The 115343-nt window shown below is 55.7% G+C and carries 101 protein-coding genes, 2 tRNA genes, 1 other RNA gene and 1 pseudogene (1 of these 105 only partly in view); 32 read left to right on the top strand and 73 right to left on the bottom strand.

What is annotated here, in order from left to right; translation table 11 throughout:
- Positions 1-17: 17 nt before the first annotated feature.
- Positions 18-94 (top strand) — tRNA-Met (locus L383_RS10100).
- 90 nt (positions 95-184) lie between these two features.
- On the opposite strand, the gene amiC is transcribed toward L383_RS10100, so the two are convergent.
- Positions 185-1438, bottom strand: coding sequence for an N-acetylmuramoyl-L-alanine amidase AmiC (amiC, locus tag L383_RS10095; RefSeq protein WP_014885071.1), 1254 nt, complete (start codon positions 1436-1438; stop codon positions 185-187).
- Between the two features lie 226 nt (positions 1439-1664).
- Between amiC and argA the strand changes: the two genes are divergently transcribed.
- The gene (gene argA / locus L383_RS10090; RefSeq protein WP_023331211.1) at positions 1665-2996 is read left to right on the top strand and encodes an amino-acid N-acetyltransferase; all 1332 of its coding nucleotides are present in this window, start codon (positions 1665-1667) and stop codon (positions 2994-2996) included.
- A gap of 54 nt (positions 2997-3050) precedes the next feature.
- Here argA and recD read toward each other — a convergent pair whose 3' ends face one another.
- The 12 genes from recD to rppH all read right to left on the bottom strand — a co-directional run bounded on the left by recD (position 3051) and on the right by rppH (position 21508).
- The gene (gene recD, locus L383_RS10085) at positions 3051-4871 is read right to left on the bottom strand and encodes an exodeoxyribonuclease V subunit alpha (protein ID WP_023331212.1); all 1821 of its coding nucleotides are present in this window, start codon (positions 4869-4871) and stop codon (positions 3051-3053) included.
- Entirely contained in the window at positions 4868-8410 is a 3543-nt protein-coding gene (gene recB, locus L383_RS10080) for an exodeoxyribonuclease V subunit beta (protein ID WP_023331213.1), read from the bottom strand. The genes recD and recB overlap by 4 nt, the downstream gene beginning before the upstream one ends.
- On the bottom strand, positions 8407-11289 hold the full coding sequence (gene ptrA / locus L383_RS10075; protein ID WP_023331214.1) for a pitrilysin: 2883 nt from the start codon (positions 11287-11289) through the stop codon (positions 8407-8409). The genes recB and ptrA overlap by 4 nt, the downstream gene beginning before the upstream one ends.
- Positions 11290-11554: 265 nt before the next feature.
- Positions 11555-14929 (bottom strand): exodeoxyribonuclease V subunit gamma, encoded by a 3375-nt coding sequence (gene recC, locus L383_RS10070; RefSeq protein ID WP_023331215.1) that lies wholly within the window; start codon positions 14927-14929, stop codon positions 11555-11557.
- 12 nt (positions 14930-14941) lie between these two features.
- Positions 14942-15265 (bottom strand): prepilin-type N-terminal cleavage/methylation domain-containing protein, encoded by a 324-nt coding sequence (locus L383_RS10065; RefSeq protein WP_023331216.1) that lies wholly within the window; start codon positions 15263-15265, stop codon positions 14942-14944.
- Complete coding sequence (locus tag L383_RS10060) at positions 15250-15651, bottom strand: DUF2509 family protein (RefSeq protein WP_032629471.1); 402 nt, start codon at positions 15649-15651, stop codon at positions 15250-15252. Before L383_RS10060 ends, L383_RS10065 begins: the two co-directional genes overlap by 16 nt.
- Entirely contained in the window at positions 15648-16208 is a 561-nt protein-coding gene (locus tag L383_RS10055; protein ID WP_023331218.1) for a prepilin peptidase-dependent protein, read from the bottom strand. The genes L383_RS10060 and L383_RS10055 overlap by 4 nt, the downstream gene beginning before the upstream one ends.
- Positions 16202-16663 (bottom strand): prepilin peptidase-dependent protein, encoded by a 462-nt coding sequence (locus L383_RS10050; protein WP_023331219.1) that lies wholly within the window; start codon positions 16661-16663, stop codon positions 16202-16204. The genes L383_RS10055 and L383_RS10050 overlap by 7 nt, the downstream gene beginning before the upstream one ends.
- Before the next feature lie 184 nt (positions 16664-16847).
- Positions 16848-17642, bottom strand: a complete 795-nt coding sequence (gene thyA / locus L383_RS10045) for a thymidylate synthase (RefSeq protein WP_014885081.1) — start codon at positions 17640-17642, stop codon at positions 16848-16850.
- 6 nt (positions 17643-17648) lie between these two features.
- Positions 17649-18524 carry a prolipoprotein diacylglyceryl transferase gene (gene lgt / locus L383_RS10040; protein ID WP_014885082.1) on the bottom strand — a complete coding sequence of 292 codons (876 nt, stop codon included), beginning with the start codon at positions 18522-18524 and terminating at the stop codon, positions 17649-17651.
- A 194-nt stretch (positions 18525-18718) separates the two neighbouring features.
- Complete coding sequence (ptsP, locus tag L383_RS10035; RefSeq protein WP_023331220.1) at positions 18719-20965, bottom strand: phosphoenolpyruvate--protein phosphotransferase; 2247 nt, start codon at positions 20963-20965, stop codon at positions 18719-18721.
- A gap of 12 nt (positions 20966-20977) precedes the next feature.
- Positions 20978-21508, bottom strand: coding sequence for an RNA pyrophosphohydrolase (gene rppH, locus L383_RS10030; protein WP_013098553.1), 531 nt, complete (start codon positions 21506-21508; stop codon positions 20978-20980).
- Positions 21509-21971: 463 nt separating this feature from the next.
- Between rppH and L383_RS26390 the strand changes: the two are divergent.
- The 4 genes and pseudogenes from L383_RS26390 to L383_RS10015 form a co-directional block, all read left to right on the top strand.
- Positions 21972-22037: pseudogene (locus L383_RS26390) on the top strand (hypothetical protein); the annotation flags it as partial.
- Between the two features lie 154 nt (positions 22038-22191).
- Positions 22192-22884, top strand: a complete 693-nt coding sequence (gene mutH, locus L383_RS10025; protein WP_014885084.1) for a DNA mismatch repair endonuclease MutH — start codon at positions 22192-22194, stop codon at positions 22882-22884.
- 128 nt (positions 22885-23012) lie between these two features.
- The gene (locus L383_RS10020; protein ID WP_014885085.1) at positions 23013-23231 is read left to right on the top strand and encodes a YgdI/YgdR family lipoprotein; all 219 of its coding nucleotides are present in this window, start codon (positions 23013-23015) and stop codon (positions 23229-23231) included.
- A gap of 131 nt (positions 23232-23362) precedes the next feature.
- Positions 23363-24403: an NADP(H)-dependent aldo-keto reductase gene (locus L383_RS10015; RefSeq protein WP_023331221.1), complete on the top strand. Its 1041-nt coding sequence runs from the start codon at positions 23363-23365 to the stop codon at positions 24401-24403.
- A 92-nt stretch (positions 24404-24495) separates the two neighbouring features.
- Here the strand turns inward: L383_RS10015 and lplT are convergent, their stop codons facing one another.
- Together lplT and aas are read right to left on the bottom strand one after the other, a co-directional pair.
- Positions 24496-25689 carry a lysophospholipid transporter LplT gene (gene lplT / locus L383_RS10010; protein WP_023331222.1) on the bottom strand — a complete coding sequence of 398 codons (1194 nt, stop codon included), beginning with the start codon at positions 25687-25689 and terminating at the stop codon, positions 24496-24498.
- Positions 25682-27841, bottom strand: a complete 2160-nt coding sequence (gene aas, locus L383_RS10005) for a bifunctional acyl-ACP--phospholipid O-acyltransferase/long-chain-fatty-acid--ACP ligase (protein ID WP_023331223.1) — start codon at positions 27839-27841, stop codon at positions 25682-25684. The genes lplT and aas overlap by 8 nt, the downstream gene beginning before the upstream one ends.
- A 624-nt stretch (positions 27842-28465) precedes the next feature.
- Here aas and galR point away from each other — a divergent pair.
- Positions 28466-29482: an HTH-type transcriptional regulator GalR gene (gene galR, locus L383_RS10000; RefSeq protein WP_014885089.1), complete on the top strand. Its 1017-nt coding sequence runs from the start codon at positions 28466-28468 to the stop codon at positions 29480-29482.
- Here the strand turns inward: galR and L383_RS09995 are convergent.
- The gene (locus L383_RS09995; RefSeq protein ID WP_014885090.1) at positions 29443-29928 is read right to left on the bottom strand and encodes a GNAT family N-acetyltransferase; all 486 of its coding nucleotides are present in this window, start codon (positions 29926-29928) and stop codon (positions 29443-29445) included. The genes galR and L383_RS09995 overlap by 40 nt on opposite strands.
- Before the next feature lie 221 nt (positions 29929-30149).
- Here L383_RS09995 and L383_RS09990 point away from each other — a divergent pair, with 221 nt between their 5' ends.
- A complete protein-coding gene (locus L383_RS09990) occupies positions 30150-31187 on the top strand; it encodes a LacI family DNA-binding transcriptional regulator (RefSeq protein WP_014885091.1) in 1038 nt (345 codons plus the stop codon).
- Here the strand turns inward: L383_RS09990 and lysA are convergent.
- On the bottom strand, positions 31157-32419 hold the full coding sequence (gene lysA, locus L383_RS09985) for a diaminopimelate decarboxylase (protein ID WP_014885092.1): 1263 nt from the start codon (positions 32417-32419) through the stop codon (positions 31157-31159). The two genes, L383_RS09990 and lysA, sit on opposite strands and share 31 nt — an antisense overlap.
- Positions 32420-32541: 122 nt before the next feature.
- On the opposite strand from lysA, the gene L383_RS09980 reads away from it, so the two are divergent.
- Positions 32542-33468: a LysR family transcriptional regulator gene (locus L383_RS09980; RefSeq protein ID WP_023331224.1), complete on the top strand. Its 927-nt coding sequence runs from the start codon at positions 32542-32544 to the stop codon at positions 33466-33468.
- On the opposite strand, the gene L383_RS09975 is transcribed toward L383_RS09980, so the two are convergent.
- The 7 genes from L383_RS09975 to L383_RS09945 form a co-directional block, all read right to left on the bottom strand.
- Positions 33463-34155 carry an aspartate/glutamate racemase gene (locus tag L383_RS09975; protein WP_023331225.1) on the bottom strand — a complete coding sequence of 231 codons (693 nt, stop codon included), beginning with the start codon at positions 34153-34155 and terminating at the stop codon, positions 33463-33465. The genes L383_RS09980 and L383_RS09975 overlap by 6 nt on opposite strands.
- Positions 34156-34243: 88 nt before the next feature.
- Complete coding sequence (gene wzz(fepE), locus L383_RS09970) at positions 34244-35368, bottom strand: LPS O-antigen length regulator Wzz(fepE) (RefSeq protein WP_023331226.1); 1125 nt, start codon at positions 35366-35368, stop codon at positions 34244-34246.
- A gap of 249 nt (positions 35369-35617) precedes the next feature.
- Positions 35618-37033, bottom strand: a complete 1416-nt coding sequence (locus L383_RS09965) for an arabinose-proton symporter AraE (protein WP_023331227.1) — start codon at positions 37031-37033, stop codon at positions 35618-35620.
- A gap of 313 nt (positions 37034-37346) precedes the next feature.
- Positions 37347-38108, bottom strand: a complete 762-nt coding sequence (kduD, locus tag L383_RS09960) for a 2-dehydro-3-deoxy-D-gluconate 5-dehydrogenase KduD (RefSeq protein WP_014885097.1) — start codon at positions 38106-38108, stop codon at positions 37347-37349.
- Between the two features lie 62 nt (positions 38109-38170).
- Positions 38171-39007, bottom strand: a complete 837-nt coding sequence (kduI, locus tag L383_RS09955) for a 5-dehydro-4-deoxy-D-glucuronate isomerase (RefSeq protein ID WP_014885098.1) — start codon at positions 39005-39007, stop codon at positions 38171-38173.
- A gap of 234 nt (positions 39008-39241) precedes the next feature.
- The gene (locus tag L383_RS09950) at positions 39242-40420 is read right to left on the bottom strand and encodes an acetyl-CoA C-acetyltransferase (RefSeq protein WP_014885099.1); all 1179 of its coding nucleotides are present in this window, start codon (positions 40418-40420) and stop codon (positions 39242-39244) included.
- A gap of 93 nt (positions 40421-40513) precedes the next feature.
- Positions 40514-41380 carry a LysR family transcriptional regulator gene (locus L383_RS09945; RefSeq protein ID WP_023331228.1) on the bottom strand — a complete coding sequence of 289 codons (867 nt, stop codon included), beginning with the start codon at positions 41378-41380 and terminating at the stop codon, positions 40514-40516.
- A gap of 104 nt (positions 41381-41484) precedes the next feature.
- On the opposite strand from L383_RS09945, the gene L383_RS09940 reads away from it, so the two are divergent.
- Positions 41485-41946: a multidrug/biocide efflux PACE transporter gene (locus L383_RS09940; protein WP_023331229.1), complete on the top strand. Its 462-nt coding sequence runs from the start codon at positions 41485-41487 to the stop codon at positions 41944-41946.
- Between the two features lie 119 nt (positions 41947-42065).
- Positions 42066-43295, top strand: coding sequence for an amino acid permease (locus L383_RS09935; protein ID WP_023331230.1), 1230 nt, complete (start codon positions 42066-42068; stop codon positions 43293-43295).
- 63 nt (positions 43296-43358) lie between these two features.
- Here L383_RS09935 and L383_RS09930 read toward each other — a convergent pair whose 3' ends face one another.
- Positions 43359-43631 (bottom strand): GNAT family N-acetyltransferase, encoded by a 273-nt coding sequence (locus tag L383_RS09930; protein WP_014071634.1) that lies wholly within the window; start codon positions 43629-43631, stop codon positions 43359-43361.
- Between the two features lie 10 nt (positions 43632-43641).
- Positions 43642-43872, bottom strand: a complete 231-nt coding sequence (gene yjdI, locus L383_RS09925; protein ID WP_008499689.1) for a 4Fe-4S mono-cluster protein YjdI — start codon at positions 43870-43872, stop codon at positions 43642-43644.
- A 178-nt stretch (positions 43873-44050) separates the two neighbouring features.
- Between yjdI and L383_RS09920 the strand changes: the two genes are divergently transcribed.
- The 5 genes from L383_RS09920 to L383_RS09900 all read left to right on the top strand — a co-directional run bounded on the left by L383_RS09920 (position 44051) and on the right by L383_RS09900 (position 50546).
- Positions 44051-45691, top strand: a complete 1641-nt coding sequence (locus tag L383_RS09920) for an ATP-binding protein (RefSeq protein ID WP_014885103.1) — start codon at positions 44051-44053, stop codon at positions 45689-45691.
- Positions 45675-46370 (top strand): response regulator, encoded by a 696-nt coding sequence (locus L383_RS09915; protein WP_014885104.1) that lies wholly within the window; start codon positions 45675-45677, stop codon positions 46368-46370. Before L383_RS09920 ends, L383_RS09915 begins: the two co-directional genes overlap by 17 nt.
- Before the next feature lie 168 nt (positions 46371-46538).
- Entirely contained in the window at positions 46539-47627 is a 1089-nt protein-coding gene (locus L383_RS09910) for an ABC transporter substrate-binding protein (protein ID WP_023331231.1), read from the top strand.
- Positions 47628-47713: 86 nt separating this feature from the next.
- Entirely contained in the window at positions 47714-49483 is a 1770-nt protein-coding gene (locus L383_RS09905; RefSeq protein ID WP_023331232.1) for an ABC transporter permease, read from the top strand.
- On the top strand, positions 49476-50546 hold the full coding sequence (locus L383_RS09900) for an ABC transporter ATP-binding protein (protein WP_023331233.1): 1071 nt from the start codon (positions 49476-49478) through the stop codon (positions 50544-50546). The genes L383_RS09905 and L383_RS09900 overlap by 8 nt, the downstream gene beginning before the upstream one ends.
- A 75-nt stretch (positions 50547-50621) precedes the next feature.
- On the opposite strand, the gene arsC is transcribed toward L383_RS09900, so the two are convergent.
- From arsC to actS, 7 genes are all read right to left on the bottom strand, one after another.
- Complete coding sequence (gene arsC, locus L383_RS09895; protein ID WP_014885108.1) at positions 50622-51047, bottom strand: glutaredoxin-dependent arsenate reductase; 426 nt, start codon at positions 51045-51047, stop codon at positions 50622-50624.
- Positions 51048-51059: 12 nt separating this feature from the next.
- A complete protein-coding gene (gene arsB, locus L383_RS09890; protein ID WP_023331234.1) occupies positions 51060-52349 on the bottom strand; it encodes an arsenite efflux transporter membrane subunit ArsB in 1290 nt (429 codons plus the stop codon).
- 47 nt (positions 52350-52396) lie between these two features.
- The gene (arsA, locus tag L383_RS09885; protein WP_023331235.1) at positions 52397-54148 is read right to left on the bottom strand and encodes an arsenite efflux transporter ATPase subunit ArsA; all 1752 of its coding nucleotides are present in this window, start codon (positions 54146-54148) and stop codon (positions 52397-52399) included.
- A 17-nt stretch (positions 54149-54165) separates the two neighbouring features.
- The gene (gene arsD, locus L383_RS09880; protein WP_023331236.1) at positions 54166-54528 is read right to left on the bottom strand and encodes an arsenite efflux transporter metallochaperone ArsD; all 363 of its coding nucleotides are present in this window, start codon (positions 54526-54528) and stop codon (positions 54166-54168) included.
- Positions 54529-54577: 49 nt separating this feature from the next.
- On the bottom strand, positions 54578-54928 hold the full coding sequence (arsR, locus tag L383_RS09875; RefSeq protein WP_014885112.1) for an As(III)-sensing metalloregulatory transcriptional repressor ArsR: 351 nt from the start codon (positions 54926-54928) through the stop codon (positions 54578-54580).
- Between the two features lie 732 nt (positions 54929-55660).
- Positions 55661-55734, bottom strand: a tRNA-Gly gene (locus tag L383_RS09870).
- 80 nt (positions 55735-55814) lie between these two features.
- Positions 55815-56558: an amidase activator ActS gene (gene actS, locus L383_RS09865; protein ID WP_023331237.1), complete on the bottom strand. Its 744-nt coding sequence runs from the start codon at positions 56556-56558 to the stop codon at positions 55815-55817.
- A gap of 164 nt (positions 56559-56722) precedes the next feature.
- On the opposite strand from actS, the gene idi reads away from it, so the two are divergent.
- Entirely contained in the window at positions 56723-57265 is a 543-nt protein-coding gene (gene idi, locus L383_RS09860; RefSeq protein WP_023331238.1) for an isopentenyl-diphosphate Delta-isomerase, read from the top strand.
- Positions 57266-57303: 38 nt separating this feature from the next.
- Here idi and lysS read toward each other — a convergent pair whose 3' ends face one another.
- The 5 genes from lysS to xerD all read right to left on the bottom strand — a co-directional run bounded on the left by lysS (position 57304) and on the right by xerD (position 63397).
- The gene (gene lysS, locus L383_RS09855) at positions 57304-58821 is read right to left on the bottom strand and encodes a lysine--tRNA ligase (RefSeq protein WP_014885130.1); all 1518 of its coding nucleotides are present in this window, start codon (positions 58819-58821) and stop codon (positions 57304-57306) included.
- A gap of 9 nt (positions 58822-58830) precedes the next feature.
- A protein-coding gene (gene prfB / locus L383_RS09850; protein WP_096059326.1) for a peptide chain release factor 2 occupies positions 58831-59929 on the bottom strand; the annotation gives its coding sequence in 2 pieces (ribosomal slippage) (positions 58831-59853 and positions 59855-59929; 1098 coding nt in all).
- Positions 59930-60019: 90 nt separating this feature from the next.
- Positions 60020-61753, bottom strand: coding sequence for a single-stranded-DNA-specific exonuclease RecJ (recJ, locus tag L383_RS09845; RefSeq protein WP_023331239.1), 1734 nt, complete (start codon positions 61751-61753; stop codon positions 60020-60022).
- A gap of 5 nt (positions 61754-61758) precedes the next feature.
- Positions 61759-62472 carry a bifunctional protein-disulfide isomerase/oxidoreductase DsbC gene (gene dsbC / locus L383_RS09840; RefSeq protein ID WP_014885133.1) on the bottom strand — a complete coding sequence of 238 codons (714 nt, stop codon included), beginning with the start codon at positions 62470-62472 and terminating at the stop codon, positions 61759-61761.
- 28 nt (positions 62473-62500) lie between these two features.
- Positions 62501-63397: a site-specific tyrosine recombinase XerD gene (gene xerD / locus L383_RS09835; protein ID WP_014885134.1), complete on the bottom strand. Its 897-nt coding sequence runs from the start codon at positions 63395-63397 to the stop codon at positions 62501-62503.
- A gap of 101 nt (positions 63398-63498) precedes the next feature.
- Here xerD and fldB point away from each other — a divergent pair, with 101 nt between their 5' ends.
- Positions 63499-64020 (top strand): flavodoxin FldB, encoded by a 522-nt coding sequence (gene fldB / locus L383_RS09830; RefSeq protein ID WP_014885135.1) that lies wholly within the window; start codon positions 63499-63501, stop codon positions 64018-64020.
- Between the two features lie 5 nt (positions 64021-64025).
- On the opposite strand, the gene L383_RS09825 is transcribed toward fldB, so the two are convergent.
- Both L383_RS09825 and sdhE read right to left on the bottom strand, forming a co-directional pair.
- Complete coding sequence (locus L383_RS09825; protein WP_014885136.1) at positions 64026-64436, bottom strand: protein YgfX; 411 nt, start codon at positions 64434-64436, stop codon at positions 64026-64028.
- A complete protein-coding gene (gene sdhE / locus L383_RS09820) occupies positions 64417-64683 on the bottom strand; it encodes an FAD assembly factor SdhE (RefSeq protein ID WP_010435322.1) in 267 nt (88 codons plus the stop codon). Before sdhE ends, L383_RS09825 begins: the two co-directional genes overlap by 20 nt.
- Before the next feature lie 294 nt (positions 64684-64977).
- Here sdhE and ygfZ point away from each other — a divergent pair, with 294 nt between their 5' ends.
- Positions 64978-65958 (top strand): tRNA-modifying protein YgfZ, encoded by a 981-nt coding sequence (ygfZ, locus tag L383_RS09815; protein ID WP_023331241.1) that lies wholly within the window; start codon positions 64978-64980, stop codon positions 65956-65958.
- An 84-nt stretch (positions 65959-66042) separates the two neighbouring features.
- Here ygfZ and L383_RS09810 read toward each other — a convergent pair whose 3' ends face one another.
- A complete protein-coding gene (locus L383_RS09810; RefSeq protein ID WP_023331242.1) occupies positions 66043-66702 on the bottom strand; it encodes a PAQR family membrane homeostasis protein TrhA in 660 nt (219 codons plus the stop codon).
- Between the two features lie 265 nt (positions 66703-66967).
- Here L383_RS09810 and L383_RS09805 point away from each other — a divergent pair, with 265 nt between their 5' ends.
- Positions 66968-67699, top strand: coding sequence for a MurR/RpiR family transcriptional regulator (locus tag L383_RS09805; protein ID WP_014885139.1), 732 nt, complete (start codon positions 66968-66970; stop codon positions 67697-67699).
- A gap of 116 nt (positions 67700-67815) precedes the next feature.
- Positions 67816-69249: a 6-phospho-beta-glucosidase BglA gene (bglA, locus tag L383_RS09800; protein WP_023331244.1), complete on the top strand. Its 1434-nt coding sequence runs from the start codon at positions 67816-67818 to the stop codon at positions 69247-69249.
- An 88-nt stretch (positions 69250-69337) separates the two neighbouring features.
- Here bglA and L383_RS09795 read toward each other — a convergent pair whose 3' ends face one another.
- The 8 genes from L383_RS09795 to L383_RS09760 form a co-directional block, all read right to left on the bottom strand.
- Positions 69338-70081, bottom strand: coding sequence for an SDR family oxidoreductase (locus tag L383_RS09795; RefSeq protein WP_023331245.1), 744 nt, complete (start codon positions 70079-70081; stop codon positions 69338-69340).
- 70 nt (positions 70082-70151) lie between these two features.
- Positions 70152-73025 carry an aminomethyl-transferring glycine dehydrogenase gene (gene gcvP, locus L383_RS09790; protein WP_023331246.1) on the bottom strand — a complete coding sequence of 958 codons (2874 nt, stop codon included), beginning with the start codon at positions 73023-73025 and terminating at the stop codon, positions 70152-70154.
- A 124-nt stretch (positions 73026-73149) separates the two neighbouring features.
- Complete coding sequence (gene gcvH / locus L383_RS09785; protein ID WP_014885143.1) at positions 73150-73539, bottom strand: glycine cleavage system protein GcvH; 390 nt, start codon at positions 73537-73539, stop codon at positions 73150-73152.
- A gap of 23 nt (positions 73540-73562) precedes the next feature.
- Positions 73563-74657, bottom strand: a complete 1095-nt coding sequence (gene gcvT / locus L383_RS09780; protein ID WP_014885144.1) for a glycine cleavage system aminomethyltransferase GcvT — start codon at positions 74655-74657, stop codon at positions 73563-73565.
- 397 nt (positions 74658-75054) lie between these two features.
- Positions 75055-76257 (bottom strand): FAD-dependent 2-octaprenylphenol hydroxylase, encoded by a 1203-nt coding sequence (gene ubiI / locus L383_RS09775; protein ID WP_023331248.1) that lies wholly within the window; start codon positions 76255-76257, stop codon positions 75055-75057.
- Positions 76258-76269: 12 nt separating this feature from the next.
- Complete coding sequence (gene ubiH, locus L383_RS09770) at positions 76270-77448, bottom strand: 2-octaprenyl-6-methoxyphenyl hydroxylase (RefSeq protein WP_023331249.1); 1179 nt, start codon at positions 77446-77448, stop codon at positions 76270-76272.
- Entirely contained in the window at positions 77445-78758 is a 1314-nt protein-coding gene (pepP, locus tag L383_RS09765) for a Xaa-Pro aminopeptidase (RefSeq protein ID WP_094166714.1), read from the bottom strand. Before pepP ends, ubiH begins: the two co-directional genes overlap by 4 nt.
- A 31-nt stretch (positions 78759-78789) precedes the next feature.
- The gene (locus tag L383_RS09760; protein ID WP_074146929.1) at positions 78790-79368 is read right to left on the bottom strand and encodes a YecA/YgfB family protein; all 579 of its coding nucleotides are present in this window, start codon (positions 79366-79368) and stop codon (positions 78790-78792) included.
- Between the two features lie 167 nt (positions 79369-79535).
- Between L383_RS09760 and zapA the strand changes: the two genes are divergently transcribed.
- The 3 genes from zapA (at position 79536) to L383_RS09750 (ending at position 80711) form a co-directional block, all read left to right on the top strand.
- Positions 79536-79865, top strand: coding sequence for a cell division protein ZapA (gene zapA, locus L383_RS09755; protein WP_006811891.1), 330 nt, complete (start codon positions 79536-79538; stop codon positions 79863-79865).
- A gap of 41 nt (positions 79866-79906) precedes the next feature.
- Positions 79907-80090, top strand: a non-coding RNA gene (gene ssrS, locus L383_RS25135) — 6S RNA.
- A gap of 24 nt (positions 80091-80114) precedes the next feature.
- On the top strand, positions 80115-80711 hold the full coding sequence (locus L383_RS09750; RefSeq protein WP_023331252.1) for a 5-formyltetrahydrofolate cyclo-ligase: 597 nt from the start codon (positions 80115-80117) through the stop codon (positions 80709-80711).
- Positions 80712-80826: 115 nt separating this feature from the next.
- Here the strand turns inward: L383_RS09750 and serA are convergent, their stop codons facing one another.
- Positions 80827-82059 (bottom strand): phosphoglycerate dehydrogenase, encoded by a 1233-nt coding sequence (gene serA / locus L383_RS09745; RefSeq protein WP_014885150.1) that lies wholly within the window; start codon positions 82057-82059, stop codon positions 80827-80829.
- A 267-nt stretch (positions 82060-82326) separates the two neighbouring features.
- The gene (rpiA, locus tag L383_RS09740; RefSeq protein WP_003860091.1) at positions 82327-82986 is read right to left on the bottom strand and encodes a ribose-5-phosphate isomerase RpiA; all 660 of its coding nucleotides are present in this window, start codon (positions 82984-82986) and stop codon (positions 82327-82329) included.
- A gap of 127 nt (positions 82987-83113) precedes the next feature.
- Between rpiA and argP the strand changes: the two genes are divergently transcribed.
- Complete coding sequence (gene argP / locus L383_RS09735; protein WP_008499727.1) at positions 83114-84007, top strand: DNA-binding transcriptional regulator ArgP; 894 nt, start codon at positions 83114-83116, stop codon at positions 84005-84007.
- Positions 84008-84051: 44 nt separating this feature from the next.
- On the opposite strand, the gene L383_RS09730 is transcribed toward argP, so the two are convergent.
- The 7 genes from L383_RS09730 to tkt all read right to left on the bottom strand — a co-directional run bounded on the left by L383_RS09730 (position 84052) and on the right by tkt (position 92434).
- Positions 84052-84783 (bottom strand): oxidative stress defense protein, encoded by a 732-nt coding sequence (locus L383_RS09730; RefSeq protein WP_014885152.1) that lies wholly within the window; start codon positions 84781-84783, stop codon positions 84052-84054.
- A gap of 92 nt (positions 84784-84875) precedes the next feature.
- Entirely contained in the window at positions 84876-85511 is a 636-nt protein-coding gene (gene argO, locus L383_RS09725) for an arginine exporter ArgO (protein WP_023331253.1), read from the bottom strand.
- 145 nt (positions 85512-85656) lie between these two features.
- Positions 85657-86511 (bottom strand): small-conductance mechanosensitive channel MscS, encoded by an 855-nt coding sequence (gene mscS, locus L383_RS09720; RefSeq protein ID WP_023331254.1) that lies wholly within the window; start codon positions 86509-86511, stop codon positions 85657-85659.
- A 186-nt stretch (positions 86512-86697) separates the two neighbouring features.
- Positions 86698-87777 (bottom strand): class II fructose-bisphosphate aldolase, encoded by a 1080-nt coding sequence (gene fbaA / locus L383_RS09715; RefSeq protein WP_014885155.1) that lies wholly within the window; start codon positions 87775-87777, stop codon positions 86698-86700.
- Between the two features lie 92 nt (positions 87778-87869).
- Positions 87870-89033 (bottom strand): phosphoglycerate kinase, encoded by a 1164-nt coding sequence (pgk, locus tag L383_RS09710; protein ID WP_014885156.1) that lies wholly within the window; start codon positions 89031-89033, stop codon positions 87870-87872.
- Positions 89034-89082: 49 nt separating this feature from the next.
- Positions 89083-90102: an erythrose-4-phosphate dehydrogenase gene (gene epd / locus L383_RS09705; protein WP_014885157.1), complete on the bottom strand. Its 1020-nt coding sequence runs from the start codon at positions 90100-90102 to the stop codon at positions 89083-89085.
- Positions 90103-90442: 340 nt separating this feature from the next.
- Positions 90443-92434: a transketolase gene (gene tkt, locus L383_RS09700; RefSeq protein WP_023331255.1), complete on the bottom strand. Its 1992-nt coding sequence runs from the start codon at positions 92432-92434 to the stop codon at positions 90443-90445.
- A gap of 272 nt (positions 92435-92706) precedes the next feature.
- Here tkt and L383_RS09695 point away from each other — a divergent pair, with 272 nt between their 5' ends.
- Together L383_RS09695 and L383_RS09690 are read left to right on the top strand one after the other, a co-directional pair.
- Positions 92707-93465, top strand: coding sequence for a metalloprotease LoiP (locus L383_RS09695; RefSeq protein ID WP_023331256.1), 759 nt, complete (start codon positions 92707-92709; stop codon positions 93463-93465).
- Positions 93466-93675: 210 nt separating this feature from the next.
- Positions 93676-94944 carry an OprD family outer membrane porin gene (locus tag L383_RS09690; RefSeq protein ID WP_023331257.1) on the top strand — a complete coding sequence of 423 codons (1269 nt, stop codon included), beginning with the start codon at positions 93676-93678 and terminating at the stop codon, positions 94942-94944.
- Positions 94945-95057: 113 nt separating this feature from the next.
- On the opposite strand, the gene L383_RS09685 is transcribed toward L383_RS09690, so the two are convergent.
- The 14 genes from L383_RS09685 to L383_RS09620 all read right to left on the bottom strand — a co-directional run bounded on the left by L383_RS09685 (position 95058) and on the right by L383_RS09620 (position 107752).
- The gene (locus tag L383_RS09685) at positions 95058-96698 is read right to left on the bottom strand and encodes a thiamine pyrophosphate-binding protein (RefSeq protein ID WP_023331258.1); all 1641 of its coding nucleotides are present in this window, start codon (positions 96696-96698) and stop codon (positions 95058-95060) included.
- A 13-nt stretch (positions 96699-96711) separates the two neighbouring features.
- Positions 96712-98181, bottom strand: a complete 1470-nt coding sequence (locus tag L383_RS09680; RefSeq protein WP_023331259.1) for an aldehyde dehydrogenase — start codon at positions 98179-98181, stop codon at positions 96712-96714.
- Positions 98182-98190: 9 nt separating this feature from the next.
- On the bottom strand, positions 98191-98961 hold the full coding sequence (locus L383_RS09675; RefSeq protein ID WP_023331260.1) for an aspartate dehydrogenase: 771 nt from the start codon (positions 98959-98961) through the stop codon (positions 98191-98193).
- 9 nt (positions 98962-98970) lie between these two features.
- Positions 98971-99765 carry an SDR family oxidoreductase gene (locus L383_RS09670; protein WP_023331261.1) on the bottom strand — a complete coding sequence of 265 codons (795 nt, stop codon included), beginning with the start codon at positions 99763-99765 and terminating at the stop codon, positions 98971-98973.
- Positions 99749-100519: an alpha/beta fold hydrolase gene (locus L383_RS09665; protein WP_023331262.1), complete on the bottom strand. Its 771-nt coding sequence runs from the start codon at positions 100517-100519 to the stop codon at positions 99749-99751. The genes L383_RS09670 and L383_RS09665 overlap by 17 nt, the downstream gene beginning before the upstream one ends.
- Before the next feature lie 9 nt (positions 100520-100528).
- A complete protein-coding gene (locus L383_RS09660) occupies positions 100529-101059 on the bottom strand; it encodes a cupin domain-containing protein (RefSeq protein ID WP_014885166.1) in 531 nt (176 codons plus the stop codon).
- A gap of 10 nt (positions 101060-101069) precedes the next feature.
- Positions 101070-102326: an MFS transporter gene (locus L383_RS09655; protein WP_023331263.1), complete on the bottom strand. Its 1257-nt coding sequence runs from the start codon at positions 102324-102326 to the stop codon at positions 101070-101072.
- 25 nt (positions 102327-102351) lie between these two features.
- The gene (locus L383_RS09650) at positions 102352-103539 is read right to left on the bottom strand and encodes an NAD(P)/FAD-dependent oxidoreductase (RefSeq protein WP_023331264.1); all 1188 of its coding nucleotides are present in this window, start codon (positions 103537-103539) and stop codon (positions 102352-102354) included.
- Positions 103536-104462 (bottom strand): VOC family protein, encoded by a 927-nt coding sequence (locus tag L383_RS09645; protein WP_014885169.1) that lies wholly within the window; start codon positions 104460-104462, stop codon positions 103536-103538. Before L383_RS09645 ends, L383_RS09650 begins: the two co-directional genes overlap by 4 nt.
- Before the next feature lie 78 nt (positions 104463-104540).
- A complete protein-coding gene (locus tag L383_RS09640) occupies positions 104541-105329 on the bottom strand; it encodes an IclR family transcriptional regulator (RefSeq protein ID WP_023331265.1) in 789 nt (262 codons plus the stop codon).
- 12 nt (positions 105330-105341) lie between these two features.
- The gene (locus L383_RS09635; RefSeq protein ID WP_023331266.1) at positions 105342-106091 is read right to left on the bottom strand and encodes an SDR family oxidoreductase; all 750 of its coding nucleotides are present in this window, start codon (positions 106089-106091) and stop codon (positions 105342-105344) included.
- Positions 106091-107113, bottom strand: a complete 1023-nt coding sequence (locus L383_RS09630; RefSeq protein WP_023331267.1) for an aromatic ring-hydroxylating oxygenase subunit alpha — start codon at positions 107111-107113, stop codon at positions 106091-106093. Before L383_RS09630 ends, L383_RS09635 begins: the two co-directional genes overlap by 1 nt.
- Positions 107114-107123: 10 nt before the next feature.
- Complete coding sequence (locus tag L383_RS09625; protein ID WP_014885173.1) at positions 107124-107432, bottom strand: recombinase-like helix-turn-helix domain-containing protein; 309 nt, start codon at positions 107430-107432, stop codon at positions 107124-107126.
- Entirely contained in the window at positions 107429-107752 is a 324-nt protein-coding gene (locus tag L383_RS09620; protein WP_014885174.1) for a Rieske (2Fe-2S) protein, read from the bottom strand. The genes L383_RS09625 and L383_RS09620 overlap by 4 nt, the downstream gene beginning before the upstream one ends.
- A 415-nt stretch (positions 107753-108167) precedes the next feature.
- Here L383_RS09620 and L383_RS09615 point away from each other — a divergent pair, with 415 nt between their 5' ends.
- Positions 108168-109379, top strand: a complete 1212-nt coding sequence (locus tag L383_RS09615) for an MFS transporter (RefSeq protein WP_032629479.1) — start codon at positions 108168-108170, stop codon at positions 109377-109379.
- 3 nt (positions 109380-109382) lie between these two features.
- Here the strand turns inward: L383_RS09615 and speB are convergent, their stop codons facing one another.
- Entirely contained in the window at positions 109383-110303 is a 921-nt protein-coding gene (gene speB / locus L383_RS09610; RefSeq protein ID WP_002434404.1) for an agmatinase, read from the bottom strand.
- A gap of 399 nt (positions 110304-110702) precedes the next feature.
- Between speB and L383_RS09605 the strand changes: the two genes are divergently transcribed.
- The 4 genes in view from L383_RS09605 to L383_RS09590 are tightly spaced (at most 54 nt apart) and all read left to right on the top strand, a layout consistent with a single transcriptional unit that may run on beyond the window.
- Positions 110703-111281, top strand: a complete 579-nt coding sequence (locus L383_RS09605; protein ID WP_032629482.1) for a fimbrial protein — start codon at positions 110703-110705, stop codon at positions 111279-111281.
- A gap of 54 nt (positions 111282-111335) precedes the next feature.
- Positions 111336-112073 carry a fimbrial biogenesis chaperone gene (locus tag L383_RS09600; protein ID WP_023331270.1) on the top strand — a complete coding sequence of 246 codons (738 nt, stop codon included), beginning with the start codon at positions 111336-111338 and terminating at the stop codon, positions 112071-112073.
- Between the two features lie 29 nt (positions 112074-112102).
- On the top strand, positions 112103-114676 hold the full coding sequence (locus L383_RS09595) for a fimbria/pilus outer membrane usher protein (protein ID WP_023331271.1): 2574 nt from the start codon (positions 112103-112105) through the stop codon (positions 114674-114676).
- Positions 114673-115343, top strand: partial view of a fimbrial protein gene (locus L383_RS09590; RefSeq protein WP_014885179.1) — the 5' portion only. Its footprint extends 325 nt past the window's final position; the window shows 671 of its 996 coding nt (coding positions 1-671); its start codon is at positions 114673-114675; its stop codon lies off the right edge, out of view. The genes L383_RS09595 and L383_RS09590 overlap by 4 nt, the downstream gene beginning before the upstream one ends.

Here is a 115343-nt window from a genome sequence, read left to right on the forward strand (position 1 = left end):
AAGAGTAGAAAGACGGACGCGGGGTGGAGCAGCCTGGTAGCTCGTCGGGCTCATAACCCGAAGGTCGTCGGTTCAAATCCGGCCCCCGCAACCAACACTTCTAAAAACAATAAACACCCTGAAGGGTGTTTTTTTTGTATCTGTCGTTTGTGAATGTGCCGGGCGTTTCACCCGGCTGAATGCGCTATCCGCGTCGCGCCAGCGTCGCCCCGTCTGAGAAATACGCCCGAATCCCCGCCAGAATCGACTCCGCCACCTCCTGCTGGAATTTTGCCGTCTTGAGCTTACGCTCCTCTTCAACGTTACTGATAAACGCCGTTTCGACCAGTATGGAGGGAATATCCGGCGCTTTAAGCACCGCAAACCCGGCCTGCTCAACGCTGTTTTTATGCAGCTTATTGATGTTACCCAGCTTGCCCAGCACTGCTTTACCAAACTTCAGGCTGTCGTTAATGGTCAGGGACTGCACCATATCGAACATCGTGTGGTCGACGTAGCGGTCACCGCTTTTGCTCACGCCACCGATCAGATCCGAGGCGTTCTGAGTGTCGGCCAGGTAACGCGCCGCGGTACTGGTCGCGCCTTTGGTTGAGAGCGCAAACACTGACGATCCACTCGGCTGACGGCTGGTAAAGGCATCTGCGTGGATCGAGACGAAGAGATCCGCACGCTGCTTCTGCGCTTTCGCCACGCGAACTTTCAGGGGGATAAAGACATCTTCATTGCGCGTCATGTAGGCGCGCATATTGCCCTCTTTATCAATCAACGCCTTCAGACGACGGGCAATTTGCAGCACCACGTCTTTCTCCCGCGTATGATATTTCCCCACCGCACCCGAGTCTTCGCCGCCGTGGCCAGGATCGAGCATGATCACAATCGGGCGATCGCGCCCCGCTTTGCCCGGCTGCGGACCACTTTGCGCAGGCGGAACCTGACGTTGCAGATCGCCTTTGTTGTAATCCTCCAGCAGGGCCAGAAGCGGATCCTGAATATCCGTTGCATTGGCTGGGTAGAGATCCATTACCAGACGCTCTTTAAACGTCGCCACAGGGGCGAGAGCGAACAGCTGCGGCTTCACGTTCTGTTTGAGCTCAAACACCATACGCACGGTTTGCGGATCAAACTGCCCGACGCGCGCCGATTTAATAAACGGATCGTCACCGCGGATCTGCGCCGCCATCCCCTTCAGCACGGAGTTAAGGTTCACGCCTTCGAGATCCACTACCACACGTTCAGGATTGCTGAGGGCAAATTGCTTATATTTCAGCACACGATTGGATTCGACCGTCACGCGCGTGTACGTCGACGACGGCCAGACGCGCACCGCCACCACCTGACTCGTGGCGGCAAGGCCGACCTGGCTGACGCTAAGCAACCACATTGCCCCGGCCCCTTTTAACAAACGGCGGCGGCTTATTGCTGAATTGGATCCCGACATGCTTCTCCCGAGCAAGAAAACGAACTGATATACAAAAGTCCAGATTGACCGAAAACTTTAACGAATGACGCATAAACTGTCATCTATAAAAGGGTAAACAATTCGCTGCTAACGCACGGATTACTTATTCATTTCTGTGGGTCGCAGAAAATTTGCACTTGCACACGCGGCCACAATCGAATAAAAATACAGAAATTACGAATAAACATTCATTAAGGGTTGTGCCATGGTGAAGGAACGTAGAACCGAACTGGTCCAGGGATTCCGCCATTCTGTTCCCTATATCAACGCCCACCGGGGAAAAACGTTTGTCATCATGCTTGGTGGCGAAGCCATTGAACATGAAAATTTTTCAAGCATCGTCAATGACATAGGCCTGCTGCACAGTCTCGGGATCCGCCTGGTGGTGGTCTACGGCGCGCGCCCGCAGATCGATGCCAACCTGGCCGCTCACCACCACGAGCCGATTTACCACAAACATACCCGCGTCACAGATGCAAAAACCCTGGAACTGGTGAAACAGGCGGCGGGGCTGCTGCAGCTGGATATTACGGCTCGCCTGTCGATGAGTCTGAACAACACACCGCTGCAGGGGGCGCATATCAACGTCGTGAGCGGCAACTTTATCATCGCCCAACCGCTCGGCGTGGACGATGGCGTGGATTACTGCCACAGCGGCCGCATTCGTCGTATTGATGAAGAGGCCATTCACCGCCAGCTGGACAGCGGTGCCATCGTGCTCATGGGCCCGGTGGCGGTATCCGTGACCGGCGAAAGCTTCAACCTCACGTCAGAAGAGATTGCCACCCAGCTGGCTATCAAGCTGAAGGCGGAAAAAATGATTGGGTTTTGCTCCTCACAGGGCGTCGTTAACGATGAAGGGGTGATTGTGCCGGAACTCTTCCCGAATGAAGCCCAGGCGCGCGTGGAAGCGCTGGAGGCCGAAGGAGATTACCACTCCGGCACCGTGCGTTTTCTGCGTGGTGCGGTGAAGGCCTGCCGTAGCGGCGTGCGCCGTAGCCACCTGATCAGCTATCAGGAAGACGGGGCCTTACTGCAGGAGCTGTTCTCCCGGGATGGCATCGGTACTCAGATTGTCATGGAGAGTGCGGAGCAGATACGCCGCGCGACCATCAACGATATCGGCGGTATTCTGGAACTGATCCGCCCGCTGGAGCAGCAGGGTATTCTGGTGCGTCGTTCCCGTGAACAGCTGGAGATGGAGATCGACAAATTCACCATTATTCAGCGCGATAACCTGACCATTGCCTGCGCCGCGCTCTATCCGTTCCCGGAAGAGAAGATCGGTGAAATGGCCTGTGTGGCTGTGCATCCTGACTACCGGAGCTCTTCTCGCGGAGAAATGCTGCTAGATCGCGTGGCGGCGCAGGCGCGCCAGATGGGATTGAGCAAGCTGTTCGTCCTGACCACGCGCAGCATTCACTGGTTCCAGGAACGCGGGTTCACGCCGGTGGATATCGATTCCCTGCCGGAAACGAAGAAAGAGATGTACAACTATCAGCGCCGTTCAAAAGTGCTGATGGCCGACCTGGGATAATACACCACTTGCCGGGAAGCGCTGCGCTTACCCGGCCTGCATTTCGTCCCCCATTCAGAGAGACTCAAAGATTGCGCCCAGCCCGCTTCGGCGTTCCGTGCGGGTGGCGATGGCCTGCATCAGCACGCGTTCATCGGTATACAGCGACAGGCGCTGACGCGCACGCGTGATGGCGGTATAGATCAACTCGCGGGTAACGACAGGTGAAAGCTGCGTCGGCAGGATCAACGCCGCATGGTTAAACTCAGAGCCCTGCGATTTATGCACCGTCATCGCCCACGCAGTTTCATGCTCGGGCAAACGGCTGGGCTGGAAGGACTTCACGCTACCATCCGGCATCTGGAACCAGACGCGCAATCCCTGCCCGCGATCGAGTGCAATGCCGATATCGCCATTAAACAACCCCAGCGCACTGTCGTTGCGGGAAATCATCACCGGGCGTCCTTCATACCAGCGCGAGTGCAGGGTACGGTTGATTTTACGTTTCTGCGCCAGCAGCTGTTCCAGCCTGTCATTCAGGCCGCTGACGCCAAACGGCCCCTCCCTCAACGCGCAGAGCAACTGATATTCGCCAAACGCGGCAATCACCTGCTCCGGCGGACGTTGCTGTTGTACGCCGGTGAGAAAATGTTGATACCCCAGCAGGGCATCATCCAGCATCGCCTGATACTCTTCCCCACTTTGCAGCGATTTTTTCTCAATGTCGGTAAAGGTACCGTCAAACACCGCACAGGTCGTGTGCCGGTCTCCCCGGTTCACCGCCGACGCAAGCTGCCCGATGCCGGAGTCGCTGCCGAAACGGTAGCTTTTTTGCAGCAGGCACAAGCTGTCGCGCAGCGGGCCCGCGATTGAGTGCTGTTCCGCCGCAAGGGAACACCCTGTCAGGCGGGCCAACTCCTCCGCGCGTTCCGCGGTATAACCCAGACTGGCATAGGTGCAGATATCACCCAGCACGGCCCCGGCTTCCACGGACGCTAGCTGGTCACGGTCGCCGAGGAAAATGACCCGCGCATGAGGCGGCAAAGCATCGATCAGCCGCGACATCATCGTCAGGTCAATCATCGACGCTTCATCCACCACCAGCACATCCAGGTGTAGCGGGTTACCGGCATGGTAGCGCAGACGCTGGCTACCCGGCTGCGCGCCAAGTAACCGATGCAACGTGCTGGCTTCATTGGGAAAAAGCGCAAGCTGTTCCCCTGTGAGCGGCAATTTTTGCAGGGCACCGCCTAATGACTCCGTCAGACGTGCCGCGGCTTTACCGGTGGGAGCCGCCAGACGAATACGACACTTTTGCTCACCGGATAACTGAATCAGCGCGGCAAGCAGTTTTGCCACCGTCGTTGTTTTCCCGGTGCCCGGGCCGCCCGAAATCACCGAGATCCGCCGCGTTAACGCCACGGCGGCCGCCACTTTCTGCCAGTCAGTCGCGTCGTCAGAGGTAAACAGCGTATCCAGCACTTGCCGGAGCTGCGCTTCATCGCAGGGAAGCGGGGCGTTGGTCTCGCTGAAGAAGCGCGCCACCGTCAGTTCGTTACGCCAGAGTCGGTTCAGATACAAACGCTCGCCGGTCAAAATCAGTGGCGTCCCGGTATCGGTCGCGCTGACGGCAGGCGAGCGGAGTAATATCGCCTGCCAGTCCACTGCCTCACCGAGCAGCGCGAAACACGACTGCAGCGCCGGAGGCATTTTCTCATCCACAGCCAGACGCGACAGCGGAAGGCACACATGCCCCTCGCCTGCGTCCTTACTCAGAATGGCGGCAGCGAGCATAACGGCTGGCTCCTCGCCCGCCACCATCATGGCAAACTGCACGTCCAGGTGGCGCAATAATCGTTGTTCTACCGCCTCCAGCAATAGCGCCTGCATCGTCATACCACCTCCTCTGTGCGTGCAGCAAACAGGTTATCCATTTTTTCAATCAGCTCCACGGCCGGACGGGTGCTGAAAACGCCCGACTGCGGGTCGTTAGCATCCACGCCGCGCAGGAACAGGTAAATAACGCCGCCAAAATGGTCTTCGTAACGGTAATCGGCCATGCGATGGCGCAGGTACCGGTGCAACGCCAGGGTATAGAGCTGATACTGCAGGTCGTAGCGATGCATTTGCATCGCTGAGGCCATCGCCTGTTGGGTATAGGCTTCGCTGTTCTCACCCAGCCAGTTCGATTTGTAATCCAGCAGGTAGTAGCGCCCTTCGTGGCGGAAAACCAGGTCGATGAACCCTTTTAACATCCCCTGAACCTGGCGGAAGTTGAGCGGTGGGCACCCGGCGGATAACGGATCGTACTCACGGATCAACGCGTCAAGCGCGTCGGCCCTGAGCGGGCTGGCGATGGGGAGATAAAACTCCATTTCGACCTGTTTATCTTTGGCGGTCAGCTGGCTGAGGGAAATCCCCTGTGTCGTGAGCGGCGCGTGCAAAACAGCGCGGAGCCAGTCGGTGAGAACCGGCTGCCATTGGGCGTCGTAGCCGCCGCTCTGGAGCATCTTCAGCACCCATTCTTCAGAGACCGGCTGGGTAAAATCCAGCTCTTCAAACAGGCTGTGTAAAAACGTGCCCGGCGAGGCCCCACGCGGGAACTGATGCGGCGTGAGCACCGGTTCAGCGGGCGCGCTTCCTGCGCCTGCGGCATCTACGTCCAGTTTAGGCATCAAATCCTGAGCAACGCTTTGCCCGTGCTGCTGTAAACCGGAGTAACTGGTAACGCGCCAGTCGTCGGCAATCGTGCGGGCAACCTGGCGGGCATGCAGCTCTGACGCTCTCTGTTCCGGCGTCTGCCAGCGGCTGTTGTCGGGCTGAGACGGAATATGCAGGGCAACATGCTCTGAGCAAAGAGATTCGATGCACTGGCGCAGACCGGCAGCATCTTTGGGTTCGCCTCGCTGGATAAGCCTTCCCAGCGCACTCAGATGAAAATCACTCTCGCCGCTCTTATCGCCCCGGCGACGAAACAGCGGCGCAACGCCCAGGCTGCAGTGCCAGACCGAGCGGGTCAGCGCCACATAAAGCAGACGCAGATCTTCTGCCAGACGCTCGGCTTCGGCCAGCTCAACGCTTGACTCTGCGTTGCTGAGATCGAGTACCGCTTCAAACGACTCGCGATCGTGGTAAAAAGCCTGATCCTGAACGCGGTAATTGGCGATAAAGGGCAGCCAGACCAGCGGATATTCCAGGCCTTTCGATTTGTGAATGGTGACGATTTGCACCAGGTGTTTATCACTCTCAAGGCGCATCTGCTGGCTGGACGAATTACTGTTCGGGTCGGCAATCTGCTGCGCCAGCCAGCGCACCAGGGCATGCTCGCTCTCCAGCTGTGTCCCCGCTTCCTGCAGCAATTCGCTGATATGCAGAATATCGGTCAGACGGCGCTCACCGCCCGCGGTTGCGAGCATGTTCTCCGCAATGTGACGCTCTGCCATGAGCTCGCGCACCATCGCCATCACGCCGCGCTTTTGCCATTTTTCGCGGTAGCGAACAAACTCTTCTACCACGGCATCCCACGCGGCTTCGTCATTGTTGAGCACATCAATATCACGCGCATTCAGCCCGAGCATCGCACTCGCCAGTGCACTGCGCAGCGCACTCTCACGCTCTGGCGCCAGCACGGCCTGCAGCAGCCAAAGCATCTCCTGGGCTTCCAGCGTTTCAAAAACGCTGTCGCGGTTGGAAAGATAGACGGACGGAATATTCAGTAGCGTCAGGGCGTCGCGAATAAGCGCGGCCTCCTGGCGGCTTCGCACCAGCACCGTGATATCGGATGCTTTTACCGGCGCGGGTTTATCGCCCTTCCACAGCAGCGCATCTCCCCGCGCGCCTGCGCTGAGCCAGTCCCTAATCTGCGCCGCACAGTACTGGGCCATGGCATTTTGATAGTCGGCGACGCCACAGCCTTCGCCGTCCAGCAGCCAGAAGTGCATGGCGGGCTGCGTCTCACCGTTGAATTCGAAGCGCAACGAATCGTTTTTCGGGGCAAATTTGACCGGCAGAAACGGGATTTCCCGGAACATAAACGCCATATCCATGCGACTGAACAGCGCGTTAACGCTTTCCACCATGCCGGGAGAGGATCGCCAGTTGGTATCGAGCGTATAGTGCGCATCAACCTCACTGCGGGCTTTCATGTAGGTGAAAATATCCGCACCGCGGAAAGCGTAAATGGCCTGCTTCGGATCGCCGATTAACAGCAGTGCGGTGCCGGGCTGATGGCGCCAGATACGGCGGAAAATACGGTACTGCTGAGGGTCGGTATCCTGAAACTCGTCAATCATTGCGACCGGGAAGCGAGTACGAATCGCCTCTGCAAGCGCTTCGCCATTTTCGCTGCACAACGCCGCATCAAGGCGACTCAGCATGTCATCAAACCCCAGCTCGCCCCGCCGGCGCTTTTCGCGCGCCACGGCATCGCGAATTTCCGTCATCGCACGGGTGATCATCAGATCGTTAAGCGTCAGGGGCTCCGCCAGCAGAGTTTCAATTGCCACAAACAGGGGATGTTCAGGCACAATGCCGTCGGCTTTGGTCCGCTCAACCAGGAAACGCTGTGAGAATTTCTCCAGCGCGTCCGGAAGCTGATAACCGCGCGTCTCTTCCTGCGCCCATGCGCTGATCTTCTCGATCCATTTCCCCTGGTTGCCACGGTTGAACTTGCGTCTGTCGATCCCGGAACTCTCGATGATCGCCTCAATCTCGCCGACTGATTCATTCCATTTTTGCTTGATGTCTGCGATTCGCGCGATGATTTTTTCATGGCGTGAGGCCAGGGTTTCATCCGCTGGCGGCGGCGATTTGATGACCGGCGCTTCCCCCTGAAGATAACGATCGATGGCGCGCAGCAGTGCCTCTGGCCCTTTCCACAAGGCATGTACCGCTTCGGCGATATCGCGCGGTAACGGGTAGCAGTGGCGACGCCAGAAATCCGCACAGGCCTGATAGCGCAGCACGGATTCATCTTCAATGAGTTGTTGTTCAAACAGCATGCCGGATTCGAACGCATTCAGGCTCAGCATGCGCTGGCAAAACCCGTGAATGGTGAAGACGGACGCTTCGTCCATCTGTCGTTCCGCAAGGAGCAGCCACTGGGCGGCCTGCTGCTTATCAGCAATTTCTTCCAGAAGGCTCGCGTAGAGAGGGTTATCCGTACTCTGGCGCAGGCAGGCGATGCGCAGTTCGTGAATATTGGTACGAATACGGCCGCGCAACTCAGCGGTGGCGGCCTCGGTAAAGGTCACGACCAACAGCTCTTCAACGCTCAAAGGGCGCGGAAAAGCAGCGTTACCGCCAAGCCCTAACAGCAGGCGCAGATAGAGCGCGGCAATTGTGAACGTTTTTCCCGTTCCCGCTGAGGCTTCAATCAATCGTTCACCCTGTAGAGGTAAACGTAAGGGATCAAGGGACTCAGCGGTATCGGTCATTCTTTCTTACTCCAGGGCATTGATTGCTGCAGCGCGCTGACGCTCTTCCAGACTTTCCAGCCTTGTGGGTTCACGTACTCCGTTTTCCCGTTCTGGCTACCGGAAACCTGAGACAGAATGGTGATGCCCTGCGGCTTAATCACGGCCTGATGGAAGAAGTCCGCAACCTTCTGCGGCGTCAGCTGTTTTATCTCGGCCACTACTTTATCACGCGAATCAAATTTCATATTACCGCGATCAAAATCTTTGCTCAGCTGCGATGCCTCTTCGCCCAGCGTCTGCGGCGGCTGCATCACCTGCGCAATGACGGCCTGCTGGATCTGGGAAAATTCTTCCGGCTTCATGGCCCGCAGCTTTGCTTCTACCTGCGGGAAGAACGCCTGATAGCGCTGCCAGAGATAGGCCGGTTGTTTATCGCTGCTTTGCAGCAGGAAGCCCAGCCCCCACTGACGGCCAACGTTCATCGAGAAAGCAAATACCGCGTAGCCAAGCTGCTCTTCCGTACGCAGTTGGTTATAGAACCACGGCTGAATAATCTGCCCCAGCACCGCGCTCTGTGCTGACCCGGAGAATTCGTCATAGCCCGTGGGCACAAACACTGCAGCCAGCGCGGAATCGGTACTGCTACCCGCTTTTTCAAAAATCACATTCTGTTTTTTCTCAACCAGCACGTCCTGGTTACGGCACCACTCGTCGCCTTTCGAACCCAGCTGAGTGCGGACATTCTCTGCCAGCGTTTTAGCCTGTTCCTCACTCATGTTACCGACGATAAGGAACTCAGGACGCGTGTTAGTTTTCAGCGCATCACGGTAAGCCAGCACCTCTTTTAATGAGATAGATGGCAGCAATGCCCGGCGTTCTTCACGCTGGAAATACGGGATTTGCGACAGCATTTGCGCTGGCATCAGCGCCTGATCGTAGGCTTTGCCCTTTTCCGCAGAATCCATCATCTGCGCATACCAGGACTTGGCCTGCTCAAGCTGCTCTTCCGTCGGTGTATAGCTAAAATAGCCCTCCAGCAGTGCCTGGAACAGCTGAGGCAAACGCTGGGTATAGCCATTTGCATTCAGCATCAACCCATTGTTGGCATTGGTGGAGAAGCTGATCCCGCCAACGGCTGCCTGGTTGCTAAGCTGATCGAGCGCGATACCCGCGAGATAGTCATTAAGCGCGAACATCACCTGATTTTTGGCACTATTCATCGCTTTCGGATTACGCAGCACCACGCTGACATCCACCTTTGGCTCGCTCGCGAAATAACGGCTTGGGGTATACACCACGCGCAGCGTCGGCTCATCGACAATGAGCTGGGGGTGCGGATAATCCTTAGTGGTTTTGATAAGCGTAAAATCATCCGGAATGTAAGGGTTCAGTTCCGGCAACGTCAACGCAATCTCTCCAGCCTTCTTTTGCCAGGCAGCGAAGGTCTGGTCGCCGATCTTGTCTACCTGATAAGGTGCATCGACAAAGTAGGCCGTTTTGTTATGCGGTTCGTTCGGGCTGATGTACCAGATACGGGCATTCTGCGGGGTCATCATCGCCAGGCGCGCTTTTAACGCCGCCGCATCATAGCGATCGGCAATATTGACCGCATCGAGAGTGTGTTCCACCGGCACGCGGATCATGGTATCCGCCAGCCACTCCACATAATCCATGTCGCGGGTGATGGACGGGTAACGGAAATCGAGATCCAGCACATGAGCGAGTTCATCAAAATAGCGCTTATCGACGCCTTTCTCACGCAGCAAAGAGAGGTAGCTGAAGATAGCGGCAACCACTTCATCACGGTTCGCCTGCCCTTTGTCGGTCAGGGTAGCGGAAATTGCCAGCACGCCGCTGTTGCCGTTTACAACAGGATCCGAATCGGCGCGAATCCCTTCCACCAGCCCCTGTTTTTGCAGCCAGTCGGATAATGTTCCCGGACTGCGGTTACCAATCAGGTAGGTCACCAGCTCGTCGGTTTTGCTGCGAAACTGTGCGGTGTTGTTATCAATGCGGAACTCAACGCGCAGCACCTTGCGGGGCATGGCAGGAACGTAGTGGATGACGATCCCTTTTTGCGCGTCCGTGACAACCGGCACGTCAATCTTTGGCAGGTCGATATTTTTATTTGGCACCCGGCCAAACGTTTTTGCCGCCAAACCAGCCAGTTCAGGCAGCGGTTTGTTGCTGTAAATAACCGCTTTCATCAGGTTGGCTGAGTAGTATTTGTCGCGAAACGCATGCAGAGCATCAATGACCGGGCTGCCGGGTTTATCGCTGAGCGTCTCCAGATTGCCGCCCGAGAAGCGTGCACCTGGGTGCGCCGGGTTGATCGTCTCAGCGCTGACCTGCGCCATACGCATACCGTCTCGGGTACGGGCCATCGTCAGTTCGGCATTCACCGCATTGCGTTCGCGATCGGCGTATTTTTTATCCAGCAGCGGCGCGGCGATAGCATCCGCAAGACGATCAACCGCCCCGTCCAGCGCGTCATTTTCGACTTCGAGATAAAAGGCCGTGCGGTAAGGTGCCGTGCTGGCATTGTGGCTGCCGCCATGCATTTTTAGAAATTCGGACAGGCTATCCGGCTGCGGATACTTCTTTGACCCCATTAACGTCATGTGTTCGAGGTAATGCGCCAGCCCCGGATGAGCCTCAGGATCTTCCAGCGATCCAATCGGCACGACCAATGCCGAGAGGGATTTCACCGCCTGCGGATCGGAAACCAGCAGCACGGTCATGCCGTTATCAAGCCGGATCGCCTGATACTGCCGGGTGTCTTTTTCGCTCTTACGGATAGTGTCCTGAACGGGTTGCCAACCGGAGTCTGCCTGAGTGAAGGGAGCCCAAAGGGCGATAAACAAAACAAACGCTTTGAACACGGTGCTGCCTGGCATTACGACCTCTTTATCACGGCTATCCCCGTCATACTTCAAGTTGCATGTGCGTTGGCTGCGTGCGTTCACCCCAGTCACTTACTTATGTAAGCTCCAGGGGATTCACACCCTTGCCGCCTTCCTGCAACTCGAATTATTTAGGGTAAACATCATTAACACACTGCGTGCTGGACACGCCAACATCTCTTTATTGGGGGTACATCAGTCCGTGATAAGAAGTGCATCATAAATGAACACCCCATGCTGCGCAATTTTCATACAGCGCTCAGGACTGATTAAATTTAAACAACGGTAACAGGTAGCGCTTTGCCTCTTCCGTGATAGCCTCAAAGTACTCTGGTTCGAGCGTGCGCCATAAGCGCTGATACCAGACATCTTCCCCCTCGCCGCGCACCATCATGTTCCCTTCATAGGCCTGCATAAATTTACTGCGTGCTTTCTGCAGAGAAGCCTCATCCGTTAACATCGCATCATTCTGTGCGTCGTAACAGGCTTTTATCCACGCACCACCACTTTCAGGCAATAACAGCAGGGGTTTGTTCATTCCCTGGAGATAGCCTTCAATGTACAAAGAGAGGTAGCGAAACGCCTGCTCTGCCTCCATTGGCGGAAAGCGCCACTCGCCCTCTTTGCGCACGAAAATCCGGCTTTCGCCTTTATGGCCCAACGCACTGTAGACAAGATGTTCCAGCCAGAGTTGCAATCCCTGTGAAACGCTGAGCAGTGAAGGCCGCCAGCGCAGCAGCCCATCAGGCTGAACCTGAGTGAGCCAGCCGGTGAGCTGGATGCCATTGCAGCTGAGATCGATTTCAAGACTTTGTCCGGGCTGACGGTGCTCCCTTACGCGCTCCGCCAGAGCGTTCATTTCCTGGCATTGCGCCTCCCAGACGATCTCCCCAAACGCGCCATAAGGCAGTTGTCCTGCCGCACGATAGCGGCGATAAAGCTTGTCAGCATCTTCCTCGTCAACCAGTGCATTCAGCAGTTGCAGATTTAACTGATAGCGCTCCAGCCCTTCCAGCGTAAAAGGCTCTGCATCCGGAATTTCGCTCTCTTCAGAACGGAAGTTGACCTGCAATCGCTGCTGGAAGAAGGCGCGAACAGGATGCGCCCAAAAGCGTTGAAGCTGTTCAAAAGTCAGGGTGTTAATGGGCAGCGGGTCAAGTGTCTGAATGAAATCCGTATGTGCTCTCCCCTCCTTTTTCGCGGCCGGTAGCCACTCGCGGGCATAGCTCTGCTGTTCGCTAACAACGTAGTTCATCGGGTCAAACGGCATACGGCTGTGGACACAGGTGATATGCGCCTTGACCCGCTGTTCGCTTTCATCACAGTTAAGGGCTTCATCACCCGCCAGATAGTGGCTCTGGCCGATATAATCCACTAACTCCTGCACCAGAACGGAGGGGAAGCGCTCGCTGTTATCCTGAATGGAGCGGCCGATATAGCTGATATAGAGCTTACTCTGGGCAGAGATGAGCGCTTCGAGGAAAAGATAGCGGTCATCATCACGACGACTACGGTCACCCCGCTTTGGATTTGCGCTCATTAAATCGAACCCCAGCGGCGCCAGGGCGCGAGGATAAACGCCGTCATTCATGCCGAGCAAACAGACCACCTTAAAGGGGATTGAACGCATTGGCATCAGCGTGCAGATATTGATTGGGCCCGCCAGGAAACGCTGACTGATTCGCTCCTGGTCAAGACGCTGCGTCAATTCGTCCCTCAGCAGCGACAATGGAATCGCCTCGTGATAGTGGGAATTCACGCCCTCGTCGACGATAGCCTGCCACTGCGTTTCAATGAGCGCCATCGCCGCTTCGGTGTCACTGTCTGGCAGGAAGAAATCATTGAGCAACGCCCTGCAAACCGGAAGCCACTCTTCAAGCGGACGCGGCTGCATTAACTCACGACGCCAGCGGTTAAGCTGCATCAGCAGAGACGCTAAATGCCCCACCAGTTCAGCAATCAAACCGCTGGACTCATCGTATGGCAGCACCTCATTCCACTCGCCCTGGCTGCTTTCCATGGCGTAGCCCAGCAGCATACGCGTCAGGCCAAACCGCCAGGTATGTTGCCCGGTCGGAGGAAGCTCGAACTCCTGGACGTTGTCGTCATCAATCCCCCAGCGCACGCCAGATTCATTCACCCACTGGCGAAGGTAGCGCAGCCCTTCCTCATTGATGTTGAAGCGTGCGGCCAGCACGGGAACATCCAGTAACGCCAGGACATCTTCCGAGATGAAGCGGCTATCCGGCAGTGAAAGCAGGGTAACAAAGGCCTGCAAGGCGGGATGCGACTGACGAGCGCGACGGTCAGAGATAGCGTAAGGCAAGTATCGCTCCCCTGTCGCACTGCCGAAAACAGCCTGAATAAAGGGGCTGTAGCTATCGATGTCTGCCACCATCACCACGATGTCACGCGGCGTGAGTTCGGGATCGTCCTGCAGCATCGCCAGCAACTGGTCGTGAAGCACTTCGACCTCACGCTGCGGGCTATGGCACACATGGATCGTGATACTACGATCGTCAGCATCCAGCTTCCGTTTGCTGTCGCTGCGTTCAAACTCTTTCGCCGTCACGCCCATAACGGCACGGTTTTCCAGATCAAGAATATCGAGCTGAATGTTATGCAGCAGGTTATCCGGGGCGATCTCGACAAAAGCATCCACATCGCCTTCACCCGATGAAGTGATATCAGAGAGCATGTGAATGTAATCACGTCCCAGCTTCCCCCATGAGGCAAGCAGCGGATTGGGCAGGTTCTGAATACCGTCTTCATCGAAAAGCTGCGCGGCGGTGGAGTCGTCTTTAAACAAAGGGACGGATCGCTCTTCAAAAAGGCGCTTTCTTTGGCGGGTTACCAGCCGCGAAAGCCAGCGTTCATCGAGGATATCCCCCCAATAGTGCCGGCAGGGGTTGGTAAACAAAATATGAATATCAATATGTTTACCCAGCGCATTCAGCGCCTTCAGATAGACAGGGGGTAATGCGGATATCCCACAGATAAAGACGCGTGACGGCAGACGGGCCGGGCGCTCCGACGCATTTTCGAGTATCGAGATAAACCGATCGTACAAATTGGCACGGTGCCACTTAGGCTGGCCCAGTTTCTCCGTATGTTCAACCAGCGCTTTCCACAGCGGCGCCTGCCAGATTTGCGCCTCCGGTAGCCCTTCAACCCGCTCACCCGCTTCCCAGCGAATTAACCAGTCAGCACGGTAAACCAGATATTGGTCGTAGAGATCGGCGGTACGGGACGCCAGCTGGAACAGCTTGCGCTTATCGGTATCGTCATTGAGATAGTGACGCAGCATGGCGAATTCATCGTGCTGCAGCATTTCCGGCAGCAGCGCCATCAGCTTCCAGCTCATGCTCTGCTTGTTGAAGGCGCTCTGCTCGGGAATGTCTGGCAATACGCGAACAAACATTTCCCAGATAAAGCTCGCCGGCAGCGGAAAATCAATATTCGCGGCAATGCCAAATTTACGGGAAAGCGACATTTGCAGCCACTGCGCCATACCGGTGCTTTGCACCAGCACCATTTCAGGCTCAAAAGGGTCGTCCAGCCGCTCGCGCTCAACGATAAATTCCATCAGCGCTTCCAGCACATCCAGACGATTTGAGTGGTAGACCCTTAACATAGACGCTCCCGACTACTGGCTAACAGGGCAATGCAGACGCGTTATCTCACCGCGCCGCCCCAGAGGCGAAAAAAGTGTAACCGTGATGCTGACACATCCTGAGTGCGTTGTCTGCACCCGACTCACCTGCCAGCCTGCGGGCAGCGCAGTCGTTGAGAGCTGAGCCTGGTTCCAGGCATAATGCCAGAGCTGGCGGTACTGGTTAAACAGGGTAAACCGCGCCGCCAGTGCCCTGTGATAACCGGCCAGTGCGGTTACGATCATCACCAGCAGCATCATCGCCAGCAGAACCTCAACCATGCTAAATCCTTTCTCTTTGTTTACGGTAGCTGGCATAACGCGCGCTCCTTAAGGGGACAAAAATCACTCCAGCCGTGGGGTGAAAAGTGAATTTTACCGTCGATTATCTCTCCTGAGCGCCAGAGCAGCAGGTCATTGCCTCCGGCAATCAGCAGCACACTCGTCTCACTCAGCCGCCGTAAACACACTCGCCACGCTGATGCCTGTTTGCACTGCGCCAGAGGCTCCGATGACCAACGCTGAACGCGTCCCCACTCAAGCGCAGATTGCACCGCGGCCTGCTGCTGAAATGAACGGCTTTCTCCGCCAACGAGCGCACTAAACGTAGTGAGTTGCTGGTTGAGACCGGTGAGGATCAGGGTACCAAGCACCAGTAAAAGCAGAACCAGCGCAAGGGAAGACATTCCACGTTGACGGTTCACAAGTTGTACCCCGTGACCGTATACACCGCCTGATAAGGCTTCCCCTGCTCGCCCTTGCGGATAGCGGCCAGTTCGATAGTGAACTCAGGCGCAAACCTGGCGTGTTCAACTTTTCTCACCATAAAGTGCGTGATCACCAGCCTGTCCGGATCCGTGAGCTTTTCCCATCCTTTGCCTTCACACGAGGTTGCACCACGCAGGGTTTCCAGTGCACCCGACTCCAGACGAAAACCGGTGCTGTCGTTTTCTGATGCACTGTTATCCCAGCTGCCGTTACTGTTGGCATCCCATCGCACAATGACACAGCTACCTTGCCTGCCCGTTAACAACCCTTGTCCCTGGCAGTTACCCGCACAGTAGCCTGCCCGCTGGAGCTGTTTGCCGAGGGAAAACAGTCTCTGCCAGACCTCCTCTTCCTGTTCTCGCTGGCCGGATTGCAGTAACACCGCTCGCTGCAAACCGGGTAAAAAGCGCGATGCGCCGATCAATAACAGGCTGCTGATGGCCGTAGCAATCAGAACTTCAGTAAGGGAAAATCCCTGCTGACGCTTCAACATTGCCCCCCCTGCGAGACCTGACACATCCTGATGCGCCCTCCATCTGAGACAATAATCAGCCATTCTCCTGCACGGCTTTGCACTCTTATCCGACCTGCCCATGCCGTATCCCTCAATCCATAGAACCCGAGTGACGGCGTTACCTCGCTGACCGCGACTTCTGGCCAGAGTGGAATCAGTGCAAAGGGGCTGCCCTGCTCACAGCCTTTTACGGCAGAACTCACCAGGCATGCCCTTTCCCCCACCTGCTGCAAGGTAATGCGGTGCTCGCGGTTGTACCGGTTGGCATGGTTGCGCAGAAACACCAGGTAGTCGCGCACCTGGCTGGCGGTTTGCCACAGCCGCTGCTGCCCCTGCCAACTGCTCCAGCCGTACAGGCCTGAGGCACTGAGAATGACGACCAGCGACACAGCCACCAGCGTTTCGATAAGCGTAAAACCGTTCTCTTTTTTCATACGGGGAGTGTGGCGATGCGCCGATAAAGTGGCGAGCAGCGAATTAACGTTTTACGAGGCGTTATCCAGGGGATTAAGCGAGTTGCAGCGCGTTGCACGCTTTCTGGATAACGCCTCGGGAAACGGGATAAAGACGAAAAAAAACCGGCGCTAAATAGCACCGGTTGTGTCACGCTTTACCGCATCAGATAGCGACGGGCGCTTTGATGCCAGGGTGCGGGTCGTAGCCCTCAATCTCAAAATCATCGAAGCGGTAGTCAAAGATTGACGCCGGTTTGCGCTTGATGATGAGCTTCGGCAGCGCGCGCGGTTCGCGGGTCAGCTGGAGATGGGTCTGCTCCATATGGTTGCTGTAGAGATGGGTGTCCCCACCGGTCCAGACAAAATCCCCCACTTCCAGGTCACACTGCTGCGCCATCATATGGACTAACAGCGCATAGCTGGCAATGTTAAACGGCAGGCCGAGGAACACGTCACAGGAACGCTGGTAGAGCTGGCAGGAGAGCTTTCCGTCAGCGACGTAGAACTGGAAGAACGCGTGGCACGGAGCCAGCGCCATTTTGTCCAGCTCGCCCACGTTCCAGGCGGAAACAATGATTCGGCGCGAGTCCGGATCGTTTTTCAGCTGGTTCATCACGGTGGTGATCTGGTCAATATGGCGGCCATCAGGCGTTGGCCATGCGCGCCACTGCTTGCCGTAAACCGGGCCCAGGTTGCCGTTTTCATCTGCCCATTCGTCCCAGATGGAGACGTTGTTTTCGTGCAGATACGCAACGTTGGTATCGCCTTGCAGGAACCAGAGCAGTTCATGAATGATCGAGCGCAGATGGCAGCGCTTGGTCGTCACCAGAGGGAAGCCTTCCTGTAAATTGAAGCGCATCTGGTGGCCAAAAATGGAGAGCGTACCGGTGCCGGTACGGTCGTTTTTCGGCGTGCCCTCATCGAGCACTTTTTTCATCAATTCAAGATACTGTTTCATGGTTCCTCAGGAAAGTTGTTGCTGTGGACGACGACGATACGCCCAAATCATCATAATGGCACCCGCGACAATCATCGGAATGGAGAGGATCTGCCCCATGCTGATGTACTGTACCCATTCACCGGTGAACTGTGCATCCGGCTGGCGGAAGAATTCAACAATGATGCGGAATGCGCCGTAGCCAATCAGGAACAGGCCGGAGACAGACCCCATCGGGCGCGGTTTGCGAATAAACAGGTTCAGGATGATGAACAGCACGACGCCTTCCAGCGCCAGCTCATAAAGCTGGGACATATGACGCGGCAGCACGCCGTAGGTATCGAAAATGGATTGCCACTCTGGATGCGACGGCAGCAACGCCATGTCTTCTGCACGCGAGCCGGGGAACAGCATGGTGAAAGAGACGCTCGGGTCAACACGCCCCCACAGCTCACCGTTGATAAAGTTGCCCAGACGGCCAGCCCCCAGCCCAAATGGGATCAGTGGTGCGATAAAATCTGATACCTGGAAGAAGTTGCGTTTGGTGCGTTTGGCAAAAATTACCATCACCAGGATCACCCCAATCAGGCCGCCGTGGAAGGACATGCCGCCGTCCCAGACGCGGAACAGGTAGAGGGGATCGTTCAGGAATACCGGGAGGTTATAGAACAGCACATACCCAATACGGCCACCGAGGAACACGCCGAGGAAGCCCGCGTACAGCAGGTTTTCCACTTCGTTTTTGGTCCAGCCGCTGCCAGGACGGCTGGCGCGACGACCAGCAAGCCACATGGCAAAAATGAAGCCCACCAGGTACATCAAACCGTACCAGTGAAGCGAAACAGGTCCTACTGAGAAAATGACCGGATCAAATTCCGGAAAATGCAGATAACCACTGTTCATCTGTCACCACAAGATGTTGTTATTCCGCTGAAAGTGGACAGCGGTAGAAATGCGATTCTGCCTTAAGCAGAGGCTCCAAAGTTGCGAATCATAGCATAAGGCGGGCGTGGAGGATGCGCCAGAGATGTAAAAGATGTGTATAGGGTTTTATCCGCACTGGTGCCCTCTCACCACAGGGAGAGGGAATAAGAGGATTAGCGGCCGCCGCGAATCAGGCCACCCATACCGCGTCGTTCCATAAACGCCGCCACCTGGTGCCGTACCTCCGCGGACAGCTGCGCTTCAAGACTGCGCTCAGCCAGCTCGCGAGCATCATTGATGTCGATATGTCGCAACAAATACTTCACGCGTGCGACGGCACGGCCGTTCATCGACAGGTGGCGATACCCCAGACCAATCAGGATCGCGACGCACATTGAATCCCCGGCCATTTCGCCGCACAGGCGTAAATCAATGCCGTACTGCTCCGCCTCACGGGCAATCATCGCTAACGCGCGAATGATCGCCGGATGCAGACTGTCGTAAATACTGGCGACGCGGGTGTTGTTACGATCGACGGCCAGAATATATTGCGTCAGGTCGTTCGTACCGACAGAGATAAAATCAACGCGGTTAGCCAGCTGCGGCAACATAAAGACCATCGACGGCACTTCGAGCATGACACCGATCCGTGGTTTAGGGATCGCATAGCCAATCATCTCTTCCACTTCCCGGCCAGCACGTTCGATCAGGCGCCGCGCTTCGTCGATCTCATCAATACTGGTCACCATCGGCAGTAAGATGCTGAGATTCCCCGTCGCCGCGTTGGCGCGCAGCATGGCGCGCACCTGGATCAGAAAGATCTCCGGCTGATCGAGCGTAATGCGGATCCCGCGCCAGCCCAGGCATGGGTTCTCTTCGCTGATCGGCATATACGGCAGCTGTTTATCCGCCCCGACATCCAGGGTACGCAGGGTGACGGGCTTGTCGTTAAACATCTGCAACATGCCCTGATACTGCGCCACCTGCTCCTCTTCGGAGGGGAAACCACTTTGCAACATAAACGGGATTTCAGTGCGGTATAAACCGATGCCGTCGATGCGGCTGCCAAGCTTCTCCTCGTGTTCCGGGCTTAAGCCCGCGTTGAGCATGACTTTGATCCGCTCTCCGCTTTTGAGTTGCGCAGGCAGGTTAACGTCATCTTCCGCCAGCTTGCTTAATTCATTCTCTTCGCTGATGAGACGCTGATATTCCTGAAGCAGAACCGGCTCAGGATCGACCAGCAGTTCACCGCGGTAACCATCAACCACCAGCGTGCGTCGGTGCAGTACCGACGGCTGGATATCCGCCCCCATAACGGTAGGAATACCCAGCGCACGTACCATAATGGCGGCATGTGAGTTGGCGGCACCATCGCGCACCACGACGCCGGCTAGCCGGTCCTGAGGCAGTTCAGCCAGCGTGGTTGCCGAGAGTTCATCGGCAACCAGGACAAACCGTTTTGGCCAGGCATTTGGCCCTTGAATGGTGTCATCCAGATGGAACAGCAGACGTTGGCCCAGCGCGCGTAAATCTCCGGCGCGCTCCTTCAGATAACCGTCAGTTAATACTGCAAACTGTTCAGCAAACTTTTCGATAACCTTTTTAACGGCCCATTCTGCTACCGAACCTTTATCCACCTCGGCAAAAAGCTCACGACGCAAACGCGCGTCTGAGAGCAGGTGCGAATAGAGGTCAAAGATAGCCGCCGTCTCTTTTTGCGCACCCGCCGCAAAGCGTTTGCTGTAGCGACGAAATTCATTCGCCGCCTCTTCCAGGGCGGCGGTAAGACGCTCGCGCTCCAGCGCTTCATCAAGCGTGGAGGCTTCGTACACCTGCTCCATTAACGGCAGCGTGGCGTCCATCCAGCCTTCAGCAATCGCCACGCCTGGCGAGGCCGGAAGAGCACGGATACGCGTATGACGATACTGACCAAAAAGCGCAGCAAGCTGAGACTGTGAGAGGATCGCCGCCATCTGTGTGGCAAGCGTAACGAGGAATGACTCTTCGCTTTCATCGTACTGACGCAGCTCACGCTGCTGGACGACCAGAACGCCGAGCAGCTGACGACGCTGGATAATTGGCACACCAAGGAAAGCGCGGAAGCGCTCTTCTTTTACGGAAGGAATGTATTTAAAACTGGGGTGTTTTTGCGCATCGGCAAGGTTGATGGGTTCCGCCAGCCGTCCAACCAGACCGACAATCCCTTCATCGAATGCGAGCGTTACGGTTCGTCCCCGTGGTTTTTTCAAACCACGGGTCGCCATCAGGTAATAGCAGCGCCGATCGTGGTCGGCCAGATACACCGAACAGACCTCGGTCTCCATCGCAAGACAGATGTCAGTAACCAGAATATTCAACGCCTCGTTCAGACGCGGAGCACTGGCCACCTTCTGGACTATTTCTCGCAAGCGGGTGAGCATGATTTGCGTAGCTTAACCTCTTTTACGTCGCCAGGCAGGTGCGCTTTGCGGCTTAGGCGGGATCTCCTGAAGCTGCATAACCACACTTGCAAACTCTTTCATCACCCTACGGTAAACATCGCGTTTAAATGACACGACCTGACGAACAGGATACCAATAGCTTACCCAGCGCCAGCCATCGAACTCCGGCGTACTGCTGGTTTGCATATTGATGTCTGAATCGTTGCCCACCAACTGCAGAAGAAACCACTTCTGTTTCTGGCCGATACAAACCGGCTTTGTGTCCCAACGCACCAAACGTTTCGGTAACTTGTAACGCAACCAGTTGCGGGTCGAGGCCAGGATGCGAACATCTTTACGGCTTAAACCGACCTCTTCAAAAAGCTCCCGGTACATCGCTTGTTCTGGGGACTCTCCCGGATTAATCCCACCTTGCGGGAACTGCCAGGAGTGCTGACCATATCGCCTTGCCCACATGACCTGGCCCTGACGATTACAAATTACTATTCCTACGTTCGGGCGGTAGCCATCGTCATCAATCACCGGACTACCCCAATCTAAACCTTATATATGAATGATTGTTTCACACTACAGGGAGGCGGTAAACCACTCTCTTACAGGCCTGCAACCTAATAACATTTGAATAACTCACAAATAAGGGCAGAGTTATAAACAGAAGTGCAGCTGCGAAGGGAATTTTATTCACCTTTTCTGTGGATATAGTTGTGAAGAAGTGTCTGATTACCCATGAACAACCTGAATCACCGTCAGGCTCCCTTTTTTAATGAAATTATATAAGATTATTATTTTCATATAGTTAAGCATGAAACCATCAACAAAAAAGAGAATAGCGTGACGATCATCACATCAGGGATCATCGTGCTGATGAAAGATCGAACAGCGTCGGTTTTATCCACAGATTGTGCCAATAAGTTAAACACAATTTGTCTGAAATTTGGATTTTCGTCGCACGTCAAGGCTGTAAATTGAAACAGTAGTCAGGGTTATGCCCAGTTATCCCACTTTTCTGTGGATAACATGGTGTAAGATCCTGTTTATTGTCAGTGACAAGATTTGAACAACCCATTTTACGTTTCAGATCTGGTGCTAAATTTTCGATAAAAAAACCTATAAATCATAGACATGGAATATTGGTACAGAAAAAGTTAAACTCTATCCACAAGGGACAATTTCTTCGTTTATTTTTTAATCAAAAGGTTACCTTCATGCATCCGCTTACCCCCTTGCTCACACCGCCGTCAAGCGAGCGTCAGTTGCTGCAGCAGGCTCAGCGTCTGGCGGGTTTCTCGCTGGGCGAACTGGCGGCGATGGCAGGGCTTCCGATCCCGAAGGATCTGAAACGAGATAAAGGCTGGATCGGCATGCTGCTGGAACTGTGGCTGGGTGCCAGCGCCGGGAGCAAACCAGAGCAAGATTTTGCCGCCCTTGGCGTAGAGTTAAAAACCATTCCCATCGACAGCCAGGGCAAGCCTCTGGAGACCACGTTTGTCTGCGTTGCGCCTTTGACCGGTAATACCGGCGTGACGTGGGAGACCAGCCACGTGCGCCATAAGCTGAAGCGCGTGCTGTGGGTTCCGGTTGAAGGTGAACGTCAGATCCCACTGGCTGAGCGTCGCGTTGGCGCGCCGCTGCTCTGGAGCCCGGATGAAGAGGAAGAGCATCAGCTGCGTCTGGACTGGGAAGAGCTGATGGACATGATCGTGCTCGGGCAGGTGGAGCGCATCACCGCCCGACACGGAGAAGTGTTACAGCTGCGCCCAAAGGCGGCTAACAGCAAAGCGCTGACCGAGGCGATCGGCGCAATGGGCGAGCCGATACTGACGTTGCCGCGCGGTTTTTATCTCAAAAAGAATTTCACCGGCGCACTGCTTGCTCGTCATTTCTTACTAAAAACATAGTTTTTTACTTATTTTGCGAGCTAACAAACATAATCGCCTGGTTTTTAAGATTTTACTGCTTCTCCCTGTTTTCATAACGGGTTAATACTACACTATGATTTGATACGAGCCAGATGAGGACGATAACGATGAAAAAATGGGCGGTGTTAATTTCAGCAGTCGGGTTGGCGTTTGCTGTATCGGGCTGTAGCAGCGATTACGTTATGGCGACAAAAGATGGCCGGATGATCCTGACCGACGGCAAACCCGAAGTCGACGACGATACCGGTCTGGTCAGCTACCACGACCAGGCAGGCAATAAAATGCAGATCAATCGCGACGAAGTTTCGCAAATTATTGAGCGATAACAGTCAGAGGTCAGTAGCGTACTGGCCTTTTTGATTTTTTTCTTCCCCTTTTGCTTCCCCTCTGCCATGTTTATATTCCTTTGTCGGGAGGTTCCTGACGCGGTCTACATGTCTATTGAAGGAAGCCGGCTATGCATTATCACCGTATCCCCCACAGCGCTCTGGAGATAAGTCAACTGGGGTTGGGCACGATGACATTTGGTGAACAAAACAGCGAAGCCGATGCCCATGCACAACTCGATTATGCCGTCAGCCAGGGCATTAACCTGATTGATGTCGCAGAGATGTACCCTGTGCCGCCACGCCCTGAAACCCAGGGACTTACCGAAACCTACGTCGGTAACTGGCTGGCAAAACGCGGCAACCGTGAAAAGCTGGTTATCGCCTCGAAAGTCAGCGGCCCCTCGCGCAATAACGATGCCGGGATCCGCCCAAACCAAATCCTCGATCGCAAAAATATCCGCGCCGCGCTGGATGCCAGCCTGAAGCGCCTGCAAACCGACTATCTTGATCTGTACCAGGTCCACTGGCCACAGCGTCCAACCAACTGTTTCGGTAAGCTTGGCTACAGCTGGAATGAGAGCGCTCCCGCCGTTACGCTGCTGGAAACGCTGGAAGCGCTGACCGAATGCCAGCGCGCGGGGAAAATCCGCTACATTGGCGTGTCTAACGAAACGGCCTTTGGCGTGATGCGCTATCTGCACCTGGCGGATAAACACGATCTGCCGCGCATCGTCACCATTCAAAACCCCTACAGCATGCTTAACCGCAGCTACGAAGTTGGCCTGGCGGAAGTGACACAATATGAAGAGGTGGAACTGCTCGCCTATTCCTGCCTCGGTTTTGGCACGCTGACGGGGAAATACCTGAACGGCGCAAAACCGGCTGGGGCGCGTAATACCCTCTTTAGCCGCTTTACCCGCTACAGCGGCGAGCAGACACAGAAAGCCGTTGCGGCCTATGTGGATATCGCAAAGCGTCACGGTCTTGACCCCGCACAGATGGCGCTGGCCTTCGTGCGCCGTCAGCCGTTTGTGGCCAGTACTCTGCTGGGGGCTACCTCTCTGGAACAGCTGAAAACCAATATTGAGAGTTTCCATCTGGACCTGAGTGAAGAGGTATTAGCGGAGATTGAAGCGGTGCATCAGGTTTATACGTATCCTGCACCGTAATAAATGCAAAACGGCAACGCACGTTGCCGTTTTTAGTGTTCGCACCCTCTCCCGTGGGAGAGGGCCGGGGTGAGGGCATCAGACCGCATAAATCAACGGCGACGCTGCCAAAGCCATAATGCGGCAATCGCCAGCGCAAACAGCGCACCAAACCCGACGCCAATTCCCACCACTGGCACACCGACTTTCACCGCCAGCGAGTAGAGCCCCAGCATTAACAGCATCGCCAGGTTTTCACCCAGATTTTGCACCGCAATGGCATTTCCCGCCCCAACAGTCTGCTTGCCGCGCTCCTGCAGTAACGCGTTGAGCGGTACCACGAAGAAACCACCCAGAATACCAATCAGGATCAGTAGAGCATAAGCAGGCAATAACGCATGCTGTAGCGAGAAAAGGAGCACCGCGACGCCAATGAGGATCCCCGCAGGCATGCAGCGTGCCACCGTTTCGAGCGTCACCAGCTTCGCCGCCGCGCCCGCGCCAACAACAATGCCGATCGCCACCATCGCGTTAAGATAGGTCGGCGTCGCATTGTCGGTAATGCCCAGCGCCACCGGCACCCACAGCACCAGCAGGAAGCGCAGCGTGACGCCTGCGCCCCAGAACATACTAGTGCCCATCAGAGAGAAACGTGTTTCACCGTTACGCCAGAGCACGCGGCAGGCATTAAAGAAACTGCCGGTCATCGGTTTGAAGCGCCAGGATTGTCCCGGACGGGCTACCGGCAGCTTTGGAATGAACAGGTTAGCCACGACCGCACCGCCATACACCACCGCACAAACGCCCAGCGCCGCCAGGACATGCCAGTCGGCCAGTACACCGCCCGCGACGGAGCCGAGCAGGATAGCGGCGATAGTAGACGACTCCATCAGGCCGTTGGCTTTCACCAGCTTATCACCCGTGGTCAGCTCTCCGAGGATGCCATATTTCGCCGGTGAGTAGGCGGCAGCACCAATGCCCACCAGCGTGTAGCCAATAAACGGATTGAAACCAAAGCAAATGCTGGCGGCCCCCAGCAGCTTCAGACCGTTAGCAAACATCATCACCCGGCCTTTCGGGAAACTGTCCGCCACCTGCCCCACAAACGGCGCGAAGATAATGTAAGCGCCCACAAACACCATCTGCAGGATCGGCTGGCTCCAGTCAGGGTAAAACTCGGCCTTCAGCAGCGCCAGGGTGGCAAACAACAGCGCGTTATCGCCGAACGCAGAGAGAAACTGCGCAGCAATCACTGCCATCATGCCTTTTGACCTAAGCGATGTGTTAGTGTGCACTGACTCACGCATTTTGCTGTTCCGCCTCTTCAACCATGCCTTTCAGGGTCACAAAGTCAGGCTTACCGCTACCCAATACCGGAAGGTGTTTCAGGTAACGAATATCGCGCGGTACCGCCAGCTCGGGAATGCCATGCTCACGCGCATGGCTAAGTAACCTGTCGCGCTTCAGCTCACTGTCGGTGGTAAACAGGACCAGCGCCTCGCCTTTGCTGGCATCACTCTTCACCACCGTCGCGTGCATCTTATCCGCGGACACCGCCGTCGCCAGCTGTTCAACCATCTCCAGAGAGACCATTTCACCGGCGATTTTGGCGAAGCGTTTTGCACGCCCCTGAATCTGCACAAAGCCCTGCTCGTCGAAGCGAACGATATCACCGGTGTCGTACCAGCCGGTTTCAACCTCACCGTTCACGTTTTCCGCCGTTGGCGCTTCCAGCACGCCCGGGTTTTCCACGCGCAGGTAACCATTCATCACGTTTGGTCCTTTCAGCTGCAGGCGGCCACCGTCCTCAATGCCCGGTACCGCCAGCAGACGCGCATCCATTCCCGGCAGAATTCGGCCAACCGTACCCGGCTTCGCCGCCATCGGCACGTTGATGGAGACGACGGGTGCGCACTCCGTAACGCCATAGCCTTCAAGAATGCGCAGGCCAAACTTGTCCTGCCAGATCTGACGCGTGCTCTCCTGCAGTTTTTCCGCCCCCGCCACCACATAACGCACACGATAGAAATCATATGGATTAGCGAAACGCGCATAGTTACCCAGGAAGGTTGAGGTCCCAAACAGGACGGTGCAGTTACGGTCATACACCAGCTCCGGCACAATGCGGTAATGCAGCGGGCTGGGATAGAGGAACACTTCTGCGCCGGTCAGCAGCGGCGTAAACAGCCCCACCGTCAGACCAAAGGAGTGGAACAGCGGCAGCGCAGACATAAAACGGTCACTGGCGGTAAAGTCAGCAATGCTTTTGATCTGTTCAACGTTCGCGAGAATACTCTTGTGGCTGTGGACGACGCCTTTCGGGTTGCCTTCCGAACCGGAGGTAAAGAGGATAATCGCGTCATCTTCCGGCTGCTGTTTAACCTGTGCCAGATGGGGCATCAGCAGGTGAGCGAAAATCCACAGCTTGTCGCCCGTCGTCACGTCCGCCTTCAGATCTTCCAGGAAGACCCAGCGAACCTGAGTCAGCTGCTCCGGCAGATGCCACAGCTTGCCTTTATCCAGGAACTGGCGAGAGGTAAAAACGGTGTTGATTTGGGCCGCAGTGATGGCACTGGTCAGCCCTTTTACACCCGCCGTGTAGTTCATCATTGCCGGAATACGGCCGCGGGACACCGCACCAAAAATCACCGCTGCGCTGATGCCCGCGTTAGGCAGCATCAGGCCAATCTTTTCACCCTTCTTACTGTATTTTTCAAGAATGCGGCCCACAAACAGGGTCTTGGTCAGCAGTTTGCGATATGTGTCAGGCGTGAAATTGATGTCTTCAATACAGTTTTTCCTGGCACCATAGCGATACTGTGCCGAAAGCAGAGATTCATACAGCGTTTCGCGCGGACGAACGGCCATTCGCGCTTCCATCATAATCTGGTGCAGCATTTCTCCGGCAATTTTACGGCGATCGCGGGCACGCGGTGCATCGGGCATCGGTAACGACGTTGGCGGCAGAATATGCAGGGTAATTTTTGGGAACAGACGCTGCTTCACCAGCCCTTTCAGGCGGCTGAAGTGGCTCAGCTCTGCGCCTTCGATACGCAGTGGCACCACGGTCGCTTTTGACTTCGCCGCGACAAATCCCGCGCCGTCATAGATTTTCATTAGCGAGCCGGTCACTGAAATGCGCCCTTCCGGGAAAATGACCACCGGACGCCCCTGCTCAACCAGACGTACCAGATGTTTAATCATCATCGGTTTGGTGGGGTCGAGCGGCACGAAGTCAATCAGCGGCGTGAGCCAGCGCATATACCACTGCTGGCTGATGGAGGTATACACCGCAAACACCGGACGCACGGGCAAAAACAGCGCCAGCAGGATGCCATCGATAAAGGAAACATGATTTGGTGTGATGAGAACGCGTTCGCCGCGAAGCGCCTGGGCATCGCCAGTGACGCGGATGCGAAAAAGAATACGGAAAAGTGTACGGAAGAACCCAAATAGCATCTCAACTCCCTTTGCCAGACAGTGTGGAGGGTTGACAGTAAATGGTGGCAGATTACACGAGAAGTGGTATGGGAGCGACAGCAAAAGTGGGGGCAAAAAAAAACCTGCGCATCCGCGCAGGTTGGTGCAAGAGATGAGTACGAAAACGTACTAAGAATTCTCACCAATCAATACCTCTGGGATCTTGATTGTGGCCGTTGCCCCTGCGCTTCGCCAGCAGGAAAACGCAAGGGAATGAGCCGAAGTGCAACCAGGTGTGAATATTCTCTTTTGCTGTTACAGGTTGAACTATCAGGCAAAAAAAAACCTGCGTAAAAACGCAGGCTGGTGTAAGTCGTGTTAATCAACCGGAGTTGATTCCACCTATCAATACCTCTGGGATCTCGACTCTATCAACCTCTTTAACGTCATCGCCACCGGACAATCGCAACAGCCTGAGGCAAAGTGTAACCAAAGGTTCAGATTCACCGTCTTCAGACATGACTGCGCGTGTAACGATTACACGATCAGGGGTGTTCTGCGTCACGTTTGTAGTGAGGGGAAATCGGTGCCCCTTGAATGCACGCCACTTTTCCGCAACACTATTTGGTGTGTAAACGCTTACCCCTAATAAGAAGGTTATAAATGGCGACAATAAAGGATGTGGCTCGTCTGGCCGGTGTTTCGGTTGCCACCGTCTCCCGCGTGATTAATGATTCCCCCAAAGCCAGCGACGCATCACGCCAGGCGGTACAAAGCGCCATGGAAACCCTGAACTACCACCCCAACGCCAATGCTCGCGCGCTCGCCCAGCAGTCCACTGAAACCATTGGTCTGGTGGTGGGTGATGTATCCGACCCCTTTTTCGGCGCCATGGTGAAGGCGGTTGAACAGGTCTCTTATCAGACGGGTAACTTTTTACTGATCGGCAATGGCTATCATAATGAGCAAAAAGAGCGCCAGGCGATCGAACAGTTGATCCGCCACCGCTGCGCAGCTCTGGTGGTTCACGCCAAAATGATCCCGGATGCCGAACTGATTCACCTGATGAAGCAGATGCCCGGCATGGTCATCATCAACCGCATTATTCCTGGATTTGAAAAACGCTGCGTGGCTCTCGACGACCGCTACGGCGCCTGGCTTGCGACCCGTCATCTGATTCAACAGGGACATACGCGGATTGGCTATCTCTGTTCCAACCACCCTATTTCTGACGCAGAAGATCGTCTTCAGGGCTACTACGATGCCCTGCGCGAAAACGGTCTACCCTGTAATGACCGTCTGGTGGCCTATGGTGAACCGGATGAGAGCGGTGGCGAACAGGCTATGACGGAACTGCTGGGCCGCGGACGGAACTTCACGGCAGTGGCAAGCTATAACGACTCGATGGCCGCTGGCGCAATGGGGGTATTGAATGATAACGGAATTGAGGTCCCGGCAGAAATCTCGCTGATTGGCTTTGATGATGTGCTGGTCTCTCGCTATGTGCGCCCGCGCCTGACCACCGTGCGTTACCCTATCATCACGATGGCCACACAGGCTGCCGAGCTGGCGTTAGCGCTGGCCGAGCAACGCCAGCCACCGGAAATTACCCATCTCTTCAGCCCAACCTTAGTGCGCCGTCACTCCGTTGCGTCGCCTGCTGAAGCGCAAAGCGAATAACGGTACAGATGTACCGTTTTATCGGGATACTCCAGCCCATCGCCAATGTACTGCCAGCCGTAACGTTCATAGAAGTCACGGCAGGCAGACCAGAGATGGAGTTCGTCGTATCCGGCCTGTGCGGCAAAGGCGATAACGTGTTGCTGTAACTTACCTGCCAGTCCCTTACCGCGCGCCGCCTCATCAACGTAGAGCGCCGCCAGCCACGGACAGAGATCCTGTCGGGTAATCAAATCGCAACGCCAGAGGCCCACCGTGCCGAGAAGCTGTTGGTCTTCTAAAGCGATAAACGTCAACGGCAGTGCCCCCGGCGCCTGGCTGTGCTCAACGATGCTGTGGAAAAATGCCCGTGGGAGCCCCTCGCCAAACGCCTGCCATATCCAGTCGGTAACCTGCTCCGCATACTGCGGGGCTTCATAAAGCGGGAGGATGACACTCTTTTTCACGTTTCACCTGGGTGTTCTTATTAATGGGCTAGCCTGACGCCTCCAGCCCGGTTTGTCGATTATTTTACCAGAGTCAGACTATTACGTTTTACTTCTGAGGGGCCAGGCGAATCGTTACCAAAAAGCGTGATCGTGGCAGAAGTTTTGCCCTTCCCGCATCGCTTATACGCCGTCAGGTCTGTGTTAAACTGCAGGGCATTACGTGGAAGCAGGAATGTAGAATGGCAACAATGCTGGATGTCTCACTGCGTGCGGGCGTGTCGAAGGCTACCGTCTCGCGCGTGCTGAACGGCACGGGTCAGGTTAAAGAGAGTACGCGTCAGCAGGTCTTTGCTGCGATGGAAGAGCTGGGCTACCGCCCCAACTTTCTCGCGCGCTCACTGGCTAACCAGACCAGCAACAGCATTGGTCTGGTCGTCTCCACCTTCGACGGCTTTTATTTTGGGCGCCTTCTGCAGCAGGCGTCGCGGCAGACCGAAACCCACGGCAAACAGTTGATCGTCACCGACGGTCACGACGCGCCGGAACAGGAAGAACAGGCAGTGCAAATGCTGGCCGATCGTCAGTGTGATGCCATTGTGCTTTACACGCGCTATATGAGCGAAAAGGCGATCATCAAACTGATGAATACCGTGCAAACGCCGCTGGTGGTCATCAACCGTGAAGTCAGTCAGGCTCCGGATCGCTGCGTGTTCTTCGAACAGCAGGATGCCGCATTTAAGGCGGTGGATTACCTGATCAATCAGGGCCATCGGGAGATCGCCTGTATTACCGTCCCTATCCACACGCCCACGGGTAAAGCGCGGCTGATGGGCTATCGCAAAGCGCTGGAAAAGCACGGTATTCGCCTGGACGAGCGTCGAATTAAGTACGGTGATGCCGGAATGACGAGAGGCTATGAGCTGTGCAAGGAGCTGATTGCCGACGGCGTGCCGTTTAGCGCCCTGTTTGCCTGTAACGATGATATGGCACTGGGTGCGTCCAAAGCGTTGCACCAGGCAGGACTCAAGATCCCGCAGGATATCTCCCTGTTCGGTTTTGACGATGCCCCAAGCGCGAAGTGGCTGGAGCCTGCGCTTTCATCGGTTTATCTGCCAATAGATAACATGATTATTACGGCCATCGATCAGGCGATCCGGCTGGCAAAAAACCAGCCGGTCGATGCGATCCCGCCGTTTACCGGCACGCTGGTATTACGCGATTCGGTCACTACCGGGCCGTACTTTACTCAGATGAGTTCTAAAGCCAGCAGTTCCTGAATGGTCTGACGACGACGGATCAACTGCGCTTTGCCGTTATCAAACAGTACTTCCGGCAGCAGCGGGCGGCTGTTGTAGTTCGAGGACATCGACGCCCCGTACGCCCCGGTGTCGTGCAGCACCAGGTAATCGCCCGGCTTCACCTCTGGCAGCGCGCGGGTTTCCACTTTTCCACCTTCCTGCTGAGTGAAGACGTCCCCCGATTCACACAGCGGGCCTGCGACAACCGTCTCGCGGCGCGGCGCATGCGTTAAATCGCGGCCATCAGCGGCCAGCGCGGTAATGTGATGATAGCTGCCGTACATCGATGGACGCATCAGGTCGTTAAAGCCCGCGTCAATCAATACGAAGTGGCGGGAGCCCATCTCTTTGACGCTGCGTACCTGCGCCACCAGCACACCGGCTTCGGCCACCAGGAAACGACCCGGCTCAATTTCCAGCTTCACGGCATGACCGAGATGGGCGGCGATTTGGTCACGCGCGGCGCTCCACAGGCCGTAATAGTGATCGGTGTCGATCGCCTCCTCTCCTTCGCGGTAAGGAATGGAAAGCCCGCCCCCGGCGGAGATCGCCTCAAGATCCTGGCCAAAATCGACAACCTGGCGCACCATCGCTCCGCAAACCTGCTCCAGATGGCCGTAATCCACGCCAGAGCCAATGTGCATGTGAATACCCACCAGCTTCAGGTTGTAACGCTGCAACACGTCAAGCGCGGCTGGCATGTCGGCATACCAGATGCCGTGCTTGCTGTTTTCGCCGCCGGTGTTCGTTTTTTGGCTATGACCGTGACCGAAACCCGGATTCACACGCAGCCAGACGCGATGACCTGGTGAAACCTGACCCAGCTGCTCCAGCATATCCACCGAACCGGCATTTACCGGCACCTGCAGTTCATGCACGCGCGCCAGCGTGGCGTCGTCAATCAGATCCGCAGTAAAGACAATCGCGTCTGGATCGGTTTTCGGATCAAATCCGGCCGCCAGCGCACGTTCGATTTCACCCAGCGAGACAGAGTCAACCTTGACCCCCTGCTCACGCATCAGGCGCAGGATGTGAATATTGGAGCAGGCCTTCTGGGCAAAACGCACCACGTCAAACTGATGCAGGGCCGCGATCTTCTCGCGAACGATCTGCGCGTCGTAGACCCATACCGGGCAACCAAACTCGGCGGGCAGGCGCAGCAGATTTTCGGCATTTAAATCGGTATCAGTTTGATTGAGCGGGCGTGGCATGGTCTTCTCCGGATAAATTCATTTTTCATGATTACGCCACAGCGGAAGGAGAATAAAAAATATCGTTTTATCGTGAGTCTATGCAAAAATGATATGGACAGTTCTCTGCTTTCAGGTGCCCTATGCCCGCTGTGAATTTACGCCATATAGAGATTTTTCACGCTGTGATGACCACCGGCAATCTCACCGAAGCCGCGCAGATGCTGCATACGTCGCAGCCGACGGTCAGCCGCGAGCTGGCGCGCTTCGAAAAGGTACTGGAACTGAAACTGTTCGAGCGCACCCGGGGCAGACTTCACCCGACGGTGCAGGGGTTGCGCCTGTTTGAGGAAGTCCAGCGCTCCTGGTACGGGCTGGACAGAATTGTCAGTGCGGCGGAAAGTCTGCGCGAGTTTCGTCAGGGCGAGCTGTCGATTGTCTGTCTTCCGGTTTTCTCTCAGTCTTTTTTACCGACCCTGCTTCAGCCTTTTCTGGCCCGCTATCCGGAGGTCAATCTCACCATCGTGCCGCAGGAGTCCCCCCTGCTTGAAGAGTGGCTTTCAGCACAGCGTCATGATTTGGGCCTGACCGAAACGCTCTCCACGCCTGCGGGAACGGCACGCACGGAGTTACTTTCTTTAGATGAAGTGTGCGTTTTGCCCGCCGGGCACCGGCTCGCCGGTAAGACAGTGATTGCACCAGAGGATTTCCACGGGGAGAACTACATTAGCCTGTCGCAAACCGACAGCTACCGGCAGCTGCTGGATACGCTTTTTGCTGAGCATCAGGTGAAACGGCGGATGGTAGTGGAAACGCACAGCGCGGCGTCAATATGTGCAATGGTGCGGGCGGGCGTCGGCGTCGCGGTCGTTAACCCGCTCACGGCGCTGGATTACGCCGGGAGCGATATCGTGATTCGCCCGTTTAGCCTATCCGTTCCGTTCACCGTGAGCCTGATCCGCCCGCTACACCGTCCGGCCTCCGCGCTGGTGGACGCATTCACCGAACACTTAATGGAGCACGCCCGCCAGGTGGCGCTTCGCTTACCTGAACGGCAAAACCCATTATGAGAGCATAAACTCCACGGCATCGGCAGCGTGAATGGCGGCGGTATCAAAGACCGGGACCGGGCTTCGCTCTGCAGGCACCAGCAGGCCGATCTCCGTGCAGCCGAAGATCACCCCTTCAGCCCCCTGCTGCGCCAGCTTTTCAATCACGCTGACGTAATACGCCCGGGAAGGCTCGCTGAAGGTACCCAGGCACAGTTCTTCGAAGATAATCTGATTGAGGCGTGCCCGGTCTTTCTCATCCGGTATCAGGCTTTCGATGCCGAACTCGCTGTGCACACGCCCGCGATAGAAATCCTGCTCCATGGTGTAGCGCGTGCCGAGCAATGCCACGCGCGACATCCCCGACGAGCGAATCGCACGTCCTGTGGCATCGGCGATGTGCAGGAATGGCAGCGAACAGCGTGCTTCAATGTGCGATGCAACTTTGTGCATCGTATTGGTACACAGCAGAATGCCCTGCGCCCCCGCACGCTCCAGCCCCAGCGCGGCATCCGCCAGTATTTCACCGGCTTTATCCCACTCTCCGCTCGACTGACAGGCTTCAATTTCATGGAAATCAACGCTGTGCAGCAGCAGACTCGCAGAATGCAGTCCGCCCAGACGCTGCTTTACCCCTTCGTTAATCAGGCGGTAATAAGGGATTGTCGATTCCCAGCTCATCCCACCTATCAGGCCGATCGTTTTCATTATCTCTCCTTATCTCTGGTATCTCTTTTAACACAACCGACGCCCATAAAAAAAGGCGCTGTATTCAGCGCCTTTTTAAACCCTGCGTTTATTGTGTCAACGGCTCTGACAGCGGATGACGGGAGAGCATCGCTTCACGCAGCAACACGCTACCGCAGGCAAAGAGCCCGCCCAGGAGTGCCGCCAGAATTACAATCAGAGGTTTGCCCGGACCGTCTTTTTTCACCGGCAAAGACGGAGAAAGCTGATACCTGAAGGGTTCAAGCTTAACGTCTGCAAAGGAGAGATTTTTCAGCTGCGCCAGATAGTATTCCCGGTTCTGGAAGTCCGCGTTCAGCTCCGTCACATCTTTGAGATTTTTTTCAATCTGCAGCTTTTGCGCGATTCCGTCAGCACCGAGCGCAACGGAGTAATCCGGGTCATCTTTTACCGCCTGCCCGCTGCTGTAGACTGGCTTCTTAATGCCCGCAGCATTTGCCACTTCCAGCGAATAATTCAGCCGCTGCAGGTTAGTATTGTGAATATTGGTCAGACGCACACGGTCGAGCTTAAGCTGCTGCTCTACCTCATTCGTCCTGAGGGCGATCTGGTTACGGATATTTTGCACCGTCTCTTTTTCAACAACCGCCGCGATATAATTGATATACCCCTCCAGTACGGTTTGCGCATCACTGGCTTTCGGTGCCGTGAAGCTCAGAGTCCAGGAGACATAAGGCACTTTATCCGCATCTTTTACCTGTGCGTCATTCACCGCTTTCATTCTTTCCGCAATATTGACGACCGCACGGTGCAGTTCAAGCGCGTCAACCTCAACCTCTTCAAGCTGTGACATGACGTAAGGGGAAGAGGTCAAATACTCTTTGAGCAATGACTGCGACTGGAATTTTTTGATAAACAGGTCAAAGATTTCCGAACGTGTCACCTGCGCCTTAACGTCAAGAACCTGCAGCGCAACCATCATCTGGCGCAGCGGGTTCCACTGCGTCTGCTCTGCCGGGGTGATCACCGCTTTACTGGTCCATTTTTGCGGCAACAGAAACGCAATAGCCAGGCCTGCCAGCGCAAAGATAAAGACGATGGTGACGATGCGTTTTTTCGCGGCCAGCAGAACATCTAACAGACCCAGAAGGTCGATCTCTTTTGGAGAGATTGCGGGGGTAGCATATGAAGGAAAATCGAGATCCGTATTTTTTTTGAAATCCATTGCTGACATAGCCGTTCTTCTATTGCGATTGCAGTAAAGTTCTGCCTGGTGAGTTCAGTTTTCAGATAATACTAGGAAATGAGAATAATCTGAACGCAAGAATCGGCTATGTGTGCGCTTGCTATCAAAGTTGGTAGTTATTTACAACATGGCTCTTGTTAAACATCGATCTAGAAAAAAGCCGGGTGGCGCTAGCGCTTACCCGGCCTACATTTTGCCCACGCAGGCCCAGTAAACGTAGGGCCCCCGGTATTCACATTACACGCCGATATTACGCAGTTTTTCCCCGGCCATCAGTTTGCGTTCAATATGTTCCAGCGTCACACCTTTTGTTTCCGGAATCAGCCAGAAGGTCACGCCAATAAACGCCACGTTCAGCACCGTGTAGAGCCAGAAGGTTCCCGCAGCGCCAATGGCATCCAGCAGCGTCAGGAAGGTCGCACCAATGATCATGTTCGACACCCAGTTGGTGGTGGTGGAACAGGTGATCCCAAAGTCACGGCATTTGAGCGGCTGAATTTCGGAGCACAGGATCCACACCACAGGTGCGGCGCTCATCGCGTAACCGGCAATACACATCATGGTCATCCCGACAGAAAGCCAGGAAAGACCGCTTGAGGCCGTGCCGTTATCAAACTGCATCAGGCAGTAGCCGAGGATCAGCGTACCGAGAGCCATCACGCTAAAGCCAATTTTCAGCGCCGGTTTACGCCCGGCTTTATCGACGGTGAATACCGCAATAAAGGTGGCGAACATAAAGGTGAGCCCCACCACCAGCGTGGCAATCATCTGCTGCTCAGTGGTGGTAAAACCGGCCATTTTGAAGATGCGTGGCGCGTAGTACATGATGATGTTCATCCCGGTGAACTGCTGCATCGCCTGCAGCAACATGCCGAGGAACACCGCGCGGCGCACGTTGCGGTTGATCTTAAACAGCGCCCAGCCCCCCTGCTTCAGCTTCAGGCTTTCGCGGATTTCGTTCAGCTCTTCACGCGCTTTTTCAGAAGTATCGCGCAGCATCCGCAGCACCTCTTCCGCCTCGACGTGACGCCCTTTTTGCGCCAGCCAGCGCGGGCTATTGGGCAGGAAGATCACTAGTACAATCAGCACCACCGCAGGCAACGCCAGCACGCCGAGCATTGCGCGCCAGTTGCCGCTGTAGCTGAAGTACGTATCGGACAGGAACGCCAGCACGATGCCCAGCGTCACCATCAGCTGATACATACTGATCATCCTGCCGCGCACATTCTCACTTGCCATCTCAGAGAGATAAAGCGGTGCCGTGTAGGAGGCGATCCCCACTGCCACGCCGAGCAGCACGCGGGAAAGCAGCAGCACCTCTACGTTGGTCGCAAATGCAGAGCCAATCGACCCCGCAACAAACAGGACGGCGCCGACCATCAGGCTGTATTTGCGCCCGAGGCGGAACGAAAGCCAGCCGTTAAACAGCGCACCGATAGCCGCACCAAGCATCATGCTGCTCACCACCCACTCCTGCAGGCGATTACTCAACGTAAAATGATCGGTAATAAACGGCAGCGCCCCGGCGATGACGCCGATATCCAGGCCGAACAGCAAACCTGCTACAGCTGCGGCAATGGAGACAAACTGGTTCATGCGTCGGGTATCGCGCAGCGCAGCGGGCATCAGGGTAGAGTCATTGATAGATGTCATATTTTTCCTGCCTCAACAGCAAAATTTGTTAAGTGAAATTACGAGAAAGCGCGGAAAAGTGTCAGGCTGGAATTCGCGAAGATATGGATGATTTCGCTATGGCATAGCGATCTGTGATGGACATTACAATTTCAACTAATCCTGATTAATCACAATATTTTACTAATGCGTTAATTTTTCAGGAATAAAAGTGTGATAGCGGTCATTTATCATTTTTCGGTATGGATTTTTCGTGTTTATCGATATGGATTTTGACAATTTTCAAGCAAAAAAAACCTCCGCTGAAGGGCAGAGGTTTTTGTCAGACGCGACGTTATCGTGCCAGCCAGCCGCCATCCACCGCAATGGTATAACCATTGATGTAGTCCGAGGCTGAGGAGGCCAGAAACACAACCGGCCCCATCAGGTCACTCGGCAGACCCCAGCGCCCGGCCGGGATACGCTCCAGAATGGCCGCACTGCGTTCTTCGTCCGCACGCAGCTGCTGGGTGTTATTGGTGGCCATGTAGCCCGGGGCAATCGCGTTGACGTTGATATTGTGCTGCGCCCACTCGTTCGCCAGCAGACGGGTCACGCCCATCACCGCGCTTTTTGACGCCGTATAAGACGGCACGCGGATGCCGCCCTGGAAGGAGAGCATCGAGGCGATGTTAATGATCTTGCCGCCTTTTCCCTGCGCGATGAAGTGCTTTGCCGCCGCCTGAGACATAAAGAATACGCTCTTAATATTCAGATTCATGACGTCGTCCCAGTCAGTCTCGCTGAAGTTAATCGCGTCTTCACGACGGATCAGACCCGCGTTGTTGACCAGAATATCAATATGGCCCCATTCCGCCACCGCGCGCTCAAGCAGTTGCGGAATGCCGTCAATTTTACGCAGGTCGGCGGTCAGGCTGAGAAAACGACGCCCCAGCGCAGTCACGCGCTCAATCGTTTCTGTGGGTTCAACGATATTAATCCCGACGATGTCACAACCCGCTTCCGCCAGACCTAACGCCATCCCCTGACCCAGGCCGGTGTCGCAACCGGAAACCACCGCCACTTTGCCCTGCAGAGAAAATGCATCCAGAATCATGTTAGTTCCTTACTCTTCAGCGCCTGTCACCAACAGGCAGATAGATACTTAACCGCCCGCGACTAGCGCAGATCCTTAACAGCAACGTGGTCCATGTCATCGAAGACCTGATTTTCGCCGACCATACCCCAGATGAAGGTATAGGCTTTGGTCCCTACGCCAGAGTGAATAGACCAGCTTGGTGAAATCACCGCCTGCTCGTTATGCATGACGATATGGCGCGTCTCCTGCGGCTGCCCCATCATGTGGAACACGCAGGCATCGTCGTCCATGTTGAAGTAGAAGTAGACTTCCATGCGGCGTTCATGGGTATGGCACGGCATGGTATTCCACAGGTTGCCCGGAGCCAGTTCAGTCAGCCCCATGCTGAGCTGGCAGGTTTCCAGCACATCCGGAACGAAATATTTATTGATGGTGCGACGGTTGCTGGTGAGGTTATCGCCCAGCGTTACGGGCGCTGCGTCCTCAGGCGTCACTTTTTTGGTCGGGTATGAGGTATGCGCAGGGGCGCAGTTGTAGTAAAACTTCGCGGGCTTACCGCCGTCGATGCTGGCAAAGACCACCTCTTTCGCCCCTTTACCGACGTACAGCGCATCGCGGTGACCAATCTCGAAGCACTGGCCGTCTACGGTAATCGTGCCCGGCCCGCCGATATTAATCACCCCCAGCTCACGACGCTCCAGAAAATAGCTCACGCCCAGCTGTTTACCCACTTCCCCGCCCACGGAGACGGTTTTTGCCACCGGCATAATGCCGCCGACAATAATGCGGTCGATATGGCTGTAGACCATGGTGTACTTGTCGGCCTCGAACACCTGCTCAACTAAAAACTCACTGCGCAGCCCCTGCGTATCCAGCGTTTTGGCGTGCGCACTGTGAATGCTTTGTCTGACGTCCACGGTAACCTCCAGATGTGGTCATGCCCAAAAGAAGAAAATAAACGAAACAACGTTCCGTTTTCATGATGAACACATACTATCGGCATAAAATAGGCTTTTCAATTAAATTCAAAACAACGTTTCATTTTTTATTTTGTTTATAACGAAAATGACACCCGGATCACGGTTAAGAGGTATGGGAATGAAGGGAGGATAAAAAAACCTCCCGGAGGAGGTTTCATTAATCAGGAAAGATTAGCGTTCGATGGCCAGCGCCACCCCTTGCCCGCCGCCTATACAGAGCGTTGCTATCCCTTTGCGGGCATTGCGTTTTTTCATTTCGTGGACCAGTGAAACCAGTATCCGGCAACCGGACGCCCCGATAGGGTGACCCAGCGCAATGGCTCCACCGTTTACGTTGACCCGCAGCGGATCCCACTCCAGCATTTTGCCGACCGAGATCGCCTGCGCGGCAAACGCTTCGTTCACTTCAATCAGATCCACATCGGAGAGTTGCCACCCTGCGCGATCCAGGCAGCGACGGGTAGCGTAGACGGGTGCGATCCCCATCAGTGCCGGATCAACACCCACGCTGGCAAACGCCTTGATGCGGGCCAGGACAGGGAGATCCAGCTCCAGGGCTTTGCTTTCACTCATCATCATAACGGCTGCGGCGCCGTCGTTAATGGAAGAGGCATTGCCCGCCGTGACCGAGCCCTGGGTTTCAAACGCAGGATTGAGTCTTGCCAGGCCTTCAGCACTGGCGTCAGTGCGCGGCTGTTCGTCAGTATCCACGACAACCACCTCGCCGTTCTGACGCTGCGTGCTGACCGGGACAATCTCGTCGCGAAAACGACCAGAATCAATCGCAGCACGCGCCTTTTGCTGGGAACTGAGCGCGTAAGCATCCTGCAATTCACGGCTGATACCGTACTCGCGCGCCAGGTTTTCCGCCGTCACGCCCATATGATAGTCATTGAACGCATCCCACAGCCCGTCATGCACCAGGCTGTCGAGCAACTGACTGTTACCTAACTGCGCGCCGGTACGACTGTCGGTGAGAACGTGCGGCGCACGGCTCATATTCTCTTGTCCGCCAGCAATAACCACATCCGCTTCACCGCATTGAATGGCTTGTGTAGCGAGATGAAGCGCTTTGAGTCCTGAACCACAGACGTCGTTGATGGTGATGGCGGATACGGTGTTGGGCAGACCGCCTTTCAGGGCCGCCTGGCGCGCAGGGTTTTGCCCGGCTCCGGCAGTGAGAACCTGCCCCAGGATCACCTCATCAATTTCGTGTGCGGCGACCCCGCTACGTTCCACCAGCGCTTTGACCACCACGCTGCCCAGGTCAACCGCCGAGTGACGCGCGAGCGCTCCCTGAAAACAGCCGATAGCTGTACGCAACGCACCCACTATGACGACATCTTTCATCACGACCTCTGTGTTAAATGACATGACGATAGTAGAGGATTGTTACTGGCAATTATCTTAATTGTTTAAAAATAGTGAGTTTAATCACAAGGATTAACGGACATCCTGCAGATACTGCCGCAGCCAGCTTCCGGCAACGCCGGGAGGGGATCGTTTATTCCACAGCAGATCGATGCCGATCGCTCTTGGCCAGCCAGGCACATTGAGCTGAACCAGGGATTTCGCGGCGGCAAATTCATCCACCAGCGCGCACGGCAACACGCACCAGCCGAATCCCTGCACTGCCATACTCAAGAGTAACAGGTAATTCGGTGCTGACCAGACGGGTCCTCGCGCAATTTCAGCCTCGCGTTCCAGATAGGTGCTAAGCCGCAGTTCGCGCCAGCCGTGCAGCTCGTCACTCTGCACTTCGGGTTGGCCCGCCAGGGGATGCGTAGTCGCAACATAAATTGCCATACGGGTCTGCATCGGCAGGCGGGTAACGCCAATGTCGGTGGGGTAACTGTCCCGCGCTTCCGTCAGCCCCACCTGCGCTCGCCCCTTTTGCAGCAGATCGATCACATCCTCTTCCTCGCCAATCAGACATTCGAACGCCGTATGGGGAAAGCGAGCGTCAAACTGCTTCATCATCTCTTCCAGCACGTCCGGGTTCAGGGTATCGGAAAGGACAAATGTCAGACGCGCCTCCGTTTGTGCCGTTAGCGACACCGCCAGTTGATCCAGCCGCGTGCTGGCGGCAAGGATGGCCTGCACATAACCCAGCACCTGTTCACCCTGAGCCGTTAACACCGGCTGGCGTGCCGAGCGGTCAAAGAGCTCAAAACCGAGATCGGCTTCAAGATGGGCAATGGAGGTGCTGATCGTCGACTGACTTTTACGCAGCCGACGTGCGGCAGCAGAGAAAGAGCCAGCCGCAACGGCCTCAACAAACGCGGTAAGGGCTTCAGGTGAATAGCGCATAACCTATCTACTTTATCGATGGATACCATCTTTAATATATCAGCTTTAACGATAAAAATAGGCCGAATCACCGCCCATACCGGCGAATTAATGAGGTCTACACTATGCAACATCAGGATGCACTCCACCGTAAACTGCCGGAGCGGATCTTCCATGCAGTCTGTTTCGAAGGGATTGCCACGGCGATCCTCGCCCCTACGGCCGCGTGGCTCATGCAGCGCTCCGTAGTGGAAATGGGGGGATTGACCGTTATTCTGGCCACTACCGCCATGCTCTGGAACATTATTTATAACTTCGGTTTCGACCGTTTCTGGCCGGTCCAGCGGGTAACACGCACGGCAAAAGTGCGTGCGCTGCACGCCCTGGGGTTCGAATGTGGGTTTATTGTGATTGGCGTGTCGATTGTCGCTGCCGTGCTGGGCGTCACCTTGCTTCAGGCATTCACACTGGAAATAGGTTTCTTCCTGTTCTTCCTGCCCTACACCATGTTCTATAACTGGGCATACGATAACCTGCGTGAGAAATTCCTTAAGCGTCGCCAGCAACGACGCGCCCTGGCAGGCTAAATGCTCTCTGGCCGGACGCCTGTTCCGGCCAAACGCCAACGAAGCAACTGCGCTCTATGAGCATAATTATGGTAAATTGCACGCCATTCTGATGGTTTGATAGTTGAAACGTTGCTCTAATGTCGAAAATTTGGTCAAAAGATGAGACTCTCTGGAGTTTCGCTCTCTATGGCACGGCCGTGGGCGCAGGAACGCTGTTCTTGCCCATTCAGCTGGGCTCTGCAGGCGCTATTGTTCTGTTTATTACCGCCCTTGTGGCCTACCCGTTAACCTACTGGCCGCATCGCGCGCTGGCGCAATTTATTCTCTCTTCAAAAACAAAAGGCAATGAAGGGATCACCGGCGCCGTCTCGCACTATTACGGCAAGAAGATTGGCAATCTGATCACCACACTCTATTTCATCGCCTTCTTTGTGGTGGTGCAGATTTACGCGGTGGCCATCACCAACTCGTTAACCGAGCAACTGGCAAAGCACTTGACGGTGGATACCACCGTGCGCGTGCTGGTCAGTTTAAGTGTGGTGCTCGTGCTGAATCTGATCTTCCTGATGGGACGGCATATCACGATAAAGGTGATGGGCTTCCTGGTATTCCCGCTGATTGCCTATTTCCTGTTTGTCTCGATCTACCTGACCGGGAGCTGGCAACCCTCGCTACTTACCAGCCAGATGGCCGTTGATCGCCATACGCTGCATCAGGTATGGATTTCCATTCCGGTGATGGTGTTTGCCTTCAGCCATACCCCGATTATCTCGACATTTGCCGTGGATCGTCGCGAGAAGTTTGCTGACGCCGCCATGGATAAATGCAGGAAAATCATGAAGGTGGCGTACCTGATTATCTGCCTGAGCGTGCTGTTCTTTGTCTTCAGCTGCCTGCTCTCGATTCCGCCGTCATACATTGTGGCCGCCAAAGAGCAAGGGGTAACCATCCTGTCAGCACTGTCGATGATGCCCTCTTCTCCCGCATGGCTCGGCATTTCCGGGATAATCGTGGCGATTGTTGCGATGTCGAAATCGTTCCTCGGCACCTATTTTGGGGTCATTGAGGGGGCGACGGAGATCGTGAAGTCGTCGCTCAATCAGGTGGGTGTGAAAAAGAGCCGCGCCTTTAACCGCGCGATTTCCATTATGGGTGTGTCGTTAATTACCTTCGCGGTCTGCTGCATAAACCCGAACGCGATATCAATGATTTACGCCATCAGCGGCCCGCTTATCGCCATGATTTTGTTTATCATGCCGACGCTGTCGACGTACCTGATCCCTTCGCTGAAGCCTTACCGCTCCCCTGGCAGCCTACTGACGCTGATCGTCGGCGTGCTGTGCGTGTCGGTGATGTTTGTTGGCTAATGTTCCTGCCATACATTGTGCCGGGTAGCGCTGCGCTTACCCGGCCTACATTCCTACAGAGAATCACGCCCGGATATCGTCATATTCCCGCGTATTATCAAACTCATGTTTCGCAAACGGACACAGCGGAATAATTTTACGGTTCTCACCGCGCATCTTCTCGACCACTTTCGCCACCAGCTGTTTGCCAACGCCCTGCCCTTTCAGGCTCGGATCGACATCAGTATGCTCAATAATGCTCAGGTGCTCGCCGGTCGGCACGAAGACAATCTCCGCCACCTGATTTCCGTCTGCATCATTCACGTAAAACTTGTTATGGCCTTCCAGAATATCCATGGTTCCTCGCTTATTTTTGGCGATACTTCAGCGCACCGCTCGGGCAGGTATCAATTACGCGTACAACCGTTTCGACGTCCACTTCATCAGGAATAATCCACGGTTTACGTTTCAGATTAAACAGCTTTGCGCTCCCACGCACGCAGTTACCTGAGTGTTTGCAGATCCCGGTGTTGAAGTACACGTCAATTTTCTCGCCGGTATAGGCCCTGTAACCCGCATCCAGTAGTTCTTTATCCATGACATTGCCTCTGTAATTATTCTCGTGCTGAATGAAGCATAGCCTTACGGGATCCCGATGGCTATCACGCTGAAAACGAAAAGCCAGCTCACAACTCTTTTCTTACCGGATTGCGTCCACTATTTGCACATGTCAGGCTCCATAAATATCCCCCTTTTCCAAGGCTAGCGCGGGTTGAATGAAACGCAGACTCTCTTTTCAGGTAAAGCTGTTTTTAGCGCTGGTGTGCTTCTCCTGCCTGCTGTTAGTGCTGCTGGGTACGATCCTGTTTCATTTTATTGACCGGCAGCTCCATCACGATCTCGGCCAGCGCGCCCGGGTTCAGGCCAGTGAGATTGCGCTGATGCCGGGTCTGGCGGAAAAGGTGGCGGCCAGAGATATCCCCGGCATCGCCCGGTTAATTCAGCCGCTGCGTGCCGAAAGTGACGCCAGCTATATTGTGATTGGCGATACCCACGAGCAGCATCTTTATCATTCAGAATCCCCGGAGCGCATTAATTTACCGATGATCGGCGGCGATAATGCCGAAGTACTCAAGGGCAAAACCATTATTTCCGTGCGTCAGGGCGGGATTGGGGTTTCGCTGCGCAGCAAAGCGCCCATCTTCAATGCACAGCATCAGGTGATTGGCATTGTCTCGGTCGGCTATCTGACTTCGTATATTGCCAACATTAACGCCCGCATTCTCTGGCAGGCCGGTTTATACGGGATTGCCCTTCTGCTGCTGCTGTTTATTTTCTCCTGGCTGTTTACCCGCAACCTTAAAAAACAGATGTTCAGACTTGAGCCGAAAGATATTGCCCAGCTGGTTTTGCAGCAAAGGGCGCTGTTAGAAGCCATGTATGAAGGGGTATTTGCCGTCAATGAAGAGAAGCAGCTGATTTTAATTAACCGCGCGGCACGAGAAATGCTGGATATTCATCGTAGTGAAAAAGATCTTATCGGCAAGCCGCTGGACGAGGTTCTGCAAACCTCGCCGGGGTTTTTAACACAGCGCTACGCCTCGGTGAGCAGCGGCCGCCACGACCAGATTGCGGTACTTAACCAGCGCGAGGTCATCGTCAACCGCGTGGCGATTGAGGTCGAGCCTGGCGTTGAAAGCGGCTGGGTATACAGCTTTCGCGACAAAAACGACATTAATACCCTCAGCAGCCAGCTCAGCCAGATCAAACGCTATGCCGACAACCTGCGCATTATGCGCCACGAACAGCTGAACTGGACCGCGACGCTGGTGGGGTTGTTGCAGATGAAACACTATGACGAAGCGATCCGCTATATCCAGGTGCAGTCGGAAGGCGCACAGCGCGTGCTGGACTTCGTGTCGGCCCATTTTGCCTCTCCGGCCTTATGCGGGCTGCTGCTCGGGAAATATGTCAGCGCACGGGAAAAAGGGGTTGAGCTACAGTTTGATCCCGCATGCCAGCTCACCCGCATGCCGTCCCGCCTCAGTGAAACGGAGCTGATGTCCATTATTGGTAATTTGCTGGATAACGCCGTGGATGCGACCCTCACCGCACCGGTCCCCGCGCCGGTAGAACTCTATATTTCCGATCGCAACCAGGAGCTGCTGATTGAGGTGGCCGACCGGGGCTGCGGGGTGGATGATGCGCTGAAGCCGCATATCTTTCGACAGGGATTCAGCAGCAAGCCGGACAGTGAAAACGACATTGTGGGTACCGAGCACGGTATCGGCCTGTTTCTGGTGGCAGGCTATATCAACAAAGCGGGCGGCAGCATTGAGATTGCCGACAATACGCCGCAGGGCACGATTTTCTCTGTATTTATTCCGAATGGGCTAAAGCATGACCCAAGCACTTGATGTTGTGATCGTTGAGGATGAGCCGCACCTGGCGGAGCTGCATCGCGAGTATATTGAGCAGAACTTTCATCTGCACGTGGTGGGCATCGCCGCGTCGATTGAGCAGGCATGCAGCCTGATTCGCCAGCATCAGCCGCGGCTTATTCTGCTGGATAACTATCTTCCGGACGGCAAAGGCGTGGAGTTAATCGACACTCCCCTGCTGAAAAGCTATGAGTGCTCGGTGATCTTCATCACCGCCGCCAGCGATATGCAGACCTGCAGCCATGCCATGCGCAGCGGCGCGTTTGATTACCTGATTAAACCGGTCTTTTTCCAGCGCCTGCACGCCTCGCTGGAGCGTTTTATGCGCTTCATCCACACCGTGCAGCAGGTAAAAGTCGTTGACCAGCATGCGCTGGATCGCCTGTTTAACCTGCCTGCTGCTGAATCCCCGCACACGCCGTCGACGAAGGGCATTGAGCCTCAGACCCTGGAGCGGATCAAACGGCTGTTTGCCGATCGTCCCGACAGCGCAATGTCGGTGGAGGAGGTCGTGGAAAACGTCGGGGTCAGCAAAACCACGGGGCGTCGCTATCTTGAATACTGCGTGGAGAGTGGGTTAATCAGCGTCGAAATGCTGTACGGCAATATCGGTCATCCCAGAAGGCTATACCGTAAAGCCCCCGATAAAACGTAATCCGCGAACATTAGCCAGCAAACGTTCGCGGATTCTATGGTGTTAATTGCTGAAACGACGGTGACAATCACACTTCGGAATCATCGCCCGCTTCCCCCTATTGTGGGTGGAGGCCGATAGGCTATGTTGACAATTAGTTCCTCAAATGTAACTAAAAGGTTAACTATAATGTCGAACACATTCCGAATTTCTCTGATTACCGCTACCGTCCTGTTCTCCGCTTCTGCGCTGTCTGCCCTGCCGCAGGGCTATCCGGCTGAGTATCAAAAGGTTGTCGATGCCGCCACGAAAGAGGGCAAAGTTGTCATCTACTCCACCACCGACACCAAAGCCGCCGGGCCGCTGATCGAAGGCTTCGAAAAAACGTATCCAGGCATCAAAGTTGAATATAACGACATGAACAGCACGGAACTGTACAACCGTTTTATCAGCGAACAGGCCTCCGGTGGCGGTAGCGGTGATGTGGTCTGGAGCTCGTCCATGGACACCGGACTGAAGCTCGCCGCTGACTACGCTATGGAGTATAAATCGCCGGAGCAGAGCCAGCTGCCGAAATGGGCGGTCTGGAAAGATAAGGCGTACGGCACCACCTATGAGCCGGTGGTCTTTATCTACAATAAACGCATGATCCCGGCCGGTGACGTGCCGGATTCACACGCCGCGCTGGCGAAGCTGATTGCCAGCCAGACGGATAAATTCAAGAGTAAAGTCACCACCTATGACATTGAGAAATCAGGTCTTGGTTTTATGCTCTCAGTGCAGGATCACAAGGCCGATCCAAATTACTTTAAAACCCTGGCCGACGTTGCCAAAGGTGGCTTAGCGGTGCAGTCGTCTACCGGCACCATGATGGAGAGGGTCTCCTCCGGTGAAAACCTGATCGGCTTCAATATCCTTGGTTCTTACGCTGAAGCGCGTGCGAAGAACGACCCGTCGCTCGGCATATCCTATCCAAAAGATTACACCCTGGTGCTGTCGCGCGTGTCGTTCATCAGCCAGCAGGCGCAAAACAGCAATGCGGCAAAACTGTGGCTGGACTATGTGCTGTCTGAAAAAGGCCAAAGCATCCTGGCAAATCAGGCGGACATTCCATCCATTCGTAACGATATCGAAGGCAAAAACGATATCGACGGCCTGACCAAAATCCTCGGCAATGCGCTGAAGCCGATCCCGGTTGATGAATCGCTGCTGGAGTATCTGCAACCGAAGAAACGCCTGGAGTACATCAAAGAGTGGCGTGCAGCCGCCGCCAAATAAGCGTCCTGGCGCGGCGGCGTGCGCCGTCGCGCGTCTGTTCATCTGACTGAGTTCATTTTTCCGGGCTGCAACACCAGGGATACCCCATGAATACATTACGCAGAAAGTGGCAAAGCCTGCCGCGCGGTATTGTCGTGTTGATAACCGCCCTGGTTATCTATACGCCACTGTCGTTTATCGTGATACAGAGCTTCCTGTCCGCTCCGTTCTTTTCCCCGGCAAAAGAGTGGAGCCTTGAATCATTTGGTTTTATCTTCACCGACCCTGATTTCTACAAGGCCCTGAGAAGCGGCTTTCTTCTCGCGTTCGGGCTGGTCATCATTGCCATTCCGCTGGGTGGCGTGCTGGCGTTTCTGATGGTGCGTACCGATCTGCCAGGCCGACGCCTGATCGAACCGCTGATCCTGGTCCCGATTTTCGTTTCACCGATGGTGCTGGGTTTTGGCTATGTGGTGGCTGCCGGTCCGGTGGGCTTTCTGTCCCTGTGGGCACAGGCGCTGATCGGCTTTGTGCCGTGGAACATCTATGACATGTCGAGCATCGTGGTCATTGCCGGCCTGACGCATGTTCCGCATGCCTATCTCTATATTTCCTCCGCGCTGCGTAGCGTGGGCTCCGATGTGGAAGAAGCCGCGCGCACCGCGGGCGCCTCTCCGCTGCAGGTGATGACCTCCGTCAGCCTGCCGATGGTGCGGCCATCCATCCTGTACGCCATCGTGCTGCTGTTCTTCCTCGGGCTGGAAGTGTTTGGTCTGATGCTGGTACTTGGCGATCCGGAAGGCAACATGGTGCTGGCGACCTATCTGTACCAGCTGACGAACAAGCTCGGAACGCCTTCCTATCATCTGATGGCGGCGGTCGCCGTGGTGCTGATTTGCATCACTATCCCGCTGGTCATGCTCCAGCGTCGCCTGATGCGCACCGCCAACCGCTTTGTCACCATGAAAGGGAAAGCCTCTCAGGCTCGCGCGTTACCACTGGGTAAATGGCGCTGGGTGGCCGGGGCGGTGGTCGCCTTCTGGCTGACTGTCACCATCGGCGTTCCCCTGCTTGGCGTGGTGCTGCGCGCGTTCATCTCCAACTGGGGGGTGGGCGTTTCACTGTGGGATGAGCTTTCGCTGAGTACCTTTCGCACCATCTGGGCGCAGCCTAACCTGCTGCGCGCCATCGTCAACTCGATGTCGATTGGCGTGATTGGCGGCGCACTGGCCGTCGCGTGCTACCTGTTTGTTGGTATTGCCATGCACCGTAAACCGGACAACACCACGCGGTTCCTGGATTACAGCGTGCTGGTGCCGCGCGCCGTGCCGGGATTGCTGGCGGGTCTGGCCTTTTTGTGGGTGTTTCTCTTCCTGCCGATGTGGCTGGATAACGCCCTGAAATCCGGCTGGCTTTCCGGATTCGTCTGGACCGACTGGATGCGCGAAAACGTCATCGTCTGGCTGCGCTCGCTGCGCAGCACCATTTTTAGCGTCTGGCTGGCTTATACCGTGGTGTGGATGGCTTACGGACTGAGGCTCATCTCTTCCACGCTGTTGCAGGTGGGGCCGGAGCTTGAAGAGGCGGCGCGCAGCACCGGCGCGACGCGCGGGCAGATCACCCGCCACGTCACCATTCCGCTCTCCCGCTACGGGCTTATCGGCTCATGGCTGCTGATGTTCCTGATCTTTGAGCGCGAATATTCAACCGGTGTGTACCTGCTCTCCCCCGGCACGGAAACCATCGGCTCGATGCTGGTTTCCCTGTGGGCCGCGGGTGCAATTGATATCGTGGCGGCGCTCTCTTTCATTAATATCCTGCTGGTCGTGGTAGGTCTGGGCATTGCCCTTCGTTTCGGAGTGAAATTACATGATTGAATTAGCGGTTGACGATCTGCACTTAACCTACGGCGACAATCCTGTTTTAAAAGGGGTCTCCATGAACCTGAAACGCGGCGAAGTGGTCTCCCTGCTGGGCCCTTCCGGCAGCGGCAAAACCACCCTGCTGCGCGCCGTCGCGGGTCTGGAAAAACCGACCCAGGGGTCGATTGTCATTGGTCAAAATAAAGTTTACGACGGTACGCCGCGCAGCGAGGTTCCGGCGGAGGAGCGTAACCTGGGGCTGGTGTTCCAGTCCTACGCCTTGTGGCCGCACAAAACCGTATTTGAAAACGTGGCCTATCCGCTCAAGTTGCGTAAAGTCCCGACTAAAGAGATCCAGCAGCGCGTACAGGATGTGCTGGACCAGCTGGGTCTCGGTCATCTTGGTAAACGTCACCCGCACCAGCTCTCCGGCGGGCAGCAGCAGCGCGTGGCGATTGGCCGGGCGCTGGTCTATAACCCGCCGGTGATTTTGCTGGACGAGCCGCTGTCCAACCTCGACGCCAAACTGCGTGAAGAGGCCCGCGTATTTCTGCGCGAGCTGATCATTAAGCTCGGGTTATCCGCGCTGATGGTAACGCACGACCAGAACGAAGCGATGTCGATTTCCGACCGCATCCTGCTGCTCAACAACGGTAAAATTGAGCAACAGGGTACACCACAGGAGATGTACGGTTCACCGAAGACGCTGTTTACGGCCGAGTTTATGGGCAGTAATAACCGCCTGCATGGCAAAATCACCGAGGTACGCGACGGCAAAGCACGCATTGAAGGAAAAGACTGGGTGCTCTGGGGCCAGGCGGGTGAAGGGGTGCAGAGCGGTAATGAGGCTACGGCGGTGATCCGCGTCGAGCGCGTGGCGGTGGTCGAGGGGCCGGGGGAAAATCAGCTTGCGCTGCCGCTCCTCACCAGCATGTATCTTGGCGACCGCTGGGAGTACCTGTTCCGCACGGCGGGGGATGATTATGTGATCCGCGCTTACGGGAATGAGCTTCGCGACCCGCAGCATTGTCATCTATCGCTGCCAGAGAAGCATGTCTGGATATTCCCGAAAAACTAGAGAAATCGGCCTGCCATTCAGTGGCTAAACGGGATGGCAGGCCGACATTCAAAGCGCGAATGCGCTCCTCCATACTTATTTCAATCGTTTACCTGTTTCATCAACGACCTTCTCGCCGTCTTCCTTCGCGAAAGCCGCTTTCTGCGCATCAGGAAGAATATCCAGAACCACTTCTGAAGGACGGCACAGTTTGGTTCCCAGCGGTGTCACGACAATAGGCCGGTTAATCAGGATCGGATGCTGCAGCATAAAGTCGATTAACCGATCGTCAGTAAACTTATCTTCCGCCAGCCCCAGTTCTTCATAAGGCTCGACATTTTTACGCAGCAGTGCCCGTACCGTGATCCCCATATCTGCAATGAGTTTGACCAGTTCATCGCGAGACGGCGGATTCTCCAGGTAATGAATGACGGTCGGCTCATTTCCGCTGTTGCGGATCATCTCCAGCGTATTACGGGACGTACCGCAGGCCGGGTTGTGATAAATAGTGATGTTGCTCATAACAGTATCTCATTACAAAGTGAAAGAGAGACGTAGCGCCAGCGCGGCCAGCGTTACAAATAGCACAGGCAGAGTCATAACGATCCCGGTGCGGAAATAATATCCCCAGGTAATCGTCATGTTCTTCTGTGAAAGGACATGCAGCCAGAGCAGCGTTGCCAGGCTCCCAATAGGGGTGATTTTTGGCCCCAGGTCGCAGCCAATCACGTTGGCGTAGATCATCGCCTCTTTGATAACACCGGTTGCGGTGCTGCCATCAATAGAGAGCGCACCAACCAGCACGGTCGGCATGTTATTCATGATGGAGGACAGGAAAGCCGTCAGGAAACCGGTACCCAGCGTCGCGGCCCACAGTCCTTTATCCGCCAGCACGTTCAGCACACCTGAAAGGTATTCGGTAAGCCCGGCGTTGCGCAGACCGTAGACCACCAGGTACATCCCCAGCGAGAAGATGACGATCTGCCAGGGTGCGCCATGCAGCACTTTGCCCGTGTTAATGGCATGGCCGCGTTTCGCCACAGCAAACAGGATGACGGCCCCCACCGCCGCAATCGCGCTCACCGGAATACCGAGCGGCTCAAGGACGAAAAAACCTACCAGCAACAGAATTAAAACGACCCAGCCGGTACGAAACGTCGCCGGATCTTTAATCGCTTTTGCCGGTGTCTTAAGAAGAGACAGCTCGTAAGTCGGCGGGATATCTTTGCGAAAGAACAGATGCAGCATCACCAGCGTGGCGACAATGGCTGCAATATCGACCGGAACCATCACCGACGCGTATTCGGTGAACCTCAGACCGAAGAAGTCTGCCGAAACAATATTCACCAGGTTTGACACAATAAGCGGCAGGCTGGCGGTATCGGCAATAAACCCGGCGGCCATCACGAATGCCAGCGTGGTGCCTTTGCTGAACCCTAATGCCAGCAGCATGGCAATCACGATCGGTGTCAGAATAAGAGCAGCACCGTCGTTGGCAAACAGTGCAGCCACCGCTGCGCCGAGCAGAACGATATAGGTAAAGAGCAAACGGCCCCGACCGTTTCCCCAACGCGATACATGCAGCGCTGCCCATTCGAAAAAGCCGGATTCATCAAGCAGCAGGCTAATAATAATGACGGCAATAAACGTTGCCGTCGCGTTCCAGACGATATTCCACACCACCGGAATATCGCCTAAATGCACAACGCCTGAAATTAAAGCCAGGGCTGCGCCCAGCGTCGCGCTCCAGCCAATTCCCACCCCCTTCGGCTGCCAGATAACCAAAACAAGGGTCAGGACAAAAATAGCGCCTGCCAGTAACATAAAACCTCCTGACAGGGCGGCTCTGCCGCCCTGTATTAACCAATAAATTAGCGCATCAACGCTCTGAGCTTTTCGATACCGGCAGGCTCTGACGCCAGTAGCGGAACAAGCGCTATACGGTCAGCATGCTGATGCTTAACCGCCTCAATCTGCGGCAATTCCTGCCGGGCGCGCTGGCAAAGCAATGGAGAACGCGTATCCGCAATAGAAAGGCTGTTATTGATAATCCAGCCCCACGGATGAATCCCCGCGCGTTCAAGATCGGCCTGCAAATTCGCTGCCTCCAGCACTGGAGTGGTTTCCGGAAGCGTAACCAGCAGCACCTTGGTTCGCTCCGGGTCCTGAAGCTGCATCATCGGGGTAGTAAAATGGCCTTTGTCGCCCATTTTTTTGGCAATTTCGCGGTGATAAGCCCCGGTTGCATCCAGCAGCAACAGCGTATGCCCCGTGGGAGCCGTATCCATCACCACAAACCGCTTACCTGCTTCGCGGATCACGCGGGAAAATGCCTGGAAGACGGCGATCTCTTCAGTACAGGGGGAACGTAAATCTTCTTCCAGTAGCCGTTTCCCTGCTTCGTCCAGATCTTTTCCCTTCGTCTCAAGGACATGCCGGCGATAGCGTTCGGTTTCCTCGTGTGGGTTGATCCGGCTGACCTGCAGGTTATTCAGGCTACCATTTAGCGTTGTGCTGAGATGTGCGGCGGGATCGGAGGTGGTGAGATGGACATCAAACCCCATGTCTGCCAGCCTGACGGCGACGGCAGCCGCCATCGTGGTTTTACCCACGCCACCTTTGCCCATCAGCATAATCAGGCCGTGTTCGTTACGGGCGATATCCTCGACCAGGCCAGAGAGCGATGCGTTTTCAGGCGTATCCAGGGCGTTTGTTGCAGGGAGCGGTAATGCCTCAGAACGGCTGTCCAGCAGGCCCTTTAATGCCGACACGCCAACCATGTTGACGGGTTGCAGTAATAAGGTATCTGTCGGCAGCCCGGATAAACCGGCAGGAAGATTTGCCAGTGCCTCTTGCTCCCGTTGCCATATCGCAGCAGCCAGTGCGTCATGTTCCGCTTCGGCTGCCGGCAAAACGCCATTAATCACCAGATACTGGTTTTTCAGGCCGATCGCCGCCAGTTCTTCATGAGTGCGGGCGACTTCCTGCAAAGTGGATTTCTGCAGTCGTGCAACCAGAACCAGACGGGTACGCGCAGGGTCGGATAACGCCTCTACCGCGTGTGCGTACTGCTCACGCTGTTTTTCCAGCCCGGCCATCGGGCCGAGACAGGAAGCACCGTCCGGGTTACTTTCAATGAAGTTACTCCATGCACCGGGAAGCTGGAGCAGGCGGATAGTGTGGCCCGTCGGCGCTGTATCAAAAATGATGTGATCGAAGCGGGTCAGCAGGGAAGCGTCTGTCAATAAACCGGTGAACTCATCGAACGCCGCAATCTCAGTCGTACAGGCGCCGGAAAGCTGCTCGCTGATGCTGTTAACGACGTCATCAGGCAAAAGCCCCTTAACAGGATCAACGATTCTGGCGCGATACTGCTGGGCAGCTTCCTGTGGGTCAATCTCCAGAGCGGAAAGCCCGGGAACGGCATTAACAGAGTGGATCGTGTTACCGATAGTTTGATCAAAGACCTGGCCAACATTGGAAGCGGGATCGGTACTCACCAGCAATACCCGCTTACCCCGTCCCGCCAGGCGGATAGCCGTCGCGCAGGAAATGGAGGTTTTGCCCACACCGCCCTTTCCGGTAAAAAACAGGTAAGGCGGGATATTCTGTAAGAATTTCATATGTCCTCCCGACATACTCAGCACCAGGAAGTATTCCCACCACAGCAGCCGGTGGACGCTAAGCCCACTTTTTCCAGCGGGATCCCAAACCAGCGAGCCAGCTCAGCGCGTTTTGGATATCGCCCGGCCATTACCGTTTCACCGTCCAGCAACAGCAGCGGAAGCCCTTCTGCTCCCGAGGCTTCCAGGAAGGCTTTCGCTTTTTCGTTCTGAACGAAGCTCATGGGCTGCTGCGCCAGGTTGTAACGTTCCACCTGTACGCCGCGTCCTTTCAACCACTGCACATCCGCAGAAAAATCAACCAGAACCTGATCGACATCTGAACCACATACGCCGGTACTGCAGCACAATGCCGGGTCAAACACCGTTAACGTTTTCATTCTGAACACCTCACATTTGAAAAATCATATATGTTCAGGCAAATTTTTTTTAGAGACAAATAGCCTTACCGCTACCAGAGCAATTTGCCGTTGCCAGCTTACGGGCGATGGCCTGTACGTCGTCCTGCTGGCTTAACCAGGCTTGCTCAATCACCTGAGCAGCCCATGACGGAATATGCGGGGAAAGACGATAGTGAACCCACTTGCCCTGCTTACGATCCTGCAATAGCCCACTTTCCCGTAGCATTGCCAGATGACGGGAGATCTTGGGCTGCGACTGATCCAGCGCTGTGCAGAGATCGCATACGCACAACTCTCCCATCTCTCTGAGCAGCAGTACGATGCCCAGACGGGTTTCATCGGAGAGGTATTTGAAGAGTTGTAAGGATGTTAGTGACATCAAACCTCCTGAGTATTTACAAACAGGATACTCGGCATGAACGAAAACTCAATACACATTCGGAAAAACACATATGTTTTTAATCATGGGTTTGAATCGCGACGGATGCTTTATGTCTTATAAGAAGAATGAGATTATTAGCACTACTAATACCCGATTAAAATTAGTGACTTGCCCCACCCGATCTCTCCAGTAATAATACCGCCCAGAAACGTTACCAGAGTAATAATCACACAACAAAGCAAAATGAAAGTCTTTTTAGAAATAGTGGCGCTGCCAGTGCTATGGCTCGTCATCGGCTGGATCTTCTGTCGTGCATGGATGCGAGGCTGCAACGGGGAAGATAAATGATCAGATTGTCGCTTGAGGAAGTAGTAGAAGGACTTGAACGTCATAGCTTTATCTTTGAAGACGAACAACAGCATTCTCTGATCGTATTTATACTGACCTGCATTTACGCCCAGGCGTCACAGGGTACAGGAGGCCAGCCAGATCACTGGAATGGCTAATTACCGCACCAGGGAGTACAGTCCTTTATTTTCCGGGATAAGAAATATCAGCAGTGACTAAATGCGTCTCTGATTTATCAGTTTGGATGTGATACGCAAAATTATACCGCTCCCCAGATGTAAACTTATTACTGATCCCATAAACCAGCAAAAAAAATAATCAGCTAAAACAGAAGCTTGTTGTTCAAGGTAAAGGGAAGAGGTTACAAGGCTTTTAAAGGAGTGGAGCGGGCGAAGGGAATCGAACCCTCGTATAGAGCTTGGGAAGCTCTCGTTCTACCATTGAACTACGCCCGCTTTGAGGTGCGTAAGGCATTATAGACCTTACGCCTCTTCATACAAGCCTCTTCACCACTAAGTGGCGATAAAATAATCACTTAGCACTTCGGTTTGCTGCCGGGTGCCGGAAGATAACGCTGCGGATCGATGGCCGTCGCCTTATAACGAATCTGGAAGTGCAGCTTCACCGAATCCGTTCCCGTGCTGCCCATGGTGGCAATCTTCTGCCCTGCTTTGACGTTTTGCCCGTTATTGACCAGCATCGTGTCGTTGTGCGCATAGGCCGTGATGTAGTCTTCGCCATGCTTAATCATGATCAGGTTGCCGTAGCCGCGTAGCTGGTTACCGACATAAACCACCTTACCTGCGCCTGAGGCATAAACCGGCGTACCGCGTGCAGCGGCGATATCAATGCCTTTGTTCCCCCCTTCAGACAGGGAGTACGGCAGCACCACTTTACCGCTGGCTGGCCAAACCCAACAGCGTTGACCCACCGGTGGCCAGGAGGACTGCGGCACCGCATAGGATGGCGTCACTTTAGCGGTTTTGCCTTTCGCAGAAGATTTTTTACCCGAGGTCGAACTGCCGTTAATCTTCAGCTTCTGCCCCACTTCGATGGTATACGGTGGAGAGATGTTATTCAGACGCGCCAGATCCTTCACGCTGGTCCCCGTCGCGCGCGAAATCCGATACAGCGTGTCACCGCGCTTAACGGTGTAGACCGAACCGGAATAGCTGCCCATATCCGAAGATTTACTCCCCGAACAGCCGGCCAGTAATAATGTCAGCGTCAGGCAAAAAATGGCGATGATGGGGTTTCTCGTCAGGCTTCCTGCAAACAAAACAGATCCTCGGTCAGCGTGAATGGCGCCCTATGATACCAGCCCTGGCAGAAATGGGTCAGCCCTTTTCCGCTCTGTGGGTCAAACCGTTCGTATAAGAATGCCGTATAATAGTGCTCTGCTGATGGTGCAGAACCATCCGCATCGTTGGCACTGGAGCACGAATGAGTATTCAAGAACACGTTATTTTGGTAAACGACCAGGGAATGGTGATTGGCACTCAGGAAAAGTACGCCGCACACACCACCCAAACCCCTCTGCATCTGGCCTTCTCCTCCTGGCTGTTTAACGCCGAAGGGGAGTGTCTGGTCACCCGACGCGCGCTAAGCAAAAAAGCCTGGCCGGGCGTCTGGACGAATTCCGTCTGCGGGCACCCTCAAACCGGTGAAAAGACGGAAGAGGCGATTATCCGCCGCTGCCGCTATGAGGTTGGCGCTGAAATCACGGCGATTACCCCCGTGGCCGCCGAGTTTCGCTACCGCGAAACCGATCCTTCCGGGGTTGTGGAAAATGAGATTTGCCCGGTATTCGCGGCACGTATTACCAGCGAACTGCGTATTAATCACGAAGAAGTGATGGAATTTGAATGGGTTGAGCTGGAATCGTTGTTCCAGGCCCTAAACGCCGCGCCCTGGGGGTTCAGCCCATGGATGGTGCTGGAAGCAACGGTCGCACGAGACGCTTTGAGAGCGTTTGCCGCGCAATAAAAAAGCCCCTAACGGGGCTTTTTTTACATCTTAATGCCTTATTTCACCGGACGCATCGCCGGGAACAGGATCACGTCACGGATGGTGTGGCTGTTGGTGAACAGCATGACCATACGGTCAATACCAATACCCAGACCCGCCGTTGGTGGCAGGCCGTGCTCCAGCGCGGTCACGTAGTCTTCGTCGAAGAACATCGCTTCGTCATCGCCCGCTGCTTTCGCATCAACCTGATCCTGGAAGCGCTGCGCCTGATCTTCCGCATCGTTCAGCTCGCTAAAGCCGTTGCCGATTTCACGGCCGCCAATGAAGAATTCGAAACGGTCAGTGATTTCCGGGTTCTCGTCATTACGACGCGCCAGCGGAGACACTTCAGCAGGGTATTCGGTGATGAAGGTCGGCTGAATCAGGTGCGCTTCGGCCACTTCTTCGAAGATCTCGGTCACGATACGGCCCAGACCCCAGCTCTTCTCAACCTTGATACCGATGCTTTCCGCGATCGCTTTCGCAGAGTCGAAGTTATCCAGATCCGCCATGTTGGTTTCAGGACGGTATTTCTTGATCGCTTCGCGCATGGTCAGTTTTTCGAACGGCTTGCCGAAGTCGAACACTTCTTCACCGTAAGGGACCTGGGTGGTGCCCAGAATGTCCTGCGCCAGGGTACGGAACAGGGATTCGGTCAGCTCGATCAGATCTTTGTAATCTGCATACGCCATATAGAGTTCCATCATGGTGAACTCTGGGTTATGACGAACGGAGATACCTTCGTTACGGAAGTTACGGTTGATCTCGAATACGCGATCAAAGCCACCTACCACCAGACGCTTCAGGTACAGTTCCGGCGCGATACGCAGGTACATGTCCAGGTCCAGGGCGTTATGATGAGTGATGAATGGACGGGCAGACGCACCGCCTGGAATCACCTGCATCATCGGGGTTTCCACTTCCATAAAGTCGCGGTTCACCATGAACTGGCGAATACCGGCCATGATCTGGGAGCGAATTTTGAAGGTCTTGCGGGATTCATCGTTAGAGATGAGATCCAGATAACGCTGACGATAGCGCGCTTCCTGATCCTGCAGGCCGTGGAATTTGTCCGGCAGCGGACGCAGTGCTTTGGTCAGCAGACGCAGCTCGGTACAGTGGATAGACAGTTCACCGGTTTTGGTTTTGAACAGTTTACCTTTCGCGCCAAGGATATCGCCCAGATCCCACTTCTTGAACTGCTCGTTGTAGATGCCTTCCGGCAGATCGTCACGGGAAACATACAGCTGAATACGGCCACCCACGTCCTGCAAAGTCACGAAGGAGGCTTTACCCATAATACGACGGGTCATCATACGGCCAGCAACGGCCACTTCGATGTTCAGCGCTTCCAGCTCTTCGTTCTCTTTACCGTCGAAGTCAGCGTGCAGTTGGTCTGAGGTGTGGTCACGACGAAAATCGTTCGGGAACGGCACGCCCTGCTCACGCAGCGCTGCCAGCTTCTCGCGGCGGGTTTTCAGTTCGTTGTTAAGATCGACTACCGCGTCAGCGCCCTGTGCTTGTTGTTCAGACATGTTGGTTCCTCATAACCCTGCTTTCAAACTTGCTTCGATAAATTGGTCCAGGCTGCCGTCCAGCACCGCCTGCGTGTTACGGGTTTCAACCCCGGTACGCAGGTCTTTGATGCGGGAGTCATCAAGGACGTAAGAACGGATCTGGCTGCCCCAACCGATGTCGGACTTGTTATCTTCCATCGCCTGTTTCTCAGCATTTTTCTTCTGCATCTCCAGCTCATAAAGCTTCGCTTTCATCTGCTTCATGGCCTGGTCTTTGTTCTTATGCTGGGAACGGTCGTTCTGGCATTGTGTTACCAGCCCGGTTGGAATGTGGGTAATACGCACCGCCGATTCCGTACGGTTAACGTGCTGACCACCCGCACCGGAGGCGCGATAAACGTCAATACGCAGGTCCGCCGGGTTAATTTCGATATCAATATCTTCGTCAACTTCCGGGTAAACAAACGCCGAGCTGAAGGAGGTATGGCGACGGCCACCGGAGTCGAACGGGCTCTTACGCACCAGACGGTGAACGCCGGTCTCGGTACGCAGCCAGCCGTAGGCGTAGTCGCCAATGATCTTGATGGTGACGGATTTAATACCGGCCACTTCACCTTCAGACTCTTCGATGATTTCGGTTTTGAAGCCGCGCGCTTCTGCCCAACGCAGGTACATACGCGTCAGCATGCTGGCCCAGTCCTGCGCTTCGGTACCGCCAGAACCTGCCTGAATATCGAGGTAACAGTCAGCGCTGTCGTATTCGCCGGAGAACATACGACGGAATTCCAGCTGCGCCAGCTTCTCTTCCAGCACGTCGAGTTCTGCCACGGCTTCGTTAAAGGTTTCTTCGTCGTCGGCTTCGACGGCCAGCTCGAGCAAACCGGAAACATCTTCCAGCCCCTGAGCCATTTGATCCAGCGTATCTACGATAGCTTCGAGAGAGGAACGCTCTTTACCCAACGCCTGTGCGCGTTCAGGTTCGTTCCAGACGTCCGGCTGTTCCAGCTCGGCGTTTACTTCTTCAAGACGCTCTTTCTTGGCATCGTAGTCAAAGATACCCCCTAAGAACGTCAGAGCGCTCCGTGAGGTCCTGAATACGGTTTTTTACCGGATTAATTTCAAACATGGTCTGTTTTCTTTTATGGACTTGTCAAAATGCGGTGATAAGAGCGGGATTGTACCGAATCCACGCCCTTTTTTATAGAGATTACTGCCGCTAAATTGGCCAGATATTGTCGATGATGATCTGAAGGGTGCGGTTTCCGCGAAACTCGTTGATATCCAGTTTGTATGCCAGTTCGACCTCGCGCACGCCGTTGTCCGGCCAGATTGCCGTATCGACGTTGAAGGCGATGCCGTCCAGCAGCGGTCCGCCGCCAACGGGCTCAACCATGACCTTCAGATGACGCTCGCCGACGATACGTTGCTGAAGCAGGCGGAAACGGCCGTCGAACAGCGGTTCAGGGAACATCTGTCCCCACGGACCGGCATCGCGCAGCATCTGCGCCACGTCCATTGTCATCTCATGCGGTGAGAGCTCGCCGTCGGACACCACTTCTCCCTGCAACAAGGCAGGGTCTATCCAGTCGGTGACCAGTTCACCAAATAGCCGCTGAAATTCGTCAAATTTCGCCTCTTCCAGCGACAGACCCGCCGCCATCGCATGGCCGCCAAATTTGATCATCAGGCCCGGATACAGCGTATCCAGACGCTCCAGTGCATCACGCATGTGAAGACCCTGAATCGAACGGCCAGAGCCTTTCAGCGTGCCGTCACCAGCCGGGGCAAACGCGATCACCGGGCGGTGGAAGCGCTCTTTAATGCGCGAGGCCAGAATGCCAACCACACCCTGATGCCACTCAGGATGATACATCGCCAGCCCGCCCGGCAGCGTTTCACCGCTGCGTTCGAGTTTTTCGCAAAGGGTCAGCGCTTCGACCTGCATTCCCTGCTCTATCTCTTTACGGGTCTGGTTCAACGCGTCGAGCTCATTGGCCAGGACGCGCGCTTCGCCGATGTTATCGCACAGCAGCAGCGCCACACCGACGGACATATCGTCCAGCCTTCCGGCAGCGTTCAGACGCGGGCCGAGGGCAAAACCCAAATCACTTGCCGCCAGCTTGAGCGGATCGCGGTTGGCAATTTCCAGCAGCGCCTTAATCCCCGGACGGCACTTGCCCGCGCGAATGCGGCTTAAGCCCTGCCAGGTCAAAATACGGTTATTGGTATCGAGCGGCACGACATCCGCGACGGTACCCAGCGCCACCAGGTCGAGATATTCGGCCAGGTTTGGTATGGCGATACCGCGTGATTCGAACCAGCCCTTATCACGAAGCAGGGTCCGCAGCGCCAGCATCAGATAAAACGCTACCCCCACACCGGCGAGAGATTTTGACGGGAAATCGCAGTCGCGCAGGTTGGGATTGATGATCGCTTCAGCGTCCGGCAATGTTTCACCCGGCAAGTGGTGATCGGTGACCAACACCGGGATCCCCAGCGCGTGCGCATGATCGACACCTGCATGGGAAGAGATCCCGTTATCAACGGTCATGATCATCTGTGCCCCGCGGGCGTGAGCCTGATCGACCACTTCCGGGCTGAGGCCGTAACCGTCTTCAAAGCGGTTCGGCACAAGGTAAGTGACGTTATCGCAGCCCAGCGCGCGCAGACTCAAAACGCTCAAGGCCGTGCTGGTTGCGCCATCTGCATCGAAATCCCCTACCACCACAATACGCGTTCCCTCACGGAGCGCGTTGTAGAGCATTTCGATGGCTTTTTCGATGCCGTTGAGCTGCTGCCAGGGCAGCATCCCTTTGACGCTGCGTTCAAGATCCTCAGCACTGCGCACGCCGCGGCTGGCGTAGAGACGCTTCAGCAGGGGCGGGAGATCGTCTGGCAAATCAACCGGTTCAACCGCCTCGCGGCGGCGCAATTTTATCGGGGCTTTCACGCGGATTATTTACCACCAAACTGTTTCTGGTGCGCGTCGAGGAACTCTTTCATCTCTTTTGGTCCCTGGTAACCCGGCACAACATAGCCATTGCTCAGGACAATCGCTGGCGTACCGCTTACGCCAAACTGCACGCCCAGCGCGTAGTGGTTAGCAATATCGATATCGCAGGACGCAGGCTTAACCTCTTTACCGCTCATCGCATCGTCAAACGCTTTGTTGCGATCTTTCGCACACCAAATCGCTTTCATGTCTTGCTCTGGCTGGCTCTGCACGCCTGCACGCGGGAAGGCCAGGTAACGCACGGTAATGCCCAGCGCGTTATAGTCTTTCATCTGCTCATGGAGCTTGTGGCAGTAGCCACAGGTGATGTCGGTGAAGACGGTAATCACATGTTTTTCCTGCGCCGCTTTATAGACGATCATCTCTTTTTCGAGCGCATTCAGGTTTTTCATCAGCAGCTGGTTGGTGACATTGACCGGCTGCGCGCCGCTCACGTCATACATTGGCCCCTGAATAATATGTTTGCCGTCTTCGGTGACATACAGCACGCCGCTGTTAGTCAGTACCGTTTTCATCCCGGCAACCGGTGCAGACTGGATGTCGCTGCTGGTAACGCCCAGTTTAGCCAGTGACTGTTTAATAGCGGCGTCATCCGCATGGGCGAACCCGGTAAAAGAGGCTGCCAGCAGGGTGAACAGCGCGAAAGACTTTTTCATAGTTGATCCCGTTACAATTTGTCGGCACTCACGCACGAGGGTGGTGCTGTTGGTGTAGCTGCCGCAGGCGTTCCGTCGCGACATGGGTGTAAATTTGCGTCGTAGAAAGATCGCTGTGTCCCAGTAGCATCTGCACCACGCGTAAATCTGCGCCGTGGTTTAACAGATGCGTCGCGAAAGCGTGACGCAATACGTGCGGCGAAAGCTTTTCACTGTCGATACCCGCCAGTGTGGCGTAATGCTTGATGCGATGCCAGAACGTTTGTCGTGTCATCTGCTGTGCGCGCTGGCTCGGAAACAAGACGTCGATAGACACGCCATTGAGCAACCATGGACGGCCATGCTCAAGATACGTTTCCAGCCAGTAAACCGCTTCTTCTCCCAGCGGCACCAGCCTTTCCTTATTTCCTTTACCGATGACGCGCACCACGCCCTGACGCAGGCTGATGTCGCTCATCGTCAGACCAACCAGTTCAGAGACACGCAAACCGGTAGCATACAATAGCTCAAGCATGGCTTTATCGCGTAACTCCAGCGGCAGGTCAACAGCAGGTGACTGTAATAATCTCTCAACTTGTGCTTCGCTGAGATCTTTCGGCAGCCGCTGCGGGAGTTTAGGGGACGCCAGAAGCGCACTCGGATCGTCTTCCCGAATCTTCTCACGGTAGAGATGCTGGAACAGCCGACGCATCGCGCTGAGCAAGCGTGCAGAACTGGTGGCCTTATAGCCCCCTTCAACCCGTTCCGCGAGCAGCGCCTGAAGGTCGTCGCTTTGCGCACTCGCCAGCGATAATTCGCGACGCGCCAGCCACTCCACCAGCATGGTGAGATCGCGCCGATAGGCACTGAGCGTGTTCTCGGCCAGATTTTTCTCCAGCCACAGCGCATCGAGAAACTGTTCAACGAGTGCGAGATCCTTTTCCACATCGGCCCCTTTGATTCTGCAGTCAGGCCATTATGCCTGATTGCGACCGGTTTCTGGTACACTACGCACAAAGTCAAAGCATGAATTGAGATAGTTACGCGATGAATATTGGTCTTTTCTATGGTTCCAGCACCTGCTACACCGAAATGGCGGCAGAGAAAATTCGCGACATCATTGGCCCCGAACTGGTGACGTTGCATAACCTGAAAGATGACGCGGTCGCGCTGATGGAACAGTACGATGTACTGATCCTCGGCATCCCAACCTGGGATTTTGGTGAGATACAGGAAGACTGGGAAGCCATCTGGGATCAGCTCGATTCAGTCAATCTCGACGGCAAAATTATTGCGATGTACGGCATGGGCGATCAGTTGGGCTACGGCGAATGGTTTCTTGATGCACTTGGCATGCTGCATGACAAACTGGTACCGAAAGGGGCGACGTTTATCGGCTACTGGCCAACCGAAGGATACGAGTTCACCAGTCAAAAACCGATCATTGCCGACGGCCAGCTGTTTGTCGGACTCGCGCTGGATGAAACCAATCAGTACGATCTCAGCGACGAGCGCCTGCAGGCCTGGTGCGAACAGATACTTGGCGAAATGGCAGAAAAATTTAGCTAAGTGGATTACTCCTGCGTCGGCTGTTGCAACAACATCCGGCGCAGATCTCGCCATTCTGAAGCATCCATACTGTCAGCCGCCAGCCACAGGTGCTGGCAACGCCCGCCGTCCACATTGCGTAACCGTAACATCATGCCGGAGTTGAGCATCCATGGCATACCCAGAATATCCCACTCTTTTCCCTGCCAGCGCAGGCGGGAATCCATCAGTAACTTGATCTCACCCTGACGAGCATTAATGCGACGCTGGCTGCGTACGCTGTCAAAAACGACAAACGAAAGTAATAGCAGCCACAGCGGTGTATAGCTCAGGGGCCATGGCATGAGTAACACGATGGCCGCAACCAGGCCGTGGAGCATTAACGACATCCACTGCGAGCGCCACGAGACGCGAAGATCAGATTGCCACAGGACCACGTTCCCGATTCCGTGTTTGAATTAATTGCACCATCCGTTGCAACTCGGTGTCGGCGGGTTTGCCGTGGTTCATCAGCCAGTTGAATAAATCTGGATCGTCAGACTCAAGCAGGCGAACAAACAGCCGCTTATCATCATCGCTTAAGCTGTCATACTCATATTCGAAGAAAGGCATGATGGAAATATCAAGTTCACGCATGCCGCGACGGCATGCCCAGTGAATACGGGCCTTGTTGTTAATATCCATGTTCAGTTTCCTGCATTACGTTTGGCACAGTCGGGCCCCCGTTCAGTGTTCTTTATTTCTCTACGGGGACACCAGCTAGTGTAACGTGTTTTTGACCGTTTCATTACTGGAATATTGCGATCAACGAGCAGGCTTCCAGAATAACCCCTACAAAGACAGCGGATTACACTATTTTGCGTAGCGCTACGCATAACCGGTTTATGGCACAAATGGTCTGCTGAAAGCGCTTGCATTGCCAGCAGGCTCTTTTACCATTAGGCATTATCAAAGCGTTAAGCAATTCAGGATATCGTTATGGCATTTACACCATTTTCTCCTCGCCAGCCCGCCGCCTCTGCGCGTCTGCCGCTGACGCTTATTTCTCTTGATGACTGGGCGCTGGCGACGCTCGCCGGCGCCGACGCCGAAAAATACCTCCAGGGCCAGGTCACCGCCGACGTCAGCCAGATGACCGAACACCAGCACCTGCTGGCGGCGCATTGTGACCCCAAAGGCAAAATGTGGAGCAATCTGCGTCTTTTCCGCCGTCAGGACGGTTTTGCCTTTATTGAACGCCGCAGCCTGCGAGATGCGCAGCTCAAAGAGCTGAAAAAGTATGCAGTCTTTTCCAAAGTCACTATCGTCCCGGACGACGAACATGTTCTGCTGGGCGTGGCGGGCTTCCAGGCACGTGCCGCGCTGAAAAATCTGTTTGCTGAGCTGCCGGATGCAGAAAAACAGGTCGTCAGCGAGGGGGCCACCTCCATCCTGTGGTTTGAACATCCGGCGGAGCGCTTCCTGCTTGTCACGGATGCCGCAACCGCCGAACGCGTCATCGAAGCACTGCGCGGCGAAGCGCAGCTCAACAACAGCCAGCAGTGGCTGGCGCTGAATATTGAAGCCGGTCTGCCGGTCATTGACGCCGCCAACAGCGCGCAGTTTATTCCACAAGCCACTAACCTGCAGGCGCTGGGCGGCATCAGCTTTAAAAAAGGCTGTTACACCGGCCAGGAGATGGTGGCGCGTGCAAAATTCCGTGGGGCAAATAAACGTGCACTGTGGACACTGGCAGGTCATGCCAGCCGCGTACCGGAAGCGGGTGAAGATTTAGAGCTGAAAATGGGCGATAACTGGCGCCGTACCGGCACCGTGTTAGCCGCCGTACAGCTGGATGATGGTCGTCTTTTAGTCCAGGCCGTCATGAACAACGACATGGAAGCCGACAGCGTGTTCCGCGTGCGTGATGATGCGAATACGTTGAGTATTGAGCCGTTACCGTATTCGCTGGAAGAGTGATGCTGTATCGCCCGGTGGCGCTGCGCTTACCGGGCCAACCGATCCCGTAGGTCGGGTAAGGCGAAGCCGCCACCCGACAACAAACTACACCTGCCCCACATACAAATAAATTGCCAAAAAATGGCACACGCTGCCGCCCAGTACAAAACCATGCCAGATGGCATGATTGTATGGAATGCGCTTGCAGACGTAGAAAATGACGCCCAGCGAGTACACTACGCCTCCCACTGCCAGCAACGTTACCCCGCCAACCGCCAGCTTAATCGCCAGTTGATACACCACAATCAGCGACAGCCACCCCATGGTCAGATAGGTCACCAGTGACAACACTTTAAACCGGTGTGCAATGGTTAGCTTGAAGAGGATCCCCAGCAGCGCCAGGCTCCAGATGACAATCATCAGTCCGCGCGACAGCGGCGAGTTGAGCCCCACCAGCAGAAAAGGCGTATAGGTTCCTGCAATAAGCAGATAGATAGCACAGTGGTCAAATTTCTTGAGCCATATCTTGGCCCGTTGATGCGGAATCGCGTGATAGAGCGTCGACGCCAGGAATAACAGGATCATGCTTCCGCCATACAGGCTATAGCTGGTAATCGCCATCGCGCTGGCATTGGTATCAACCGCCTGTACCAGCAATAACACTAAACCGACTATCCCAAACACCAGGCCAATGCCATGGCTGATGCTGTTGGCTACTTCCTCCGCCAGTGAATATCCCTGTGCGATTAATGGTCTGCTCGCCATACAAAACTCCGGGAAACTAAAGATGATTATTCATCGCATGACTATGCTAACTGAGAATGATTCCAGTGAACACCTGTTAGCTAAAATATTTTCCATGTGATTTTTTTACAATAAAAATCAAAAACATAGATATATTTTTCACCTGACATTTGTTCACATTAAAATTTATGCTTTACGAATCAATAGCATAAAATTAGATCCTGCCGTCTGGCTGCATGTTATGATGGTTAAACGAGGTCTGAATGAGAGTTTTGCCACTGTGAGTATGTTCACCCACTCCGCCATTGCCAGTCTCAATAACCTGGAGATGATGGTCTACAACTATGTCATTAAAAACCGTGACAAAGTGATGTACATGACCATCCGCGAACTGGCGGATGCGGCGGGCGTCTCAACCACCACCATCCTGCGCTTTTGCCGTAAGCTCAACTGTGAAGGGTATTCTGAGTTTCGCGTGCGCTTTAAGCTCTATCTTGAACAGAACGAACCTCAGCAGGCGAATTTCGGCGCCAGCGAAATTATCAGTTTCTTTAAAAGCGTGAATAATGAAGAGTTCGACGCTTTACTGGATGACGCGGTAAATATCATTCTCTCTTCGGAGCGAATTATATTTGTCGGCGCAGGGACATCAGGATCGCTGGCAAAATACGGTGCCCGTTTCTTTTCGAATATCGGAAAATTCAGCAACCATATTGATGACCCTTATTTCCCGGTCACCAATGATATGGCGAAAAATGCACTGGCAATTGTGCTCTCTGTGTCGGGCGAGACCGAGGAGATCCTGCGCTTCGCCAGCCAGTTCAGCCTGCATCACTGCAAGGTTCTCTCCATTACCAGCCATGAACACTCACGCCTGGCAAAACTGGCGGACTTTAATCTCTCCTGGCACGTTCCCCAGACGCGTATTGCAGGCGTCTACGACATCACCACACAAATCCCCGTTATCTATATTCTGGAATCTCTCGGACGCAAACTGGCGAAGAAACTGGCGGAATAAAACATCCTGTTTTTTTGATGTGACAAATCACAATTTCCGCGAATTGTTATATCGTGACATTCAATTTCGCTTTGCTAGACTCAAAACCAATACGTCATTTATTGAGAATAGCAGCGATGAAAAAATTGACCTTACCGAAAGATTTTCTATGGGGCGGTGCCGTTGCGGCGCATCAGGTTGAAGGCGGCTGGGACAAAGGCGGCAAAGGGCCGAGCATCTGCGACGTACTGACCGGCGGGGCGCACGGCGTGCCGCGCGAAATCACGCAGGACGTAGTGCCGGGTAAATACTACCCAAATCACGAGGCCATCGACTTCCACGGCCACTACAAAGAAGATATCAAGCTGTTTGCCGAGATGGGCTTCAAATGTTTCCGCACCTCGATTGCCTGGACGCGCATCTTCCCGAAAGGTGACGAAACGCAGCCAAACGAGGAAGGGCTGAAGTTCTATGACGACATGTTCGATGAGCTGCTGAAATACAACATCGAGCCGGTGCTCACCCTCTCCCACTTCGAAATGCCGCTGCACCTGGTGCAGGAGTACGGCAGCTGGACCAACCGTAAAGTGGTCGATTTCTTTGTACGCTTCGCGGAAGTGGTTTTTGAGCGCTACAAGCACAAGGTCAAATACTGGATGACCTTCAATGAAATCAACAACCAGCGTAACTGGCGTGCGCCGCTCTTTGGTTATTGCTGCTCAGGCGTGGTCTATACCGAACATGAAAATCCGGAAGAGACCATGTATCAGGTGCTGCACCACCAGTTTGTGGCGAGTGCCCTGGCGGTGAAAGCCGCGCGCCGTATCAATCCGGAGATGAAAGTCGGCTGCATGCTGGCCATGGTGGCGCTCTATCCATTCTCCTGCAAACCGGAAGACGTGATGTTCGCCCAGGAATCCATGCGCGAGCGCTATGTCTTTACCGATGTTCAGCTGCGTGGCTACTATCCGTCTTACGTACTGAATGAATGGGAGCGCCGCGGTTTCTCCATCAAAATGGACGCAGGCGATGAGCAGATCCTCCGCGAAGGTACCTGCGACTACCTGGGCTTCAGCTACTACATGACCAATGCGGTGAAAGCGGAAGGTGGCACCGGTGACGCGATTTCTGGCTTCGAGGGCAGCGTACCTAATCCGCACGTCAAGGCGTCCGACTGGGGCTGGCAGATTGACCCGGTGGGCCTGCGTTATTCCCTGTGCGAACTGTACGAACGCTATCAGAAGCCGTTGTTTATCGTGGAAAACGGCTTCGGTGCCTACGATAAGGTGGAAGAGGATGGCAGCATCAACGATGACTATCGTATCGACTACCTGCGCGCCCACGTTGAAGAGATGATCAAAGCCGTCACCCACGATGGCGTGGATCTGATGGGCTATACGCCATGGGGCTGCATTGACTGCGTGTCATTCACTACCGGCCAGTACAGCAAGCGCTACGGTTTTATCTACGTCAATAAACACGACGACGGCACCGGCGACATGTCGCGTTCCCGTAAGAAAAGCTTCGAATGGTATAAAGGCGTGATTGCCAGCAACGGCGAGCAACTTTAACGCCGTAACGCCGGGCGGCGCTACGCTTGCACCGGCCTACAAAACCTGCGAATCGTAGGCCGGGTAAGGCGAAGCCGCCACCCGGCGTTTATTTCCCGCCCGCCAGTTCAATAAAACTGCCCGTCACGTATGACGCCTTCTCGCTCAGCAGCCAGACTATCGCCTGCGCGACCTCTTCCGGCTGGCCGCCGCGCTGCATCGGCAGTAACGATTTCACGCGATCCACCCGCCCCGGCTCCCCACCAGACGCGTGAATATCGGTATAAATCAGCCCGGGCCGCACGCAGTTTACGCGGATACCCTGCGCCGCGACCTCCAGCGATAATCCGGTAGTCAGGGAATCTACCGCGCCTTTGGAGGCCGCGTAATCGACATACTCCCCCGGCGCGCCCAGACGAGACGCGGCAGAGGAGACATTGACAATCGCGCCACCCTTGCCGCCATGTTTGTGCGACATGCGCTTTACCGCCTCACGGCAGCAGAGAAAATAGCCCGTGACATTGGTGCTCAGCACGCGGTTAATGCGTTCAGCGGACAGATTTTCAATAGTGGATTGCTCAAACAGAATGCCTGCATTATTGACCAGCGCGGTAAGGGGCTCACCTTCGCGATCGAGGCTGTCAAACATGGCCATGACCTGCGCTTCATCGCTAATGTCTGCACGCAGGGCAAATGCTTTTCCACCCGTCTCAACGATCTGATTGATGACGTCCTTTGCGGCTTTGATATTGTGGTGATAGTTCACCGCCACGGTATAACCTTCGCGAGCCAGTTGCAGCGCGGTGGCTTTGCCAATGCCGCGGCTGGCGCCGGTGACCAGTGCAATTGCCATTGTCTTCTCCCAATAAAAAAGCCGGGTGGCGGCTTCGCCTTACCCGGCCTACGTTACTACAGCAAAAAAATTACTGGTATTCGCTCATCGGCACACAGGAGCAGAACAGGTTACGGTCGCCGTATACGTCATCAAGACGCTTCACGGTCGGCCAGTATTTATTCGCCACGCCTGCCGGGAAGACAGCCAGTTCACGGGAATAACCGTGATTCCACTCGGCCACCATCTCGTGCTGGGTGTGCGGAGCGTTAACCAACGGGTTATCTTCCAGCGTCCATTCGCCGTCCTGCACGCGGTCTATCTCCATGCGGATGGCCAGCATCGCGTCAATAAAGCGGTCCAGCTCGGCTTTGCTTTCAGACTCCGTTGGCTCCACCATCAGCGTACCCGCAACCGGGAACGACATGGTTGGTGCGTGGAAGCCGTAGTCGATCAGACGCTTGGCGATATCCAGTTCGCTGATACCCGTCGCTTCTTTCAGCGGACGAATATCGAGGATGCACTCGTGTGCCACACGCCCATCGCGGCCGGTGTAAAGCACCGGGAAAGCCGACTTCAGGCGAGTCGCAATATAGTTAGCATTCAGGATCGCGACCTGGCTTGCCTGTTTCAGCCCTTCCGCGCCCATCATGCGGATGTACATCCAGCTGATTGGCAGGATTGAAGCGCTACCGAACGGTGCAGCAGAGACCGCGCCCTGACGGGTCAGCATACCTTCTATCTGCACGACGCTGTGACCCGGCACGAACGGCGCCAGATGCGCTTTCACGCCGATAGGCCCCATGCCCGGACCGCCACCACCGTGTGGGATACAGAAGGTTTTGTGCAGGTTCAGGTGCGACACGTCCGCGCCGATGAAGCCCGGAGAGGTAATGCCCACCTGAGCATTCATGTTCGCGCCGTCGAGGTACACCTGACCGCCGAACTGATGCACCACTTCACACACTTCGCGGATGGTTTCTTCGTACACGCCGTGAGTCGACGGGTAGGTCACCATGATGCAGGAGAGCTTATCGCCCGCCTGCTCGGCTTTCGCGCGCAGGTCGGCCAGGTCGATGTTACCGTTCTTATCACACGCCACGACCACCACTTCCATGCCCGCCATCTGGGCAGACGCCGGGTTGGTGCCGTGGGCAGAGCTCGGGATCAGGCAGATATCACGGTGGCCTTCGTTACGGCTTTCGTGATAGTGACGGATTGCCAGCAGCCCCGCATATTCACCCTGCGCGCCGGAGTTCGGCTGCATACAGAGCGCGTCATAACCGGTCAGTTTCACCAGCCAGTCGGAAAGCTGGTTGATCATGACATGATACCCTTCCGCCTGCTCTGGCGGGCAGAACGGGTGCAGCTCGGAGAACTCAGGCCAGGTGATAGGGATCATTTCTGCCGCGGCGTTCAGCTTCATGGTACACGAGCCCAGCGGGATCATCGCCTGGTTCAGCGCCAGATCTTTGCGCTCCAGAGAGTGCATATAACGCATCATCTCGGTTTCGCTGTGATAACGGTTGAACACAGGATGCGTCAGGATAGCGTCATTGCGCAGCATGCTCTCCTGAATAGAGCGGCTGTCATGCGCGACCTCTTTGTCCAGCGCATCAATATCCAGACCGTGCGCATCGCCCAGCACGACATTAAACAGGTTGACGATATCGTCGCGCGTGGTGGATTCATCAAGGGTGATGCCCACGGCGTGATGAATGTCGCTGCGCAGGTTAATTTGTGCGGCATCCGCACGTGCCAGCACCGCCGCTTTATCTGCGACGTCAACGCACAGCGTGTCGAAGTAGTGCTCATGACGCAGCTTCAGGCCTTTCTGCTGCAGGCCACAGGCCAGAATATCCGCCAGACGGTGGATGCGGCCGGCAATCCGTTTCAGCCCAACCGGGCCGTGGAAGACGGCGTACAGGCTGGCAATGTTTGCCAGCAGAACCTGAGAAGTACAGATATTAGAGTTCGCTTTCTCGCGGCGGATATGCTGCTCGCGAGTCTGCATCGCCATGCGCAGCGCGGTGTTACCGGCGGCATCTTTCGATACGCCAATAATGCGGCCTGGCATGGAACGTTTAAATTCATCTTTCGCGCCAAAGAATGCCGCGTGCGGTCCGCCGTAGCCCATCGGCACGCCGAAACGCTGGGCCGAGCCGAATACAATATCCGCACCCTGTTTGCCCGGAGCCGTCAGCAGCACCAGCGCCATAAAATCAGCGGCAACGCTGACCACCACTTTGCGGGATTTCAGCTCGGCAATCAGTGCGCTGTAATCATGCACTTCGCCGGTGGTACCCACCTGCTGTAACAGCACACCAAAGACGTCCTGGTGATCCAGCACTTTGTCAGCGTCGTCGACAATCACGTCAAAACCAAAGGTTTCCGCACGGGTACGCACCACGTCCAGCGTCTGCGGATGCACGTCCGCCGCCACGAAGAAGCGGTTGGCATTTTTCAGCTTGCTGACGCGTTTTGCCATCGCCATGGCTTCAGCTGCCGCGGTCGCTTCATCCAGCAACGAGGCGGAAGCGATATCCATCCCGGTCAGGTCGAGCGTCACCTGCTGGAAGTTCAGCAGCGCTTCCAGACGGCCCTGGGACACTTCCGGCTGATAAGGGGTATAGGCGGTGTACCAGCCCGGGTTTTCCAGCATATTACGCAGGATAACCGGCGGTAACTGCACGTTGGTGTAGCCCATGCCAATGTAAGACTTATAGCGCTTGTTAAGGCCAGCGATGGCCTTCAGCTCCGCCAGTGCGGCGAATTCCGTGGTGGCTTCTCCCACCTGAGGCGGCGTGGCAAGCTGGATGTCTTTTGGCACGATCTGGCCGATCAGTGCGTTTAATGAATCCGCGCCAACCGTTTTCAGCATCTCCTGCTGTTGCTGAGCATCCGGCCCAATGTGACGTTCAATGAAAGCGCCACGGTTTTCAAGCTGGCTTAAAGTCTGTGTCATGAGCGATGGTTCCTGAAACGTGCAGTGAATTTAAGTTCCCTCTCCCCTCGGGAGAGGGTTAGGGTGAGGGGAAGATGGGCACCCTCACCCCTGCCCTCTCCCGGAGGGAGAGGGGGATTAACAATTACTCGTCTTCTAACAGGGCTTCGTACGCGGTCGCATCCAGCAGCGCGGCAACCTGAGATTCGTCACTGGCTTTGATCTTGAAGATCCAGCCACCTTCATAAGGCTCGCTGTTCACCAGCTCCGGCGAATCGCTCAGCGCGTCGTTTACGGCCACAATTTCACCGCTTACCGGTGCGTAGATATCGGATGCTGCTTTAACGGACTCCGCCACGGCGCAGTCATCGCCCGCGCTCACGGTTGCGCCCACTTCCGGCAGGTCAACAAACACCATGTCGCCCAGCAGCTCCTGCGCATGCTCGGTGATCCCTACGGTGTAAGTGCCGTCCGCCTCTTTGCGCAGCCACTCGTGTTCTTTGCTGTATTTCAGTTCTGCTGGCACATTGCTCATTGAAGTTCTCCTGATAAAAATAGTTAGGCGACCGGCTTACCGGCGCGAACAAAAATCGGTTTGGTCACGTTGACCGGCATTTCGCGGTTGCGGATTTGCACCACCGCCGTCTCGCCAATGCCCGCCGGCACGCGAGCCAGTGCAATACTGTAGCCCAGCGTCGGGGAGAAGGACCCGCTGGTGATCACGCCTTCGCGCGGATTGCCGTCGGCATCGGTAAAACGCACCGGCAGTTCTCCGCGCAGCACGCCTTTTTCCTTCATCACCAGGCCAACCAGCTGTTCAGTGCCCTTCTCGCGCTGCATTTCCAGCGCTTCGCGGCCAATAAACTCACGGTCAGCGGGTTCCCATGCGATGGTCCAGCCCATGTTGGCCGCCAGCGGAGAGACGCCTTCGTCCATCTCCTGACCGTAGAGGTTCATCCCCGCTTCAAGGCGCAGCGTATCGCGCGCGCCCAGGCCAGCCGGCTTCACGCCCGCTTCCACCAGCGCACGCCAGAAATCAGCTGCTTTCTCGTTTGGCATGGCAATTTCATAGCCCGCTTCACCGGTATAGCCGGTCGTGGCAATAAACAGATCGCCCGCCTGCACGCCAAAGAAGGGCTTCATCCCTTCGGTGGCTTTACGCTGCTCGTCGCTGAACAGAGACGCGGCTTTCGCCTGCGCGTTCGGCCCCTGCACGGCAATCAGCGACAGATCGTCACGGACGGTGATGTCGATGGCATAAGGTTCGGCGTGTTGGGTGATCCAGGAGAGGTCTTTTTCGCGGGTGGCGGAGTTTACAACGAGGCGGAAGAAGTCTTCGGTGAAGTAGTAGACGATAAGGTCATCAATCACGCCACCCGAGGCGTTCAGCATACCGGTATAGAGCGCTTTCCCCGGTGTCTTCAGCTTCGCGACATCGTTCGCCAGCAGATAACGTAGAAACTCCCGGGTGCGGCTACCGCGCAGATCGACAATCGTCATGTGGGACACGTCGAACATACCGGCATCGGTGCGCACCGCGTGGTGCTCATCAATTTGCGAGCCGTAGTGCAGCGGCATCATCCAGCCATGGAAATCCACCATGCGGGCGCCGCATAACACGTGCTGTTCGTACAAAGGAGTCTGTTGAGCCATCTTGTCCTCGTTGAAAAATTCACCGTGAAACCCGGTATCGGCCTCGTTTCCGAATGCCGACGCAAACGTTCTCTTTTACCTGAACTTACCACCGAAACCGGCGGTTAACCATAAGGTAAAACGGGTCATCACATTAGCTTATGACCAAAAAACGCTGAAAAGCCTACAGAGTTATTCACTGGAAAAATGCGATTAACCCCGCACAAAATTAACAATGATCTAACAGGATTTAGCACATGGTGATATTTCATGCGGAAAAACGGGCCGAATTTCCGTCACATAAAAATCATGACATTAGATTATCTAATGCGAAAAATGACGTGGAATTAGAATATTTCAAACGAGGGAATTTTCCCGGCACAGAGGCCGGGAAAAGAAAGTGTGACGGGGGTCTATTTTATTTCAGCCAGTCCGGCAGGTCGTTAAGACCCATCGCCTGACGCAGGAGTTGAGGTTTGACGCCAGGGAGGGTATCGGCGAGCTTGAGCCCAATATCACGCAGCAGTTTTTTCGCCGGATTTGCCCCGGCAAACAGCTCGCGGAAGCCCTGCATGCCTGCAAGCATCATCGCCGCACTGTGCTTGCGGCTGCGCTCGTAGCGACGCAGATACACATGCTGCCCAATATCTTTACCCTCTCGCTGCAGACGACGCAGCTCTTCTACCAGCTCCGCCGCATCCATAAAGCCGAGATTAACGCCCTGCCCGGCCAGCGGATGAATGGTATGGGCCGCGTCGCCCACCAGCGCCAGACGGTGCGCGGCAAACTGACGCGCATAGCGTCCGGTTAAGGGGAAGACCTGACGCTCGCTCTCAAGAGTACAAAGCCCCAGACGGTTATCAAACGCCACGCACAGTGCCTGGTTAAAGGCCTCTGGCGTCGCCTCCTGCATCTGCTGCGCTTTTTCCGGCACCAGAGACCAGACAATTGAGCAGAGATGCGGATCGCTTAACGGCAGGAATGCCAGAATGCCGTCGTTGTGGAAAATCTGGCGCGCCACGCCGCCGTGCGGCTCTTGGGTACGGATCGTCGCCACCATGGCATGATGGCGGTAATCCCAGTAGGTCAGCGGAATATCCGCTTTATTGCGCAGCCAGGAGTTAGCGCCATCGGCACCGACCACCAGACGCGCGGTGAGCATATCGCCACTTTGCAGGGTGATAAACACCTCGTTTTCGCCCCACGCAACCTGCTGGATTTGCGCAGGCGCAACCAGCGTTACGTCGCTGCACTGCTGAGCTTTCTGCCACAGCGCGTGGTGGATCACCGCATTCTCAATGATGTGACCCAGATGGCTATAGCCCATGCTTTCATCATCAAAAGCAATATGACCAAAGCTGTCTTTGTCCCATACCTCCATGCCGTGATAGCAGCTCGCACGCTGGGCTACGATATCTGACCAGACGCCAAGGCGCGTCAGCAGCTTTTCGCTGGCCGCATTTATTGCCGACACGCGGAGTTCCGGCGGGGCATCAGGTGCGACGGGCTGAGGCTGCTTTTGCTCCAGCACGGCCACACGCAGGCCGCTGCCTTGTAATCCGCAGGCCAGGGCCAGTCCAACCATTCCGCCGCCAACGATGGCAACATCAACATTTTGCACAGTGATAACTCCTTAACGCGCGACCCAACCCAGGGTCCGCTGCGCCAGCACGTCGCGTGCCGGAATGAACAGTTCCATCGCCATCAGCCCGAGGTTGCGACCGGCAACCAGCGGCGCCCAGCGATTGGCAAAGAGATGGACTAAACCATCGGTAACGCCGATTGTCGCCTCTTTATCGGCCTGACGTCGCTTCTGGTAATGGCTGAGTACCGGGTATGCGCCGCAATCTTTCTGTTCGCTCCACGCTTGCGAAAGCGTTTCGGCCAGGCTCATCACATCCCGCAGACCCAGATTAAAACCCTGACCCGCGATGGGGTGAAGCGTTTGCGCGGCGTTGCCGACCAGCGCCACGCGGTGCGAAACAGACTGTGATGCGGTAGTTAACGACAGCGGGTATACCGCACGTTTTCCCGCATGGGTAATGCGACCCAGCCGCCAGCCAAACGCTTTCTGCAGTTCACTGCAAAAACGTTCGTCGGACCAGGCCTTAACGTCTTCCGCCTTTTCCTGCGGATGGCACCAGACCAGCGAGCAGCGACCATCCGACATCGGCAGCATCGCCAGCGGACCGTGCTGCGTGAAGCGCTCAAACGCCCGGCCGTTGTGTTCTGCGGCAGTAGAGACGTTCGCAATGACCGCAACCTGCCCGTAAGGCTGCTGCTGCCACTCAACGCCGCACTGGGTTGCGAGCGCCGAGCGCGACCCGTCCGCCGCCACAAGAAGCTGGCCGTCGAGAACGGTGCCATTATCCAGCGTCACGCTGACCGTTTCTTCACTGCGGGTAAAGCTCGCAACGCGTGACGGACAATGCAGGGTCACGCCTGGCGCGTCCTGCAACAGACGAAACAGGCGCAGGCCAACATCATGGAGTTCAACGACCTGACCCAGGGCGTCAATACGATAATCATGGGCATCCAGCGTCACAAACCCGGCATGGCCGCGATCGCTCACATGCACGGTATGAATGGCGGTGGCGCAGTCGGCAATCGCCTGCCAGATGCCAATTCGGGAAAGCTGTTGGCAGGTTCCCTGCGCCAGGGCAATGGCGCGAGAATCAAAGCCGGGGTGATTCTTCGTTTGTGGTGCAACCGCCTCAACGAGATGCACCGGAAGCTGCCCCTTCGTCAAATGCGAGATCGCCAGTGCCAGGGTGGCACCGGTCATGCCGCCGCCAACGATAATCACGCTCATACGCGTGCCGCTGCCATCAGCGCCTCAATATCGTCTGCGTTTTTCACCACGCTCGCGGTCAGGTTTTCGTTACCGGTTTCGGTGATGACGATGTCATCTTCAATACGAATGCCAATTCCGCGGTACGCTTCGGGCACATCGGCATCCGGCGCGATATACAGCCCCGGCTCGACGGTCAGCACCATGCCCGGTTCCAACACGCGTGAACGGTCGGTACCGTACGCCCCCACATCATGCACATCCAGCCCCAGCCAGTGGCTCAGGCCGTGCATAAAGTACGGACGATGCGCATTTTCGGCGATCAGGGTGTCCACGTCGCCTTTCAGGATGCCAAGCTTCACCAGTCCGGTGATCATGATGCGCACAACTTCGCCGGTCACCTCCTGAATGGACGTGCCCGGGCGATACAGCGTGAGCGCCGTTTCAAGTGATTCGAGAACGATGTCATAAATTGCTCGTTGCGCGGGCGAGAACTTACCGTTCACCGGGAAAGTACGGGTGATGTCACCCGCGTAGCCCTGATATTCGCAACCGGCGTCAATCAGCACCAGATCGCCATCGCGCAGCGCACTTTCGTTTTCGGTGTAATGCAGAATGCAGCCGTTCTCCCCGCCGCCGACAATGGTGTTGTATGACGGGAAGCGCGCGCCGTGACGGTTAAATTCGTGGTGAATTTCGCCTTCCAGCTGGTATTCGAACAGACCAGGACGGCATTTTTCCATGGCGCGGGTGTGTGCCAGGGCGCTGATTTCGCCAGCGCGGCGCATCACGTTGAGCTCTTCTTCAGATTTGAACAGGCGCATCTCATGCACCACCGGACGCCAGTCCGTCAGCGTGGCCGGCGCGGACAGATTCTGACGCGAGCCTTTGCGCAGCTTATCCAGAGCGGTGAAAACAATCTCATCGGCGTACGCATATTCGCCCTGCGCGTGATAAAGCACGTCGAGGCCGTTGAGCAACTGATAGAGCTGCTGATTGATTTCGCTAAACGCCAGCGCGCGGTCGACGCCCAGCTTCTCCGGTGCGGCCTCTTGCCCTAAGCGGCGGCCAAACCAGATTTCAGCGGTTAAATCGCGTACGCGGTTAAAAATCACGCTGTGGTTGTGGGTGTCATTACTCTTAATCAGCACCAGGACCGCTTCCGGCTCGTTAAAGCCGGTGAAGTACCAGAAATCGCTATTCTGGCGATAGGGGTATTCGCTGTCGGCACTGCGCGTCACTTCCGGCGCGGCAAAAATCAGCGCCGCACTGCCGGGCTGCATTTTTGCCAGCAGCGCCTGACGACGGCGCAAATACTCTTGTTGCGAGATAACCATGACACCCTCCTGTGCGTTATTTTTCTTAATGTAAGGTTGGCTTACGAACTTCCGGCGCGGTCGGCTGTGAGCGCGTAAAGTTGTCGTGGCACAGCAGCGCCGCCACGCGCACGTACTCAATAATCTCTTCGAGGGACATTTCCAGCTCTTCCTGGTCTTCCTCTTCATCGTAGCCGAGCTGGGCGATGTTACGCAGATCGTCGATCGCTTCACCCGCTTCGCCGGTCACTTTATCAAGCTTAGGCTGGGTTACGCCCAGGCCAAGCAGATAGTGGTTTACCCAACCCGCGAGCGCATCGGCACGATCGAAGACGCTGACGTCATCACCATCAGGCAGATAAAGCTGAAAAAGGAAGCCATCGTCCTCCAGCGAATCACTGGTTGCCGCATGCATTTTACGCAGCGATTCTGCCAGCTCGTGGCCAAACGCCAGCCCTTCGTTCGTGAGGTCGTGGATCAGCGGCTGCCATGAGCTGTCGCTGTTTCCGCCGCACAGTATGCCGCTGATCAGACCGTGCATTTCGGCAGGGGTTAGTCCGACTCCCTGCTGGTTCAGTAACTGGTTTAAATCCTTGTAACCAGGCATTTCGTTCTGTATAGACATACGCATTCGTCATCAAAGGGAGGATATTCATGATATGCTACCACTTTGGACCCTGGTGATACCAGAAAAGGGCTTGTATCTTCACATCAGGGTAGCTATAGTGTCGCCCCTTCGCAGCCCCCGGGGCAGTAAGCGAAGGCAGCGCAGTCAATCAGCAGGAAGGTGGCATGTCTGCACAACCCGTCGATCTCCAGATTTTTGGCCGTTCACTGCGAGTGAATTGTCCGCCTGAACAAAGGGATGCTTTGAATCAGGCTGCGGACGATTTGAATCAGCGGTTGCAAGATCTAAAAGAACGCACTAGAGTCACAAATACTGAGCAGCTGGTTTTCATCGCCGCGTTGAACATCAGCTATGAACTGACTCAGGAAAAAGCGAAGACCCGCGACTACGCGGCTAGCATGGAGCAGCGCATTAAAATGCTCCAGCAGACCATAGAACAGGCATTGCTTGATCAAGGTCGCAATCCCGAAAGACCGGGACCAAAGTTTGAATAACACTTCTCAGTTGACTATGGTAGAGTAACTGTGAAGACAAAATTTCTCTGAGATGTTCGCAAGCGGGCCAGTCCCCTGAGCCGATATTTCATACCACAAGAATGTGGCGCTCCATGGTTGGTGAGCATGCTCGGTCCGTCCGAGAAGCCTTAAAACTATGACGACACATTCACCTTGAACCAAGGGTTCAAGGGTTACAGCCTGCGGCGGCATCTCGGAGATTCCCTCTTTCTTCTTCTACCTACTACCATGATTCAATTCCCTGAAGTTTCTGCCTCACGCCAGGATATCCGTCAACTTATTCGCCAGCGTCGTCGTGCACTTACGGCTGAACAACAGTCGCATTTTGCCCAGCAGGCCGCCGCCCGCATGATGGCGTGGCCCCCGGTGGTAATGGCTAACACGGTCGCTCTGTTCCTGTCGTTTGATGGCGAGCTCGATACCCAACCACTTATCGACCAGCTCTGGCGCGCCGGGAAGAAGGTTTATCTGCCGGTGCTGCATCCTTTTAGCAAAGGCAATCTTCTGTTTCTGCACTACCATCCGCACAGCGAGCTGGTGGTGAATCGTCTGAAAATTACCGAGCCCAAACTCGACGTGCGCGACGTGCTCCCGCTGTCACAGCTGGACGTGCTGATTACGCCGCTGGTGGCGTTTGATGAACAAGGTCAGCGCCTGGGTATGGGCGGCGGTTTTTATGACAGAACGCTGCAAAACTGGCAGCAGTACGGGTTGCAGCCGGTGGGTTACGCGCATGATTGTCAGGGCGTGGAGGCGTTGCCCGTGGAGAAATGGGATGTGCCGTTGTCGGCGGTAGTGACGCCATCGACGTTGTGGGAGTGGTGAAACAGGCGTGCAGCCTGATGCCCTCACCCCAGCCCTCTCCCACAGGGAGAGGGTGAAAACATAAAAAACGGTAACGATAGTTACCGTTTTGCATTTACCTCGCCACCCGACACCATCAGTAAAGCAGACGCGCGCGAATCGTCCCCGGAATCGCTTTCATGCTCTGCAGCGCTTTCTCGGCAACATCTTCATCCGCTTCGATATCAATCACCACGTAACCCATCTGCGAGTTGGTTTGCAGGTACTGGGCGGCAATGTTGACGCTCTGCTCGGCAAAGATTTGGTTGATAGCCGTCAGCACGCCAGGACGGTTTTCGTGGATGTGCAGCAGACGGCGACCACCGTGCAGCGGCAGAGACACTTCCGGGAAGTTGACCGCAGAGAGCGTGGAACCGTTGTCGGAGTATTTGCTCAGCTTACCCGCCACTTCAAGGCCGATATTCTCCTGCGCTTCCTGAGTAGACCCGCCGATGTGTGGCGTCAGGATCACGTTGTCGAATTCGCAGAGCGGAGAGTTAAACGGATCGCTGTTGGTGGCAGGCTCCGTCGGGAACACGTCAATGGCCGCCCCCGCCAGATGCTTACGCTTCAGAGCATCGCACAGCGCAGGGATGTCGACCACCGTACCGCGCGCAGCGTTGATCAGCAGTGAGCCCGGTTTCATCAGCGCCAGCTCTTCTGCACCCATCATGTTTTTGGTGGACGCATTTTCCGGCACATGCAGGCTTACCACGTCGCTCATGTTCAGCAGGTCAGAGAGATGCTGCACCTGCGTCGCATTCCCTAGCGGCAGCTTGCTTTCGATATCGTAAAAGTAGACGTGCATCCCCAGAGATTCCGCCAGAATCCCCAGCTGAGTACCGATGTGGCCATAGCCGATGATACCCAGTTTTTTACCGCGCGCTTCGTATGAGCCCGCAGCCAGTTTGTTCCACACGCCGCGGTGCGCTTTGGCGTTAGCCTCCGGAATACCGCGCAGCAGCAGCAGTAATTCGCCAATCACCAGCTCCGCCACGGAACGGGTGTTGGAGAACGGGGCGTTAAATACCGGGATACCGCGTTTGGCGGCAGCATTCAGATCAACCTGGTTGGTACCGATGCAGAAACAGCCAATCGCAACCAGCTTCTCCGCCGCAGCAATAACGTCTTCCGTCAGTTGAGTACGGGATCGCAGGCCAATGAAATGGGCATCACGGATGGACGCTTTCAGCTCTTCGGTATCGAGCGCGCCCTTGTGAAATTCGATGTTGGTGTAACCCGCCGCACGAAGGCTATCAAGCGCTTTCTGATGCACGCCCTCGACCAGCAGGAATTTAATCTTGTCTTTCTCCAGTGATACCTTTGCCATTTCCCCGACCCTGTTTTTTATCTGAACTGATGTTGTGCTGGATTGAAATCCGCTGTAGCCAACATATCAAAAAAAACTATTGCAGCAATATGAACGTTTGCGTCGGCACTCTGAAGAAAAGTCATACAGGGCAAAATGGCAGAGCAAAATGCTAAGGAAATTAACAAACGTGGCAGGATCGGCAAAAGAGGTGGAAAAACGTGACACAAGTCACCGAATTTAGCTTTTCAAAAATTTTTTAGCGGGGGGAGCGCTCCCCCCGTCAGATCATTTTACGATGGTTTTCACACCGTCAGCGGTGCCGATCAGCGCCACATCCGCGCCACGGTTGGCGAACAGCCCTACGGTGACAACGCCTGGAATACCGTTAATCGCATTTTCCAGGGCAATCGCGTCGAGAATTTCCAGGCCGTGCACGTCGAGGATCACGTTACCGTTATCAGTGACCACACCCTGACGGTATTCCGGACGACCACCCAGCTTCACCAGCTGACGGGCAACCGCACTCCGCGCCATCGGGATCACTTCGACCGGCAGCGGGAAATTACCCAGAATATCGACCTGCTTGGAGGCGTCAGCGATGCAGATAAATTTGTCTGCAACGGAAGCGATGATCTTTTCACGGGTCAGCGCTGCGCCACCGCCTTTGATCATCTGCATGTGGCCGTTGATTTCGTCTGCGCCATCAACGTAAATCCCAAGACGATCCACTTCGTTGAGATCGAAAACGGTAATGCCGAGGCTTTTCAGCTTTTCCGTGGACGCATCAGAGCTCGAAACCGCGCCCTCGATCTGCCCCTTCATCGTGCCCAGCGCATCGATAAAGTGTGCCGCCGTTGACCCCGTACCAACACCGACAATGGTACCTGGCTGTACGTACTGGAGAGCGGCCCATCCTACTGCTTTTTTCAGTTCATCCTGCGTCATGATCGTTTTGCCTGTGGTGTGAAAACTCAGGGCGCATTATAGAACACGTCGAATGGATTTCGTCTGCCACAAAGGGAAAATTGTGTCATAGTGCAGATTAAGCAAAATTTAGGAGCCAGCCAGAGCAATGAAACGTCCGGACTACAGAACACTACAGGCACTTGATGCAGTTATTCGTGAACGCGGTTTTGAGCGCGCAGCGCAAAAGCTGTGTATCACCCAGTCCGCCGTATCACAGCGTATCAAACAGCTTGAAAACATGTTCGGGCAGCCGCTGCTGGTGCGTACCGTGCCGCCTCGCCCAACGGAGCAAGGTCAAAAGCTCCTCGCCCTGCTGCGCCAGGTTGAGCTGCTGGAAGACGAGTGGCTGGGTGACGAACAAACGGGCTCCACGCCGCTACTGCTCTCTCTGGCGGTCAACGCCGACAGTCTGGCAACCTGGTTACTGCCCGCCCTTGCCCCGGTCCTGGCCGACTCCCCTATTCGCCTGAATCTACAGGTTGAAGATGAAACCCGTACCCAGGAACGTCTGCGTCGCGGTGAAGTTGTTGGGGCGGTCAGTATTCAGCCTCAGGCGCTGCCAAGCTGCCTGGTGGATCAACTGGGAGCGCTGGACTACCTGTTTGTGGGTTCAAAAGCCTTTGCGGAGCGCTACTTCCCTAACGGCGTCACCCGCGCCGCGCTGCTGAAGGCGCCTGCCGTGGCGTTTGACCATCTGGACGATATGCATCAGGCGTTCCTGCAGCAAAACTTTGACCTGCCGCCGGGCAGCGTGCCGTGCCATATCGTCAACTCGTCTGAAGCTTTTGTGCAGCTTGCGCGTCAGGGCACTACCTGCTGTATGATCCCACATCTGCAGATTGAGAAAGAGTTGAAAAGCGGTGAGTTGATTGATTTAACACCGGGGCTGTATCAGCGCCGGATGCTCTACTGGCATCGTTTTGCGCCGGAAAGCCGCATGATGCGCAACGTCACCGATGCACTGCTGGCGTATGGGCATAAGGTGTTGAGACAGGATTAAAAAGAAAAAGCCGGGTGGCGGCTACGCCTTACCCGGCCTACAGGTTACTGAGCCGGTTTCGGCTGTGCTGCAACGGGCTCCAGCTGGAACACCACATCCACCTGATCGTCGAACTGAATGGTTGGCTGCTCGTAAGTTTCCTGCGCAGAAACCGGTGCCGCGTCAGCCTTCATCATCCGTACCATCGGGCTTGGCTGATAGTTAGAGACGTGGTAACGCACGCTGTATACCGGGCCAAGCTTGCTCTTGAAGCCGGACGCCAGCTGTTCAGCCTGATGAATAGCATCATCAATCGCCGCTTTACGCGCTTCGTCTTTGTATTTCTCCGGTTGCGCAACGCCCAGCGACACGGAACGGATTTCGTTCAAACCGGCCTTCAGTGCACCATCCAGCAGTGAATTCAGCTTGTCCAGCTGACGCACGGTCACTTCAACCGTACGCACGGCACGGTAGCCTTTCAGGATGCTTTTGCCGTTCTGGTAGTCGTAATCCGGTTGTGTACGCAGGTTAGCAGAGCTGATGTCTTTCTTGGCGACACCGTTCTGTTCCAGGAAGGAGAGATATTGCGCAACGCGGTCGTCCGCCTGTTTTTTGGCAGAGGCGGCATCTTTTGCAGCCACGTTGACTTCAATTGCCAGGGTTGCAACATCCGGTACCGCGTCCACGCTTGCGGTGCCTGACGTGACAATGTGCGGGCCATCCGGCAGTTCACTCGCCTGCGCCGACACCGCACCTAAACTCACTAATGCCGCCAGGGCCATCACTTTAAACTTCACTGTCATTCCTCCATGTTGCGAAGAGTGCCCCAGAAACAGGGCGCATGCCAGCAAGCTTAGCGGGTCTGGCTCAGTTGTCCATAAGACAACGCTTAGTTGAACAAACCCTGAACATGATGAACGCCCTCTTTCGCCAGCTGGAAAGCGATAAACCACATCACCAGACCGACCAGCGTATTAATGATGCGCTGGGCTTTGGCGGTCCGCAGTCGTGGCGCCAGCCACGCCGCCAGAATCGCAAGACCGAAGAACCACAGGAACGACGCGCTGACGGTTCCCAGCGCAAACCAGCGTTTAGGCTCAACGTCTAACTGTCCGCCGAGGCTACCCAGCACCACGAAGGTATCCAGATAGACATGCGGGTTAAGCCAGGTCACCGCCAGCATGGTGACGATAATCTTCCAGCGCCCCTGCTTCATCACTTCAGCGCTTGCCAGTTCGAGGTTACTGCTCATCGCCGTTTTCAACGCACCGAATCCGTACCACAGCAGGAAGGCCACACCGCCCCAGGTCACCAGCGCCAGCAGCCACGGCGACTGCATAAGAAGCGCACTCCCGCCAAAAATCCCGGCGCAGATCAGCAGCAAATCGCTCACCGCGCACAGCAGGGCAATCATCAGATGATACTGGCGGCGAATACCCTGGTTCATCACGAACGCATTCTGGGGGCCGAGGGGAAGGATCATGGCCGCACCTAAAGCAAGCCCTTGAAAATAATAGGATAACATGACGAAATTCTCACAGTAATGTTCTGGATGCAGACTATACTGCGCGAATCACATTAGAGGAAATGGATAATATTAATTGGGGATTAGCGGGGCTTATAAAAGTAAAGCCCGGTGGCGCTGACGCTTACCGGGCCTGGGGGTGACGTTACTCTGCTTCTTTGACTTTTTTGACGTTTACGTCCATCTGCGGATACGGGAAGCTGATGCCGTTGGCGTCAAACTCACGCTTAATACGTTCCAGCACGTCCCAGTATACGTTTTGCAGATCGCTGCTTTTGCTCCAGATACGCACCACGAAGTTGATAGAGGACGCGCCCAGTTCGTTCAGGCGTATAGTCTGCTCTTTATCCTTCAGAATACGATCGTCGGAGGCAATGATGTTGCTAATCAGTGACTTCACCTGATCAATATCAGAGTCGTACGCTACGCTGATAATCAGCTCATTACGACGTACCGGCTCACGGGAGAAGTTGGTGATGTTCCCGTCGATGACCTTCTTGTTCGGCACTATCACGATTTTACCGTCTATCGAACGCAGCGTGGTGGAGAAAATCTGCACATTCAGCACGGTACCCGCCGTGCCGCCCAGATCGACATATTCACCGGCGCGGAACGGACGGAAGGTGACCAGCAGAACGCCAGCCGCCAGGTTAGCGAGCGAGCCCTGAAGTGCCAGACCAACGGCCAGACCGGCGGCGCCCAGCACGGCAATGACGGAGGCGGTCTGAACACCAACACGGCCTAATGCCGCAATGAGGGTAAACGCGATAATGCCATAGCGCACCAGCGCTGACAGGAAATCAGCAACCGTGGCGTCAATGTGGCGAGTGAGCATGACGCGATTGATGGCTCGGGAAACGGTACGGGCAACAATCATCCCCACGACAATAATGGCAATTGCCGCCGCAATATTCACGGCGTAGCTGATGAGCAGCGCCTGATTGCGCACCAGCCAGGAGCCAGCGTTATTGATGCTATCTACAACACCGAGATCTTCCATTTATCTTTCCTTATGCTCTTATAAACAACAAAAACCATCCCATAGCGAGACAGGCAGGTCAGTAAAGGGTAAACAAAAAGTACGCGTATTGCCAAGCAGATCACAAAAACAGGTATTGCAGGATATTGAAAAAGCATAAAAAAAGGCCCGCTATTGCGGGCCTTTTAACGCTTTCAGCAGCTCAAATTACAGAACGTCTACCGCGTTCAGTTCTTTGAATGCCTGCTCCAGACGAGTAATCATTGAAGTCTGTGCAGCGCGCAGCCATACGCGTGGATCGTAGTATTTCTTGTTCGGCTGGTCTTCGCCTTTCGGGTTGCCCAGCTGACCCTGCAGGTAAGCTTCGTTAGCTTTGTAGTACTGCAGGATACCGTCCCAGGTAGCCCACTGGGTGTCGGTATCGATGTTCATTTTCACCACACCGTAGCTGACGGAGTCTTTGATTTCCTGAGCAGAAGAACCGGAACCGCCGTGGAAGACGAAGTTCAGGCTGTTGTGAGGCAGGTTGTGTTTCTTAGAAACGTATTCCTGAGAATCACGCAGGATGGTTGGAGTCAGAACCACGTTACCTGGTTTGTAAACGCCGTGTACGTTACCGAAGGACGCTGCAATGGTGAAGCGTGGGCTGATTTTGCTCAGCTCGGTGTACGCGTAATCAACGTCTTCTGGCTGGGTGTACAGGGCAGAAGCGTCCATGTGGCTGTTGTCCACGCCGTCTTCTTCACCACCGGTGCAACCCAGTTCAATTTCCAGAGTCATGCCCATTTTGGCCATGCGCGCCAGGTACTTAGAGCAGATTTCGATGTTTTCGTGCAGTGACTCTTCAGACAGGTCGATCATGTGAGAAGAGAACAGTGGTTTACCGGTGGCTGCGAAGTGTTTTTCACCCGCGTCCAGCAGACCGTCGATCCACGGCAGCAGTTTCTTCGCGCAGTGGTCGGTGTGCAGGATAACAGGAACACCGTAGTGCTCAGCCATCTGATGTACGTGGTGCGCACCAGAGATAGCGCCCAGGATAGCAGCCCCCTGAGGAATGTCAGTTTTCACGCCTTTGCCCGCGATGAACGCAGCACCACCGTTAGAGAACTGAACGATAACCGGTGCTTTAACTTTGGCAGCGGTTTCCAGTACGGCGTTGATGGAGTCGGTACCTACGCAGTTAACTGCTGGCAGAGCGAAGTTGTTTTCTTTAGCTACCTGGAACACTTTCTGTACGTCATCACCAGTGATCACGCCAGGTTTTACGAAATCAAAAATTTTAGACATGTTGCTTAGTCCTGTATCTTCGGCCGTTAGAAAAGGTGCGAGCTCTGATAAGCGCGCTGAAAATTGGGCAGGTTTCCCTGCCCTTGAATGGCTTACTTCTTAGCGCGCTCTTCGAGCATTGCTACTGCTGGCAGTACTTTGCCTTCCACGAATTCGAGGAATGCACCGCCACCAGTGGAGATGTAGGAGATCTTGTCAGCGATACCGAACAGATCGATAGCTGCCAGGGTGTCACCACCGCCTGCGATAGAGAACGCTTCGCTGTCTGCAATAGCGTTAGCCACGATTTCAGTCCCTTTGCGGAAGTTCGGGAATTCGAACACGCCAACAGGACCGTTCCACAGGATAGTTTTTGCGTTTTTCAGGATATCAGCCAGTTTCTGTGCAGAAACGTCGCCCAGGTCCAGAATCTGCTCTTCATCTTTGATGTCGTTAACAGATTTCAGGGTCGCGGTTGCGGTTTCGGAGAACTCGGTCGCCACGCGAACGTCAGTTGGAACCGGGATGTCACAGGTGCCCAGCAGGCGTTTCGCTTCGTCAACCAGGTCCGCTTCATACAGGGATTTACCCACGTTGTGGCCTTGAGCAGCAACGAAGGTGTTCGCGATACCACCGCCAACGATCAGCTGGTCAGCGATTTTTGACAGGGAATCCAGCACGGTCAGTTTGGTAGACACTTTAGAACCACCAACGATAGCGACCATTGGACGAGCAGGTTCTTTCAGCGCTTTGCCCAGTGCTTCCAGTTCGTCAGCCAGCAGAGGACCCGCACATGCTACGTCTGCAAATTTACCGATACCGTGGGTAGAGGCCTGAGCACGGTGCGCCGTACCAAATGCATCCATCACGAAGACGTCGCACAGTGCAGCGTATTTCTTAGACAGGGTTTCGTCGTCTTTCTTTTCGCCTTTGTTGAAGCGAACGTTTTCCAGAACAACCAGCTCACCAGCAGCCACTTCAACGCCGTCCAGGTAATCTTTTACCAGGCGAACCGGGTTGGACAGTTTGTCTTTCAGGTAATTAACCACTGGCAGCAGAGAGAACTCTTCGTTGTACTCGCCTTCGGTAGGACGACCCAGGTGGGAGGTGACCATCACTTTCGCGCCCTGCTTCAGAGCCAGTTCGATGGTTGGCAGGGATGCACGGATACGCGCGTCGCTGGTCACTTTACCCTCTTTAACCGGTACGTTCAGATCAGCACGGATGAAAACGCGTTTACCAGCCAGATCCAGATCGGTCATCTTAATTACAGACATGGTGAATCCTCTCGTTGATTCTTAAAGTTTTGCAGACGCACGATGCGTCTTACCTGAAACCTTGAGCGGCCATTGCTAACGTGGTGTCGAGCATCCGGTTAGCAAAGCCCCATTCGTTATCACACCAGACCAGCGTCTTGATAAGGTGTGCGCCACTGACCCTCGTTTGCGTGCCATCAACAATAGCGCTGTGCGGGTCGTGGTTAAAATCTACTGAGACCAACGGTAATTCCGTATAGTCAACTATACCATGAAATGCTCCCTGTGCCGCTTTTTGCAGCAACAGGTTGACTTCACAGGCTTTTACCGGTTTTTTCACCGTCACGCTCAGGTCGATTGCGGTGACGTTAATCGTCGGGACACGCACGGCAATCGCTTCAAAACGGTCATTAAACTGCGGGAAAATTCGGGTGATCCCTGCCGCCAGTTTCGTATCTACCGGGATGATTGACTGGCTCGCCGCGCGAGTGCGTCGTAAATCCGGATGGTAGGCATCAATAACCTGCTGGTCGTGCATGGCGGAGTGAATCGTGGTCACGGTGCCGGACTCAATGCCATACGCATCGTCTAACAGTTTGATGACCGGAATAATGCAGTTGGTGGTACAGGAGGCGTTGGAAACGATGAGGTGTTCAGCCTGCAGCTCATGCTGGTTGACGCCAAACACGACGGTCGCGTCGAGGTCGTTACTGCCGGGATGAGAAAACAGGACTTTTTTCGCACCGGCTGCCAGGTGAGCTTCGCCATGTTCGCGATTGCCGTAAACCCCGGTACAGTCGAGCACCACATCCACGCCCAGCTCACGCCACGGTAGCCCTGCGATACTGCTTTCATGCAGCACGCGGATGGCATCGTCACCGACAAACAGCTGCTCTCTTTCCTGGCGAACATCCCAGGCAAAGCGGCCGTGGCTGGTGTCATATTTCAACAAATGCGCCATGCCCGCAGCATCCGCCAGTTCGTTGATTGCCACCACGGTTATTTCCGCACGACGCCCGGATTCATATAAAGCACGAACCACGTTGCGCCCGATGCGACCGAAGCCATTAATCGCTACGCGTACGGTCATAGATCTCCTGCAAAGCTATCCCTGAGTTTGAGGTGGCTGAAAGAGTAATCCAGCTACGCCCGAAGGGGAATCTTTGCTATCACAAACTGCGATTGATTGGTCAATTGTCGAACATTTAATCGACTGAAACGCTTCAGCAAGAATAAGCGAATCGAGGAATAAAAGGAATGGCTGTCCAGATGAATAAGCGTGCTATATGACATGCGTCACATTTTCGGTGGAATAATGCCGGGGAGGTAAAAGCAAAACGGTAACCCAAAGGTTACCGTTTTTAGTGTTTGCACCCTCTCCCTGTGGGAGAGGGCTGGGGTGAGGGCGTCAGCCCGCACCGTACAAGCAATTACAGCAGTTCTTTCGCCTTAGCGACAACGTTATCAACGGTGAAGCCGAACTCTTCGAACAGCAATTCTGCTGGCGCAGACTCACCGAAGGTGGTCATACCGACGATAGCGCCATTCAGGCCCACGTATTTGAACCAGTAGTCAGCGATACCCGCTTCCACTGCCACACGCGCAGAAACCGCTTTAGGCAGAACAGATTCACGGTAAGCCGCATCCTGTTTGTCGAACGCATCGGTAGACGGCATGGAGACCACGCGCGCCTTAACGCCTTCGGCAGTCAGTTTTTCCCATGCTGCAACCGCCAGTTCAACTTCAGAACCGGTCGCGATGAAGATCAGCTCAGGCTGGCCTGCACAGTCTTTCAGCACGTAACCACCGCGAGCGATATTCGCCAGCTGCTCTGGCGTACGCTCCTGCTGTGCCAGGTTCTGACGGGAGAGGATCAGCGCAGTTGGGCCGTCCTGACGCTCAACGCCGTATTTCCACGCTACCGCAGATTCAACCTGGTCACATGGACGCCAGGTGCTCATGTTCGGAGTCACGCGCAGGGAAGCCACCTGCTCTACCGGCTGGTGAGTTGGGCCATCTTCGCCCAGACCGATGGAGTCGTGGGTGTAGACCATCACCTGACGCTGTTTCATCAGCGCAGCCATACGCACGGCGTTACGCGCATACTCTACGAACATCAGGAAGGTAGAGGTGTACGGCAGGAAACCGCCGTGCAGGGAGATACCGTTGGCAATCGCGGTCATACCGAATTCACGTACACCGTAATGGATGTAGTTACCGGCAGTGTCTTCGTTAATTGGCTTAGAACCAGACCACAGAGTCAGGTTAGATGGCGCCAGGTCAGCGGAACCGCCGAGGAATTCAGGCAGCAATGGACCAAATGCTTCGATCGCATTCTGGGACGCTTTACGGCTGGCGATTTTAGATGGGTTCGCCTGCAGCTTAGCGATGAATTCGTTCGCTTTCGCGTCGAAGTCAGACGGCATATCGCCTTTCATACGACGGGTAAACTCAGCCGCTTCCTGAGGGAAGGCTTTCGCATAGGCGGCGAATTTCTCGTTCCAGGCAGCTTCTTTCGCCTGGCCCACTTCTTTTGCATCCCACTGAGCATAGATCTCAGATGGAATTTCGAATGCAGGGTGTTTCCAGCCCAATGCTTCACGGGTCAATGCGATTTCCGCGTCACCCAGCGGTGCGCCGTGGGAGTCATGCGTACCCGCTTTATTCGGAGAACCGAAGCCGATGATGGTTTTGCACATCAGCAGGGACGGTTTATCGGTGACCGCGCGCGCTTCTTCTACTGCACGTTTAATCGAGTCAGCATCGTGGCCATCAACACCACGCACAACGTGCCAGCCGTAGGCTTCGAAACGTGCTGCGGTGTCGTCAGTGAACCAGCCCTCAACGTGACCGTCGATGGAGATGCCGTTGTCATCATAGAACGCAACCAGTTTACCCAGCTTCAAGGTACCTGCCAGGGAGCACACTTCATGAGAAATGCCTTCCATCATGCAGCCGTCGCCCATGAACGCGTAGGTGAAGTGGTCAACAATGTCATGACCAGGACGGTTGAACTGCGCCGCCAGCGTCTTCTCAGCAATCGCCATACCCACTGCGTTAGCAATACCCTGACCCAGTGGGCCGGTGGTGGTTTCTACGCCAGCGGTGTAACCCACTTCCGGGTGACCTGGAGTTTTGGAGTGCAGTTGGCGGAAGTTTTTCAGCTCTTCAATAGGCAGATCGTAGCCGGTGAGGTGCAGCAGGCTGTAGATCAGCATAGAGCCGTGGCCGTTAGACAGCACGAAACGGTCGCGGTCAGCCCATGCCGGGTTCTGCGGGTTGTGGTTAAGGAAATCACGCCACAGGACTTCGGCGATATCTGCCATACCCATAGGGGCACCCGGGTGGCCGGATTTGGCTTTCTGTACTGCATCCATGCTCAGCGCACGAATAGCATTAGCAAGCTCTTTACGTGAGGACATTTTAACTCCAGATCGGACTGTTAAAGGCCATGCCCTTGACGACAGCGCGTTTTGGGCTACGCCGGAAAAAAGTGCCAACAATGTAACCCAAGCCGCAGGGCATGTACATGGACCATTCTTTTGCAGCTTAAGAAATCTCTGGATCATGCTCGCATGTTGCGCAATCTGCTCGCCCGCGCCTGTAGATATTCCTTATACTTATCCCGGCCCCGGCTTCGTTGCGGGTGCACTTTTCGGATTTTATTGAGATTAACAAGTACGGAAGCAACTTCATGAAAATGCGTGCAATAGTGCTGGCCCTGGGTACAACGCTCATGCTGAGCGGCTGTCAGAATATGGATTCTAACGGTCTGATGACGTCAGGCGCAGAAGCCTTTCAGGCCTACTCCCTGAGCGATGCGCAGGTTAAAGCGCTGAGCGATCAGGCCTGTAAAGATATGGACGGAAAAGCCACGATTGCGCCGGCTAACAGTACCTACACACAGCGTCTGAATAAGATTGCTTCCGCGCTCGGCGATAACATCAACGGTCAGCCGGTGAACTATAAGGTTTACATGGCTAAAGACGTCAACGCCTTCGCGATGGCAAACGGCTGCATCCGCGTCTATAGCGGGCTGATGGATATGATGACCGACAACGAAGTGGAAGCGGTTATCGGCCATGAAATGGGTCACGTTGCGCTCGGCCACGTGAAAAAAGGGATGCAGGTTGCCTTAGGCACCAACGCCATCCGTGCGGCGGCTGCCTCTGCGGGCGGTATCGTGGGCAGCCTGTCTCAGTCACAGCTCGGCGATGTCGGAGAAAAGCTGGTCAATTCCCAGTTCTCCCAGCGCCAGGAGTCCGAAGCGGATGACTACTCTTACGATCTGTTGCGCAAACGCGGGATTAATCCGTCAGGTTTAGCCACCAGCTTCGAAAAACTGGCGAAGCTGGAAGCGGGACGCCAGAGCTCCATGTTTGACGATCACCCGGCCTCAGAAGAACGTGCACAACATATTCGCGACCGTATGGCCGCAGATGGAATTAAATAATTCTGGAAGGAGGCAAATTTGCCTCCTTTTTATTTCGCATGAATTGCCAACTTAATCGCACGTATCGGTAACTCCCGCAAAACCCTCTCCATATCCGGCTTTTAGCGCAGAAACGTCTGGACACATAATTATTGCAATCATTAACCATTCGGGTAATTATCCGACCTGCAGTAATTCATTTTAATATATTAAGACAGAGACGTTCCCTCCGTGAAAAAAGAATTATCGTTAATTGCTTTAGGTTTATTCGCCGCATTACCCGCCGCTGCAAGCCAGCAATCCGACAGTCAGGGTTTTATTGACGACAGCCATCTGGACCTGTTTTTACGCAATGCGTATATCAGTCGCGACTATCATCAGGGCCAGCAGGATAAAGCCGAATGGGGCCAGGGTATTATTGCCACCTTCACATCCGGTTATACCGAAGGGCTGGTGGGCTTTGGTGTAGACGGCATTGCACAGTATGGCGTTCGTCTGGACGGTGGCCGTGGAAAAAGCGGTGCGGGCGGTATCGACTTCTTTAAACAGGAAGAGGATGGCCGGGCAAAATCCGATTTAGCGAAATTTGGCGCAACCGCCAAAATGCGTATCTCAAATACCGTGCTGAGCTACGGTAGTCAGCGTCCTGAGTTGCCGATCGTGAATGCCGACAACTCCCGCCTGCTGTTTGAAAGCTACACCGGCACCCTGCTGACCTCAAAAGAGATCGACGGTCTGGAAGTCAACGCCGGTTACTTCACCGACGAGCAGCGCAAAAGTGATGACCGCCACGACAGCGGCCTGAAGAGCCTGACCTTCGGTGGCGCGAGCTACCAGTTTAACGAGCAGTTCAGCGGTGCGGTGTATGCCTCGCATAATGAAGAGGTAATGAACAAGCAGTACCTGGGCCTGAACTTCAAACAACCGTTCAGCACCGGGCAGCAGCTGGTACTCGACTTTAACGGCTATAACTCGCGTCTGGAGCAGGGTTACGCCGACAGCCTCGACACGGGCCGCAGCAACACCATCTGGAGCCTGGCAGCGAGCTATATCTGGGACATTCACACGTTCAAGGTGGCATACCAGCAGAGCAGCGGCAGCACCGGCTACAACTACGGTGGCTACCGCGACCAGGGCGGTGTGGGTGACGGCGGCAACACCATCTGGCTGGCTAACTCCTACTGGTCTGATTTCAACGGCGAAGACGAACGCTCATGGCAGGCATCGTACGGCCTGGACTTTGGCGGACTCGGTCTGCCGGGCCTGAGCTGGACCACCGCCTACGTGCGTGGCGATAACATCAAAACCTCTGAAACCAGCAACGGCAAAGAGCATGAGTGGTTCAACCAGATCCAGTACCAGGTGCAGGATGGTCCGGCGAAAGATCTGAAGCTGAAGCTGCGCTATTCCGTGCTGCGTGTCTCCAGCAACGCCAGCGATTACAACGTGGGTGGGGATGAGATCCGTGCTTACGTGGAATACCCGTTTAACGTGTTCTGATGAAAAAAGCCGGGTGGCGGCTTCGCCTTACCCGGCCTACGGTTTTTTCGCTGTTATTGAGTGAGAAACCGTAGGCCCGGTAAGCGCAGCGCCACCGGGCGATATCCACGATATCAATACAGCGTCTTCTGCGGCGGCCCGGCAAACTTCAGGGCGCCAATCTGCCCCATCCGCACTTCCACTACCGACGGGCCCGGCATCGCCAGCGCTTCTGTCATAACGGCATCAAAATCCTCGGCACGCTCAACGCTCCATGCCTGCAGGCCAATCGCCTGCGCCAGCAGAGTGAAGTCCGGCGTATGCAGCTCGTTGTAATACTGACGCCCGCCGAAATACTTATCCTGAATACCACGCATTACGCCGTACCCCCCGTCGTTCATGATCAGCAGCATCACGTTGGCTTTCTCCTGGGCCAGCGTCGCCAGTTCGCCGAGGTTCAGACTCAGACCACCATCACCCACCAGCCCCACAACCTTGCGCTGCGGGTTAGCTATCGCGGTGCCAATGGCCATCGGCAGCCCCATACCAATGGCTCCGGCCAGCGAGTGAATGTTCATAAGCGGGCCGTTGGCGCGGAACAGGCGGCTGCCCCACAGGCTGCCGGACACGGTGATATCGCGCACCAGCAGGCCGTCCTGCGGAAGCGCTTTCTCGATGGCATCGTTAAGTTTCGCATAGGGGCCGCACTGATCGCGCAGGCCCTGCCCGGCTTGCTCAACCGCCTGTTGAACCAGCGCGTCCCACTGCGCGTTGCCCCACTCACGCCCCTGTACGTTGTCGGCCAGCGCGCTAAGCAACGCGGAACAATCGGCTATCAGCGTGTTATCCATCAGATAATTACGGCTCGCCGCCGCCGGGTCGATATCTACCTGTACCCGTGGAGACGGCAGCGCCAGCGTCCATGAGCGGGTTTCGTTGCTGCGCAGGCGTGAACCGGCGACCAGCGTAAAGTCACACTGCGCGATGAGCGCTTCAACGGATGGCGAGTTGTGAAACGCCCGCAGGCTGCCGCGATGGCTGTCCGGCAGCACGCCGCGCGCGTGGGTGCTGGAGATGACGGTGATGCCTGCATCCGCCAGCTTTTTCACCGCATCAGCGCATCTCAGCGCTCCGCCGCCCAGCCACAGCAACGGCTGTTTTGCCTGCTTCAGCTGCGCCCAGAGTGCGTCAACTATCGCGGGGTCCACGGTGGCGACAGACGTCGGTTTCACCGGTGCGGTCACCAGCGAAAGCGGAATGTTGGCACTCTGAATATCAATCGGGATCTCAACAGAGACCGGCCCGCACGGCGGCGTCTGCGCGTCCTGAATCGCTTTGTGCAGGATAGCTATCGCCTGGTTGGCGTTGCTGATGCGGTACGCCCGTTTGGAGCTGGCCTTCAGGAAGGTCAGCTGGTCGCGGGTTTCATGGATAAATCCGGTATCGGCATCCAGCCAGGCTTTTTCGACCTGTCCGGTTAAATGCAGCAGCGGCGTGCAGGCGTTCATCGCTTCTACCAGCGCGCCTACCGCGTTACCGGCACCCGCACCGGTGCTGGTCAGCGCCACGCCGAGACCGGAAAAACGTCCGTGGGCGTCGGCCATGGTCACGGATCCCGCTTCGCCGCGCGCGGGCACGAAGCGAATGTTGCCGCGCTGCCCGACCGCATCCGCGATCGGCAGGTTGTGAATGGAGATGACGCCGTAGATGGCCTCAACCTGATACTGCTCCAGCGTTCTGGCGATGGCGTCGCCGACGGTTATCATTTCGCTCATTGCTCACCCTTTCTCAGTCGCACCAGTGGTTGACGCTGTTACCCGTCGCCAGATAAATGCTCTTTTGCTGCATCCAGGCTTTCAGCCCCTGAATGCCCTTTTCGCGGCCCAGACCGCTCTCTTTAAAGCCCCCGAACGGGGTTGAAATCGCAAAGACTTTGTAGGTGTTGATCCACACCGTGCCCGCCTCAAGCTGTTCGCTCAGTCGCAGCGCGCGCCCGGCATCGCGCGTCCAGATCCCCGCCGCCAGGCCGTACACCGAGTCGTTGGCCTCGCGGATAAGCGTGGCCTCGTCGCGAAACGGCATCGCCACCAGTACCGGGCCGAAGATCTCCTCCTGACACGCACGGGCGCTGTTGCTCAGCCCTTCGATGAGGGTGGGCAGGAAGAAACTGCCGTTTGCCAGCTCAGGATCGGCCGGGATCTCCCCGCCGCACAGCACGCGGCCCCCTTCGCGCTTCGCCAGCTCGACGTAATCCTGCACGCTCTGACGATGTTTAGGGTTAATCAGCGGCCCGACATGGGTACCGTCAGTAAACGGATGTCCGACGCGCAGCCCGCGCGTGAGCTCAAGCAGCCGCGACATCAGCGGCGCGTAAACACTCTCGTGGATAAACAGTCGTGAACCGGCGATGCACGCCTGCCCTGCCGAGCTAAAAATGCCGTAGCAGATGCCGCGCGCGGCCTGCTCGATGTCTGCGTCTTCCAGCACGATGGTCGGGGATTTTCCGCCCAGCTCCAGCGATGCCGGGATCAGCTTTTCCGCCGCCACGTGTGCAAGATGGCGGCCCGTAGTGGTGCCACCGGTAAAGGAGATTTTGCGCACCTTAGGGTGACGCGCCAGCGCATCGCCAATCACCGAGCCTTTACCGGGTAGCACGCTCAGCAGCCCGGCGGGCAGCCCGGCCTGTTCAAAAATACGCGCCAGCTCCAGCGCCATCAGCGGCGTGGCCTCGGCAGGTTTGAGGATCACCGCATTTCCGGCGGCAATCGCCGGGGCAACCTTTTGCATTTCGCTGGCAATCGGCGAGTTCCATGGCGTGATGGCAGCCACCACGCCGAGCGGTTCATAGCGGCTCAGGGTCAGCAGACCCGGCTGGCGTGGCGTAGGGAGTTCCCCTTCCAGCAGCTCGCAGGCAGCGGCAAAGTAGCGCGCTGTCCCTGCCGCACTCATCACCAGCCCACGCGCCTCCGCGAGCGGCTTGCCGTTATCGCGGCTCTGCATTTTCGCCAGTTCGTCGACGCGGGATTCAATCAGATCCGCGACCTTATGCAGGATCCTCGCGCGCATGTGCGGCAGGCTGCTGCGCCACGCGGGATCGCGCCACGCCCGCTCGCCGGCCTCGATTGCGTCATTCAGATCGTCGAGACTTGCCGCATTCAGCGTCGCATTGATCGACCCGTCTGCCGGGAAATGGCTCTGCATCGGGTTGCCACCACCATGTCGCCAGTGGCCGCCGATAAAAATCTTCAGATCGTCCATCGTCGCTCCTCAGCTCAGGGCCAGCTCGCGGCAGGCGCGTACCGCGCTCAGTGCTGCAAGAGTGGAGGTTTTAGGGTTAGACGCCAGCGGCAGCCCGCTCAGCTCAAGATGGAACTCGCCGAACACGCCTTCGACATGCAGCGTGTGGGTATTGCGCTTCGTTGCCGGGTCGACCATCAGCTGCACGCGCGTCTCGTCCATCCCGACGCCACCGAGCGCCACCGTCGCCGCCACGTTGGCGTTCGCCGGGAACAGGCGCGCCGCCTCGCGGGCGCTGCCTTCAAAGAAAACGCTCGCCTCAGACACCGCGTTAAGGTCGATAAGCTGCTCAGCATAACTGCCGCGCCAGCTGGCCGGGCTTTTGCGCGACTGATAGGTTACGCGTTCCAGCCCGCCCTCTTTCGCCGCCGCCAGCCCGTCAATACCGGCAACCGCGCCGGAGAGCAACGTCAGCTTGCCGCCAGCACTGAGCAAACGCTGCTCCAGCGCGCTGTCCGCCAGCGCGCCGGTGGAGATCACCGCCAGATGCCAGCCGCGACGCAGTATGTCCTCGCCGTACTGCGCCACCGCCTGCTGGCTGGCGCACTCCAGCACCAGATCGGGCGTGTCAGCGCACGCCACCGGCGTACCGAGCGCCATCACTGCATCACCAAACTGTGTGTGAATCGCCGCATGATGAGATTCACGCGCCACGATCCAGCCGATAGCCACGCCCGCGGGTAAACGCTCAATCACCGCCTGCGCCATGGCGCCAAAACCAATTAACATGATCTTTTTCATAATGTGTCCTTACAGGTGGCGGCAGAAGCCGCCGGAAACGTCCAGCGCGGCGCCGGTGGTGAATGACGCCAGCGGCGAGGCGAGGAACAGCAGCGCCTGCGCGGGCTCCTGCGGCTTGCCGAGACGCGCCATCGGGATGCCACGTTTACGCGCGATATCCGCCGTCCACTCCGGCCAGCTCTGACTTTTGTCCGTCCGGCTCTCAAAGCGGCGCTGCCACTGCCCGGACTCCACCATGCCGAGCAAAATGGAATTCACGCGGATACCTTTACCCACCAGCTCTTTTGAGAGCGTCAGCGTCATATTCAGCAGCGCAGCACGGGCGGCAGAAGTGGCGATCATGTGCTCCTCCGGCTGCAGCGCCAGCAGGGAGTTCACGCAGGTAATGGAGGCGATATCGGACCGCTCCAGCAGAGGCTGAAACGCCTGCACCGGGTTGATCACCCCGAACAATTTCAGTTCGGCTTCGTGCAGCCACGCTTCGCGCGGGGTATCGCTGAAATGCGCCACATAGCCCTGCCCGGCGTTGTTAATCAGCATGTCCGCCGCGCCAAAGCGGGCCTGAACGGCATCCGCAAAGCCCTGGACTTCGGCAGCGTTTAGCACGTCGCAGCGGTAGGAGAAAATCTCGCCGTCGGGGTATTCGTTTTGCAGCGTCGCGTGGGCGCTGGCGAGCCGGTCCGGGTCTCGGCCGCAGAAAGCCACTTTTGTCCCCTCGCCCAGCAGCAGGCGCAGCGTTTCAAAGCCAATGCCAGAAGAACCGCCGGTGACTACCGCTACGCGCCCGTCAATTTGTGCATACATCGCGCACCTCTTCGTTAATGCGTAAAAGCTGTTGGTTAAAAAACGCCGCGTTATCGAGATAGCTGGCGTGCCCGGCCTGGGGAATGGCGGTAAACGGCATGCCGTAGCGCAGTGCCAGCCCCTGCACCAGCTCGGGCTGCGTGATCGCATCCTGCTCGCCGCACCAGACCTCAAACGTGCCGGAGTAACGTTTAAGCCAGCCGTGAATATCGTCGTGTGCCAGCATCCACGCGGCGGCAAGGTAGCCTTCAGGACGCAGCTTGCGCATGCCCGACGCGACGGTGGCGATATCTTCCCCGCGGGCGCCGGGGCGCAACAGCTTCGCCGCGCGGGTCTGGGCAAGGATTTCACCGCCCAGCGCCATCTGCTGCTCGCGGCTGCGCCAGACCTGCTCGCGTTGCTCCGGTGCGGCCTGACCGTAGCCCTGCGCGGCATCTGCCAGCACCAGATGCCGCACCCGGTCGGGAAACTTCGCCGCAAAGGCGCTGGCGACCAGAGCCCCGTGAGAATGGCCGACCAGTACCGCCTGCCAGACGCCCGCGCGGTCAAGCATTGCCGCCAGTGCATCGGCGTAATCTCCCGCACTCGCCCGTTCTACGGTCAGCATCGGGCTTTCGCCATAACCGGGCATGTCCCACGCCAGCACGCGAAAACCCTTCAGCGCCATCTGCTTATGCCAGGAGGCAGCACCCGAGCTGATCCCATGCAGCAGCATCAGCGGAATGCCGCTTCCCTGTTCACGAAAACCCGTCATCATGCCCCCTTAGTTCCGCTTCACTTTTGAAAGCGGATGATCGGCGGGATAGGTCGGGATTTCCGGCTTGTTGGTCCCCAGCATGACGCACATCAGCGCCTCTTCTTCCCCGTGGTTAAACAGGCCGCGATAGATACCCGGCGGGACGGAGATCAGGTCACGCTCGCGCAGCACGGTTTCGGTGTAGTGTTCGCCGTCCTGGATCATCAGCGTGATTTGCCCTTTAAGCATGAAGAACACCTCTTCCACGTCGTCATGCAGGTGCAGCGGCCCTTCACACTTCGACGGCAGCACCATGGTGGAGAAGGTGAAATGGTCCGCCTGCACGGTGTTGGTGTCGTTCGCCACGCCCGTTGCGCCGGTGCCGATGTAGCGCATCTGCGCCCGGCGATATTTCGGGTCATAGTCGGCCTGGAACTTCAGCGCGTTCCAGTCGTACTTACGGCCTTCAAAGCGCGCGATGCGCGACTCGACCCACTCTTCCATCGTCAGGTGCTCAGGTTTGATGCCTGATTTATGGGTTACGGTTGAATCAGTCATGACACTCTCCTCAGTAACGTCTCAGCAGCGGCAGTAACAGGACGCAGCCCACCGCCGCCATCACCGCCAGAAAAATCAGCCCGGAATCCATGCTGTGGGTGAAGGCGATAAGCGCCCCCATCACCGCTGGCGACAGTGCGCCCGCGAAGTTTCCCAGCCCGTTGAAAATGCCGCCCGCCGTCGCGCTCACCCGTGGATGAGTGGCCTTCGCCAGCAGGGCAAAAATGTTGGGTGCGCCAGTGCCCCACATAAAGGTGCTGAAGCTCATCGCAGCGATGATGGTCAGCGGGGTGTCGAGGTGCATGACCGCCGCCAGCCCGACAGCCGCGCCCGCCATGGAGATAAAGCAGGCTGCCGCACGCTTATCGACCCGGTCAGAGAGCCACGCGCCAATCACTTCGCCCGCCAGCATGGCGATGAACGGCATCGACGACAGCCAGCCCGCATGCTCCAGGTGAATGCCTTTGCCTTTGATCAGGTAGCCCGGCAGCCAGCCATTGATGCCCCACAGGTAGGTCAGGAAGGCGATGTTAAAGATGCAGATGATCCAGAAGTGCGGGCTGACGAACAGCTCGCGCCGCGCGGCACGCCGCTCATCCTGAGACGCCTGCGTGGTGCCAGGTTTCGCCTCCAGGCGGATACCACGCAGACCGACGCGCACGAAAATCAATACCGGCACGGTAAGCATCGCCATCACGAAGAAGGTGCTCTGCCAGCCGAAGGTGTTCAGCAGCCAGAGGGAGAGCGGAAAACCAATCGCCGCGCCCACCGGCGTGCCAAGCAGCCACAGCATGGTGGCGCGCGCCTGCAGATGCTGCGGGAAGTTGTGACGCACAATGGCGAAGGCCAGCGGGAACAGCGGCCCCTCCGCCACCCCCAGCAGAATGCGCAGCACGATCATCATCGTATAGTTGTGGGTAAAGCCCATCGCCACCATCAGCACGCACCAGATCGCCATCATCCCGGTCAGCAGGCGCAGCGGCGCGATTTTATCCCCCAGCCCGCTGAGAAAGACTGACGAAAAACCGTAGCTCAGCAGAAAGGCGCTCATCAGAATGCCGAGGCGCGTGGTGTCGAAATCGATCCCCATCGCTTGCTGGAAATGGCTGTCAGAAAACAGCGCCGCAATACTGATTTTGTCGAAAAACGCCAGCAGCACGCAGGCCAGCAGCGACAGCGGGATAGCCCAGCGCACTGCTTTTTCAGGCGTGCGGGTTCCCTCACCGCCTGCCTCAACGGGCGCGGTGTTGGTTTCTAATGTGGTCATCTCTCCCCCTACGGGTGCGGGTTAGCTATCGCAATGACATCAGTGAAAAAGTCGGGTCGGCGAGCGGTACGTCCGATAAATCCCGCCCTGCCGCCATCCAGCGTTTCGCCAGCTTGACGGTGCGCGCATCGTTAAACGCCACCAGCTGCGTCAGTCGCCCGTTTTCATCCAGCGAGAAAAAGAGCGAATCTTCACGCGCTATCGTGTTGCTGCCCGGATGCGGAATGCCGAGGATCTGAATATTGTGCTGGTATTGATCCGACCACAGCCACGGCGCGTCGTCGTAGCCTGGCGCATCGGGGTTGAGCATCGCTTTCGCCGTCGCCACCGCCTGATTCTGGGCAAATGCCCACGACTGAATGCACAAGCCGTAGTGGTGATGCTGAGCCACATCGCCAGCCGCAAAGATGAACGGATCCGAGGTACGCCCCTGAGCATCCACCACGATCCCGCGCCCGGTATGAAGCCCCGCATCGCGCGCCAGTTCCAGATTGAGATCGACGCCGATCCCGACCACCACCGCATCAAAGGTTTCGCGCTGGCCATCACAGTGAATAACCGGCAGGCCATTGTTGTCCTCCAGCTCCAGCGCGCCGCAGCCGGTACGAATGTCGACGCCCTGTTCGCGATGGATGGCCGTTAAGCGTTTCGACACTTCTCCGCTCACCGACCGCATGCACAGCGCGGGCTGCTGCTCGAACAGCGTGACCGCCACGCCGTTTTTGCGCGCGGAGGCGGCAATCTCAAGGCCGATCCAGCCGCCGCCCACAATCGCCAGTCTTTTACTCTGCGCCAGACGCCCCTTAAGACGCTGCGCGTCCTGCCAGTGGCGCAGGGTATAAACCTGCGGATGCGCCGCCCACGCCTCGCCCGGCAGACGCGCCCGCCCTCCGGTGGCAATCAAAAGAATGTTGTAACTAAGATGCGTACCGTTGCTTAAACGCACCGTTTTTGTCTGACGGTCGATCTGCTCCGCACGCAGTGGGCGGTACCAGGTCAGATCCAGCGCCTGCTGTGCCTCTTCGGAAAACAGCCGCGGGAGCGCCGCGTCAGGCTCCAGCAGAGACGCCTTCGACAGCGGCGGACGTTCATAGAAATCCCACGCTTCTTCCGCCACCACGCAAATCTCGCCCTCGAAGCCCTCGTCGCGGAGGGTTTTTGCCGCCCAGCCGCCCGCCTGACCGCCGCCGATAATGACAATGCGCGACGTCATACCGCCTCCGGCTTTTTCTGCTGACGGCGCGTGTCGTGGTCGATGCCGCCTTCCACCGCCCATTCGGTGAAGGAGACCAGCGAATGCTCCAGCTCGCGCGGCTGCCAGTTTTCAGTCAGGTAGTCATCATTGGTGTAATACTCAAACGCGCCGCCGGTCGGGCTGTTGACGTACCAGAAATAGGCCGACGACACCGGATGACGGCCCGGCCCAATAAACGTGCTCCAGGCGTTTTTATTCATCGCAATCCCGCCGCCGATCACCTCGTGGATGTCGCGCACCGTAAACGCAACGTGGTTTAGCCCGCGCTTGCGGTTCGGTAATTGCAGCAGGAACAGGTTGTGATGGCCGCCGCGCACGCCGCAGCGCAGGAATACGGCGCGGTTGATGTAGCGGTCAGAGACCTGGAAGCCGAGCACTTCGCGATAGAATGTCTCCACCGCGGCCAGCTCCTCAACGAAAAACACCACGTGCCCGACGTTAATCGGCTGGGCGCGATCGTAGACCGGGCTGGGGGTGTCGATTCGGCGAGCGTCTCCCCACTGGTTAATCGGCTCAACGTTCAGCTCCACGTCGGTCTGCTGGCTGACCTGCACGCGCAGCGTCATGCCGTTCGGATCGCGGCACTCCAGGGCGTCGCCCACTTCACGAAAGCCAGGCTGCCCGGCAAGCTTCGGGCGCAGCGCATCGAGGTCTGCCGGGGTGGCCACCGCCCAGGTCATACGGCGCAGGGTGTTGCCCGCTTCAAAGGCTGGCGGCAGGTCGGGGCTGTCAATCGGATTAAGCTCCACGCGCGCGCCGCTCAGGGTGGTAAAACGCTGGCCGCTGGCATCGCCCGTCAGGCCAAAATCACGCATAAATTTGGCGCAGTGCGTCAGGTCTTCCACGCCAAATTCCAGCTTTTCAATTCCGGTTACACTCATCGTTCGTTGCCTCATCTGGCCCAAATTGGGCGTAAAACATGCCCGACGCACTGAAGCGCCTGACGTTAACTCACTGATTTAACTGGCCTGTGACAGGTACCCTAAGAAGCCAGAAATTTTATCTGCCGCGAGGCGAACCTCGTTCTGGAGCCGCTCGCGGTCGGTCTGCGGGATCTCCTCCGACGGCACCAGAATGCTGACCACCGCCGCCACGCGCTGGCTTCGGTCATACACCGGATAGACGATGGAAGAGATGCCGTGGCGGAAGAAAGACTCGCCAATCACATATCCGCGGGCTTTGTCCTGCTGCACCATCTGCCACAGGGCTTCGCGGTCGTGAAGCTGCCCCGGCGTGTTGCCCGGCAGCCGCTCGTGCGGGAACAGCTGTTCAAAATCGGCGCGGGAAATATCGGTCAATAACATGCGTCCAAGCGAGGTACAGTGCACCGGCAGACGGGTGCCAATGCTGACCTGATTGATACGCGACCCGGCGGCGCTGACGCGGGCAATGTAAATAATGTCGCGTCCGTCGCGGATCGCCAGATGGCTGCTGCACTGGCTGACATCGCGAAGCTGCTCGATCACCGGCTGGCCTACCTGCGCCACATCCAGCGAGGCGATGTACTCAAAGCCCAGGCGCAGCACGTTCATGCCCAGCGAGAAGGTATTGGTGCGCGCATTGCGCTCCATAAAACCCATATACTCCAGCGTCTGCACCACGCGGTAGGCAGTGGCCTTCGGCATATCCACCAGCCGGTGTAGCTCGGCAAAGGTCAGCTCGCGATGCTGCTCGCCGAAGGCCAATAGCAGCTGCAAACCGCGTTCAAGCCCCGGCACCAGATACTTCACTTCCTGATCGTTTGCCATAATCGCCATACCTTAGTTAAAGACAAAACCGCCGTTGACCGGGATCAGCTGCCCGGTGATAAACCGCGACAGATCGCTTAACAGCCAGACCACGCTGCCGGTGACATCCTCCGGCTGCTGCGCGCCCGTTAACGCGCGGCCATTTTCGTAGAGCTGATGGCGTTCGGCGGGCACATATTCGGTGGCCTCGACGCGGGTCAGCCCCGGCGCGATAGCGTTGATTCGAATGCGTTTTTCTCCCAGCTCGCGCGCCATTGAGCGGGTCATCGCAATCACCGCCCCCTTACTGGCCACGTAGGCCATCAGGCGCGGCGCGCCCCACAGCGCGGTATCGGACGCCACGTTCACAATCCCCGCCCCTTCGCACAGCAGCGGCACGGCGGCACGCGTCACCAGCCACGTACCCTTGACGTTGACGCTCATCACCCGATCCCAGAGATCCGGATCGTAATCCAGCATGTTTTTACCGCCCACGCCGGTCGCCATTGCCGCGTTGTTCACCAGGCCGTCAATCTGCCCCAGTTTGCCAATGGCGCTGAATACCTGCTCGATGGACTGCGGATCGGCCAGATCGATAACGTGCGATTCGGTTACATACCCTTGCTCGCTCAGACGGTGGGCGCTTTCGGCCAGCTCGCCTTTGAGGATGTCGCACATCACCACGCAGGCACCTTGCGCAGCGCATGCGCTGGCAAAGTGGTAACCCAGCCCGCGCGCGGCGCCGGTCACGACGATGCGCTTCCCGCTCAGCAGTCCGTTCATCAGGCGGCTCCCTGCTGCGCTTCGCGCATCGCCAGCTGTTCTTTCGCGGCCTTTTGCATCATGCGGCGCAGGCGCGAGAGCCCGACGTCGTGCTGGTAGAGGTATTCATGGTCACGGGCATTTGGCGCCAGGCTTTCCAGCACCACGCGGTCCTGCTCCAGCACTTCCCAGTGCAGTTTTTCCAGACGATTGCGGTACATAAAGCGCCACATATCGCGCTGCCAGCCCTGCACGCGGCGAATGCGCCAGAAGAAAACGCGGCAGTTGTCGTTATCTTCCGGCACCACCATGCCGACGATAAAGAAATGGCCGCCCGGTCCGAAACGCTTCTTATACGGAATGGAGAGACGCATCCAGCAGGTGCCGCTGTTGCCCAATTCCACCCAGTCGAAATTGACGCCGCTCTGCCCCTTTTTCTCGAAGATGAAGCCGGTTTTGGTCGGCTGAAGCACCATGTCGGCCTTGCGATCCCCTTCCGCCATCGAATGTGACGACGAATGCAGATAGGTGCCGTGCATCGGGTCCATGACGTTTTCCAGCGCGTACTGGTAATTGCATTTCCACGCGGCGGTGCAGAGGAAGTTGCTGAAACTGTCCGTGTCGGCGAGCTCATCCGGGAAAGTCAGATCGTCAGGCTGCTGGTCAGCAGTGACGCCGAACCACAGGAAAATGGCGCCGTGCGCCTCCTGCACGTTATAGCTGCGCACGCACTGCTGGCCGACCAGCGGGCATTTGTCCACGGCGGGCACATCTTTCACTTCGCCATTGCCCGCCACTTCCACGCCGTGGTACCAGCAGGCAATACGGTCCCCAAGGTTCCAGCCCATCGACAGGCGTGCGCCGCGGTGCGGACAGCGATCTTCCAGCGCCTGCACCTGGCCGTCTTTATTGCGCCAGACCACAATCTGCTCGCCCAGGCGGGTAATCCCCACCGGCGCGGACTGCACTTCCCAGCTCGCCAGTACCGGATACCAGAGGCCGCGCAGACCTTTATCCAGATAGTTTTGTACGGTAGTCGTCATCGCGTTGTCCTCAGTAGCCGTTAACCTGTAAGAATGCCTGGAAGCTGGCGTCGCTCCAGGGCTCGCCCTGCTGGTCGTGCATGCGCACCGCGTTCAGCCCGTTCACCAGCTCCGGCAAGGTTTCAACGCCCTGCTCGAAGAGATCTTCCAGCGTCGCGATCAGGTTCATCTCCCAGTTTTCCGGCTCGCGGCTGCGGGTTTGCCAGATCAGGTTCTGGTAATCGCCTGGCTTATGAATGGCACCGTTACCGCCTTCTGCAGGCGGAGTAAACTGGCGGCTTTCCGGCAGCGCCGGGTTGTAGTTCAGGGTGTCGCTCATGCCACGCTCTCCTCGACGAAGGTAATCTGGATTTGGTTTTCAAAGACCCGAACCGGGTAGCGGTTAAGGTTGCGACCACCGGGGCCATGCAGGCACTGGCCGGTTTTGACGTCGAACACCGCCTCGTGTAGCGGGCATTCCACCTTGCCATCTTCGACGAAGCCCTGGCTCAGCAGGGCATATGCGTGCGGGCATACGTCTTCCAGCGCGTAATATTCACCGTCAATCAAATAAACGCCGATCTCTTTACCGTCGACGTTGCCGCTAAAAGGGAAATCTTCCTGTACTTGTTCTGCGTCACATACGCCTATCCAGCTCATCACGATCCTCCAGGCTTTTGTTTCATATATGAAACTCTGTTTCTTATTTAATACGGTCAATATAAAAGCGATGAATGTTTCGTCAAGCACGAATGTGACGAATTTGTTAACCAGGAGGTAATTAATTAACTAAGTGTGCAAAGGATCACGAAAAAATGCAGCGATATGAAATTTTCATTATTGCCGCGTGAAAGAATACGATTTTTCGATAGTCTAAAATTTCAAAAAACGGATATTGACTTCTTTTCTTTTTGCTCATTAAAAATAAAAAGGTGGCACGTCATCGTGTTTCACCTGTGAAACTTATTTTTACTTTATTCTTAATAAACAACGAGTTTCACAGGTGAACCATTTTACACCCGTGACAATCACCCTGATAAAAAATATTCACACGCGCAGACATAAGGCAGGCATCATGACGGCAAGATGGCAAGGTACAATTGCACTGTTATTACTCATCATTATTTCCTACATCGACCGTGTGAATATCTCGGTAATGATTTTACACCCGGAATTTGCCGCACATTTTCAGTTAAATGAAAACAGAATGTTACAAGGAATGCTCATGACCTGCTTTCTGCTGGGTTATGGTTTTTCGGCTTTATTATTAACGCCAGTTATTGAAAGCAAACTTCATTATCGGCAGGGATTATTAAGCAGCATTGCGATTTGGGCCGCGGTCTGTGCGATTTCGCCCTTGCTCGGCTCGCTGATGGGGATGCTCATTGCGCGCGTGATTCTGGGGATTGCAGAGGGGCCGCTCTTTTCATTAAAAACGCGCTTTATCAGCGAGCGCTTTGACGCAGAAGAGATCGGCAAACCCAACGCGGTGACCGCGCTGGGCGTCTCGCTCGGGCTGGCGGTAGGCTTTCCACTGATCACCTGGCTGATGGCGCATCTGGGCTGGGCGGGATCGTTCTACGCGTTGGCCGTCATGAATCTTGTGCTGGGTGGCGGGTTAATCTGGCGCTTTCTGCCTGCGCCCCAGAGCCGGGGGAAGATGAAAAAGCCGGGATGGGTGCAGACCTTCACCCTTGCCTGGCAAACGCCGCTGCTGGGCTGGATCCTGTTGGTTGAAATCGCCACGCTGAGCTATCTCTGGGGGAGCAGCGCCTGGCTGCCTGCATGGCTGCGCGATGAACATCACTTCTCACTGCATGCTACGGGCCTGCTTGCAGCCATTCCCTTCCTGCTGAGCCTGGGATCGAAATTTTTGGGCGGCGTGCTGCTCGACAAAATGCGCCCGGAACAGGCACCGGTGCTGTTTGTGGTGGGAGGCGCGTTAACGGCGCTGTCCGTGGTCGCGCTGATGCTCAGCCATCAGCCTGTCTGGCTGGGGATGTTTATGTTGTCCGCCAATGCTTTCTGGGGACTTCAGGGGGCTGCGATCCCTGCGGTGATCCAACATCATGCCGCGCGGGAAGTGGTGGGTAGCGCGTATGGGATCATTAATGGCATCGGGAATATCTGCGCGGCGTTTATTCCGCTGCTGATGGGGGTGGTGATGAAATCGGTCGGGTCGGTCAGCTCTGGCTTTTCGGTCCTGGTCGTGTCGCAGGCGATCACCCTTCTGGCCGGAGGAATGTTGCTGCTGCGCATGCGTCGCGCAGCAGCAATCAGCGCCTAAGGCTTATTCGCCTTTTTTCGCCGCCTGAATGTAGAGCATTTCCAGTGCCAGGGTCGCTGCCGCCAGGGCCGTGATTTCGGACTGATCATAGGCTGGCGCCACTTCCACCACGTCCATCCCGACGATGTTCAGATCCTTCAGGCCGCGCACCAGCTTGATGGCGCGGTCGGACGTCAGGCCACCGATCACCGGCGTACCGGTGCCTGGCGCAAAGGCAGGATCCAGGCAGTCGATGTCGAAGGTCAGGTAGACTGGCATATCGCCGACAATCTGCTTCACCTGCGCGATGATGTCGTCCACGCCGCGATCGTTCACCTGGCAGGCATCCAGCACGGTGAAGCCGTTGTCTTTGTCGAACTCAGTACGAATACCGATCTGCACGGAGTGGTTCGGATCGATCAGGCCTTCGTTCGGTGCAGTGTAGAACATGGTGCCGTGGTCAAACTCGCAGCCGTTCGCGTAGGTGTCGGTATGCGCATCGAAATGGACCAGCGCCATTTTGCCAAAGTGTTTCGCGTGGGCGCGCAGCAGTGGCAGAGTCACAAAGTGGTCGCCACCGAAGGAGAGCATACGCTTACCGGCAGCCAACAGTTTCTCGGCGTGGGCCTGCAGCTTTTCGCTCATCTCACGCGCGTCGCCGAAGGCATACACGAGGTCACCGCAGTCAACCACGTTCAGGCGCTCGCGCATGTCGAAGTTCCACGGGAAGCGGTTATGCTCCCAGGCCAGGTTGGTGGAAACCTGACGGATCGCCGCCGGGCCATGACGTCCACCGGCACGACCCGAGGTTGCCATATCGAACGGCACACCGGTGATCACCCAGTCAGCATCGCTGTCGTAGGGCTGGAAGTTCATCGGAAGGCGTAAAAAACCAAACGCGTTAGATACCAGAGAGTTGTCGTACTGATGACCTAAAGTGCTCATGTCCTGACCTCTTAAAAGTCGTTGCATTAGATACAGATGAAAAAAAATCCCCTCCGCGTCGTTAAACCCGACGAGGAAGGGATTGATGTCCTTACTGCTTTTGCCTAATGCTAGCCTCTGGAACGTGAAGATTCAAGCTCACTTTTCAAAACATAAATCAATTGTGTTGCCAGACTTTTACGGCCCCTAATTATTCACCATACCGATAAAATTCATTTTTAGAATTGATATTATCTTAACCCCCCCATTTCTTCGCATTATTTGCGTTTAAAAGTTTGAAGCAAAACTTAATTCATAAATTTAATAAATATACCATTTTAAAACTAGGAATATATTTAGGCCTGGCCGATAGCGGTGGAGGAGATGACCTCTATACAATAGCCCCCCCAATGAAATGATATGGATATTTTTATGAATAAGTTATCTAAGCTGGCAATCCTGGCCGTTCTTTCAACCGTCGGTACCGCCGCTGCAGCAGAAGATGGCACGATTACTTTTGAAGGTACTATTAGCGACGCAACCTGTACTATTACCGGCGGTGACGCACAGGGCGAATCTGAAAGCCCAGACTTTACCGTTCATTTACCTTCTATTAGTACAACCGCGCTTGCAACGGATGGACAGCGCGCAGGTGATACCCCATTCCACATTACGTTAAGCGGCGCAAACTGCACCAATGGCAAAGTTGCCAGCGTATTCTTCGAACTGGCGCAAAGCACCAATATCGATGCCACCACCGGTAACCTGAAAAATACCGTGGCTAAAGCGTCAGGCGGAGCGGAGAAAGTTCAGGTTGGTTTACTGGATTCTTCAAAAGCAAAACTGAACCTTAATACTGCAAACGATAGCGCTAAAACCGTTACGGTTGCCGGTAATACGGCTCGCTTTGATTACTGGGCACAATATGTGGCGACGGGTGGTGCATCTACTGCCGGTCAAGTCTCAACCGACGTTGTGTACTCCATTAAATATCAGTAATCGCGCGCCCCGCGGGTTTATCCGCTAAGAGTATCACCTAAAGGATTAGGCCAGATGTTAAAAAAACTTGTTATATCTTCTGTATTCATGATGACGCTGGCCTTTTCCTTTGCGGCCAGTGCAACGATTCAAATTATGACGACCCGCGTGGCATTCAACGCCGGGGAGAAAGAACAAACGATTCGTATTAATAACGTCAGCAAAGCGCCTGAACTGGTTCAGGTGTGGCTTTCCAGCACCGATAAGAGTGACGGCATCGCCAAAGAAGATTTGCCTTTCTTTATCACCCCACCGGCGGCCAGAATTAACGGCCAAAAGGGGAAAGTTTTCCGCATATTCCAGACGGAAGGCGCCGCCGCGAAATATCCAAAAGATCGTGAAACGGTTCTGTGGCTCAATGTCCTGGATATTCCGCCTGAAATGGCGGAAGACGTAGATAAAAATCAGCTAAAGATGGCGTTCAGAACGCTGATTAAATTTTTCTATCGCCCGGTTGGTCTGAAAGGTAATCCGATGAAAGCGGCGGATGAATTAACCTGGAAATTGAAAAAAACAGCCAACGGTTATGACGTCGTTGGAACAAATAATTCGCCTTTCCATGTAAGCATGACAAATGTCTGGCTCAGAGATGCTCAGGGTAAAGATGTCATGATTGATGGCGAGATGATCGCGCCATATAGCACGCTGGTATATCACTTCCCGCAGGTTAATGCCGTGCAGGGGAAAGGGACATTCCAATACAATTATATTACCGATCTGGGTGCCTATATTAAGCGCACGTATAACTTCTGATTAGTAATCATATTGACCAGGACGGTGATATGTCGATGTTTTACAAGAAAACTAACATCCTGCGGGTGATTAGTGGCTTTGTCATTTCGATGACCATTGCGCCACTCGCAGTATATGCCAGTGATACCAGTAAGCCGATGACATTTTCTCGTGGGTTTATGAAGTATTACGATAGCGGAATCGATCTGACACAATTTGACGGCGTTGAAAAAATACTGCCGGGGAAATATACGCTTGAGGTTTACAGCAACCTCAAGCCGGTTAATACCTGGACCGTTACCTTTGTGGCTGCAAATAATGAGCAGGGATTCAACGCCTGCATGACGCCCGAAATGGTCGTCCGCTTTGACGTCGACACATCAAAACTTCCCCCCGACTGGAAGCAGAATACCTGCATTATTCTCCCTGAGCTGATTAAAGGCGCGACGGTTAATTATAACGCGGTAGAAGAACAGCTGGATGTCACGATTCCTCAGGCAATGCTGCTTAACACGCCTGCGGGTTACGTAAGCCCGGAGCTATGGGATAACGGCGTACCGGCGCTGATGTCCTCCTATACCCTTAGCGCCACCAGTTCACGTTATCGCCCCGCTCAGGACAACGCGACCTATCTCTACAGCAATTTGCACAATACCCTCGCACTGGGGGCATGGCGTTTTACGACCTACGACAGCCTGAGCTCCGGCAGCGACACGGAAAATACCGGCGTACAGCATATCCAGGCCTATGCCGAGCGGGCCATTGCGCCGCTGCAATCGCAGATAGTGCTGGGCGATCTGAACACCACCGGTGATTTTTTTGACACTACCGCCCTGCGTGGCGTTCGTCTCGCCACGGACGATCGCATGCTTCCCGACTCGGTACGCAACTATGCCCCGGTGGTGCGCGGCATCGCCAACAGCAACGCAACGGTGACTATCAAGCAGGCTGGCAACACCCTGTATGAAAAGGTGGTGCCGCCTGGGGAGTTCGCCATCAGCGATCTCTATGCGACCGGCTATAACGGCGATCTTGAGGTCACCGTAAAAGAGACAAACGGCAAAGAGTCCTACTTCGTGGTCCCCTACTCCAGCGTACCGCAGCTGCTGCGCGAAGGTTACTCCCGCTACTCTGTGGCTGCGGGTGAAATCCGCGATACCTGGCTGAAAGAGGATCCGAAAGCGGTTGAGGGCACGTTTCAGTACGGCTTATTCAATAACTTTACCGGCTACGTTGGCGGACAGAGCGCGTTCGAAGGTGATTATGCGGCGCTGATGACCGGTTTTGCGATTAACACCCGTCTGGGCGCATTAGGCGTAGACGTGACGCGCTCTTTCACCCGCTTCGAGGGGCAGCCGGACACCGCAGGCTGCGGCACGTTCTGCAATATGAGCCTGCGCATTAGCCTGGCGAAGACCCTCCCGACAACCGGGACGAACTTCAGCCTGATTGGCTATCGCTATTCCAGCGCGAATTTCTACTCCCTGAGCGACGCGGTCAGCCTGAAGCGCTCGATTGAAGCCGATGAAGAAGACTTTCTCCCGGAACGCTATCGCGAGCGCCTGGAAGCCAACATCAACCAGACGCTTCCCGCCGGTTGGGGAAGCTTCTACGTCAGCGGGTTTGTGGGCAACGTCTGGAATAACGAGCAGGGCCGGAATGAAAAGTCGAACTTCGTGCTGGGCTACAACAACCAGTTTGGCATCACGACCTGGGGGATCTCCCTTGGACGCACCAATAACGACGATGGCGACCACGAAGATACGCTCTACCTGAACGTGAGCATGCCGCTTGGCCACCACTACGAGAAGCAGGCTCGTCTGGGGGCCAACTTTAGCTATAACAGCGAAGAAGCCAACTTCCGTACCTCGCTGAACGGCTCCGCCGGGGAACGCTCACAGTTTGGCTTTGGCGGCTATTTCAGCCAGTCCAACACGCCGGAAACTAACTTCGGCATGAACCTCTCCTACACGGGCGAGAGCGCCTCGGGCGGGATGACCTACAGCCAGTCCCGAGACTCCTTTATGGGAGGGGTCAACCTGAACGGCGGCGTGGTGGTGCATGAAGGCGGCATCAACTTTGTGCCGACCCTCGCAGACACCATTGGCATCGTGGAAGCAAAAGGCGCAGAAGGCTCTCGCATCTACCCGGATTCCCAGGCCGTCATCAAAGACAACGGCTACGGCATCGTCGGGTATCTGGTGCCTTACAAGTACAACGAGGTGTACGCCGACCCGAAAGGCACCGCGTATACCGTCGAGGTCGACGACACCCGCCGAACCATCGTGCCAACCTCCGGCGCGGCAGTGCTGATCAAAATGGACACCCAGGCCAATCGCCAGAGCTTTGTGCGCTTTATGCAGCCTTCCGGCGAAGTGATCCCATTTGGTGCGTCGGTACTGGACGAATCGCACAACGCCATCGGTATGGTCGGGCAAAACGGCGTGGCGATGGTGGCGCTTAAGGAAGGCCAAAACGTCTTTACCCTCCAGTGGAAGAAAAATAAAAAGCCCGCGCAGTGCGGTGCGCGTTATGTGAAGCAAGGCACTGAGGACCGGCCAACCGAGGAAGAAGCGTTTAAGGCTATTGAAATTACCTGCATCAATAACGGGGCAACACCATGAAACGGATTTTTACGGCTGCGCTGATTCTTTTATCCACGGCGTTTATCTCTTTAACGTGCAACAACGCCTATGCGGCGTTGTGCACCCTCACGTCTCCGTTGGCGACGCTGAATATCATGGACGACATCACGCTTAACGTCATAAAGCAGCGTGAAGTCGGCAAGGTTTTATGGAGCAAAACCTATCAGGTGCCGGACGTCAGCTACACCTGCGACGCGTCCACCCAATCTTCATGGCATTCAAGCTATTCGCGAAGCTATATCCGGTCGCAGATTGATCATGTCTATAACACCGAAATCCCGGGGATAGGCATTCGCATGCGGTGGCCAACGCAGACCGAATCTTCATGGCTGCCGGGTAACTCGGGTTCGCCGACCACGTGCTCCACCGGTTGTGGAGTGAAAAACAGTACGGTTCTGGTGGAAATGGTCCAGACCGGTTCGATGCCTGAAGGGGAATACTTTATTCCAGCGGGTAAGGTGGCCGAAGCACTGGTGATCCCGTCCGCCGATGAAAGCGAAAAACTGCCGATTATGGCCATCAACTTTGGTGTTGCCATTAAGGTGGTTACCGCCTCGTGCTCCATTTACCCCTCAGCGACGAACGTCGATTTAGGCACCTATAACATCGCCGATTTTCAAAACGACGATACTTTTCAGGGTGTTAA

It is taken from the genome of Enterobacter sp. MGH 37 (assembly GCF_000534515.1).
Classification (GTDB): Bacteria; Pseudomonadota; Gammaproteobacteria; order Enterobacterales; family Enterobacteriaceae; genus Enterobacter; species Enterobacter kobei.

Bases quoted from the DNA above. Each gene is read 5' to 3' on its own strand.
- amiC (WP_014885071.1), bottom strand. From the start codon at position 1,438: ATGTCGGGATCCAATTCAGCAATAAGCCGCCGCCGTTTGTTAAAAGGG.
- argA (WP_023331211.1), top strand. From the start codon at position 1,665: ATGGTGAAGGAACGTAGAACCGAACTGGTCCAGGGATTCCGCCATTCT.
- recD (WP_023331212.1), bottom strand. From the start codon at position 4,871: ATGACGATGCAGGCGCTATTGCTGGAGGCGGTAGAACAACGATTATTG.
- recB (WP_023331213.1), bottom strand. From the start codon at position 8,410: ATGACCGATACCGCTGAGTCCCTTGATCCCTTACGTTTACCTCTACAG.
- ptrA (WP_023331214.1), bottom strand. From the start codon at position 11,289: ATGCCAGGCAGCACCGTGTTCAAAGCGTTTGTTTTGTTTATCGCCCTT.
- recC (WP_023331215.1), bottom strand. From the start codon at position 14,929: ATGTTAAGGGTCTACCACTCAAATCGTCTGGATGTGCTGGAAGCGCTG.
- L383_RS10065 (WP_023331216.1), bottom strand. From the start codon at position 15,265: ATGCCAGCTACCGTAAACAAAGAGAAAGGATTTAGCATGGTTGAGGTT.
- L383_RS10055 (WP_023331218.1), bottom strand. From the start codon at position 16,208: ATGTTGAAGCGTCAGCAGGGATTTTCCCTTACTGAAGTTCTGATTGCT.
- L383_RS10050 (WP_023331219.1), bottom strand. From the start codon at position 16,663: ATGAAAAAAGAGAACGGTTTTACGCTTATCGAAACGCTGGTGGCTGTG.
- thyA (WP_014885081.1), bottom strand. From the start codon at position 17,642: ATGAAACAGTATCTTGAATTGATGAAAAAAGTGCTCGATGAGGGCACG.
- lgt (WP_014885082.1), bottom strand. From the start codon at position 18,524: ATGAACAGTGGTTATCTGCATTTTCCGGAATTTGATCCGGTCATTTTC.
- ptsP (WP_023331220.1), bottom strand. From the start codon at position 20,965: ATGCTCACCCGCTTGCGAGAAATAGTCCAGAAGGTGGCCAGTGCTCCG.
- mutH (WP_014885084.1), top strand. From the start codon at position 22,192: ATGCATCCGCTTACCCCCTTGCTCACACCGCCGTCAAGCGAGCGTCAG.
- L383_RS10020 (WP_014885085.1), top strand. From the start codon at position 23,013: ATGAAAAAATGGGCGGTGTTAATTTCAGCAGTCGGGTTGGCGTTTGCT.
- L383_RS10015 (WP_023331221.1), top strand. From the start codon at position 23,363: ATGCATTATCACCGTATCCCCCACAGCGCTCTGGAGATAAGTCAACTG.
- lplT (WP_023331222.1), bottom strand. From the start codon at position 25,689: ATGCGTGAGTCAGTGCACACTAACACATCGCTTAGGTCAAAAGGCATG.
- aas (WP_023331223.1), bottom strand. From the start codon at position 27,841: ATGCTATTTGGGTTCTTCCGTACACTTTTCCGTATTCTTTTTCGCATC.
- galR (WP_014885089.1), top strand. From the start codon at position 28,466: ATGGCGACAATAAAGGATGTGGCTCGTCTGGCCGGTGTTTCGGTTGCC.
- L383_RS09990 (WP_014885091.1), top strand. From the start codon at position 30,150: ATGGCAACAATGCTGGATGTCTCACTGCGTGCGGGCGTGTCGAAGGCT.
- lysA (WP_014885092.1), bottom strand. From the start codon at position 32,419: ATGCCACGCCCGCTCAATCAAACTGATACCGATTTAAATGCCGAAAAT.
- L383_RS09980 (WP_023331224.1), top strand. From the start codon at position 32,542: ATGCCCGCTGTGAATTTACGCCATATAGAGATTTTTCACGCTGTGATG.
- L383_RS09975 (WP_023331225.1), bottom strand. From the start codon at position 34,155: ATGAAAACGATCGGCCTGATAGGTGGGATGAGCTGGGAATCGACAATC.
- L383_RS09965 (WP_023331227.1), bottom strand. From the start codon at position 37,033: ATGACATCTATCAATGACTCTACCCTGATGCCCGCTGCGCTGCGCGAT.
- kduD (WP_014885097.1), bottom strand. From the start codon at position 38,108: ATGATTCTGGATGCATTTTCTCTGCAGGGCAAAGTGGCGGTGGTTTCC.
- L383_RS09950 (WP_014885099.1), bottom strand. From the start codon at position 40,420: ATGAAAGATGTCGTCATAGTGGGTGCGTTGCGTACAGCTATCGGCTGT.
- L383_RS09945 (WP_023331228.1), bottom strand. From the start codon at position 41,380: ATGCGCTATTCACCTGAAGCCCTTACCGCGTTTGTTGAGGCCGTTGCG.
- L383_RS09940 (WP_023331229.1), top strand. From the start codon at position 41,485: ATGCAACATCAGGATGCACTCCACCGTAAACTGCCGGAGCGGATCTTC.
- L383_RS09935 (WP_023331230.1), top strand. From the start codon at position 42,066: ATGTCGAAAATTTGGTCAAAAGATGAGACTCTCTGGAGTTTCGCTCTC.
- L383_RS09930 (WP_014071634.1), bottom strand. From the start codon at position 43,631: ATGGATATTCTGGAAGGCCATAACAAGTTTTACGTGAATGATGCAGAC.
- yjdI (WP_008499689.1), bottom strand. From the start codon at position 43,872: ATGGATAAAGAACTACTGGATGCGGGTTACAGGGCCTATACCGGCGAG.
- L383_RS09920 (WP_014885103.1), top strand. From the start codon at position 44,051: ATGAAACGCAGACTCTCTTTTCAGGTAAAGCTGTTTTTAGCGCTGGTG.
- L383_RS09915 (WP_014885104.1), top strand. From the start codon at position 45,675: ATGACCCAAGCACTTGATGTTGTGATCGTTGAGGATGAGCCGCACCTG.
- L383_RS09910 (WP_023331231.1), top strand. From the start codon at position 46,539: ATGTCGAACACATTCCGAATTTCTCTGATTACCGCTACCGTCCTGTTC.
- L383_RS09905 (WP_023331232.1), top strand. From the start codon at position 47,714: ATGAATACATTACGCAGAAAGTGGCAAAGCCTGCCGCGCGGTATTGTC.
- L383_RS09900 (WP_023331233.1), top strand. From the start codon at position 49,476: ATGATTGAATTAGCGGTTGACGATCTGCACTTAACCTACGGCGACAAT.
- arsC (WP_014885108.1), bottom strand. From the start codon at position 51,047: ATGAGCAACATCACTATTTATCACAACCCGGCCTGCGGTACGTCCCGT.
- arsB (WP_023331234.1), bottom strand. From the start codon at position 52,349: ATGTTACTGGCAGGCGCTATTTTTGTCCTGACCCTTGTTTTGGTTATC.
- arsA (WP_023331235.1), bottom strand. From the start codon at position 54,148: ATGAAATTCTTACAGAATATCCCGCCTTACCTGTTTTTTACCGGAAAG.
- arsD (WP_023331236.1), bottom strand. From the start codon at position 54,528: ATGAAAACGTTAACGGTGTTTGACCCGGCATTGTGCTGCAGTACCGGC.
- arsR (WP_014885112.1), bottom strand. From the start codon at position 54,928: ATGTCACTAACATCCTTACAACTCTTCAAATACCTCTCCGATGAAACC.
- idi (WP_023331238.1), top strand. From the start codon at position 56,723: ATGAGTATTCAAGAACACGTTATTTTGGTAAACGACCAGGGAATGGTG.
- lysS (WP_014885130.1), bottom strand. From the start codon at position 58,821: ATGTCTGAACAACAAGCACAGGGCGCTGACGCGGTAGTCGATCTTAAC.
- dsbC (WP_014885133.1), bottom strand. From the start codon at position 62,472: ATGAAAAAGTCTTTCGCGCTGTTCACCCTGCTGGCAGCCTCTTTTACC.
- fldB (WP_014885135.1), top strand. From the start codon at position 63,499: ATGAATATTGGTCTTTTCTATGGTTCCAGCACCTGCTACACCGAAATG.
- sdhE (WP_010435322.1), bottom strand. From the start codon at position 64,683: ATGGATATTAACAACAAGGCCCGTATTCACTGGGCATGCCGTCGCGGC.
- ygfZ (WP_023331241.1), top strand. From the start codon at position 64,978: ATGGCATTTACACCATTTTCTCCTCGCCAGCCCGCCGCCTCTGCGCGT.
- L383_RS09810 (WP_023331242.1), bottom strand. From the start codon at position 66,702: ATGGCGAGCAGACCATTAATCGCACAGGGATATTCACTGGCGGAGGAA.
- L383_RS09805 (WP_014885139.1), top strand. From the start codon at position 66,968: ATGTTCACCCACTCCGCCATTGCCAGTCTCAATAACCTGGAGATGATG.
- bglA (WP_023331244.1), top strand. From the start codon at position 67,816: ATGAAAAAATTGACCTTACCGAAAGATTTTCTATGGGGCGGTGCCGTT.
- L383_RS09795 (WP_023331245.1), bottom strand. From the start codon at position 70,081: ATGGCAATTGCACTGGTCACCGGCGCCAGCCGCGGCATTGGCAAAGCC.
- gcvP (WP_023331246.1), bottom strand. From the start codon at position 73,025: ATGACACAGACTTTAAGCCAGCTTGAAAACCGTGGCGCTTTCATTGAA.
- gcvH (WP_014885143.1), bottom strand. From the start codon at position 73,539: ATGAGCAATGTGCCAGCAGAACTGAAATACAGCAAAGAACACGAGTGG.
- gcvT (WP_014885144.1), bottom strand. From the start codon at position 74,657: ATGGCTCAACAGACTCCTTTGTACGAACAGCACGTGTTATGCGGCGCC.
- ubiH (WP_023331249.1), bottom strand. From the start codon at position 77,448: ATGAGCGTGATTATCGTTGGCGGCGGCATGACCGGTGCCACCCTGGCA.
- L383_RS09760 (WP_074146929.1), bottom strand. From the start codon at position 79,368: ATGTCTATACAGAACGAAATGCCTGGTTACAAGGATTTAAACCAGTTA.
- zapA (WP_006811891.1), top strand. From the start codon at position 79,536: ATGTCTGCACAACCCGTCGATCTCCAGATTTTTGGCCGTTCACTGCGA.
- L383_RS09750 (WP_023331252.1), top strand. From the start codon at position 80,115: ATGATTCAATTCCCTGAAGTTTCTGCCTCACGCCAGGATATCCGTCAA.
- serA (WP_014885150.1), bottom strand. From the start codon at position 82,059: ATGGCAAAGGTATCACTGGAGAAAGACAAGATTAAATTCCTGCTGGTC.
- rpiA (WP_003860091.1), bottom strand. From the start codon at position 82,986: ATGACGCAGGATGAACTGAAAAAAGCAGTAGGATGGGCCGCTCTCCAG.
- argP (WP_008499727.1), top strand. From the start codon at position 83,114: ATGAAACGTCCGGACTACAGAACACTACAGGCACTTGATGCAGTTATT.
- argO (WP_023331253.1), bottom strand. From the start codon at position 85,511: ATGTTATCCTATTATTTTCAAGGGCTTGCTTTAGGTGCGGCCATGATC.
- mscS (WP_023331254.1), bottom strand. From the start codon at position 86,511: ATGGAAGATCTCGGTGTTGTAGATAGCATCAATAACGCTGGCTCCTGG.
- fbaA (WP_014885155.1), bottom strand. From the start codon at position 87,777: ATGTCTAAAATTTTTGATTTCGTAAAACCTGGCGTGATCACTGGTGAT.
- pgk (WP_014885156.1), bottom strand. From the start codon at position 89,033: ATGTCTGTAATTAAGATGACCGATCTGGATCTGGCTGGTAAACGCGTT.
- epd (WP_014885157.1), bottom strand. From the start codon at position 90,102: ATGACCGTACGCGTAGCGATTAATGGCTTCGGTCGCATCGGGCGCAAC.
- tkt (WP_023331255.1), bottom strand. From the start codon at position 92,434: ATGTCCTCACGTAAAGAGCTTGCTAATGCTATTCGTGCGCTGAGCATG.
- L383_RS09695 (WP_023331256.1), top strand. From the start codon at position 92,707: ATGAAAATGCGTGCAATAGTGCTGGCCCTGGGTACAACGCTCATGCTG.
- L383_RS09685 (WP_023331258.1), bottom strand. From the start codon at position 96,698: ATGAGCGAAATGATAACCGTCGGCGACGCCATCGCCAGAACGCTGGAG.
- L383_RS09680 (WP_023331259.1), bottom strand. From the start codon at position 98,181: ATGGACGATCTGAAGATTTTTATCGGCGGCCACTGGCGACATGGTGGT.
- L383_RS09675 (WP_023331260.1), bottom strand. From the start codon at position 98,961: ATGAAAAAGATCATGTTAATTGGTTTTGGCGCCATGGCGCAGGCGGTG.
- L383_RS09670 (WP_023331261.1), bottom strand. From the start codon at position 99,765: ATGTATGCACAAATTGACGGGCGCGTAGCGGTAGTCACCGGCGGTTCT.
- L383_RS09665 (WP_023331262.1), bottom strand. From the start codon at position 100,519: ATGACGGGTTTTCGTGAACAGGGAAGCGGCATTCCGCTGATGCTGCTG.
- L383_RS09660 (WP_014885166.1), bottom strand. From the start codon at position 101,059: ATGACTGATTCAACCGTAACCCATAAATCAGGCATCAAACCTGAGCAC.
- L383_RS09655 (WP_023331263.1), bottom strand. From the start codon at position 102,326: ATGACCACATTAGAAACCAACACCGCGCCCGTTGAGGCAGGCGGTGAG.
- L383_RS09650 (WP_023331264.1), bottom strand. From the start codon at position 103,539: ATGACGTCGCGCATTGTCATTATCGGCGGCGGTCAGGCGGGCGGCTGG.
- L383_RS09645 (WP_014885169.1), bottom strand. From the start codon at position 104,462: ATGAGTGTAACCGGAATTGAAAAGCTGGAATTTGGCGTGGAAGACCTG.
- L383_RS09640 (WP_023331265.1), bottom strand. From the start codon at position 105,329: ATGGCAAACGATCAGGAAGTGAAGTATCTGGTGCCGGGGCTTGAACGC.
- L383_RS09635 (WP_023331266.1), bottom strand. From the start codon at position 106,091: ATGAACGGACTGCTGAGCGGGAAGCGCATCGTCGTGACCGGCGCCGCG.
- L383_RS09630 (WP_023331267.1), bottom strand. From the start codon at position 107,113: ATGACGACTACCGTACAAAACTATCTGGATAAAGGTCTGCGCGGCCTC.
- L383_RS09625 (WP_014885173.1), bottom strand. From the start codon at position 107,432: ATGAGCGACACCCTGAACTACAACCCGGCGCTGCCGGAAAGCCGCCAG.
- L383_RS09620 (WP_014885174.1), bottom strand. From the start codon at position 107,752: ATGAGCTGGATAGGCGTATGTGACGCAGAACAAGTACAGGAAGATTTC.
- L383_RS09615 (WP_032629479.1), top strand. From the start codon at position 108,168: ATGACGGCAAGATGGCAAGGTACAATTGCACTGTTATTACTCATCATT.
- speB (WP_002434404.1), bottom strand. From the start codon at position 110,303: ATGAGCACTTTAGGTCATCAGTACGACAACTCTCTGGTATCTAACGCG.
- L383_RS09605 (WP_032629482.1), top strand. From the start codon at position 110,703: ATGGATATTTTTATGAATAAGTTATCTAAGCTGGCAATCCTGGCCGTT.
- L383_RS09600 (WP_023331270.1), top strand. From the start codon at position 111,336: ATGTTAAAAAAACTTGTTATATCTTCTGTATTCATGATGACGCTGGCC.
- L383_RS09595 (WP_023331271.1), top strand. From the start codon at position 112,103: ATGTCGATGTTTTACAAGAAAACTAACATCCTGCGGGTGATTAGTGGC.